Below are 115,343 nucleotides of genomic sequence, written 5' to 3'. Positions count from 1 at the left end.
ATTGTGCAGCAACTGCACCAGCTCCGGGTTTGCCGCATGTTCCAGATCCCAGAGCACGCCTGGGTCACTGCCGTCGCGAACGAACGCCACGCAGCGATCGGCCAGCACCCGGGAGTGCGCGACCAAGGGAAGCAGAGCCGCCTGCAGCACCGCCGCGTCATCGGTGCGGGCGGCCACCACGACGGACGGCCGTGACCCCGCGAACAACTTCTTCAGCTTGTCGAATACCAACGCGATTCCTCTCGTTGCCTGACGAGACTAATGGAGCCCTCCGACAATCAGGATCGACGCCGAAAACCGGTCGTGGCAGCGGAGCGAAACGCCGTCGCGGAGGAACATCAAGATCCCACCTTCTCGTGGTAATCGACGTCGAAGGGCCCAAGCGCGGCGACGGCCGCGTAGTCGGCGTAGCACTCGGCCAGCAGCACCGGCGGGACTTCTCTCAGAACCACATCGCGCCGGCCGCGCCGGAAGGACAAGGACTCCGTTGCGCAGGCGACATTCTCCTCGAACAGGGAGGAACCGGTGAGCCCCAGCACCGCCGTAAATCCGGTGGTCGGGAAGGGCTTGACGTACTCGGTGAACCAGGAGAACTCGTCCGGCTCGCCCCGGACGTAGCCACGCTTAGTGGCCGCCCTGCGGAAACGGCGGGTATCGGTCAGATGACCTTGCAGGTCGTCCAAGGCATCGGCATCTTCGTCGAAAACCGGCGGCGTAGCGCTGAGCTGATCGAACAGCGTGACGACGCCATAGTCGGCCAGATGCTTGCGCCAAGCCTGCGCCTCGTTGTCGTCCATCAGCACCCTGTGCACCAACCGCACCTCTGCATCGTCGGCCAACGTCACGGACTCGTCGGACACGTCGATCAGCTCGCCGTCTTCGGTGGGCCGGAATCTGCGCCGACCGGTTTCACCCAGGATCTCCCAGATCAGTCGGCTGGCCAGCTGCGCCATCAACGGATGCCCCAGCATCACCTCTCGCCACACCTGTGCCGACCACGTCCTGCCGGCACACATCGCGTCGTGGAGCCTCCCAGTCTGCGCCGTCAGCACAGCCTTCACCTCCTTGCGTGACGCAACGAGTTGCTTCTTCGCCTCCGCAGCGGCGTCCGCGTCGTCGGAGACTCGCGGAGCGGATAGGGCCTTGATCGGTGTGCCGTCCGGGTCGGAGAGGTCAATGCCGAATCTCGCGTTGACGCGCCCTATGAACTCCCTCGGCCCATAGCTGAGGCGCAACACGGCATCGTCGCCGAAACCAGCGTCAGGGACGGTACGATCGGCCAGCTCGTCGGGTGTCCAGCCACGCTGCTCGGCCAGCCGCTCGACGAACTGTCTCGCTTTGTCCTGCACCGTCCGCTGCCCGAACCGCCGCGAGATCGACAGCAGCAGCTGGAGCGCTGCGAGATCGCCGTTGCCGTACAGCGCCGTCACCAGGGCCTCAACCTGGGCACGCCGCCCGCCATGGTCGCGGATGTACGACTGCACAGCCGCTGCCAGTTCCGCCCCCGGCATCCGTGTGGTCAGCGCCAGGAGGCCTTTGTCTGCGACCGCCGAGCCGAGGTAGGTGGCCTGATGCTCGCGGAACACGCCAGCGATGTGTTCGTCCTTCGGGATGGCGGCTCGTTCCTCCCAGTGGCGCAGGTTCGCCGGATCGATACGCCGGAGTTTGCGCATCTCCTTCAGGTCATCCTGAGCGTCCTGCCACCACTGAAGTCCCAGAACCGCCGCGTGGGCGCGACTGTCTTCCTCAGCGGGGTGAGCGGTGTCGTGGCCAATCCAGGCTCGCAACGCGAACCGCCCGACCTCTTCCGCGTCGCGAGCATCGAGAAGAGAGAGGTAGCGGTCGAACAGCCCGGTTCCATCCGGGTTCTTGACCTTCACAGCCAGCACGAACCACCAGCGAAGCACCGCCGGGTCGACGGCGTCGCCGCTAACCCAGCGCACGGACGGAAGGAGATCGAGATCCAGCCAGGCCAAGGACGCGGGCGGCCTGGCCTTCAGGCCCTTCGCGGCCTCAGCCGCAAGCACCTCTGGAGCGAGGTACACGGAAATGTCGTCACCCAGCACCTCTAGCGCGCTGAGCATCGCGGCTTGCGTCTTCGGGCGTCTCTCTTTGACCAGTGCCGAACGCAGCGGCTCGATTCCCGCCGCGTCGCCCAGCATGGCGAGCCAGCTGGCAGAAGCCGCGCGCACGTCGCTACTGGCATCGGCCAAGCCCGACGCGGCGATCGCGACGGCCTCGGGATGGGGCGCGAGCAGCTGCTGCGCCAGGGGTCGGTTCAGACGCGAGTCGCTCACCGCGATGCGCGCCACCAAAGGCGTGAAAGTCTGCGGCAGGCTGGGGAACCGGGTCAGCACGCGAAGGGCGGCGTTCGTCTCGGCGGCGTCACCCACCAGCCAGCGCTCGAGCACCTGCGGGTTCTCGGCAAACCAAGGCCAAGCTTGCTCGTCGATGTTCGCCATCGCGCGCCGCGCCAGACGATCCTGTGTGACACCCTCCGCGCCGATCTGATCGGCATGCACGCCCGCGCACCGGACGGCGTCCTCCAGCAAGCGTGGATCGGGCGGAAGCCACCGCCGGTCTGCGACATCCAGCAGGTCGGTGTTGTCCGGGTCGTGGCGGGCCAGGCGAAGCAGATGAACGAGGCTGAGCGAGTAGGCGGCGTAACTCACCCAGGAGACGCCGAAGGTCTTCACCAGCTGCGGCACGACCGGCTCACCATTGGCGGCCCGCACCACATCGTCGTAGTCGTCGCGGGTGAGCGTCTCGATCTGGGCCAGTTGCTGCTGCGCCCACGCCTGTTTCCGGTGCCGACGGGCATCGTGTGCTCTGTCTGCAACCGCCTGCCGCAGCTCCTCGATGGCTTCGCTTCCGGCCCGGACCTCTTCCTCGGGCTGGTAGTAGGGGAAGATCCATTCTTCCCTGTCGTCGGCATCAACGGCCTGCTGCCGCCGCGCGAACCATTCGACGATCATGCCGATCTGCGCGCCGCGCGCCAGCGCATCGGACAGTAGCTCCGCCCCGCCAGCGGTGCGCGTCAGCAGTTCCACTAGATCATCGGTGTGCTTGGACGGCGCCGCCACCAGGACGGGGACGACCAGCTGGGAGCGCACGTCATCGGGCAACGTTTCGAACGCCCGGATTGCGGCGAGCCTGGCTTCCCTCACCCCATCCACGGTGAGCGCGACGATCGTCTCAGCCAGGGCACCGGCCAGGCCGGGATCACCTGCCGCGCGCTCCATCAGCCACACCTTGGCCCCCGTATCGAGCTTGGCCGCGTCGGTAGCGGGCAGCCCGCGCGCGGCCAGCAACTCGACGACGCCCGGCAGATCGCTGACCGCGACCCTGCCGTAGCGCAGCTCGCCCGGCTTCTGGACCATCGCGAGCAGCGCGAGCACCTCTGCCTCCTCGCGCGCGTGGCCATCGGCGACGAGCAGTTCCGCGACGAAGGACGCGTCCCACCCGGGAAGGACGCTCGCGAGGGCCGTCGCGTCGGAGACATAATCGGGGTCTCCCCCGCTAACGAAGAACATCGGAGCATCGGGTGACGGGTCCGACGGTGGGTTCTTCAGGTGCTCCTCGACGGGGTGGGGATTCAGCGCAGTGTCTACCACGTCGTCGAGCAGCATCATCAGCCACGCCGGCACCCCAGGAACCCGACGCTCGACGCCGCCGACCAGGACAGGGAGCAGCCGGGCGAACCGCATCAGTTCCTCGGGCGACGGCCGCGACGCATAGTAGCGGTGCCGCAGCCGGGTGGGCTCGCGGACAATCACCCCGGCTTGCTGCAATGCCTCATCCAGCGCATCAAACCGCTGCCACCACTCCTCCACCTCACCGCAGCGCCGCTGCCGAGCCCGCGATGGAGGAGGCCCCGAGAGAGCGGTCACGTCTCGCAACGCCGACGCCTCGCCGTCGCGCACATAGCCGACACACGCTTGCCCCATCGCCTCCGACTGCCCGACCGCCGAGCGGAGTACCGCGCGCAGCAGGAGCTCGCTCAGCTCTTGTTCGATGCTCGTCACGGGTGCAGCCTCTCGTGGTAGTCGCGATGGAAGGCGCCGAGTGCGGCGACGGCCGCATAGTCGGCGTAGCACTCGGCCAGCAGCACCGGCGGCACGTCCTTGAGCGGCACCTGACGATGCCCTCGCTGGAAGAACAACGACTCCGTCGCGCACGGGATGTTGTCTTCAGGAAGGTAAGACCCGGTGAACTCCAGCACGGCGGTGAGCCCCAGACCGGAGAAGCCCTTGGTGTATTCGGTGAACCAGCCCGCGTCTTGGGCGCCGCCCCGCACGTAACCACGCTTGGTGACCACGCCACGGAAGCTGAAGCTGTCGGTCATGTGCCCCTTCAGATCATCCAACGCGACGGCCCCCTCGGCGTGTGCGGGCACCGTGGCGCTGAGCTGATCGAACAGCGCGACGACGCCGTAGTCGGCCAGATGTTCGCGCCAGGCGCGCGCCTCATCGTCGCCCATCAGCACCCTGTGCGCCAGCCGTATCTCCGCGTCGTCGGCCAGCGTCAGCGGCTCGTCGGACAGATCGACCAGCGCGCCGTCCTCCGTCGGGCGGAACCGACGCTCACCAGTGGCGCTCGCTTCGGTCCAGATCAGCCGGGTGACCAGCTGCGCCATCAACGGATGCCACATCAGGAACTCCCGCCACACCGGCACCGGCCACGGGCGGCCGCCGCACATCGCGTCGTACAGCCGCGCGGCCTGCAGCGTGAGCACCACCTTCAGCTCCTTACGGGAGGCGGTGAGCTGCTTCTTCGCCTCAGCTGCGGCCTCCTCGTCATCGGAGAGCCGAGGCTTTGGCAGCGCCTTGATGGGCTTGCCATCCGGGTCTGCCACATCGATTCCGAAGGCCGTGTTCACCCGCCCAAGGAACTCCCGCTCCCCATAGCTGAGGCGCAACAAGCCGTCATCGTCGAACGCCGCCGTCGGAATGGTGCGATCGGCCAGTTCATCGGACGTCCAGCCCCGCTGCTCAGCAAGCCGCTCCACCAACTCCTTGGCCTTGGCTTGCACCGTCGCCTGTCTAAACCGGCGCGAGATGGACAGCAGTACCTGTATGGCCGCAGGATCGCCGTTGGCGAAAAGCGCGTGCACCAGTGCCTCCACCTGGGCGCGCCGCCCACCATGGAGGCGGATGTAGGACTGCACCGACGAGGCCAGCCCCAAACCGGGCATCCGTGTGGTGAGCGCGAGCAAGCCCTTGTCAGCGATGGCCGAACCCATGTAAATGGCCTGGTCCTCCCGGAAGGCGTCCGCGATGAAGGCCTCCACAGGACGTGCCGCCTGCTCCTCGGCGTAGCGTAGCCAGTCGGCTTCGATCTTGCGTTGCCGCCTCAGCCGCTTCACCAGAGCCTGCGCTGCATTCCACTCCCCCTCTCCCGTCGCCTCGGCATGCGCGCGGCTGTCTGCCTCATCGGGATGCCGAGTGTCCTGCGCGATCCACCAGCGCAGAGCGAAGCGCCCCACCTCAGCGGCATCGTCGGGATGCAGCAGCGAGAGGTAGCGGTCGAGCAGCCCCGACCCGTCGGGGTTCTTCAGCTTCACCGCCAACACCACCCACCAGCGCAGCAGCGCGGGGGCAGCGACGGAGCCATCGGCCCACCGCACTGTGGGCAGCAGATCGAGATCGAGCCAGTCCATCGACGCCGGCGGTTTCACTTTCAGGGCCTTGGCCGCATCTGCTTCCAGCACGGCGGGAGCGAGATGCACCGCGATGTCGTCGCCCAGCATCTCGAGCGCCGTGAGCATCGCAGCCCGCACGTCCTCGCGCCGTTCCTTGCCCAGTGCCCCGCGCAGCAACTCGACGCCGTCGACCATTTCCTGCGCCGCGATCCAGCCGGCCGCAGCCGCCCGGATCTCACCCTTGCCGTCGGCCAGCCCTTGCGCGGCCAGCGCTTGCGCCGAGGGATGCCCGGCCAACGCGGCTTGGGCGCGCGGGCGGTTGGTGCGCGACTCACTGAGCGCCAGCTTCGCCACCTTCGGCAGCACTCGGCCTGGCAGCTGCGGGAAGTGGGCGAGTACCTCCAGCATCTGACCGGCCTTTTCCGCGTCGGCCTCCAGCCATCGCTCCACCAGATCGGGGCGTCCCGCAAACCATGGCCAGGCTTTGTCTCCGGGGATCCGCACTCCAAGGCCCGCCAGGTCGTTGTCCGAAATGCCATCGCGGCCGATCTGCTCGGAATGCACCCCCGCGCGACGCACGGCGTCCTCCACTGCTCTCAGGTCTAGGGCATCGTCGTCCTCCAGGAAGTCGAGCGCCCCGGCCAGATAATACGGACGCTCAGCTCTGGACAACCGCAGCAGATGGATCAGGTTCAGCGACGGCATGCTGCGGCTCAGCCACCACAGGTTGTAGGTGTTGAGCAGAGACACCCTGCCATGAGAGCCATTAGCGACGGCGATCACCTGGTCGAGGTGGTCCTGCCGCACCCGCCCCATCTCCTGCAGTACAGCCCGCAATGGCTCGACGTCGCTCCGGGTGAGCTCCAGCTCGGGAACTGGGGTGAACGGCGGCACGACCAGGGGCTCGTCGGGCTGCTCAGCCGCGATGGCATGCTGGCGCCCGCCAACCTTCGCGACGAGTGAGGTGATTTTGGCGCCATTCTTGACGGCCTCGTCCAGCAGTTTCATGCCCTGAGAGTCTTGCCCCAGCAGATCCACCAGATCCGCCGCGCGGGAGGCAGGCGCCTTCGCGAGCACCGGGCGGATCGCTGCCGCCCGTGTGGCCTCAGGCAGGGTCTTCAACACGCGCAAGGCCGCCGTGCGCGGCCCCTTGGCCGACTCGACGGTGAAAGCCGCCACCACGTCGGTCAGCGCGACGGCCACTGCCTGGTCTCGTGTTGCGCGCTCCATCAGCCAGGTCTTGGCCTTGGCAGTGAGCACGCCAGCCTCCTTCACCGCGAGGCCACGATCGGCCAAGAGCACATCCACCCCGGGAAGATCGCTGGAATCGATCTCGTCGTAGGTCTCCCTGAGCGGCTTTTGGATCATGGCAGCCAACGCCAGGGCTTCCGCCTCTTCGCGTGGGTGCCCGTCCGTCATCAGGAGGTCCACGACGAACCCGGCATTCCAGCGAGGCAGCGTCTTAGCCAGCCGACTGACGGTGTGAACGCTGTGCGGAAGGGTGCCCATCAGATCGTTCAGCAGCGCCGTCAGCCACACCGGAACGCCGGGCACCTGGCGCTCGACGTCATGGGCGACGGCGGTGAGCACGTGGGCGAAGCGCACCAGTTGCTCCGGTTTCGCCGCCGACAAGTAGTACCGATGGCGCCCCCGGGGCACAGCCTCGGGCGTCAGCCCCACCGAACGCAGCGCCTTCTCCGTCGCCTCCTGGGGATGCCACCAGCCCTGGAGCGACGCCGGATGACCCATTAGGTCGAACAGCCCCTGGCCTTGGGCCCGCTCCAGTTCCAGCAGCACAGCTGCCTCACTGCCATCGTGAACGTAAGCGACGCAGCGCTCCGACAGGGCCGCCGACGGCGCTGCTAGCGGACGTAGGGCGCGAACCAACGGCCCACTCGGCTTCTCGGCAGAGCCCACCACCAGCTTCTTCAGCAATTCGAATGGCAACGTCGCTCCTCTCGTCGTCAACCGAGACTAACGGAGCCCTCCGACAACCGGCTGATGCCCGGGAGATCCCAGGCAGTGGCCGATTTTCGGCATCAGACACCGCAAAATCGGCCATTGGCCGATTTTCCGGGATTGAGGTGGTCGGGAAGTTGGAGAGATCGGGAAGTCGAGTGGCTAGGAGGCGGGGCGTCGAGGGAATGCGACGGCGAGGCGGGCTCAGTCCCAGCGCGACTCCGGCTGCTGCGGCATGCCGTTCATCACGGCGGCGAGCCGGCGCGGCAGGTCCGCGGAGAAGACCTCTTCCAAGGAGATCTTGCGACCGCTCGCGTCATGCAGCGGGATGCGCCAGTTGGGGTACTCCTGGTCGGTGCCCGGCATGTTCTGCGTGGCCTTCTCGCCGACGGCGTCCGCCAGCGAGGCCAACAGGATCCGCGACGGGGTGGCCAGCAGGTAGCGATGCAGCGCCAGCATCACCTCGATGTGGTCGTCGGCCCGCTCTGGCTTGAGCACCCCGTAGCTGATCAGCTGATCGATCCACGCCTGCTGTTCGGCGCGCGCCGCCGTCAGCTCCTCCTCCAGCGGCTCGGTGAGCAGGCCGAGTCGCTCGCGAAGGTAGACGTGCTCCCCCGCCAGGTAGCCCAGCGTCGGGGGCAGATCGTGGGTGGTCACCGAGGCCATGCACAGCTCGCGCCACCAGCGGGCGTCGAGCGGCTCGTCCTGCATGCCGGACTCGAACCACAGCACCGAGGTGCCCAGCAGGCCACGGCGCGCCAGGTAGGTGCGCACCCACGGCTCGACGGTGCCAAGATCCTCGCCGATCACCAGCGCCTGGGCGCGCGAGGCCTCCAAAGCGAGGATGCCGACGAGGGCCTCGTGGTTGTAGCGCACATAGGTGCCCTGCGTCGGGCCGAGGCCCTGCGGCACCCACCACAGGCGGAACAACCCGATGACATGGTCGATGCGCACGCCGCCCGAGCGACGCAGCGCCGCGGACACCATGGCCCGGAACGGCGCGTAGGCCAGCGCCTCCAGCCGGTCGGGACGCCACGGCGGCTGCCCCCAGTCCTGCCCGTGCTGGTTGTAGGCGTCCGGCGGGGCGCCGACGTTGATGCCCTTGGCGTAGACGTCCGACATCATCCAGGTCTCGGCGCTCACCTCGGAGACGCCGACGGCGAGGTCGGTGATGATGCCGATGTCCATGCCGACGTCGGCCGAGATCTTCTGCGCGGAGCTCACCTGGAGCTGCGCGATCCACTGCAGCCAGCAGTAGAAGGCCACGTCCTCGGTGTGCTCCTGGGCGAAGACATCCACCTCCGGACCGCCCGGCTGGCGGTACTCCTCCGGCCACTCCTTCCAGTTGGGCCCGAAGTGCAGCGACAGCACCGACCAGATCGCGAAGTTGCGCAGGCCGTCGCCCTCACGGCGCTGGAAGTCGGAGAAGGCGAGCAGCCGGGCGGGACGAAGCCCCTGGTCGAAGATGATCCGCAGCGCCTCGAGCTTCAGCGGCCACACGGCGTCGCGATCGATCGCATCGGCGCGCCCGATCTTGCGCGCTTGCTTGCGCAGTTCGTGCACGCGTCGGCGCGCGCTCATGCCCAGGTCGCGGTACTCGTCGATCGACTCCGGGCGGATGTAGATGGGGTTGATGAACCGGCGGCTGGCGGGAAGATACGGGGACGGCACCAGCGGCGGCTCCACCCCGGTGGCGTGCAGCGGGTTGATCAGCACGTAATCAGCAAACTGCTTGGTGCCGGACCAGGTGATCAGGTCGCCGAGATCGCCGAGGTCGCCGATGCCCCAGGAGTGCTTGGACGTGACCGAATACAGCTGGGTGTTGTAACCCCACACCCGCTTTCCGCGCAGCCGCGGCGGCAAGCCGACATAGGTGGGCGTGACGATCAGCGACGCCGTCTCGGTGCCGCGCTCGGTGGTGGCGATGAGACGGTGGTAGCCCACCGGCAGATCCTCGCCCAGCCAGAAGGTGGCCTCGCCCAGCCACACGCCGTCGACCTCACGATCGGACTCCCAGTTCTCCGACTGCCACGCGGGGCGGAACTGGCCGTTCTCCAACTGCACCTGAACAGTGACCGAGGTGCCGGCGGGCACGTGCACGACGACGTGGATGCCCTGCCCCTCCTCTGCGACGGTGCACGGCGGCAGAGTCTGGCGCCAGCGCTTGCGATCCGACGCGGCCAGGGCGTCCCAGCAGGCCTGATCCGAGGTGGCGTCGATGTCCATCGCGGCAAGGACGGCGATGATCGTCTCCGCGGAGATCCTGCGGTGGCGCCCCTTCCAATCCCAGAACTCGCGGGCGATGCCGTAGCGATCCGCGAGCTCCGACAACGCCTGGTTCGGATCGGTCATGCTCCTGCTTTCCTCTCAGAGATCCCGCAGACAGCCGGCACCTCTCTTGTTAGCGCTCGTAGACGACGACCTTGGCCACCATGTCGTGCAAGGCCTGCCGACGCTGCGTGAAGGCCGCGAAGATCAGGTCCAGGATGCCGAGGAAGAACCCCAGCGCCACCAAGAAGCCGGAGAAAAGCCCTCGCACGATGGCCGTCGCCCAGCCGATCTTAGCCAGGCTCTCGTCGCCCGCTCTAGCGACGCTCAGTTTCAGTACGCGTTCGCCCAAGGTGGCGCCGATGAGCCCATTGGTGAGGACGCGATAGGCCACGTGAACCAGGCTGATCGCCCCGAGCATCAGGAAGTAGTCGGCCCACAGCGACTCCGGGGCGGCCGGGAACTCTGCGGCCGGATTCTGCATCGCCGCCACGAGTCGTCCCAGGTAGATCTCGAGTCCTTGGGTGACCCGCGCGCTCAAGGAACTGGTCAGCACCGTCGCCAGCGCCAGCGTCAACAGGTAGTCGAGCGCCCAGGCCCCGATCCGCTTGCCGAAGCCGGCCAGCGGACGACCGCCTTGCCCGGGAACGAGACGCCGACCGGCAGGCACCTGGTACTGGGGGTTGACCGGGCCGTGCTGCGGGCCATAGGCCGGAGGCGTCTGGGGCCGCGGCGTCTGCTGGGCGATGAACGACGGCGAGGCGCCCTCCTGCGGTGCGGGCGCCGGTGCCGGCGCAGGCTGGGCGTCCCGAGTGGCCTGGGACCAGGCTGCACCGTCCCAGAACCGCTCTCCTCCCGATCCTGCAGGGTCGGGATACCATCCGGCCGGGGGCTGCGCCGCGTTATAGCTCATACCTACATCGTGCCATGAGCGCGGCAACGTCCTGCAAATCACCCCGATCACCCCGACTTGCAGACCTATATACCCCTGGGGGTATATTTCGGGCATGCGAGTTGTGATTATCGGAGGGGTGGCCGGCGGGATGAGCGCGGCCACGAGGCTGCGACGGCTGGACGAGCACGCGGAGATCGTCGTCCTGGAGCAGAGCGGGTATGTCTCGTTCGCCAACTGCGGGCTGCCTTACCACGTCGGCGGCGTGATCGAAGAGCGCTCCGCCCTGCTGCTGCAGACACCCGAGTCGCTGGGATCGCGCTTCCGGATCGACGTGCGCGTCAACACCGAGGCGACGACGATCGACCGCGACGCCAAGACCGTCTCCGTCCGGCACACCCTGACCGGCGAGACCGGCACCCTGTCCTACGACGCCCTCATCCTCTCGCCCGGGGCGCGCCCCGTCCGTCCGCCGATTCCCGGCATCGAGCGCGCTCTCTCGCTGCGCACCGTCGAAGACACCGACCGCATCGTCGCAGCCGCCGCCGGGGCCCGCAGCGCCGTGGTGATCGGGGGCGGGTTCATCGGCATCGAGATGGCCGAGAACCTCGTCTCGCTGGGGATGACGGTGTCACTGGTGGAGGCGCTCGACCAGGTGATGGCTCCCCTCGATCCCGAGATGGTGCAACCGGTGCACGACGCGTTGCGAGCGCACGGCGTCGACCTTCATCTCGGCAGCGCCGTCACCGCGATCGGCGACGACACCGTCGTGCTCGCCGAGGGCACGCGGTTGCCGGCCGAGCTGGTCATCGCCGCCATCGGCGTGCGTCCCCAGGACACTCTGGCGGTCGACGCCGGGCTGGACGTGCACGAGCGCGGCGGCATCCTCGTCGACGAGGTCAATCGCACCTCCGACCCCCACATCTACGCCGTCGGCGACGCCGTCATCAAGCGCGACGCCCTGGACGGCGGCCAGGTGGCGGTGCCCCTGGCCAACACGGCCAACCTTCAGGGGCGCCGGGCGGCCGATCACATCGCGCTGGGCGTTGGCACCGGGCGAGCCGTGCTGGGAACGGCGATCGTCGGTGTCTTCGGCCTGCAAGTGGCCGCCACGGGATGGAATGAGAAGCGCCTGCGCGCGGCCGGCCGCCCCTACCGCGCCATCCACACCCATCCGGCCAACCATGCCGGCTACTACCCCGGTGCTGCCGGCATGTCCCTGAAGCTGCTGGTCGACCCCGACACCGACCGGATCCTCGGCGCCCAAGGCGTCGGCGGGAACGGCGTCGACAAGCGCATCGACGTGATCGCCAGCGCCATCACGGGCGGCATCACGGCCAGCGGGCTGGCGGAACTGGAACTCGCCTATGCGCCGCAGTTCGGCTCAGCGAAGGATCCGGTGAACATGCTGGGCTTCGTCGCCGAGAACCTGCGCTCCGGGGTGAGCGCCTCGATCCAGTGGCATGAGCTGGCCGACGCGATGGCCGATGGCGCAGCTCTGATCGACGTGCGCACCCCGCAGGAGTTCGAGGCGGGCGCCATCCACGGGGCCATCAACATCCCGCTCGACGACCTTCGCGATCGGCTGGACGAACTCCCCGACGGCGACCTGATCGTGCACTGCGCGGTCGGCGTGCGGGGCCACACGGCGCTGCGCCTGCTGGCAGGCCACGGCCACACGGCTCGCAACCTCGACGGTGGCTACACCACCTGGAAGGCCGGCACCTCGCGCTGACGAGCGGCGCCGTCGGCTACGAGGAGGACAAAGAGGAGTGCAGCGGCCAGCCGTCGTCGATATCGGCGAAGCTGCTCGTCTTGCCCTCTCGCTGCACCCACTCCCGGAAGCCGCGCTGATCCTCCGCGCGCCACGAGCGCTGGAGGTCGAACAGCTCGCCGGGCGCGAGACCCGAGAGGGTCGGCTCCGAGGTCAGGATCGCCCGTGCGAGCAGGCTGGCGCCGACGGCGTCCGAGGTCGCGTCGTGCGCCTCGACGAAGTCGACCCCGTATCGCTCGCAGAGGTCCGGCAGCCGGTACTTTCGTCCCTTCACGAAGGAACGGCTCGCCATGTCGAGTCCCCGGACCAGCACCATGGGGTCGATGAGCGTGTGCCATCCCTGCGCGGGGAACAGGGACGAGATGGTGGGCAGGCGGTGGCGAGCCAGTTCGCTTTCGAGCAACGAGAGATCGTAGGCCGCGTTGAACACGACGAGCGGATAGCCGGAGGACAGCACCTTCCACACGACGCGTGCGATGTCGCGGAGGGTGCCGGCCGGTTCGGTGCCGTGCTCGCGCGCGTACGCGGTCGTGATGCCGTGCACCTCCGTCGCCCGCGGAGGGATCTCGATTCCGGGGTCGATGAGCCACGACCGAGAGTCGACGTGACGCCCGGCCTCCACCTTGACCATCGTCGCGGTGACGATGCGGTCGCTGTGGACGTCGGTGCCCGTCGTCTCGCAGTCGAACCCGTAGATCGTGCGCTGTTCCCAGGTCATCGCAGGAAGATCACGCGAGAGAGAGGAACATCTTCTCCATGGCCTGCATATCGGGGCCTTCGGGATTGTCGCTGGCGACGCACTGCCGCAGGCCGACGGCGATCGTGGCGAAGCCCGCCCGGTCCACCGCCTTCGACACCGCAGCCAGCTGCGCGACGATGTCCTGGCACTCGCGTCCGTCCTCGATCATCTTGATGATGCCGCCGAGTTGACCCTGGGCGCGCTTGAGCCGCTTGACCACCGCCACCATTTCCTGGCTGTCCAACTGCACCTGGGTCTCCGATCCCTAGCCGGTATACCCCGCATGGTATATCACGTACCAAGGTGGCCATTCCGAGGTTCCGCGCCTACCCGCGCCCGCTCTCTCCCCGCAGCTCGTTCGGGATGAAGCCGATCCGGCGGCTGATCAGGATCGCGCACAGCCCCACCACCAGGATCGAGCCCAGCGAGACGGTGTAGGCCAACGACTTGGGCTCCGCGAGCAGCAGCGCGGTGTAGATGCTGCCCGAGACGGCCGTGATGACGGAGTTGCCCACCGACTCGGCCACCTGCATCGACGACTGGTTGCGTCCCTGCTCGAACTGGCTGGACAAGCTCATCACGGCGACCGCGGTGCTGGGCATCGTTAACCCCATGCCCACGCCGGCGACGATCCAGCCGAGCAGGCCGGGCACCAGCGGAATCTGCGGGAACGACGCGAAGGTCACCAGCCAGGCGATGCCGGTTGCTGAGAGCACCGAGCCGATGGTGACGAAGGTGTTGCGCGACCAAGACACCCAGCGCTGCGACTGAAGCCAGGAGCCCGTCGTCCAGCCGACGCTGCCGACGGTCAGCGCGAGTCCCACCTCGAACGGCTCGTAGCCGCGCAGATCCTGCAGGGTGACCAGCAGGATGGTCTCGGCCGCGAAGAAGGCGCCTGCCTGCAGGGAACGGCTGAGCACCACGCTCGGCAGCCCCGGTCCGAAGCCGCGCGTCGCGGGGGCGAGGATGCGAGGCAGTCCCCACCCCAGCAGCACGAGGCCGAGCACCGCGGAGGCCACCGACCACACACCGAGCCCCTGACCGGCCAGCAGGATGAACGACGGCGCGAAGGTGACGGCCAAGGTCGGCCACAGGCTCACGTTCGCCACCTCGGCGTCCGGCGTGAACCTCGCCTGCACCTGACGGAGGCCGGGCAGCGTGATCAGGAACGCCACGGCCACGAGAGGCAGCATGGCGGCGAACACCAGGCGCCAGTCGTAGTGGGTCAGCCACGCCGCGAAGGGAGGCCCGACGAACGCCGGCAGCAGCCAGCAGAACGACACCAACGCCATGGTGCGCGGCCGATCGGCGGGAGGGAAGCCGTGCGCGACGGTGACCATCAGGCTGAGATTCAGCGCCCCCGCGCCGATGCCCTGGACCGCACGCGCCGCCAGCACCACCCACACCGACGGGGCCATCCAGCCGAGCACCAAGCCCAGCACGAAGGCGGCGAAACCGAAGTACAGCGGCAGCGCGGGGCCCTTACGGTCGGCCAGCCGCCCGGCGAAGATGGTGGAGATCAACATGCCGGAGACCATCGTCGTGAAGGCCCACGGGTAGAGATGGGAAGCATCGAACGACGCCATCACCGTCGGCAGCGCCGTGGCCAGCCCGATCGTCTGGAAGGCGATCGCGAAGACCGACAGCATGATGCCGACGACCAGCGCCAGGCGCCCAGGAGCAGGCGCCCCTTCCTTGACCGTCATGGATTCTCCTGATGAGTGAGTAGGTGATGAGTAAAGTTGTGGCCATGACTGAGCTGGCCCCCGGATCGCAGACCGTACTCGACGAGCGCACCCAGGACTTCGAGGACGGCGACCAAGACCGCTTCTCGCACTACGTCTCCAAGGCCAAGCTGACCAAGGCCCAGGTCACCGGAACCCCGGTGGTGGCGTTGTGCGGGAAGGTGTGGGTGCCCACCAAGAACCCGGAGAAGTACCCCGTGTGCCCGGCCTGCAAGGAGATCTGGGCCTCCTTGAAAGGCTAATCGCTCTTTGAGGTGCGAGCGAAGCGAGCCTCGACCATCAAGACAGCGCGGAGCACCTTTTCCACGCTCTTTGAGGTGCGAGCGAAGCGAGCCTCGAAAAGAGCCGGCGCGACCCGTGGCAGAGACTGCTTGTCGGCCGCCAGCCAGGTCGCTTCGAGGCGACTCCGTCGCACCTCAACGACCGTACATCTCGGGCCTCCTTGAAAGGCTAATCGCTCTTTGAGGTGCGAGCGAAGCGAGCCTCGAAGAGCGTCATCGTCAGGCTCCCTGAAGGGCTGATCCCTCGGATCAGTAGCGATATGTGTCGGGCTTGAACGGGCCTTCGACGGGCACGCCGAGATAGTCGGCCTGTTCCTGCGTCAGCGTGCTGAGCTCGACGCCCAGAGCGTCGAGGTGCAGCCGGGCCACCTCTTCGTCCAGGTGTTTGGGCAGCACGTAGACGCCCACCGGGTACTCGTCGGTACGAGTGAACAACTCGATCTGACCCAGTACCTGGTTGGTGAACGAGTTGCTCATCACGAACGACGGGTGACCCGTCGCGTTGCCGAGGTTGAGCAGCCGACCCTCCGACAGGATCAGCACGCTGTGCCCGTCGTCGAAACGCCATTCGTGCACCTGCGGCTTGATCTCGATCTTGGTGACGTCAGTGCGCTTCTCGAGACCGGCCATGTCGATCTCGTTGTCGAAGTGGCCGATGTTTCCGACGATCGCCTGGTGCGTCATCCGCGCGATCTGCTCGGCGGTGATCACGTTCAGGCAGCCGGTGGCGGTGACGAAGATGTCGGCGGTCTCGACCACCGAGTCCAGCGTCGCCACCTGGTAGCCGTCCATCGCCGCCTGCAGGGCACAGATGGGGTCGACCTCGGTGACGATGACGCGCGCGCCCTGGCCGCGCAGCGACTCCGCACACCCCTTGCCCACGTCGCCGTAGCCGCACACCACGGCCACCTTGCCGCCGATCAGCACATCGGTGGCGCGGTTGATGCCGTCGATCAACGAGTGCCGGCAGCCGTACTTGTTGTCGAACTTCGACTTGGTCACCGAGTCGTTGACGTTGATCGCCGGGAATAGCAGGGTGCCGCGCTTGGCCATGTCGTAAAGGCGGTGCACACCGGTGGTGGTCTCCTCGGTGACGCCCTTGACGCTGGCCGCCAGCGCCGCCCAGTCGGCGCGCCCCTGCTCCTCACGCAGGGCCTCCAGGATCACCCGGTACTCGTGCGAGTCGGTCTCCGAGGGCTCCGGCACGACGCCGGTCTTCTGGAACTCGACGCCCAGGTGCACCAGCAGGGTGGCGTCGCCGCCGTCGTCGAGGATCATGTTGGGCTGCTGACCGTCGGGCCAGGCCAGGATCTGACGGGTGCACCACCAGTACTCCTCCAGCGTCTCGCCCTTCCAGGCGAACACCGGAACGCCTTGCGGATCCTCCGGGGTGCCGTTCGGGCCCACCGCGATGGCGGCGGCAGCGTGGTCCTGGGTGGAGAAGATGTTGCACGACGCCCAGCGCACCTCGGCACCCAGAGCGACGAGGGTCTCGATCAGCACCGCGGTCTGGATGGTCATGTGCAGCGAGCCCGCGATCCGTGCGCCGGCCAGCGGCTTGGAGTCGCCGTAACGCGCGCGCATCGCCATCAAGCCCGGCATCTCATGCTCGGCGAGGGTCATCTCCTTGCGCCCGAAGTCGGCAAGGGACAGGTCAGCTACGCGAAAATCCACCCGCTCACTCTAGCCCGTTCCTCCAGAGCCGCCGATTCCGAGGGCGCTGAGATTTTTCGACCGTAACTGCCTCTTATTGGCACAGCTCGGCCGATAAGAGGCAGTTACGGTCGAAAATCTCAGGAGCGCGAGTATGACGCCAGGTGGGCGAGCGCCAGGTCGTAGCCGCCGACGCCGCAGCCGACGATGATGCCGGCGGCCTTGGCCGACAGCACGCTGTGCGCGCGGAACGATTCGCGGGCGTGCACGTTGGAGATGTGCACCTCGACGTAGGCGCTCACCAGGGCGGCGGCGTCGGCGATGGCGTAGGAGTAGTGCGTCCAGGCGCCGGCGTTGATCACGACGCGGGCGTCCGTGTCGGCGGCCTCATGCAGCCAGGTAATCATCTCGCCCTCGTGCTCCGTCTGGCGCACCTCGACATCGAGGCCCATCCCCCGCCCGGTCTCCACCAGGTGCTCGGCGAGCATGGCGTAGGTGGTGCCGCCATACACCTCGGGCTGGCGGGTGCCGAGGCGCCCGAGGTTGGGGCCGTTCAGGACCAAGACCTTGTTACTCACAGCGCCTCCTCGACGGGGGTCAGGGCGATCTCCAGGTAGGCGGCGGCGTACAGGCCGCGCTGCAGCAGCGTGACGTAGCTCTCCACGTCGCTGCTCTCGAACTCGCGATCACCCGAAGAGATCCGCACGATCCGGACGTCGACGGCATCCGCGAGGCGGGCCAAGCGGTCGGCGGTGCCGACGAGCTGCGCGGGCAGCTTGTCTTCGTCCAGCAGGACGAGCACCGGTTCCAGTTGGTCGGACTCGCCGGGATCCGCGAAGAGATCCTTGGGCGTGACGGCCCTCAACAGGGTGTCCAGTTCGCCGTCGTCGGCCGCCAGCGCGGGCACTCCGGAGGCGCGGCGGATGGCCTCCGCGATCCGTCGCGACGCTCGTCCGGCCAGGGTGGTGCCACCCCAGATCAGAGGCAACCGCTCGGCGAGACCGAGAGCCAGGTCCTTACCGGGGTTGACCGACAGGTCGGCGGTTGGCGAGCAGATCTCGGCGACGAGGTCGGCGGCGTCGGCCACATGCTCCGGACGCACCACCGGCCCCAGCCCCAGATCCCCGAGCATGGCCAGCACGGCGATCGCCGCGGCCATGGGGTCGCCGTCGGTGGTTGGCAGCAAGGTGGTGGTCGACGACGAGGTGGCGCGCGCCAGCTCGGACGACTCGGGCGCCGCGACGATCATCGTCGCACCACGACGAACCGCCTCCGCCGCGCATTGCACGACCCAGGCCGAGCTCTGCCGGTGACCGAGCACGACCACCAGGTCCAGCGGCCCCACCCACGCGGGCAGGCCGGGCCCGGGCCAGGCCATGAACGGCACCGGACACGACGGTTCCAGCACCGCTCTGACCAGCCGGGCCTCGCTGCCGATCACCAACACACCCCGCGGACGATCGGCGCGAGACAGCGCACCCACCGGCTCGGTGAGCATCGCCCGGCGGATGCGTGCGCCGGCGCCCGCGAGCCAGCGCAGCCGCTCGTTGTCGATGAGACGCGGATCCTCCAGGCGCGAGTCGTCGCAGACGAGGCGGCTCATAGCGTGCTGCGTGCCTGGTCGATCAGGAGAACGGGGATGTTGTCTCGCACCGGGTAGGCCAAGCCGCAGATCTGGCTGGTGCAGATCAGCTCGGAGGTGTCGTAGTCCACCGCGAACTTCGCGTGGCAGGACGGGCAGGCCAGCAGCGCCAGCAGCTCCGGCGAAAGGTCCATCTCGGTATCGGCCATCTTCTTGGGTCCTCCTGGTCTAGCCGCGCACCAGCGCGAGCACTTCGTCACGCAACGCCGCCATCTGGTCGGCGGTGCGTGCCTCTACGTTAAGCCTCAACAGCGGCTCGGTGTTGCTGGGCCGGAGATTCAGCCACCAGCCCTCGTCCCGCGCCGCGACGGTCAGCCCGTCGGTCCAGTCCGCGGCGCCGCGTCCCTCGAAGGCGACGGCCACCCTCTCCTGGCAGACCCGGGCATCGTCGACGGTCGAGTTCAGCTCACCGGAGCGCGCGTAGCCGTCGTAGCGGGAGGCCAGCAGCGACAACGGGCCGTCGCTGGCCCGCAGCATCTCTATGACGTGCAGCGCGGCGAGCATGCCCGTGTCTGCCGACCAGAAGTCGCGGAAGTAGTAGTGCGCCGAGTGCTCGCCGCCGAAGATGCCGTCATGCTCGGCCATCAGGCCCTTGACGTAGGTGTGCCCCACCTTGGAGCGCACCAGTTCACCGTGACCCGCCACCGCCTCAGCCACACACAAGGAGGTGATGGTGTTGATCACGACGGTGCCGCCCGGCTCGCGCTCGAGCTCTTGGGTGGCGATCAGCGCGGTGACCACAGATGGGTCGACGCACTCCCCTCGCTCGTCGATGATGAAGCAGCGATCGGCGTCGCCGTCGAAGACCAGGCCCAGATCGGCGCCGTGCTCCACGACGGCGCGCTGCGCGTCCACCAGGTTCTCGGGCTCCAGCGGGTTGGCCGGGTGGTTCGGGAAGGTGCCGTCCAGGTCCATGTAGAGGCCAACGATCTCGAGCTTGCGGCCCTCAAGCACCGCGGCGGCGGTGTGCCCCGCCATGCCGTTGCCGGCGTCGATGACGACCTTCAGCGCGCGGTCGCCCCGCACGGGCGTGAGTCCTCGCAGCTTGTCGGCATAGGCCTGCAACGAGTCCGCCTCGCGGTAGCCGCCGACGACCTCGTCGCCGAGCTCGATCGTGACTGCCCGGTCGCGCAGTCGCGCGGTGAAGTCTGTGTCCACCGGCTTCGCCTGCGGGAGGCAGAACTTGGCGCCGTTGTAGTCGGCTGGATTGTGGCTGGCGGTGAACTGCACGCCGTGCCGGTCCAGCCAGCCCGATGCGAACCACAGCTGATCGGTGCTGGTCAGGCCGACATCGATCACCGAGCAGCCGGCGCGACGAGCGCCATCGGCGAACGCGAGGGACAGCTCGCGCCCCATCTGCCGCATGTCGCGACCCAGAACCAGTTCGGTGGCGCCGGTGAGATCGACGAAGGCCGCTCCGAGCAGGCGCGCCCCCTCGATATCCCATTCCGGGGCGGGGCCAGCGACGATGCCCCGGATGTCGTTGGCCTTGAAGATCACGGGCTGCAGCATGAGGGACAGCTTAGTCCCGGCGAGACGGGGGCGATGACGCCCCTACTCGTCCCTACTCGTCGACGACGAGGCGCAGGTGGCCGGCCCGTACCCCGTCCTGCACGGGAGGCTCGGGATGCACCGGTTCCGGCGGGGCCGCGTCGTGACGCAGGCCGATCTCGCGCACGGCGTTGGCCAGCGCGAGCAGCTCGTCATCGTCCACTTCGTCACGCCGCACCTGGTCGCGCGGCAGGCGAATGACCTCCCAGCCGCGAGGCACGCTGGTGGATTCCGCATGACGGGCGCACAGATCATAGGCTCCGGGCTCCGGCTGCGTGGCCAGCGAGCCCAGCACGGCCGTCGACTCGGAGTAGTCGAAGGTCAGCGTCGCCACGGCGGGCGCGAGACAGGTCGTCCGGCAACATCTACGCACGGCAGGAGACTAGCCCAGGCCACCGACAGTGCCCAGGATTTGGCCGGGCGGTTCGCCCCAACGCCCAGCGCTTGGCGGGTCTAGGCTGGGTTCATGCGAAACCGACGAGACCGCCATGGGCGGGGCATGAGGGGCCCGTTGATCCCGCCGCATTCGCCGTCGGGTTCTCGTCCGCATCGCTTGGGACGGGTGGAGTTCTTCAACGACTGCGTCACGGCCGCCATCGAGGAGATCACCAGTCACTGCCCGAACGCGTTCGACGGCGTGATCGTCGGCGTCGAGGACGTGCCCACCATGAACGCCACCTTGTCGGGAGACAGGGTTCCGCTGTCCGCGGCCATCGAACCGACCAGTGAGAGCAAGGCCCAGATCGTCGTGTTCGAGCGCCCCTTGGAGCACCGCGCGTCCAGTCGCTCCGACCTCCGCTTGATCGTGCACCGCACGATCGTCGAACAGCTCTCGACGCTCACCGCCCGCCCCGTCTCCGACCTGGCCGGCGAAGGCTTCGACCTCGACTGAAAACTCGCTCCAGTGGGAGATGTTCCCCCATAGACGGGGGAACATCTCCCACTGGAGCAGAATCATGCTGGTCAGGTGGAACGCAGCGCCTGAGCTGGCTCAATGCCAGCCGCACGGAAGGCTGGGTAAGCCCCGGCAGCCAGACCGGTGAGGGCACCGATAGCGGGCGCGATCAGCAGCAGTTCCAGGCCGACGATGGGCGACCAGTCCTTCACCATCGCCACGACGATCACCGCGTACATGCCGACCGTGGCGCCGATCAGGCCACCAAGAACACCGAGCAGGGCAGATTCGAGGGCAACCTGGCGCGCGATGTCGCCCTTCGATGCTCCCAGCGCCCGGCGCAGGCCGATCTCGGTACGGCGTTCCATCACGGAGACCAGCGTGGAATTGGCGATGCCGAAGGTGCCGATCACCAGCGAGACGGCACCCAACCCGATCAGCAGGCCCTGCAGCGTGCGCGACACCGACTCTCGCAGCGAGCGCGGATCGGGTGGTTCCTGCACGGCGATCGCCGATGGTGCCCCCGGCGACACCGCCCACACCAGTTCCTTCGCCACCTGCGTCGCGGCGCCCTGCCGGGTGGCCACCACCAGCTCGGCCTCGTCTCGAGGCGTCGGATCGCCCCAGAGCTGCGCGGCTATCCCGAAGGGCACGATCACGGCGGTGCGCAGTTCATGGTGACGTTCGACGTCACCCAGGATGCCGACCACAGTGAATGGCCGGCCCCCAATCTCGACGGCTGTCGGCGCAACAAATCCGTCAATGCCTAAGTTGGTGGCGGCACTGCGGCCAAGCACAGCCACGGGCACGTCGGATAGCGCCGCGTCGAAGCCTCGCCCGCTGATGTCACTGGCACCGACGGCCTCCCAGATCGTGGCGGAGGCGGCGATGAGGGGAATGGTCTGCGGACCGGGCACCGCAGGATTCGACCCACGAACCTGATCGGAGGAGGCGGGCGCGTACAGGGCACCCGCTCCAGTCACGCCACTCAGGGCACGAGCCCTGGCGATGCTCTCCTCGGAGAACGGAAACGGAAGGGTCTCCGCGTCGTCGGGGCGGGTGTCCTTGGCGGTAACGGTGTTCGCAGCCAGCTGGTCGAAGGACGCCGACACCTGACCATTGGCCGTCGACGCGAGCCCGAGGATAGCCACCAGGGCCGCAACGCCGATGATGGTGCCGGCCGCCGTCAGCACCGAGCGCAGCGGCCGTGCCACCAGCGAGCTGTAGGACTCACGCCACAGTTCGCGCAGGCTCAGCGGACGGAACCCGTCGTCCCGGGGCTTCATGTTGCACCCGCCGGGATGGAGACCTCCACGGCACCGTCGCGCAGCACGATGCGACGCCCGGCGCGGGCCGCGACGTCATCTTCATGGGTGATGATGACCACCGTCATGCCACCGGCATTCAGGCGAGCCAGCAGCTCGAGGATGGCCTCGGTATTGGCAGTGTCCAGGTTCCCGGTGGGCTCATCGCACAGCAGCAGCTTGGGGCGGCCCATCAGCGCACGGGCCAAGGCGACGCGCTGGCATTCGCCGCCGGACAGCGTGCCGGCCCGCGCGTCGCGACGATGCGCCAGCCCCACCTGCTGAATGTGCCGGTCTGCCTCTGCGGCCCGCTCGGCCATCGGCTGGTGCTGATACAGCGAGCCCAGCGCGACGTTCTCATGGACGCTCCGGTGCCCGATCAGGTGGAACGACTGGAAAACGAAGCCAATGTCGCGGGAGCGTTTGGCCGCCCGGCCCCGATCATCCAGCCCGCTGGCAAGTTCTCCGGCGAGGGTGTAACTGCCAGAGGTGGGCTGGTCGAGCAGCCCGATGATGTTCAGCAGCGTCGATTTGCCCGACCCAGACGGCCCCGTCACCGCGACGAACTCCCCCTCGTCCACGGTGAGCGAGCATCCGTTCAGAGCGACGACGTCGGTCCCGAACCGGACGGTGACGTCGTCGATCTCGATCAGCGCTGTCATGATTCGGGCGGGCTGGAGAGCAGGACGGTGGCGCCGCTGACCAGTAGCGGGTCGTCTGCGAAGATCTCTGCGTAGCCGCCTCCGACGGCCCCCACCTCGACGCTCACCCGGGTGGCGCGGAGCGTGGTGACGTCGTTTGAAGCTTCGGTCACGATGGCCACTTCCGGCGTGCCCTGCGCGCTCATGAACACAGCCCCGACCGGCACCGCCAGTACCTCGCCCTGAGATGCGGCGGTGACCACCCGGACGCGTACACCCTGGCCGGTCCACGAGGCGGGCAGCGGCTTGTCCAGCAGAATCTCGACGGTGGTTCCCACCGGTGTCTCGCCCTCTTTGGAGGTCGTGGGCACATCCAGGCGCCCGATCTTCGCTGGGGCCTCCTCCCCGAGCACCTCGGAGGAGATCACCACCACATCGCCCTCCGCGAGCAGGGTGTGCTGCTTCGCGGGGAAAGCCGCCGTAACCGACAGCCGCCCCGACGCCAACGTGAGTTGGGCGTCGGCTGCGGAAGTACCCACGTCCCCTGTGGCTGTGGTGACCGTGGCGGGGAAGCCAGGCACGAAGACCACCTCGCCCATCGGGATGCCGTCCTCAGGAAGCTCGTAGCCAGCTGCCGAGTAGACGGATTGCACCGCCTTGAGTGTCTTGTCACCGAAGGTACCCTCGGGGTCGCCCACCTTCTGTCCCGCTGCACGCAAGGCCTCCTGCAACTGAGTGACGTCCGTCCCCTTGTCGCCCGGCCCGAGCGGCCGGTACATGGGCACCGTGCCGGTGAGCAGAAGCACGGGACGCCCGGAGACCTCGGCTGCTACGTCACCTGCATCCAGCACCTCGCCACGTTGCGGCAGCGCCTTGGACAGCACAGCCACCGAGGCACCGGCGGGGGTCTCCGAGCCGATCACCTCGATGGAACGGTCAGCCTGCACCTGGCCGCGCGTGACGATCTCTTGGGTCACCTGACGCAGCTCAACCTGAGCCACGATGACGGACGGAGGCGGCGCTTCTGCCTGAAGCGCCGCCTCACGCGGCGATGTGGTGAGCGACGCCCCCAGCCACGCCCCGAGAGCCAACACCACCATCACCGCGACCAGCCCGGTAACGGGACTCAGCCGAAATCTGCGCCTACCTGATGTGATGGTTTCTGCCTTCTCAGGATCGTCAGACCTGTTCACTCAAAGCCGCCGAGCTTCTCGATCTCCTTCAGAGCCCTCGCGACGCGCTGCTCGACCTTGACCCTATCCTCCTGAAGTGCCAGCAGGTTCTTCTCCACACTCTCCTGCTCGACGGCCCACGAGATTTCTGACAGCCGCTTCACGAGATCGGTCTGCTCCTTGCAGTCGATGTCCGCCAAGACCAGCGCCACCTCCTTCTCAGACGGCGGCGTCAAAGGATCACGTTCCCGGAACTCCCACGCTGCGTCCCCCGGCTCCAGATCCAGCGGGCCTGTCGCCTTGTATCCACTAGCCGCCATACATGAAACCCACTCGTTCACAACCTCGCGGTACGCGGGACGAGATTCATCCGCCGTCTCGAACCACAACATACGAGCGAGAGAATCGCCGGCTTCAGGCACGCTCCCCATTCGGCGCCACGTCTCTCCCAGACAACCACCCGGTGGAATCTCGACGCCATCGACACTCGCCGGAGATGCCGTTGCCGAGAAGGCGAGTTCGGAGTCGAACTCCTCCAGCGACCGCACACCATAGACGACGAGTTCATACTCGGGACCCACATGGTCCCTCTCTGGACGAGGCTTGATCTCAACATAGTAGCCATACTTCTTCGCCATATCACGATCCGTCGCACCGTACAGGCGCGTAATCCCCAGTTGCTCGCGCTCCCTGGCGGCAGCGATCCTGTCGCTGAATGACTGCACGTCATGTGTAAATCCGAAGTTCGCCAGACAATCCCTCATAAGCAGGCTCTCCGCGTATTCCATGGTTACCGACTCGGTCACCGTCGCCATATAGGGCGCGAATGGAGTGGGGAAGTCGGGATCTTCTCCGGGAACCTCACTGTCGAGCGAAAGTGGTTTCGAGACCGGCTGCGATGGCTCCAGTCGCCGCACAGCGTCCTTGTGAACGCCGGGATCTCCAGGCGGACTGCATGCTGAGAGAAACAGCAGGAGCGCCGCAGCAGTCACCGCGACGCTCCTCATGCCTCGAACCATCACGACCCAGCTCACCAGGTGTGTGATGCGTTCTTGTTCTTCAGGGCAGTGGACAAGTTCTTCTGCGTTCCCGCTGCCAACTTGAAGGAGTTTCCACCCATGTTGGCCGCACTGTAGATGTACACCGCAAACTCGGGGTCGCGATTCCTCACAGAAGCCGCGTTGTTTTTGACCTTGCTACCAAAGCCATTTGCGCTGGTCCCCCCGCCGATGTAAGAGTAGCCATCCAGGTTGGACCGACTGACATCAAAGTCCGACCATGCACCCTTGAAGTCCGAGTTATAGAAGTAGATCAACTCGTCGATATCCTGGACCTTGTCCTGGTTGCGAGCGTTGGCGACACCAGTGAGACCGGTGGCCATGATCACCGAGACGCCGATAGCGGTGCATATCCGACCGAAGTTCTTCTTTGCTGACACTATTTCTCCCTACATTAAGATAATTAGGACGCTAGAACACGTCAGGCAGGTTCGTCCAGCCAAAACGAGCAGGCGGGTAGTCAACTGCCGCAGGTGGGCAGTTGACTACCGCGGCCCGGCAGCTGAATGACCTACTTGCAGCCTGGAAAGCGCGGAAAAAGGTCACAGATCCCGGGAACAGCGGGCGAGGCGGGCTCGTCGGCCGGGATCGCGTACGCGGGGGCGACCAACAGGATGGCGGACAGGACTATCGTGAAGAGCTTTGCAGTCATGCTGGGCATACTCTCGCGCCCGCAGGCAGGGAGGGGCCACCTCCACGGCAAAGGGCCGTCAGCTGCCAAAAAAGGCAGTCAACTGCCGTGTTCCGGGGAGGTCGCCCGCTTCGCAAGCGGTGGCGTCGGACGCCGAGCGGGCGCGGGCTACGCTTACGCGCATGAGCGCACGTCAAATACTGGCATCCGGATGGATTGAGGCCGGCGTGGCTGCACTCTGGGTAGGAATGTCCTTCATCGGATTCATTTCAGGGGAGCAGCTGGCGCCCATCTTTGTGTGGGACTTTGCGATGTTCCTAGGCGTGCTGGTCGCGGTGAGGTGGCTGTTGCCTGGGATCGGGCTGATCTGCGGCCTTCTCGTCGCCGGCCTATGGGTCGATCCCAGTGGCGTTGGACTGTCGTCCTATATCGCCGCCACCGCCGTGGCGCTGGCGGTTCGCAAAGAACAGTTCCGCGGAGCAGTTCTGCTGTCGACCGTGGTGTTGCTGGAGATGGCGGTGCTCGTGGTCCGACGCTCGAGAACGACAACCGAGGTGCTGATCATGTGCGTCGCGTCGGTGGTCGTACTCGTCATCCCTTGGGTGCTCGGGCTGGGGTTCCGATGGGTGATGCGAGCTGAGGCGGAGCGCGTGTCCCGGGCGTACGTCGAGCGACAGATGCGGATGGCCGTCGACATTCACGACTTCGTCGGACGGAATCTCACGGGGATCCTGGTGCGCGCCGAGACGGCATCCGATGACGAGCGGACAGCGCCGGCATTCTTCGACGAACTGATAGAGCGAGTGCGCAGCGCCGACGCGACACTGCGTCAGGTGACCGCCGATCTGCAACGCGAGGGCCCCACCAAACCGTTTCAGGTGGTCGGCGCCGACGACGCCCTGCGAGCCGGCATCGCAGAACTCACTGCCGCTGGCTTCGATGTACACCCGGCGAACGCGGACGTCACGCTGGCACAGCTTTCCCCCGAGGTCGATCTGGTTGTCAGCCGGATCATCGCGGAGGCGCTGCACAACGTCGTCAAGCACGGCGACCCCATTGCGCCGTGCCGCGTTGCCGTCCAGCGCCGGGACGACGTGCTCACGCTGGTTGTCGAGAATGGCATCAAACACGGACGACGCGACAGGAAACGCCCCCTGGGGCTGGTGGGCATGGGCCGGCATGCCGGCCTGGCCGGCGGCGCCATCGAATCTGCTGCCATAGGCAACACCTGGGTGTGCCGAGCGAGCATCCCCCTCGTCAGGACAAGGAGCAGCGCATGATCCGGGTAGCCATCTGCGACGATGACCGCACCATTCTGCACGGCTTGGAGACCCTCTTACGTGCTGATCCCGATCTCGAGCTGGTGGCCGTCGTCGAGACGGGAGAGGACGCGCTGGCCGTCACCACTCCCGTCGATGTGTGGCTGATGGATGTCCGGTTACCCGGCATGTCCGGGATACAGGTTGCCACCGAGTTGAAGGCGTCGGGAAACTCCGCCAAGGCTCTTATCATGACCTCCTTCGACGTGGGCGAAGTGCTCAATGCCCTGGAGGTCGGTATCGGCGGCTTCGTCCACAAAGGCGCCTTCCTGCTCAACGTCACGGCTGCGGTAAAGGCGGTGCACGCCGGCTATCAGGTAGGCAACGACGTGGTCACCGCTGCCCTCGCACGTCACCTCGACCGGCTCGCGATCGTCGATCCGGCGCGCGCGAACCGTGTCGCCAAGGATGACACCGACCGCCAACTCCTTGAACTCGTGCTGCGCAGCCGCAGCATCGCAGAGATGGCAGAGACGACGCACATCAGCGTCTCCGCCACCCACAAGCGGCTCGGAAAGATGTTCCGACGAGCGGGCGTCCAGAACCAGCGGGGGTTGTCGGCGTGGCTCTACGAGGTGGGAGAGCGCTAGCGCAGAGTCGGGGCCAGCTCCGCCCGGATGGGCTCGGCATCCTCAGAGAGGTCGGCGTTCAGAGGGATGACCGCGACGGTGCCGTTCGACGGGTAGACCAGGGCACCCAAGACGGGCGCCGGCGACGCAACCGTCACCAGGCTCTCGCCGCTATCGGGAAGCGTGGCGGCGACGGTGGTTCCGGCGGGCACCACCACCGTGGTGTCAGCGGCCGCGCCGCCGTCGGTGGCGACCGAGACCACCAGACTCACCGACTCCTCGGAGGGATTGCTCAGCTGGAGGGCACCGCCCCCTGGGCCGAAGGCCCGCAGTCGCTGGCCGGGCCGTGCCGGGTTCATCGCCCCGGACGTCCCGCCGATCACGGTGGCGCCGATCTCCCGGTCGGAGAGCACCTCGATCGCGCCCAGCTCGCCGGCAAGGCCCAGGGTCAGATCCACCGCGTGACTCGCCCCGGCGGGAATCGACAGGCCCGCGCCTCCCGAAGGCTGGAACCGCGCATTGGCTCCCAGCACGTAGACCTCGGCGGTGGCGCGCTCGGTGCCGGGGTTGCTCAGGATCAGCTGGGCAGGCACGTTCTTGGCGATGCCCGGAATCAGATGGCGATCCGCCGCCGACGTCGGCGTGGTCGCCGCGCCGTCCTCGGTCACGGCGACGACGGCGACCCGCCCTCGAGAGGTGCTGAACCCGACGCCGATCGGGCCCTCCTGGCCGGCGAGCACAGAGAGGGCGATGGTGCGACTGCGCTGAGGGCTGACGACGATGCCGCGGGAGCCCAAGGCGAGTACCTCGCCGTCCGGGCCGTACAGGCTGAGGTCGACGGCAGCATCGGTGGCATCGGGATTGATGATCAACAGCTCGGAGACGCTGGCGTCCGCCACCTGCAGGATGCCCGACGCCGCCGGCAGCTGGCAGCCGACGAACGCGTCGTCGACGCGCACTCCTCCTGCCGGCTGGACGCCGCGCAGGGTGAAGGGCTGCGACCCCACGTCCTCGACGGTGGTGGCCTCGCGCTCCGCCGCCTCGCCGTCCATCGTCGCGAGAGTCAGGCGTTCTTCCGCCTGGGCGTACAGCGTGCCGGAGGCCGGTGGCATACACACCAGGCGCTGTTCGCGCGGCGGTTCGACGTCGGTCAGGCGAGGCAGCGGCATGGGCTCGAGTTGCGTGGCGGCCACCGTGATCGCGACGATGCCCACCAGCCCGCCGGCGACTTCCAGGATCCTGCGCAGCATGTCTCAGTCCTCCTGTCCGCGGCGCGCACCCTGCGCGGAGCCGATGGTCGGGGCCAACAGGATCAGCAGTCCGAGCAGCACCACGCCGTGCCAGGCCACCGCCCACCAGGCCGCCGGAGCGCCGTAGGTGAGTTCACCGGAGCGCTCCCCCAGGTCGAAGGCGAGGGATCCGTCCTCGCCCCTGTCGATGCGGGGCAGCTCCTCGCCGGCGACCTGAGCATGCCAGATGGAGCCCGCGGACTCGGCGAGCTCCAGCGTCCGTGACGCGGATCCCTTCGGGATCGTGCCGGTGACGACCGGCTCGCGGCTCTCCCCGTCGACGACCTCAGCACGGCTCACCATGCCGACGACGGTCCACACCGTCGAGTCGTCGTCGGCGGCGGCGCTGCTCAGGCCCGCGGCATTGCTGACGCCGGCCAGCTGGTCGGCGGGAAAGCCGCTCATCCAGACGTGCGAGATGCCGAGCGCGGTGAGCTGCTCGGCGAGATCCTCCGGCACCGTCGCGCCGGAGAAGGCCTGCACGAGCGTCGCGTAGTCAGCCTCGTCGGCTCCCGCCGGGTTGCGTTCTCCGGTTCCCCATTGCGGCTGGTGTGCGTCGACGACGTTCCAGCTCAGCTGGGTGTCGCTGTGCCGCTGGATGAGCAGGGCGCGGGTATCACGCGGCGACGAGATCACGTCGCGCACGTAGCCCGGAAGCACGGGCCGGGTCAGCTGGACCGCGCCGTTGAAGCCCACCACCGCCCAGGTCACCGCGACCAGGGCGGAGGCGAGTCCCAGTGCGATCGCAGACGTCGAGCGTCGTCGACCGCCATGGTTCCCATCAGACGACCTGGACGACAAGACGACCGGCGCCAACGCACCGGCGACCACCAGCAGCGCCCACGCGGTCAAAGAGGCCCGGGCCTCGCCCCCCATCACGGGCAGCGCGATGCGCGAGGCGGCCACACCGAGCAGCATGGGCACACCGATCGCGGCGAGCGCGGCCCACCGCACGGCGGCTCGCCGGATGCGCACCAGCCCGACCGCCGCGACGATGCCGAGCACGACGAAGAAGGCCAGGTTCAGCCACACCGGCAGCCCCGACGGGATCAGTCGCCCGGCGAGCACGCCGTAGGACGAGGGCGGGAAATCAGGCCAGGCCATCGGATCGACGCCGGTCAGGAGGCGGCCGGGATAGCTGACGAGGGTGGGTAGCCAGGGACCGAGGAACAGCCACACGGGAAGCACGGTCACCAGCGCGTCGGACCAGGTGACGCGACGACTCACGGCCGCCCCGATCGCCAGCACGGTGACCAGCACCAGGGCCGCCGGCCAAGCCGACGCAATGACGACCAGCCACAACGCGGCGGACGCGGGCCGACGAAGCCGCTCGGCCCCGCCCGCGTCATTGCTGGCAACGCGATACAACGACACCACAAGCCGGGGTCCGGCGACGGCGAGCACCATGCCGGTGAGGTCGCCGGCGGTCACCAGGCCCAGCACGATCACGGCCGCCGCCCAGGCGCCTGCCGCCGCACCAGCGAGCGGCGGACGCACGTCGAAGGCACGCAACGCGGTGAAGGCCGACAGACCGGCGAGCAGCGGGGCGATCATCAGCATGGTGATCACGAAGGCATTGGCCTGGCCGAAGGAGAGCAGCGAACCGATGGCGGCGAAGCCCAGCCAAGGTGCATTGCCGCCGGCCGCGATGGGTTCGACGAATGCCCGCCAGGCCTCCGCGAGGCTCGCCGGCGCCGGCAGCAGTCCACCGCCCGCGACGGTGCCCCGCCCCACGAGCGACCATCCGGCGATCACGCCGGTGATCAGGAGCCCGAGCGTGAGCAGGGTGAGCGGGTTGATCAGGCGACGGGGAGGTCGCGGCGGCACGTAGTCGTCGCTGGTCAGCTCGTCGATGGAGGTGTCCACCTCCTGGCTGGTCAGGGTGCGGTACCGCTCCGAGAGGGAGGTGCCCATCCGGTCCACCGCGTTGCGCAACGGCCAGAAATGGTTGGGCAGCAGGTCGGCGATCTCTTCGTCCTCGACGGCAGGCAGACGCGCGGCGAGCGCCTCGACCTGATCCGACGAGCGACGCCAGCGCCGAAGCGCCCGCAGTTCGGCCGTGGCATGGCCGGGCGACTTGGCGAGGAGGAAACCCAGCGCACGGATCCAGCTGATCAGGACCAGGTAGAAGCGGTTGGCTCCGCGCGCGCTCACCACCGTCAGCGCGGCCAGGCGATCGTCCTCGTGCGGATGACGGCCGGTCTCACGCTCTCCGATGCGCCCCGATGCGCGGTGCACCAGCGAGACCTCCGGCGCCGTGACCACTCGCCAGCCGGCGGCGTTGGCCCGCCAGCCCAGGTCGACGCCGTCCCGGTGCCGGGCCACCTCGGGCGCCAGTCCGCCGAGTTCGGTCCAGGCGGTTCCTCGGATCAGCAGACCGGCGGTGGAGCCACCGAGCACGGCAGCGGGATCCACCTGATGCTGGTCGATGTCGCCCTCTTCGACGGTCAGCACCCGGTGACCGCCCATGGTGATGGACTGGCCCACCTCGGCCAGCGTGTCCGGATAGTTGCGACGGGGCGGCTGGAGCAGCTTGGGGAAGATCAGGTCGGCCGTGGGGGCCGCCTTGAGCAGCCTGGTCAGGGCGTGCGGGCGCGGAGCGGAGTCGTCGTGGAGCAGCCAAAGCCACTCGGGGGCCTGCTCCCCCACTGCTTCGGCGACGGCGCGCCCGAAGCTCCAGCTGTGATTGCCGCGGATGACCTCGTCGAGGATGCCGTCCTCGACGGCCTCGGCCAGCAACCGGGGCGACTCGTCCGTCGACCCGTTGTCGACCGCGATCACCCGACCGGGCCTGGATTCGAGCTGACCGAGCGCGACCAGTTGCTCCGGCAACCAGTCGGCAGCGTCGCGCACCACCATGACGGCCGTGACGACGGAAGGAAGGATGGGATCGGGGTCGAGAGCGTCGTCGTCCTCGTCGGCCCATGCCCACAAGTCGGTCAGCCGGTCGCCCGGTTGCTCTTCGCTCACGACATCCTCCCAATGATCACGGGAGTCGAGCCTAGCTCAGCTGGCGGCGTGCCTCAGGCGACGGCGTTCGCGCTCGGAGAGACCGCCCCAGATGCCGAACCGCTCGTCGTGGGCGAGGGCGTACTCAAGGCACTCGGCGCGCACGGTGCAGCTCTGGCACACCTGCTTGGCCTCACGCGTGGATCCGCCCTTTTCAGGGAAGAACGCCTCGGGATCGGTCTGGGCACAGAGGGCCTCGGCCTGCCATGCGAAGGCGCCGTCCAGCTCATCGAAGATGTCCAACAACATCTCGGGCATGATCGCCCCCTTCCCTCGCTTACCCCCGCGAATTGCAACGACGTAATTATAGACACCCGAGACGGGCCTCTGTCACCCGTTCCATGAGAGCGAATCTCAGCGATGTCTCAGGAGAACTCCACGCCCGCCTCGTCGCGCACTCGTTCGACGAGCTCACGGATGCGCTCGCCGTCGCTCAAGGCGCAGGCCAGCGTCGCGGTGGGGGTGGCGACGACGAGGGTGTCCTTCAGCCCCAAGGCCGCGATCACGTGGTCGCGGCCGGAGGCGTTGACGAGCACGCAGCCCGACGCATCCAGCGTCACGGTGCGGCCCTGAACGGCGTTGCCCGCGGCGTCCGTGGCGAAGAGCTCGGCGAGCGAGACGAAGCCGCCGATGTCGCGCCAGTCGACGTGCAGTCCCACCGCGTAGACGGCAGCCTCCGCCTTGCCCTGGGAGACCGGCTCCATGATCGCGTAGTCGATCGAGGTCTTCTTCAACGTCGGGAAGATCTGGTCCAGCAGCTCCGGGTGGGCGACGAGACGCACGATCTTGTCGTGCTCCTCCGGTAGCAGCAACCGCAGCTGGCGCAGCAGCGTCTCGGCACGCCAGACGAACATGCCGGCGTTCCACCAGTAGCGGCCGCTGGCGAGGTACTCCTCCGCGACGGCACGCTCCGGCTTCTCCTTGAACTCGACGACGCGGCACACGTCGGGGAAGCCGTCGAGCGCATCCCCGCGCTGCAGGTAGCCGTAACCGGTGTGCGGCGAGGTGGGCACGACGCCCAGCGTCACCAGCGCCTCCGGTCGCGCTTCGGCCACCTCGAAGGCACGGTCCAGCGAGTGCTGGAACTCGTCGATCGGCGTGATCACCTGATCCGCGGTGACCACGGCCACCACGGCCTCGGGGTCGCGACGCGCGGCCTCCGCCACCGACCAGGCGACGGCATTCAGCGAGTCACGACCCTCCGGCTCGCCCAGCACATTGCCGGCCGGAAGCTCAGGCAGTTGCTCGGTGACGTCGTCGGCATAGGCGCGTCCGCACACGACGAGCACCCGCTCCGCGTCGACCAACCCGGCGACGCGCTCGTAGGCGGTGCGCAGCAGCGAACGCCCCTCGAAGAGATCCAACAGCTGCTTGGGCTTGCCCTTCCGCGACAACGGCCACAACCGCGTGCCCGATCCCCCGGCCATGATCACCACGTAACGCATGGCCCGGAGCCTACCGCTACGCTGCACAGCATGTTCACCGATGCTTTGCAGGCCCGGGTGCGCGCCCAGGGCGCCGGCCCGCTGATCACCCACTACGACGTGGCCGCCGGGTCGCGGATCGAGCTGTCGGCGATCACCTTCGCCAACTGGGTGAGCAAGACGGCCAACCTGATCGAGGACCTCGGCCTGGAGCCCGGGGCGACGATCGACCTGGGCCTGGCTGAGACCGATCCCGGTCACTGGGTGACGCTGGTGTGGATCGCCGCGGCCTGGCAACGCGGCTGCGGCGTCACGGTGGGAGTGACCGGTGACGCCGACCTGGCCGTCGTCGGGCCCGCAGACGAGCGCCGCGGCCCGGACACCGTCGCCTGCTCGCTGCATCCCCTGGGGGCCGGGTTCTCGCAGCCGCCCGCCGGCTGCATCGACTACGCCGAGGTGTTCTCCCAACCCGACCTGTTCGACAGCGCAGCCGCCGATCCGGCCTCCCCCGCCTACGACGCTGTCACCCATGCCGACGTGGCGACCACGCCCGGCCGCGACGAGCGCCTGCTGTTCGCCGACCCGGCCCCCGGATGGGCGAGCGTGCGGGAACTCCTGGTGGCGCCGGTGTCGAGCCTCGGATCCAGCGTTGTCGTCGTGGGTGGAGACGACGCCGCCCTGGCCCGCATCGCAGAACAGGAGCGGGCCAGGGCGGCGACGAGCTAGGAGATTCAGTTCTCGACGGCGGCCATCACCTTGGTCTCGGCGATGTCGTCGGCCTCCACGGGCTGAACCGCCGTCTCGACGACATCCTGCTCGGAGATCGACTCCTCCTCGTCCGCAAACGCGCCGAGGGATCCGCCGCCGATGGTGGACAGCACCTGACGCACGTTGGCCAGTTGTGCGGTGATGGCGTCGCGGCGCTCAACGATCGCCGCGAGCTCGCGCTCGCCCTCCAGGCGAACACGCTCGGCCTCCTCGCGGGCCGCAGCCACCACCTGCTCGGCGTCGCGGAATCCCTGCTCGCGCACCGCTTCGGCCTGGCTCTGAGCGTCGGCGACGATCCGCAACGCCTCGTTCTCCGCAGCCCGCACGTTCTCGTCGGCGACGCGCAACTGCTCCTGGCGATCGCCCAGCTGCTGCGCGAACTCAGCATCGGCGCGCTCGCGACGCTCGGCAAGGGTGCGGTCGAAATCAGCAGCGGCCTCGGCGGCAGCGGCGCGCTGCGCCTCATAGATGGCCTCGCCCTCAGCTCTGCGCGCGGCCGCTTCGCGGTCGGCCAGCTCGACCGTCTCCTGCGCCTGGCGCTGAGCGGAGGTCAGAATCTCTTCGGCCTGCGCGTCGACGGCGGTGCGGGTCTCCACCGCGTATCGGTTGGCCTGCGCGGCGGTCTGATCCGCCCGGTCGGTGGCAAGCGCGACGAGCGCCTGGGCCTCTTCATGGGCGGAACGACGAAGCTCGTCGGCCTCTTCATCGGCGAGGGTGAGGATCCGGCCGATGCGCTCGCCCAGCCCGGCGTAGGTGGGTACCGCGACGGTCTCGCTCGCCCGGACGGCGTCGGCCACCCTGGCTTCCGCGGCCACCACCCGGCGCTCCAGTGCCGACTGACCCTGACGGGTCTCGTTCAGCTGGGCGGTGAGCCGCCCCACCTCCGTGCGTGCCCCCTCCAGCGCCTTCGCCAAGGCAGAGATCTCCGCATCAACCTGGGCCGGCTCGTAGCCGCGCAGGACAGTACGGAAGGTGGCCTGAGTCATGGTTCCTCGTTTCGTTTCGGTATCAATTGGGTGGGCAGCGCGCTATGCGAGGGACTCCTGGGAGACTCCCCGGAGAAAGCCGGCGCCCCAGCATACGTGCATGACCGCGAGCACCGCGGGCAGCCGCAACCGGGCCGCCGTCGACGGCACGCTCATGGTCAGCGTGGCCACCACCAGGAACAACAGGTAGGCGGCCGGAGCCAGGAGCATCAGGCTCAGCAGTCGTCGATGCGTCACCAGGCCGACGAGCCCGCCGAGCAGACCGACGCCGAGGCCCGCCACGGCGACCGGGGGCATCAGGTACCGCACGCTGCGCGTCTCCGGGTAGCGCCGCATCACCTCGCGCCGCCACTGCCCGGTCTTGAAGAACTGGGTGGCGAGCGCCGACGCCGACGAGCGCGGCCAATAGGTAACGCGCAGGTCGGGGGTGAAGTAGATCAGTTTGCCGGCCTCGCGCAACCGGTGGTTGAGTTCCCAGTCCTGCGCGCGATGCATGGTCTCGTCGTAGCCGCCCACCTCCATCAAGGCCGAGCGTCGGAACGCGCCAAGGTAGACGGTGTCCGCGGGCCCGGCCGGAGTGTCCTCAAGGTGGAATCCCCCGCCGCCGAGCCCGAACGGCGAGTTGTAGGCGGCGGCCACCGCCTGCTGGAACGGCGTCTCACCGCGCGCGTCCATCAGCCCGCCGACGTTGGCGGCCCCCGTCTCCTCGAGCAGCCGGGCGACCGTCGTCAGGTAGCCGGGGCTCAACTCGCCGTGACCGTCCACCCGCACGATGGTCTCGTTGCGCGCCGCACGAATGGCGATGTTGAGTCCGGCGGGAGTGCGTCCCGTCGGATTGTCCAGCACCTTGACGCGGGGGTCTGCCGCGGCCAGATCGTCGGCGATCTCGCGGGTGCGATCCTTGGACGGCCCCACCGCCAGCAGCACCTCGATGCCGCCGTCGTAGTCCTGCTCAAGCACCCTCGCCACGGCAGCGGCGAGGTGTCGCTCCTCGTTGAGCACGGGCATGATCACGCTGATCTCCGGCGTCGCCATGGAGGGCTCCTCAGTCTCTGATGGGGAAGGTGGACTCAACGCTACTACCTCCGCGACCTATACCTAGGGCGGATGTCCTAGCTGCGGCGCGCACGTAGGCTTGGCGATCATGAGCGACAACCGTGACGATCCCAATCTGGATTGGCTGTACCGCCGAGACGAGGACGAGCGCACCTCGGTGACGCCCCCGGATCCGTCGCCCCCAGCTGCGCCCGGGGGCGGGTCGGCACCGCGCTCGACGGGCCCGATCTACGCCGAGTCGCCTGCTTCCGGCTACGCCGAACAATCGTCCGGCTACCCCAAGCCGACGTCCGGCTATCCCGATCCGCGGGCGCACGGCGCCGGGCGTCCTTCGCAGCCCAGGCCTGATCATCCGGGCGCACAGCAGACGCCGTCGCCGGCCGCCAAGCCGGCGACCCGGACGAAGGCGCCCACGACGAAGCCCCGCCGCCCCGTGCTGCGCACCGTCGGCCTCATCCTGGCGGCCTGGCTGCTGTTCATGATCGGCACGCCCGTCTATGCACTGTTCAGCATCGGCCGGGTGGACTCGACGTCGGCCAGCCCGCTCGCGAACCAGCCCGGCACCACCGTGCTGCTGGTGGGCTCCGACTCGCGCGACGACCTGAGCTTGGAGGAGCGCAAGCGCCTCGGCACGGGCCACATCGAGGGCCAGCGCACCGACACCATGATGCTGCTGCACCAGCCCAAGCAGGGCCAGCCCGTGCTGCTGTCGCTGCCCCGCGACTCGCTGGTGGACATCCCCGGACACAATCAGAACCGCCTGAACGCGTCCTTCGCCTTCGGCGGCGCCCCGCTGCTCGTCGAGACGGTGGAGGCCAATACCGGCATCCAGATCGACGGCTACCTGGAGATCGGCTTCGCGGGCGTCGTCGACCTGATCGACGCCGTCGGCGGCGTCGAGGTGTGCCCCGAGAAGGCGATCAAGGACAAGGACTCGCACCTCGACATCCCCGCGGGTTGCCAGACGCTCGACGGCGTCACCGGGCTCGGCTACGTCCGGATGCGCAAGGCCGACGCCCGCGGCGACCTGGGACGCGTGGAACGCCAGCGCGAGGTGATCGGTCAGATCACCAAACGCGCCGTCAGCCCGCTGACCCTGCTGAACCCCGTCTCCTACTGGCGGCTCAACATGGCGGCGGCCCACACGCTGCGTCGCGGTGAGGACACCAGCGTGCTGGAACTCGGAAACATGGGCCTCGGCTTCGTCGCCGTGACGCGAGGCGCCGGGTTGTCCATGACGGTGCCCGTCGCCGACGCCAATCACAACGCCGCGGGCGTGGGCTCCACCATCCTCTGGGACGAGGCGGCGGCTCAGAAGATCTTCGACGCCATCGCTAGCGGCGACACCACCGGCCTGGAGTAGGAGGTTCCCGGCGCACCTCGCGCCTGGCGCTGAAGATCCTCGGAGCCTGCCGCGGTCATCGGGCTGTCATTCGCCCTTGCTATGGTGATCTCTCCCCCCACGAAAGGCATCAGAGTGAGCGAGAATCATCCTCCCCAGCAGCCGACGCCCGATCAGCCGGGCCCGCAGTTCGCACCGCCGGGGCAGCCCGCGCAACCGCAGACGGCCGCTCCGGGCGCCCAGCCGACGCCGCCGAAGAAGCGCCGCACCGGGGTGATCGCCACCGCGGCCGTCGTGGGCGTCGCGGTGATCGGAGGCGGCATCGCGCTGGCTCTCAACCTCGCGAAGGGCGGCGACATGAACGCCGCCGACGGCCTTCCCTCCGACGCGGTCTTTGCCGCGGAGGTCAACCTCAATCCCCCGGCGGGCGACCAGCTGGCGCTGCGCGACATCGCCAAGAAGTTCCCCAACCTCGAGATGAACACCGAGACGACCGACTACAAGGAGGCCCTCTTCAGCCTGGTCGCCGGCGACACCGAGGACGTCGACTACGCCACCGACGTGAAGCCCTGGCTCGGCGACTCCGCCGCCATCGGTGTCGTGAACAGCACCGACTTCAGCCCTTATGACCCGGACGATTCGATCGTCTTCGTCGTCGACACCACCGACGCTTCCAAAGCCGAGGAGTTCTTCACCAAGAAAAACGACGACGCCGATATGAAGCATTTCTTCGTCGATGACCTGCTGGTGATCCACCCGGTCGCGCTCGACCTCAGCGCCGACGCCATCAAGGCCGCGCCGTTGAGCGCGTCCCAGGAATACACGTCCATGAAGGAGAAGCTGGGCGGCGGCCTGGTCACCGCGTACGTCAGCCCGCAGGCGATCCCGATGATTCTCGAGTCGATGGACGACCCCGAGATCCCGGAGCTTCCGGCGGCGCTTCAGCAGGAGATCGGCGCGAGCGGCGTCGCCCTCCAGGTGACCGACAACATGCTGAGCGCGAAGATCATCTCCACGTCGCCCGAGGCGATGCCCGAGATGGTCGACGTCCGCGACTTCGCCGGCGCACTGGACGGCGAATCGGTGTTCGCCCTTGCCGCGAGCCTTCCGGCCGAGGCCATCGAGAAGAACTGGGACGTGATGACCGCCACGCCCGAGATGGCAGAGATCCTGCCTCTTCTCGGCATTCAGTCGGCCGCCGACTTCAGCGCCCTCTTCGGCGAGCAGCTCGGCCTGTCGCTCAAGAGCCTGGACGCCCCTGAGCCCGTCATCGGCATCAAGGTGAAGCCCGCCGATGTCGATCGTCACACCGCGCTGCTGGAGAATCTGGAGCTCCAGCTGGGCATGCCGCTCAGCCGCGAGGTGCGCGATGGCTACTCCGGTATCAGCATCTCTCCCGCGGGCCTCGAGTCGGCCCTGGCGCCGGCCACCGCGCTGAAGGACAACGCCTCCTACACCAAGCTGACGGAGCTCTCCGGCTCGGTGAACGTGGTGATGTTCGTCAACGTCGACCCGATCCGCGACATGGCCGGTGCTCTCGGCACCGACCCGTCCAACTTCGAGGCCCTGGCCGGCGTCGGCATCGTCGGCAGCAGGCTCGACGACCACACCTCCGAGGTGCAGCTGCGGGTCGCTTTCAACTGATCGCAGCTATCGAAGAAGGGGTTCCACCGCGGTGGAACCCCTTCTTTTCTTGATCAGTGCTTCCGTAGCGCACGGCGTCGACGGATGAGCTTCACGGCCTCCTCGAAGACCAGCACCGCGACGCCCGCGCCGACGGCGAGCGCCCAGTGCGCCGCGCTGATCGACGTCGTCCCGAAGGCGTGCTGCAGGAACGGCACCTCGACGACGAGCACCTGGGCCACCGTCGCCCCGGCCAGCGAGATCCACAGCCAGCGGTTGGTGAACAGGTGGTCGAAGGCGCTGGCCAGGTCGGATCGGCTGTTCAGCGCGTTGAACAGCTGCATGAACACCAGCGCGGTGAACATCGTGGTGCGGGCCACGTCGAGCTGCTGCTCCACGGGGGCCAGATGCTCCATGCCGCTCAGCAGGCCACCGGGCAGCGTGAGGTCGAGCACCACCAGGCCGAGCAGGCCCATCACCAGGCCGATGCCGATGATCCGGCTCCACATGTGCCCGTCGATGATGCGCTCGTCCATGCTCCGGGGCGTGCGGGCCATCACGTCGTCGATCTCGGGATCGACGCCCATGGCCAGCGCCGGGCCGGAGTCGGTGACCAGGTTGATCCAGAGGATCTGGGTGGCCAGCAGCGGCACGACGGCGGCGCCGGGGTTGGCAGGATCGGCTAGGCCGATCACGCCACTCAGAACCACGCCGAAGAAGACGGTGGCCACCTCTCCCATGTTGGAGCTCAGCAGGTAGCGGATGAACTTCTTGATGTTGTCGAAGATCACGCGGCCTCGCCGCACCGCGGCGACGATCGTCGAGTAGTTGTCGTCGCCGAGGATCATCTCCCCGGCCTCCTTGGTCACCTCGGTGCCGGTGATGCCCATGGCGATGCCGATGTCGGCCGACTTCAGCGCGGGGGCGTCGTTGACGCCGTCACCGGTCATAGCGACGATCTGCCGGTTGGCCTGGAGCGCGTCGACGATGCGGAGCTTATGCTCGGGCGAGACGCGCGCATAGACGCGGGCTTCCTTCACCACCTCGGAGAGACGGGCATCGTCCATCTCCTCCAGTTCACGGCCGGTCACCGCCACGATCTCGTGGCCGTCCTCGACGATGCCGAGATCGGACGCGATCCGAGCGGCGGTGACGGGGTGGTCGCCGGTGATCATCACGGTCTTGATACCGGCGCGGTGAGCGTCGGCGATGGCGTCGGCGGCCTCCTGGCGAGGCGGGTCGATGATGCCGACGACGCCCGCGAAGACGAGGTCTCGCTCGGAGTCCTCGCCGAACTCCTCCCGATCGGTGTCATCCGCATCTCTCCATGCGACCCCCAGCGTGCGGTAGCCCTGCTCGCTGAGACTCACGACGACGCGTTCCAGTTCGGCGCGACGCTCATCGGTCAGGGGCCGGGCGACCTGGCCCACCTGCTCGGCGACGCAGCGACCCAGCAGCACGTCGGGAGCACCCTTGGCGAGCACCCGCACCTTGTCATCGGCGGCACCGAGCACCGACATCATCTTGCGCTCCGAGTCGAACGGAGCCTCGGCGTGACGCTCGTGGGCGTCGGCGCGCTCGGTCACCCCGTCGAGCTTGGGCGCCGCAACCAGGAAGGCCGCCTCGGTGGGATCGCCCTGGATCTGCCAGTAGCCATTCACCTGATCGAGCTGGGCATTGCTCGCCACCGAGCCCGCCGCCAACACGATCCGCGCCTCGTCCATGACGGCGTCGCGATCGCCGTCGACGACGGTGGCCTCCCCCACCGGCTCGTAGCCGGTGCCGGACAGCTCCACGCGACCCGACGCGGTGACGATCTCGCGCAGCGTCATCTCGTTCTTGGTGAGGGTGCCCGTCTTGTCGGAGCAGATCACCGAAACCGAGCCGAGGGTCTCCACCGACTCCAGGTTCTTCATCACTGCGTTGCGCCGGGCCATGGCCTGCACGCCGATGGCCAGCACCAGAGACAGGATCGCGGGCAACCCTTCGGGCACCGCCGCCACCGCGAGCGAGACGCCCATCAGCAGGATCTCGACGGCTTCCTCGGCGGAGTCGACGCCGTTGACCAGCGCGACGACGGCCATCACGCCGATCGCGATCAGGATCACCAGCAGCCCCAGTGCCTTGGAGATCTTCGCGATCTCCACTTGCAGCGGCGACGGCTCGTCTTCAGTCTCGTCGAGCAGGGTGGCGATCTTACCCACCTCGGTGTTCATGCCCGTGCCGGTGACCACCGCCCGGCCGACACCGCGCGCCACCGCCGTGCCCTTGAACACCATGTTGCGCCGATCGCCCAGCTGGGCGGGCGCGTTCAGCGTGCCCGCGTCCTTGGCGACGGCCTCCGACTCACCGGTCAGCGACGCCTCCTGCACCCGCAGCGAGGAGACGCTGATCAGGCGCGCATCGGCGCCCACCGCGTCGCCCTCCGACAGCACCAACACGTCACCGGGAACGATGTCGGCCGACGCCACGTCGGTCAGCCGACCGTCGCGCAGCACGGTGGCGTGGGACGCGGTCATGTCGGCCAGCGCGGCCACCGCGTCCGCGGCCTTGTTCTCCTGGACGAAGCCGATGATGGCGTTGGCCAGCACGATCGCGAGGATCACGACGGCGTCGATCGGAACGCCGGTGGCGCCCTCCAGAATCCAGGCGACCACCGAGATGACGATGGCCACCAGCAGCAGATAGACCAGCGGATCAGCGAACTGCCTCAAGAAGCGCCGCCACGCGGGCTCGCCCTCCTTGGCACGAAGCTCGTTGGGCCCGTAGCGCTCCAGCCGGGCGGCGGCCTCTGCCGTGCTCAGTCCGACTTCGACGTCGACATCACGCGTGCGTGACACCTGCTCAGCCGGTAGAAGAGACGGATCCTGTTCTCTGATGCCGACCTGAGCGGTCACCGCGCATCATCCCTTTCGTATGTTCGCGCCCTTCGCACGGGCCATGTCCCGCAGCTCGGCCTGGAAGTCGACCATCTGCTGCAGCACGTCGTCGTCCTGGATTCCCAGCATCCGCACCGCCAGCAGGCCCGCGTTACGCGCGTTGCCGATGGCCACCGTGGCGACCGGCACCCCGGCCGGCATCTGCACGATGGAGAGGAGGGAGTCCATTCCGTCGAGATACTTCAAAGGTACCGGCACCCCGATCACGGGCAAGGGGGTGAGGGCAGCGAGCATGCCGGGCAGGTGGGCCGCACCGCCGGCACCGGCGATGATCACCTTGATGCCGCGCTGGTGTGCCTCGCGGCCGAAGGCCACCATGTCCTCGGGCATCCGGTGCGCCGAGACCACGTCGGCCTCGTACGCGACGCCGAACTCGGTCAGCGCGTCGGCCGCGGCCTTCATCGTGGGCCAGTCGGAGTCGGAGCCCATCACGATCGAGACGAGCGGCGGGGTGGAGGTATCAGGCATTGGGGTCTCCCATCAGGTAGCCGGCGGCATGGCGGGCGCGGCGCAGCACGTCGTCGAGGTCGGGGCCGAAGGCGGTGACGTGGCCCACCTTGCGGCCCGGCGTCACCTCCTTGCCGTAGAGGTGGACGCGAATGGCACGATCGCGGGCGAAGACGTGCAACAGGGCACCGGTGAGATCTGGCTCGGTGCCGCCCAGCACGTTGGTCATCACGACGTGCTCCGCGCGCAGTTCCGGGGATCCGAGCGGCAGGTCCAGCACCGCGCGGATGTGGTTCTCGAACTGGCTGGTCAGCGCTCCATCGATGCTCCAATGGCCCGTGTTGTGCGGGCGCATGGCCAGCTCGTTGACGACGATGCGGCCGTCCGGGGCTTCCATCAACTCCACGGCCAGCACGCCGACGACGCCCAGTTCGGTGGCGATGTTGATGGCCATCACCTGAAGCTCGGCGGCGCGCTCGTCGTCCAAGCCGGGCGCGGGGGTGATGGTCTCGACGCAGATGCCGTCGGTCTGGGTGGTCTGGCTGATGGGATAGGCGACGACCTGCCCCGACGGCGCCCGCACCACCAGTGCGGAGAGTTCCCGCACGAAGTCGATGTACTCCTCGGCGACGATGCGCACCCGTTCCCCTGCGGACATGGCGGGCTTGTTCGCGAAGATCTCGAAGACCTCGTCGCGAGAGCCGACCTTCCAGACGCCCTTGCCGTCGTAGCCGCCGCGCGACGTCTTCAGGATGATCGGCCAGCCCTGGGCATCGCCGAACGCGATCGCCTGGGCCGCGTCATCACAGATGGCGAAGGCGGGGCACGGGATGCCGAAATCGCTCAGGTACTCGCGCATCTCGGCCTTGTCCTGCGCATAGACCAAGGCCTTCGGCCCGGGCCGCACCGCGGCGAACTCGCCGAGTTCCTCGAGGTACTTTGTGGGCACGTGCTCATGGTCGAACGTGATGGCGTCGCAACCTTCGGCGAAGCGACGCAGCACGTCGAGTTCGCGGTAGTCGCCGACGATGGTGTCAGCAACCACTTGGGCAGCGGATACGTCGGGCCCTTCGGCCAGCAGCCGCACGTCGATCCCCAGCGGGATCGCCGCCTGATGCATCATGCGGGCCAACTGCCCGCCTCCGGCAATGCCCACTCGGTAGCGCCTCGTCACGGGCACAGCCTAATGGCTCCGAAGGACAGGCTCACTCCCCCAGTTCGCGACGATCGGGATCTGGCCCGTCGTCGAAGAGCAGCTCGGTGATGGCGACGTGCACCCGCTCGACGCGTGGCACGTCGTCGAGGATCAGCGGGTTGCCGGCGGCTGTCTCGAACACCAGGGTGCCGCACCCGAGGATCCGGTCGACCAGGCTGTGCTCGTAGTTCACGTTGTTGATCCGGCGCAGCGGTAGGTCGTGGCCACGCTTGTTGAGGATGCCCGTGCGGGTGATGATGCGCCGGTCGGTGATGGTGTAGGTGGAGGTGTACCAGTTGAGGAAGGGCACGATCACCAGCCAGATCAGCAGGATGGCCACGATGCCGGCCTCGATGTAATAGGCCAGCGGCGTCCACTCCGGCGGGAACAGCGCCGTCGCCACCCCGGTTGCCGCGCCCAGAACGATGAGGGCCGCGACAGGCCCGAGCAGTCGCTTCGCGTGGGTGCGCAGGTGCAACACGACGTTTTCGTCGGCCCCGAGGAGATCCTTGCTGATAGCCATGCCCCAAGCATGACACGCCGCACCGACAGCTCCGAGGGACCCCGCGAGAACTGGCACCGCCGTCGCGAGGCCTGCCGAAGGCCTACCGGGGTTGATTCCGTCAGTTTTCTCTCGATACCGCGGTATCGGGGCTCTGGATGTCGGCATGCTGTCATCCACAACCCCGATAACCCCGGATGAGCCCGAGCACTGACGGATTCAGCCCCGATCCTCTCGGACCCAGGACGAAATCAACCTCGATCGCCCGCCCCGCCGACGGTTCAGCGGGGAAGACGGGCATGGATGACGTCGCCGACGGCGAAGGCGCGTACCCCGCGGGCGGTCTCGACGAGCAGGCGGCCGAACTCGTCGACGCCCACTCCCCTGCCGGTGACGGTTTCGGTGTCTGAGACGACGATCCGCAGCTCGGCTCCCACGGAGGCGCAGCGTCGCTGGTAGGCGACGCGAAGATCGGGATCCTCTCGCCACCCGCGGTAGAGGTTCTCGAAGTGGCGCAGCACGCCGGCCACCACGTCGAGGGTGTTCACCTCGAAGCCGGCCAGCGCCAGCGACGTGGCGTTCGGCACCGGCAGCTCGTCCTCGGTGAGCGCGATGTTGATGCCCATGCCCACCACCGCGCGGGCGCCGTCGGCGTGCTCGATCCGCTCGGAGAGGATGCCGCACACCTTCTTGCCGTCGATCAGCACGTCGTTGGGCCATTTCAGTTCCACCGAGACCCCAGCCGGAGACAGCTCCTCCAGCGCCTCGGTGATCGCCATTCCCGCCAACAACGACAGCCACCCCCATGCGGTCGGGCCATGCTCAGGTTTCAGCAGCACCGAGATCGCCACCGACGACCGCGCCGGCGAGACCCAGGTCCGGGCCAGCCGCCCTCGTCCGCTGGTCTGCTCGTCGGCGATCCGCACCGCGCCCTCCGTCTCACCCAGGCGCGCACGAGCGCTGAGATCGGCGTTGGTGGAGCCGGTCGTCGGCACCCACTCGACGGGACGCCACATGGTCCGCGGGCCCAACAGGCTGGTCAGTTCATCGAGGCGCGTGGCGTCATTCGGCACGGCGCCAGCCTACCGAGCCGCGCCCGGAGGGATTTTCCGGATCGGCCCAACAGCCAGATGCGTCGCCCTATTGTGTCCACCATGGAGATAGACATCCACACCACTGCTGGTCGGATCGCGAATCTCGGCGTGCGCATCGACGAAGCCGTGCACGCCGGCTCTCCCGCTGCGATCGAGCGGCACAAGGCCAAAGGCAAGATGACCGCGCGCGAGCGGGTGCTCGCGCTGCTCGACGAGGGCAGCTTCGCCGAGTTCGACCAGTTCTCCCGCCATCGCTTCTCCGTGTTCGGGATGGAGAACAACCGGCCCTTCGGCGACGGCGTGATCACCGGCACCGGCTCCATCCACGGCCGACCTGTCTGCGTGTTCAGTCAGGACGTCACCGTCTTCGGCGGGGCGCTGGGTCAGGTCTACGGCGAGAAGATCGTCAAGATCCAGGACTTCGCGCTGAAGACCGGCGTGCCGCTGGTGGGCATCATCGAGGGCGGCGGCGCCCGCATCCAGGAGGGCGTCGTCTCGCTGGCGCTCTATGGCGAGCTGTTCCGACGCCACACCCTGGCCTCCGGCGTGATCCCGCAGATCTCGCTGGTGATGGGCGCGGCGGCCGGCGGCCACGTCTACGGCCCGGCGCTGACCGACTTCGTCATCATGGTCGACCAGACCTCGCAGATGTTCATCACCGGCCCGGAGGTGATCAAGACGGTCACCGGCGAAGAGGTCTCGATGGAAGACCTGGGCGGCGGACGAACCCATTCCAGCAAGTCCGGTAACTCGCACTACCTGGCCGCCAACGAGACCGACGCCATCGAGTACGCGCGCGACCTGCTGAGCTATCTGCCGCAGAACAACCTGGAAGACCCGCCGATCTATGACGACGACGAGGTGGACCTGACGATCACCGACCATGATCGCGAGCTGGACCGGCTCATCCCCGACTCGGCCAACCAGCCCTACGACATGCGCGAGATCATCCACAACGTGCTCGACGACGACGAGTTCCTCGAGGTGATGGAGCTGTTCGCGCCGTCGATCATCGTGGGCTTCGGCCGCATCGAGGGCCGCTCGATCGGCGTCGTGGCCAACCAGCCCACCACCTTCGCCGGCTGCCTCGACATCGACTCGTCGGAGAAGGCCGCGCGTTTCGTGCGCACCTGCGACGCGTTCAACATCCCGGTGCTCACCTTCGTCGACACCCCCGGCTTCCTGCCCGGCGTCGCGCAGGAGCACAACGGCATCATCCGTCGCGGCGCCAAGCTGCTGTACGCCTACAGCGAGGCGACGGTGCCGCTGCTGACGGTGATCACCCGCAAGGCCTACGGCGGCGCCTACGTCGTGATGGGCTCCAAGCATCTGGGCACCGACATCAACCTGGCCTGGCCGACGGCCCAGATCGCGGTGATGGGCGCACAGGGCGCCGTGAACATCCTGTACCGCAAGCAACTGGCCGTCGCCGACGACCCCGAGGCCATGCGCGCCCGGCTCATCCAGGAGTACGACGACGAGCTCACCAACCCCTACGTCGCCGCCGACCGCGGCTACGTCGATCAGGTGATCTACCCGCACGAGACCCGCGCCCAGGTGATCCGGGCGCTGCGCCTGCTGCGCACGAAACGCGAAGCGCTGCCACCCAAGAAGCATGGGAACATTCCCCTATGAATGAGCAGCAGCCCATCGGCCTCGCCAAGGCCAACCTCTCCGAGGAGGAGACCGCAGCGGTGTTGGCCGTGTTGCGGGCAGTCAGCAGGCAGGAGCCCTTGCACTCGGCCGACGACCGGCCGCGCGCCGGCGGATGGTCGTCCTACTACCGCGGGGTGCGCTCGCAGCTGGTCTACGGCCGCGACGCCTGGCGCACCTACCACCAGCGATGACGCGCCTGATCCTGGCGTCGAAGTCTCCGGCGCGTCTAGACCTGCTGCGGCACGCGGGGCTCAGTCCCGAGGTGATCGTTTCGGGCGTCGACGAGTCGCTCGTCACCGACCCCCGCCCCGGTGTGCTGCCCCTGCTGCTCGCACGCGCCAAGGGCCGCGATGTCGCAGAGAAGGTCACCGGCGACGCGGTGCTGGTGGCGTGCGACACTCTCCTGGAGTTCGAGGGGCGCATTCACGGCAAACCCGGCACCGCGGATGCCGCCCGGATGCTCTGGCGCCGGATGCGCCGTAACCAGGGCGTGATCCACACCGGGCACTATGTCTGGGCGCGCACCGACGGCGAGGCCCGCGAGGCCTGCCAGTTGCGCAGCACGGTGGTGCACTTCGCCGACCTCGACGATCGGGAGATCGACGCCTATGTCGCAACCGGAGAGCCGGAACGAGTCGCCGGCGGATTCACCGTCGACGGCCGAGGCGGCGCCTACATCACGGCCATCGACGGCGACCATTTCAACGTCTCTGGGCTCAGCCTGCCGCTGTTCCGCCAGATGGTGATCGATCTCGGCGTCGACTGGCCGAGTTTGTGGACCCCCCACGCTCCTTGAGGTGCGAGGCCGCCCGCGGCCGAGCCTCGAAAGGGCTCAGCCGACGGCTGAACGACAGACCCAGCCGGAGGTCGCGTCGGCTCTTTTCGATCGGGAGGTCGCGTCGGCTCTTTTCGAGGCTCGCTTCGCTCGCACCTCAAAGAGCGTGGATGGTGCTTCGCACTGGTCTCGATTGTCGAGGCTCGCTTCGCTCGCACCTCAAAGAGCGTAGTCAGGGCACTATTGGATCAGCAGCTGCTGGTTGACGATATCGGCGTAGAGGGTCAGGCCGTTTGCGTCGGCGACGTGCAGCACGCCGGCCAGTGACTCCGCCTCGGGCACGATCTCGGCGAGCAGGTTGGGCTGATCCAGTACCCGATCCGGGTTGAAGTGGGTGCCCTCGCGACCGTCGAAGACCGCCAGATAGAAGGTGTCAGCCTCGACCAACTCCTGGAAGAAGTGGCTGCCGTAGCTGAGCTCGGGCCGGAAGCTTCCGGCGGCGTAGGTGTGCTCGCACAGCACGGCGAACTTGTTGATGTCGACGAAGTGAGCGGGCACGCCCAGCGACGCCGTCGTGGTACCCCATCGACCCGGCCCCATCAGCAGCGCTGAGCGTCCGGCCAGGCGCCGGTTCACCTTGCCGATCATCCGCGCCACCTCGTAACGCGCCCACTCGCCGAGCGCGAGGTAGGCGTCGGGGCGCACAGCGACCACCAGGTCGAGCGGCAGCTGCGCATTGCCGCCCATGAAGGATCCGGTCGTCTTGATCAGGCAACGTTGCGCGTCGAAGACCGGCAGCTCCACCGAGCGCCCCACGCCACGCGTCTGCAGCGGACGGCACTGCACCAGGTTGAGCGTCGGCTGTCCGTAACGGTCGAAGTTGATGGTGAACTCGGTGTCGACGGGGTGCGCGTAGGCCTCGGCCAGGCACTCCAGCATGTCGGCCATCAGCTGCGGCAGATCCCCGCTCAGCAGCCCGGCGAAGTCGATCACCTCCATGGGCTGCTTCGGGGCGGGCCGTCCGCGCTCGCGCAGGCGGCGTTCCGCCGCGACATCGCGGCTGGCCAGCAGCGACCAATCCAGCCTGGCGGCAGCCTGCCGCACAACGGCCATGGGCACCGTCTCGATCGTGTCGCCGGCCAGGTCGAGCACGTCGACGCGGCGCTGCGAGTACTTGCCCGCGTCGTCCTGGCCTCCGGGGGACGCCGACGGCTCGGCCAGCGCGACGATGCGGGCGAAGTCGCCGCCCTTCCGGTCGACGGCGCGGGTGCCGAGACCCACTACCAGCCGCGCCATTCCCCGGTCGGGCAGCGTCGAGTCCCAGACGTAGAGGCTGGAGCTGTTCGCCACACCCGCCACGGACGGGAAGAACAGTTCGCCGAACAAGTCGCCCGAGACGCGCTGCACCAGCACGGCCATCTGCTCGTCGTGCTCCCCGAGCCCGCGATCGGCCCGGTAGCGCAGCGCATCCACGCCGACGGCCGACGCATAGACGGTGCGCACCGCGTCCTCGAAGGCCTGCAGCCGGGTGTCCGGATCGCCTTGGTTGGCGAGGAAGACGCTCTCGTACTTGCCGGCGAACGCGTTGCCGTAGTCGTCCTCCAGCAGGGAGCTGGAGCGCACGATGATGGGCGACGATCCGAAGTACTCCATCAGCTGCAGGAACTCCTCGCGGATCCGCTGCGGGAAGCGGCCCTGCGGGATCTTCTCGTGCAGCTCGGAGGCGGCGGCGAAGTAGCCCTCCTGCTTGTGGGCGGTCCACAGGTTCCACCAGCCGTTGCCGATCAGGAAGCTGACGAACACATCCGATCCGACGAAGAAGGAGTCGTGCGGCTCGAGGCGCCCAGAGAACCGGTTGTGCTCGTCGTGCTCGAGCATCGAGCGGGCCAGCAGCATGCCCACGGCCTTGCCTCCGATACGTCCCGTGCCGATCATCCGCGACGCCACCACGAGCAGGTCGGTCAGGTTCATGTACGTGCGGCAGAGCTCGGTCATCCGTCCCTGATGGCCGACGAGCATGCCCAGCAGGTCGTCGCGGGCGCGTTCCTGCTCGGCTTGGCTCCCGGCTACGGCCGCCCACGCCTCGTCGACCTGCCGCTCCCAGCGATCAGGGTTGTCCACCCTGCGGGTCACCGATGTGAACAGCCTCGCGGTGAGGGCGGACGAGGTGATGGAGATCGCGTCGCCGCCGGTCAGCAGGTGAGGAAAGAACATCGTCGGCGAGTGCCGGCGCCACACCTTCAGCGGCTGCACGTACAGCTCGTCGTCGATCCGGTGCAGGTCGAGCAGCAGCTGCGTGGTCTGACGGATGCCCGCGATGGTGGCGAAGGTGTGCTCGTGGCGCAGCAGCGCGAAGTAGGCGATGGTGTCCAGCTCGAACAGCGGCGGGCAGGTGATCTGGAAGAAGTTCATCACCATGAGGTCGGAGTTCCAGGCCTCGTGCAGGTCGGTGAGCGGGTCGAAGACGTAGTAGGAGAAACGCCCCACTTCGGTGAGCAGGCTCAGCACCTCGACGGAGAAGCTCTCGAAGCCGACGGTCGGGTCGATGATCCGCGTCTCGATATCATCGTGATGTTCCAGCCACGGCTCGCGGATCCCGAACCGGACGTGCACGATGCGCCGCCCGTCCTGCTTGGCCTGCGCGATGAAGGGCTCGACGACGGTAGCGAAGTCACTGGCCAGATCCACCTGCCACACCACGTTGTCGCCCAGCCGCAGTTCCTCGATGGTCTGATCCAGGCCCGCGATCCCGGTGCTCGGCTGGCGCTGCGCGTTCATATGCCCACGCTACGCGAGTCCGCCCCACAGCCCCACAACGAGGCTGATTTCGTCCAGTCAGGCGGCGATCCTGGGTTAGCGGGGGGGGGGGGGGGGGGGGGGGGGGGGGGGGCGCCCCCCCCCCCCCCCCCCCCCCCCCCGCTAACGCAAGACCGCGCTCCACAGCGACGGAAGCAGCCGTACTAAAGGCTGGTCAGGAGGTCCGATAGGACTCTGCGTCGGTGCGTAGCGTCACAGCGCTCAGGCCGTCGGTGACGGTGAAGCCGCCTACCCAGGCCTCGTTCTCGAACAGCAGCGAGTCGTCCTTGTCGGCGACGATCTCGTAGCCCATCTCCTCCAGGTGGTCGCGCAGATACTGGGCGAAGACCTCCCCGCTCGGCGCGCTGGCGACGAGGGTGATGTTGTTGACCTGGTCGACGCGTTCCACCTGCCCGACGGACGCCGGCACCGAGAAACCCTTCGGCGCGTGCTGGAATCCCATCTCGGTGAGCAGCAGCCCGCCTTCCGGCGCGACGGTGGGGGCCGCGACGCTCGGAGGCGCCGTCGGCGTCGGTTCGGCCGCCGCCGCGCATCCCGAGAGACCGACGCCGATCGCGGCGGCGGCAATGAGTCTGGCGAGGCGTCCCATTCTCACGTCCCGACGAGGTCGTCGAGAGCCACGTCGCGCGGATCCTCCAGCGCCAAGCCCACGCCGTAGTCCACCCGGGGCGCACGGGGCGTCGGCAGATCGTCGACGGGGAACCATGCCACTTCCAGCGACTCCTCGTCACCCACGGCAGGCTCACCACCCAGGTAGCGCGCCCTGAAGCCGTGATCGAGGTACTGACACACGTCGCCGTTGTCGTAGGTGCTGGGCTCGGTGACACCCAGCCACAGCATCCGCTCGATGCTGATGTCGACGCATGCCTCTTCCTTGGCCTCGCGCACGGCGGTGACCTTGGGATGCTCTCCCGGATCGACGATGCCGCTGATCAGCGCCCAGAGGCCGTTGTCAGAGCGCTTGACGAGGAGCACCTCGGCACCCCCCGCTCCTTCGCGCAGCACCACCACCGACGTGCCCATCAGCCAGAGCGGCATGGTGCCTATGTGGCGGCGAAGATCCAGGATGAACTGTGGAACCGGCATGGGGTCCATCATGGCACTTCCCCAGGACGAGTGTTTCGTCGGACAGCCCCGAGAGGATGGCTATACACTCCCCGATGAAGCGTTATTGAGGAGGCATCGTGGCCAACGCCATAACCAAAGTCCTGATCGCTAACCGGGGAGAGATCGCCGTTCGGGTCATTCGTGCCGCACGCGACGCGGGCATCGCCTCGGTGGCCGCCTACGCCGACTCCGATTCAGATTCGCTGTTCGTCACGCTCGCCGACGAGGCATTCGCCCTGAACGGTGCGACGCCCGCCGACACCTATCTGAACGTCGCCAAGCTGCTCGACATCGCCGAGCGCTCCGGCGCGGAGGCGGTGCATCCCGGCTACGGCTTCCTCGCGGAGAACGCCGACTTCGCCCAGGCCGTCATCGACGCCGGACTGATCTGGATCGGCCCTCCTCCCTCGGCCATCGACAATCTCGGCGACAAGGTGAAGGCGCGTCACATCGCGCAGAAGGTGGGCGCTCCCCTGGTGCACGGCACGGCGGATCCCGTCGCGGGCACCGACGAGGTGATCGCGTTCGCCGAGCAGTACGGTCTGCCGATCGCGATCAAGGCGGCCTACGGCGGCGGTGGGCGCGGTCTCAAGGTGGCCCGTGAGCTGGGCGAGGTGGCCGAGCTTTTCGAATCGGCGACACGCGAAGCCGTGACAGCCTTCGGCCGGGGCGAGTGCTTCGTCGAGCAGTATCTGGACAAGCCGCGCCATGTGGAGACCCAATGCCTCGCCGACGCGCACGGCAACGTCGTGGTGGTCTCGACGCGCGACTGCTCGCTCCAGCGCCGTCACCAGAAGCTGGTGGAAGAGGCACCTGCCCCATTCCTCACCGAGGAGCAGATCGAAACCCTCTACACCTCGTCCAAGGCCATTCTTCGTGAAGCCGGCTACGTGGGCGCGGGCACCTGCGAGTTCCTGGTGGCCACCGACGGCCGCATCTCCTTCCTCGAGGTGAACACCCGCCTCCAGGTGGAGCACCCCGTCTCCGAGGAGGTCACCGGCATCGATCTGGTGCGCGAGATGTTCCGCATCGCCCAGGGTGAGGAACTCGGCTACGGCGATCCGGACGTGCGCGGCCACGCGATCGAGTACCGGATCAACGCCGAGGACGCGGGCCGCAACTTCATGCCGGCCCCCGGCACCCTGGTGAAGTGGCACGCCCCATCCGGCCCTGGCGTCCGCGTCGACGAGGGCTACCACGTCGGCATGACCGTGCCCGGCGCCTTCGATTCGCTGGTGGCCAAGATCATCGTCACCGGCGCGAACCGAGAACAGGCGCTGGCCCGTTCGCGACGCGCGCTCGACGAGTTGGTGATCGAGGGCATGCCGACGGTGGTGCCGTTCCATCAGGCGGTGCTGAACGACCCCGCCTACACCGCCGATGACGGCGATTTCGCTGTGCACACGCGCTGGATCGAGACCGAGTTCACCGGCACGATCCCCGCCTACACCGGCTTGCTGGGAGAAGCCGAAGACGAGGACGAGCCGGAGGTCATCGTCGTCGAGGTCAACGGCAAACGCGTCGAGGTCAAACTGCCCGGCAGCTTCGCCGCCACTCGCCCTGCGGCGAGCAAGGTGGCGAAGAAGCCCACCAAGCGCGACCGTGGCGGCAGCAAGGTCTCGGCCCCCAGTGGCAACGCCCTGGTCTCCCCCATGCAGTGCACGGTGGTGAAGGTCAACGTCGAGGAAGGAACCGAGGTTGCGGAGGGTGACGCCGTCGTCGTCATCGAGGCGATGAAGATGGAGCAGCCGCTGAACGCCCACCGCAGCGGCGTGATCGCGGCGCTGAAGGTGGCCGCCGGCGACGCGATCACCAGCGGCTTCGTCGTCTGCGAGATCGTCGACGCGGAGTAGCTCACAGCTACCGCACAGACTCGCGGAACATACTGGGGACTCCAAGCGACGTGCTTGGAGTCCCCGGCTACATTTGAGGGGAAGTTGAGAGGGAAAAGATGGACCTGCTGCTGTTTATATTCGTCGTGATGCTGGTCGGCACCGTCGTCACTGGCATGCGTAGGTCAGCACAGATCTCCAGCCGCCAGCGGCAGGCTCCTCCGCTCATGCAGCATCCGCAGGCACCGATGGGGCACCACCCCATGAGCCAGCTGATGGGCCCGATGGGGCACCAGATGATGGGGCATCACCAGAGCCCCCAGCCCGTCTACCCGCTCACCCCGGCTGCACGCCAGGCATGCGACTCCGACATCACCACCTTCGGCACCGAACTGCGCGATCTCGACCTCGACGTCGTCGGCCGCACCCTCGACGCCGACGCCAACCAGGACTACACCCGAGCCCTCGATGCCTACGACGCGGCCAAGGAACACCTCGTCCGCGCACAGTACGACGTCGACATCCGACGGGTCGCCGAGATCCTCGAAGAGGGCCGCTTCGCGATGGCGTGCGTGCGTGCCCGGGTGAACGGTCAGCCGCTGCCCGCCAAGCGTCCGCCCTGCTTCTTCGATCCGGCACACGGCCCGTCCACCCGCGACATCACCTGGGCTCCCCAGGGCGGCGCTCCTCGGCAGGTTCCCGCGTGCGAGGCCGACGCGCAGCGCGTCCAAGTGGGCGCGAGCCCCAACGTGCGGATGGTGCCGTCGGGCCACGGCATGGTTCCCTACTGGGAGAACCGCGACTACGCTCCGTGGGCGCAGGGCTACTACCGCCGCTATGGCGACGACCCCACGAGCGGCCTGCTCACCGGCGCCATGATGGTCGGCGGTTTCGGTCTTCTGATGGGTCTGCTCGACGATCTCGGCTGATCGGCGGCCGTCCGTCGCGCTGGTGAGACCGCGGGTCGTCTCCTCCGTGCCGATTCGCTACTCTTGTCCCTGGCCAAGACTCGGGGGGGTCTATCGAAGGGGCATCGTTGCGAGACGAAATGTTCGCGCGGAACAGCAGGTCGTCACGACGACCGCTCATCCGCTTGGTTTCGCTTGCTCTGTGCACCCTGCTCGCGGTGGGAGCGCCAACCCTCCTCAACACCGCGACCCTCCCCAGCTCGATGTACGCCGTCGCGGACGAGGGCACCGAAGGCACCTCACTCCCGGACGCATCGTCTGAGCTATCGAACGATCCCTCCGATCCCACCGTGCAGGCCCCTCCCGCCGAGGACGAGACCCCCGTCGTCGACCAGGAGCCCCCTGCAGAGGAGCTGCCCTCACCTGACGAAGAATCGACCCCTCTGTCTCCCGAGGACGAGGAAGAAGAAGCGGACCCCGCCGAGACCGGAGAGGACCAGCCTGACGACGAGCCGACCGACCAGGAGAAGCCTGACGACAAGCCGGCCGGCAAGAAGAAGTCCTCCGACGAGCCGAGCAACGAAGAGCAGCCCGCTGATGCGCCTGCCGACGATCCGGGCATTATCTTTTCCCCGCTGGGCAGCGGGATCCCTCCCCACTTGGCGATCGCGAAGCAAGCCACGGCGTCGGCGCCCACTGCCTTGGGCAGCACGGTTTCGTACCAGATCACAGCCACCAACACCGGGATCGTGGACTACACGGTGGGAAACCCGGCCCGTATCGAGGACGATCTCTCCGACGTGATGAGCGCGGCCGGCGCCACCTTCACCGGCACCGCGACGGCAAAGGTCGATGGCAGCCCGGTCACCGCACCCACCTGGAGCGCCGGAAACACCCGATTGTCCTGGAGCGGCCCGCTCGCCGTCGGCAAGACGGTGACGATCACCTACGACATCCATCTCGACCGCCTCACTGACCAGCCCCGCGTGCTGTCCAACGTCGCCTGGTCGCCGGCCGATCCGGCCGACCTGACCCCACCCGCGAGCTGCGAGGTTCCGACGGGCGGTGGCAGCCAGGCGGTCACTCCCGACGGGGAGCCGTGTGGCGCCACCACGACGACGATCGACCCGCCGCCCCCGCTGTTCCTCGGCAGCTGCACCGTGACCACCTTCGAGGAGGACAACGCCGGCTGGATGGTGCGCAGCACCGAGTTTGGCATCGACGACACGATCGCGCGGCACCCGGCCGTCCGCGTGCCGACCGGCGGGCGCCCCGGAGGCGCGCTGCACACCCACGACCTTGATACCAACTGGACCGAGTTCGTCTCGCCGGATCTGCAGGCCGGAGGGTACGTCACCGACTACCGCAACCTGGTGGGGCATAGCTTCAGCTATGACTTCTACTACATCCCCGAGAAAAACGGGTTCCTTTACCCGATGTACATCGCGCTCGAGAGCACCGACGGCGAACGAATCTGGTTCCTCACCACCAACCAAGTGCGCGACGTAGGCGAGTGGTATCGGGTGACCATCCCGCTGAGTCGCAGCCGATGGCTCACCGGCCCGTTCACCTACGACGACGGGCCGAGCGGCTCCGCCCCTCCGGCCGCGATGTTCCAGCGCATCCTGGGCAGTCTCAAGCAGATCTACATCGGCGCCGAGGGCGCCAGCGGTGACGACGACAGCTGGCTCGACAACTTCGGCTCTCCGTGTGATCCGGATCTGGAGATCACCAAGTCCACCACGGCCACCGAACTCACCCTCCCCGGTGAGACCGTGAGCTACACGGTGAACCTGACCAACACCGGCGACGCCCACTACACCTCCAGCAACCCCGTACATCTGTTCGACGATCTGACCGATGTCGTCGACGACGCGAGTTTCACCGGCGTCGCCACCGCCAAGGTGGACGGAGTGAACGTCACCGCGCCCGTGTGGGATCCGGTCTCAAAGCGCCTGACGTGGACCGGCCCGCTCGCCATGGGCAAGACCGTGACTATCACCTACGACGTCGTGGTGGAGCGCACGGTATCCAACCGCAAGCTGCACAACATCGCGTGGAGCCCGGCTGATCCCGCCGAGGCTCCCACACCGGAGAGCTGCTCCGCAACCGGCGCCCCCTGTGGCGAGACCACCACCCAGATGCCGCCGCTGCCGATGATCTGCTCCGCGGAGGAACGACGCGGCACCGAGCGCTACTGGTTCTTCGGCAACAAGGCAGGCATCGACTTCGGAGCCACCGGGACAGCCCCTGGAGCGGCGTTCCTAGGCACTCAGGACACCTCCGAAGGTTCTACCGTCGTCACCGACGAGCAGGGCAACCTGCAGTTCTGGTCCAATGGCCAAAGCGTGTTCGACCGCAACGGGGGCGTGATGTCCAACGGGACAGGGCTGCTCGGCAACTCCTCGGCGGTGCAGACCGTGGCCTCCTTCCCGGCGGCGGGTCAGCCTGGGAAGTTCTTCCTTATCACCACCACCACCGACGTCAACAACAGCACCACGAGGCAGTTGCACTACCACACGGTGGACATGACGCTGAACGGCGGGCTGGGTGCCGTCACGGCGAAGAACGTCCTTCTCGGGCAGGCCAACACGGCGTCCGAGGCGATCACGGCCGTGCCCAACGCAACCGGCGACGGCTACTGGGTGCTCACCTCCACCAACAGCACTCCCAACATCCTCGCCTACCAATTCAACGCCAACGGTCCCGTCACAGGCCAGGCCGTGATCAGCGTTATGCCCTCCGACAACGGAAACCGGTACGCCACGCTGTCGTTCAATGCCGACTACACACAGTTGGTGCAGCTGACGGCTCAGGGAACCAACGGCACCGGCACCTGGTCCAAGCTGCGGCTGCTGGACTTCAATGCGGCCACCGGCGAGGTCGAGCAGCGTCTTGAGTGGGGAATGCCGATGAAGCCGGCGGCGCCCAACTCAGGCCGGCACGGCTACGCCGCGGACTTCTCACCCTCGGGCGACTACGTGTACGCGACTAAGGTCTTCGAAACCTCGCGTCTCTACCGCTACCGCATCGCCGGGGCAACCACCGGGGAGGAGGTGAAAGACACCGAGCTGTACCTCGGGTCGATGGGAAGCCAGGGCGGTCAGGTGCGAAGGGCACCCGATGGACGCATGTACGTCGCCAACACCAACGGAACGGCGCTCAGCATCGTGACCAATCCCGACGCGACCACCCCGACCTACACTCAGAACGGTTTTCCGCTGCCTGCGGGGTCGACGAGTCAGGGCGGATTGCCCCAGATGGTGACCGGCTGCCCGCCCGTCACCCGCTCCTCGTCAGTGACCAAGACAACCACCGCGTCGGCCGCCAGCCGTCTCGGTGACACCGTGAGCTACACCGTGTCGCTCCATAACACCGGTGCCGGCGCCTACAACAGCGCCGCTCCTGCCCATGTCGTCGATGACCTGAGCGAGGTGCTCGACGAGTCGACTTGGGTGGGCGCGTCAGCCAAACTCGCCTCCGCTCCCGCCGGCCCGGATGTGGGCACCCTCACCTTCAACCCGGTAACGAAGCTGCTGCGCTGGTCCGGACCGCTGGCCGTTGATGCCACCGTCGACATCACCTACACCATCACCATCGGCGACGACCTGGACGGCAAGCTGCGCAACATCGCCTGGATCCCCGACGATCCCGCTAACCCCATCAAGCCCGCCACCTGCACCGAGGAGGACGACTCCTGCGCTGAGACGGTGACGATGATGCCCACACTTCCCTTGGTCTGTCCGGTCGAGGACCGACGCGGCACCGAACGCTTCTGGTTCTTCGGCACCCAGGCAGGCATCGACTTCGGTGCCAGCGGCACCACCAGTCAGCCTTTCCGCACCACCCAAACCACGACGGAAGGCTCCACCGTCGTCACCGACGAGCAGGGCAACCTGCAGTTCTGGTCCAACGGCCAAAGCGTGTTCGACCGCAACAGCAACGTCATGGTCAACGGAACCGACCTGACCGGCAACGCCTCGGCAACGCAAACGGTGGCTTCCTTCCCGGTGGCTGGTCAACCAGGCAAGTTCTTCGTCGTCACCACGAACACCGACGTGAACCAGACCGCTAAGAACGGCCAACTGCGCTACTCCGTCGTGGACATGACCCAGAACAACGGACTCGGCGCTGTGACCAGCACGAAGAACGTCAACCTCGGAGCCAGCAACACCGCGTCGGAAGCGATCACCGCGGCACCCAACGCCACGGGCGACGGCTATTGGGTGCTGACCTACACCAACAACTCCCCCAACATCCTCGCCTACGAGTTCGACGCCGACGGCCCCGTGACGGGCATCCCGGTGGTCAGCACCATGTCGAACAACAATGGCAACCGGTACGGCACACTCGCCTTCAACGCCGACTACACCCAACTCGTGCAGCTGACCACTACTGGCCCACTCGCTACCGCGGGATCGTCCAAGGTCAGGATGCTGAACTTCAACGCCGCCACGGGCAAGATCCGGCAGCGGTACGAATGGCAGCTCTTGGAAGGGGCGGACACTGGCAGGCACGGCTACAACGCCGAGTTCTCACCCGCAGGCGACTATGTGTACACGACGAAGATCTTCGACACCGGCCGTCTCTACCGGTACCGCGTCGCGGGCGCGACTACCGGGTCGGAGGTGAAGGGTACCGAGGAACTCCTCGGCGAACTGGCGGGCGACGGTGGCCAAGTACGCAGGGCCCCGGATGGTCGCATGTATGTCGCAACCTGGGCCGGATCCGCACTCAACGTCGTCACCAATCCCGACGCTGCCACCCCGGCGTTCACCCAGAGCGGGTTCGCTCTGGCCGCCGGATCACGCAGCCGATACGGTCTCCCCCAGATGGTGACCGGCTGCCCGCCCGTCACCCGCTCCTCCGCGGTCACCAAACAGACCACCGCCACGGCCGACAGCCGTCCCGGCGACACCGTGAGCTACACCGTGTCACTGGAGAACACCGGAGCTGGCGCATACACGCTGTTCACGCCGGCCCACGTCGTCGACGACCTGAGCGACGTACTCGACGAGGCGAACTGGGTGGGCGTCACCGCCAAGCTCGCCGGCGCTCCGGGCGGCCCCGAGGTCGGCACCACGACCTTCGACCCCGCCACGAAGATGCTTCGCTGGTCGGGACCGCTGGCCGCCGGCGCCACGGTGGAGATCACCTACACCGTGACCATCGGCAAGGTCACCAACGGCGAACTGCGCAACATGGCATGGATCCCGGAGAACCCCATGAGCCCGGAGAAGCCCACCACATGTGCCGTCGATGACGACTCGTGCGCCGAGACGCTCACCCTCCTGCCTCGCCTAGAGGTCACCAAGACCGCCGACGAGACCGAACTGCCGATGCTCGGACAACAGGTGACCTACACCGTGACGCTCATCAACCGCGGCCCCGGCGTGTACACGGATGACGCCCCCGCGACGATGCTCGACGACATGAGCGCCGTCCTGGACAAGGCCACCCTCAACTCCATCAACGGCAACTTCGGCTTTGCGGAGTTCGATCCGGTCGCCAAGACCTTGTCGTGGAGGGGTGAGCTCGCGGTCGACGACCCCGTCATCCTCACCTACACCGTCACCTATACCGGGGCCAATGACGACGGCGAATACACGCTGTTCAACGAGGTCTGCGTGGACGAGCGCAATGCCATACCAGGACACCCCGCCTGCGCGCCGGTGAGCGTGCCCGCAGCCGGCCTGGAGTACTGGAAGACCGTCTCCTCGAGCAGCAACTCCGTGATCGCGGGAACGGTGCTGAGCTATCAACTCCACTTCCGCAACTCCGGGGATATTCCCGCCACGGTCGACATGGTCGATCATCTGGCCGACGTGCTGGACGACGCCGATGTGGTGCTCGAGCCCGGCTCGCCGCCCGGGCTGGCCACGCTGGCCGCCGCCCGCACCGGCAATCAGATCGCGCTCACGGGCACGGTTCCCGCCGACGGCACCATCTACACGATCGAGTACCACGTGGAGGTGAGGCCCAACGGGCAGCGCGGAAACAGCGTCGCGGACAACTTCCTGCTCAACGACGGCGACCTTCCCCCGACGGACGGCTGCCAGCCCAATCCGCGGTACCAGACCTGCACCTCGACCGACATCGCCGGCGCCGTGCGGGTGTGGAAGATGGTCGATGGCCCCAGCGGCCCGCAGCCGATCTACGGCGCCGATTTCGAGGTGCTCGCCGATGACGGAGGGCAGCCGGCAGCCACGCCGCTGGCCGATCCTGCCCTGACGCCTGGAGACATGGCGGGCATGGTCGAGCTGACGGGCATCCCCGTCGGCCACTACTGGCTGCGCGAGACCCGCGCTCCCGAGGGCTATTCCCTCCTCGCCGAGGAGGTGCCGTTCGAGATCGCCGCCGACGGCTCGGTCGTCGTGCACGGCGACCATCCGCAGGTCACCGTGAGCGAAGACAACGGCACGTGGACGATCAGAGTGATCGACCTCAAGGCCTTCGAGCTACCTCTCGCTGGCGGCCCGGGCGACCTTCTGTGGACCGTCGGTGGGTTGGTGCTCATGGTCAGCGCAGGCGTACTGATCATGCGCAGGAGGAGACTGCTTTCGACCGGAGGCCCTGAAAGCCACCTGTAGATTCCGCTGGAATCTTGCCGACCACGCCAGGCCACAGCAGACCCACAGGCCGGCCATATCCCGCCCACGACCTCGTTCCGTACAACGGAACACATGACCAGACGCACCGCGAATTCCCGTCCCCGGCGCCTGCGCCGCACCCTCCTCGCCGTCGTGCTGCCCGTCCTGCTGCTGCTCGGCGGCACCACCGGATGGGCACTCGACCGTTTTCTGATCCCGCACGTCGAGATCACCGACGTGGCGGCTCACGAGGCCGCCTCTCAGACCGCGTCCGCCACTCCAGCAGCCGCGAACAGCGACGACGCGGAGTCCGAGGCCTCCGTCACGGTGGAGACCAAGACCCTCGGCAGCGGCGACGACACCGTCACCTACCACGTGGCCGACGTCGTGGTCTCCGACGCCACCCAGCTCCGCTCCGCCTTCGCCGAAAACCAGTTCGGCACCAACATCACCCAACTGGTCAGCGAGATGGCCGAGGACAACGGAGCCCGGCTGGCCATCAACGGCGACTACTACGGCTTCCGTGACGACGGCATCCTGATCCGCAACGGCGTCGTCTACCGCGACGACCCCGCCCGCACCGGCCTGGTGATCTACCGCGACGGCACCATGGCGATCTACGACGAGACCGAGACCTCCGCCGACGAGCTGCTCGCCGACGGCGCCTGGCAGACCCTCAGCTTCGGGCCGGCGCTCGTGGACGACGGCCAGATCGTCGAGGGCATCGACGAGGTGGAGATCGACACCAACGTCGGCAATCACTCCGTCCAGGGCACCCATCCCCGCACCGCGATCGGGGTGATCGACGAGAACCACTTCGTCTTCGTGGTGGTCGACGGGCGCGAGCGGGGCTACAGCCGAGGCATGTCGATGACGGAGCTGGCCCAGCTCATGCAGGATCTCGGCGCGACGACCGCCTACAACCTCGACGGCGGCGGCTCCAGCGAGCTCTGGTTCGACGGCGAGGTGGTCAACCACCCCTCCAACGGCGGCGAGCGCGCCACCAGCGACATCCTCTACATCGGTTAGGAGCCATCCATGTTCGTCATCCTCATCCCCGCGTACGAGCCGGACTCGCGCCTGGTCACCCTGGTCGGAGAGCTCAGCCTGCGCCTTCCCCACACCCCGATCATGATCGTCGACGACGGCTCGGGCCCCGCCTATGCCCCGATCTTCGACGCGGCCGCTCGCGTCGGCGCGTCGGTGCTTGCTCACACGGAGAACCGCGGCAAGGGGGCGGCGCTGCGCACCGGCTTCGCCGCGATCGCCTCCGTCTGGCCCGGGGCGGCCGTCGTCACAGCCGACTGCGACGGCCAGCACACCGCCGCGGACATCGTCGCCGTCGCCGCCGCCCTGGAGGATGCGCCGGAGGACGACCGGGTGGTGGTGCTCGGCTGCCGGGCGTTCGCCGGCGAGGTTCCGGCGCGCAGCCGACTCGGCAACACCGTCACGCGCTGGGCCTACCGGGCCGCGACGGGCCAGGACATCCCCGACACCCAGACCGGGCTGCGCGCCCTCTCGCCCGCGGCGATGGACTGGGCGCAAACGCTCCCCGGAGACCGCTTCGAGTACGAGTTCCAGATGCTGCTACGCGCCCCGGAATCGGGCGTGAGGCTGGCGACGGTGCCGATCGAGACGATCTATACCGACGGCAACTCCTCCAGCCATTTCCGCCCGCTGCGCGACTCGGCCCGCATCTACGCCCCTCTGCTGCGCTTCGCCGGATCCGGCCTGCTCGCCTTCGGCGTGGACACCGTCGCCCTGCTGGTGCTGAACGCCCTGACCGGCCACCTGCTGGCTTCGGTGGTCGGAGCACGCCTGATCAGCGCGTCGGTGAACTTCGTGGTAAACCGCAGCGTGGTCTTCGGCCATGGCCGCGAGGTTCCGGCGCGCACCGCAGCGCTGCGCTACGGCGGACTGGCCGTCATCCTGCTGGCCGCCAACTACGGCCTGCTCAGCGCCCTCACCGGAATCGGCATCCCGCTGATCGTCGCGAAGATCGCCACCGAGGCGGCGCTGTTCATCGCCAGCTACGCGATGCAGCGCTCTGTGGTCTTCTCCCCCGAATCGCCGCGCCTAGATACCCCGGTGCTCCAGGACTCTTACGCCCGCCAGTAAGCGAGGCGGCGATCTGCTCCCGGGCGTCGTGGACACGGTCGCAGCCACAGCAGGCGGCGTCGTCGGGGCCGTTCGGATGCGAGGCCATCAGTACACGTCCCTCACATAGCGCTTGTCCCGTTTCAGCGCTGCGACGTACTCGGCGGCGTCGTCATCGCCCCGGCGGCGCTGCGCCGCCACGATGTCGGTGAGCGCGCGGTCGACGTCGCGGGCCATCCGCGATGCGTCGCCGCATACGTACACATGGCCGCCGTCCTCCAGCCACGAGTAGAGCTCGGCGGCCTGTTCCCGCATCCGCGTCTGTACGTAGATCTTCTCCTGCTGGTCGCGCGAGAATGCGAGGTCGAGTCTGGTGAGCAGACCGCTGGCGGCGTACTGCTCGATCTCGTCGGCGTAGATGAAGTCGGACGCGCGATGCTGGTCACCGAAGAACAGCCAGTTCTTCCCCGTCGCGCCGCGTGCCGCACGCTCCTGCAGGAAGCCTCGGAACGGGGCGATACCGGTGCCAGGACCGATCATGACGACCGGTGCAGCGTCGTCCACGGGCGGGCGGAAGGCGGTGTTGGGTTGCAGGAAGATGCCGACCGGATCGTCATCGCCGAGGCGGTCGGCGAGGAACGTCGAGCAGACTCCGTGGTGCACGCGCGCACTGCCGTGGCGCACCGCCGCGACGGTCAGATGGATGCGATCCGGGCTGTGCAGCGGGCTCGACGAGATCGAGTAGGCACGATGCTGCAGGGGACGGAACACGGCCGCGATGTCCGCCGCGTCGAGCCGGACGTCCGGCACCGCATGCAGCAGATCGAGCGTGTCCTTGCCCCACAGCCACGACTCGAGCGGCTCGCGCTCGTCGCGAGCGAACAGATCTCCCAACTCGCTGCGCGGTGCGCGCTCAGCCAGCAGGGCCAGCAGATCCTTGGACGGGGTCGAGATCTCCCAACCCTGCGCCAGCTGGGCGCGCAGGGCCGCGCCGCCGATCTCGATCTCGGGATCGAGGGCCAGACGCTCCAGCAGCAACTCCACGAGGCTCGGGTCGTTTCGCGGCACAACCGCGAGCGCGTCGCCGGCCTGGTACTCGATGCCGCTGTCGCCGAGATCCAGCTCGAAGTGCCGGATCTCCTTCGCGCTCCCCGTGCCCGACAGCAGCCGGTTCTCCGCGAGTCGCGAGGAATAGGGTGACTTGCGGTTCCACTTCGGCCGTTGCCTCGCGGGTGCTGCGGGGGCTCCGGATGCCGGCGCGGGAGCGGATCCCGGCGCCTCGGCCGCCAGCAGAGCAATGACGTCGTCGATCCAGGCGTTCGCCGCATCCTCGTAGTCCACGTCGCAATCGACGCGCGGGAGCAGACGGGCGGCGCCGAGCTGCTCGAACCGCAGGTCGATGAGCTTTCCCGCCTGGCAGAAGTCGTCGTAGCCACTGTCGCCGAGCGCCAGCACACCGAAGCGCACGTCTTCGAGCCGGGGCGCGGTGTCAGCGGCCAGCGCCTCCCAGAACAGCTCGGCATTGTCGGGCATCTCGCCCTCGCCGTAGGTGGACGTGACGACGAGCACGCGACCCATGCCCGGCAGGTCGTCGGGCGTGATGTCGTCGAGCGGACGCAGCGTCACCGCCATCCCGCGTGCGCGAGCGGCGGCGGCGAGGTCTTCCGCGAGGAACTCACTCGTGCCGGTCTGACTGCCGAACAGCACGTCGACGGTGAGCGTGGCCGCCGTGCCCGTGGCTGGGTCGTCACTGCGCGCCGCGACCATCCCCGCGAAGAAGCCGGAGAGCCACGCCTGCTGCTCGGAACTGAAGGGCGCGTCGGGCAGCGCTTGGAGGAGACTCATGAGGTTGCCTTCGCTAGGAGCCTCGCCGCGCCCGCCGCGAGGTCATCAAGGGCGGACTGGGCGAGCAGCTCGTCGAAGCGCGCGGAATCGCTGCGCGCGGCGTTCTTGATCTGCTGGTGCAGGATCCAGCCATAGGTGCCGGGCGCGTCCATCCCACGGACGTTGCGCAGCTCGAGGGAGCGCGTGTAATCGGCGAGCCGCCGGATGGAGACGAGGGTCGCCAGCTCGGTGTCGTCGAAGCGGTCGAGCTTCCCGCGGAGGTACTTCATCACCTTCTGCATGACGAAGAAGTCCTCGGTGAGCACCAGCTTGCGAGCCGCGTCGTGGACGCGCGGGTCGTCCGGACCCGTCGCACCGGGCACGCGCTGCTGCGCGAGGTCGCGGGCGATGGCGAGCACCGTATACGCGGAGAGCAGGCCAAACCAGTCGTCGGAGGGCTCCCGGGGCACGCGGCCGCCCAGCACGGGGCGGCCCGCGCGGTAGTCGAGCTTGAACGAACGCAGCTTCTCGGTCGCCACCGAGGTCGCGAGTTCGTCGAGCAGCGCCTTGCGGGTGGAGGCTGCGAGGATCGCGTCGGCATCCTGGGTGAGCAACAGCGCACGCGGCATGCCGCAGAAGACGTGCTGCCGTTCGGTCTCCCACTCGGCAAGCAGGCGCGACGCGAGCGCCGACCCTGTGGCGTCCCGATGCCAGCGCAGCAGGAGCAGCACGGCATCCTCATGGAATGCGCCGTGCTCCTGGTCGGTGATCGGGAAGACGAGCAGCGAATCGGCGCTGACCCGGTCGCGGATCGTGCCCTCGGGGTCGTACTGGTAGAGGAAACCGCCGCTCATGCCGTTGCCCAGGCCCTTGCCCGCCGAGCCGAGGTTGAGCACCGCGCCGTTGGTCATGTACTCGCAGCCGAAGTCTCCGAAGCCCTCGATGACGGCTGTTGCGCCGGAGTTGCGCACCGCGAACCGGTCGCCGGCTTCGCCCTCGACGAAGGTGCGCCCGCCCGTCGCACCGAACAGCGCAAAGTTGCCGATGAGCACGTTGCCGCCCGGCGTCGTGCTTCCGCCACCGGGGGTGCGGATGACGATCTGGCCGCCGCATTGGCTCTTGCCGACGCCATCGTTCGCGGTGCCGGTGTGGAGGAGTTCGATGCCGTCGTTGCAGAACGCACCATAGGACTGGCCTGCGGAGCCGTGCGAGCGGATGCGGATGGTGCCGTCGGCAAGCCAGCTGCGGCCGCGTTCGTCGGTGTACACCGACGGCAGCGCCGCCAACGTCGACTGGTCCAACTCGTGGTTCAGCATGCGCTCGATGTCGATCGAGAGTTGTCCGCCGACGGTCTTGTCGCTGTTGCGCAACCTGCCGACCTCCAGCTCGATGCTCGGCTCCGCCCGATCGACGAGCGCGGCGCGAACGTCTCGGATGAGTGCGTCGTCGACCGCGAAGTTCTTCTCGAGATACACCGGGTCGGGCACGTGACGTTCGGGCACCCGCGCGAGCATCGCGCGCACGTCGAGGGTGCCGACGCTCGCGGGGTGGTCGAGCAGCTGCGCCAGATCGGTTCGGCCACGCGCCTCGCGCAACGACCGGAGGCCGAGGCGCGCGAGGATCTCGCGGACATCGTGGGCGATATTGAGGAGATACTGGGCGAGCGCGCGCGGGTCACCGTCGAAGGCCTCGGCGTTCGTGGTGAGCCCGGCGGGGCACTTGATATTGCAGTTCTTGGCCATCACGCACTTGAGCATCATGAGCGCGGTGGTGCCGAACTCGAAGCTGTCGCCGCCGAGCAGCGCGGACATCACCACGTCGCCGCCGGTCTGATGGGCGCCCGAGCAGCGCAGCACCACCTTGTCGCGCAGTCCGTTCGCGACGAGCGCCTGGTGCACCTCTGCGACGCCGATCTCGGCCGAGCGGCCCGCGTATTTGAGGCTCGTGACGGCGGCAGCACCCGTGCCGCCGGTGTTGCCGGCGACGTTGATCACGTCGGCGCCGGCCTTCGCGACGCCGACCGCGATCGTGCCGATGCCCTCCGACGACACGAGTTTCACGACGACCCGGACGCGAGCGGCCTTGCAGTCGTGGATGAGCTGCGCAAGGTCTTCGATGGAGTAGGTGTCGTGGTGCGGCGGTGGGGAGATCAGCTCGACCCCTGGCGTGCCGCCTCGCGCGGCGGCGATATCGACGGTCACCTTCGGCGCGGGCAACTGGCCGCCCTCTCCGGGCTTGGCCCCCTGACCGATCTTGATCTCCAGCTCTTCGAGCATGGGGTCCGCGAGATAGCCCGCCCAAATGCCGAAGCGTCCCGACGCGAACTGCTTGATACGCGACCCGCGGATCGTCCCGTAGCGGGAAAGGTGCTCGCCGCCCTCACCGCAGTTCGACATACCGCCGACCATGTTCGTCCCGTGTGCGACGGCCTCGTGCGCGGAGGCGACGAGCGCACCGTGACTCATCGCGCCGGAGGCGAGGCAGCGGGTGATCTCGTGGGCCGGCTGCACGCTGGCGAGGGGAATGCTCGACGGTGCCGGCTCGAGCAGGTCGAGCAGCTCCGCCGCATGGCCGTGCACGACGAGTTCAAGCCCGTCATCGTCGACGCTCCAGCTGTCGAGGTCGCCGGGCGCAAACGCGGCGACGAACTCCGCGAACGCCTCGTAGCGCTCGGCCGTCGCGGCCGCCGCATCGATGAACCGGACGCGGTGACGCCCGTCGCCGAGATGACGCACGTCGAGGCCTCGCACGAGAATGCTCGCGTTGCCCACCGTCGAGAAACGTCCGAGTTCATCGTTGAACTCCCCGGCGGTGCGTAGCCCCGCCACATCCGCCGGCAGGGCCAGCACGTCACGGAGGGCGGACGGGCGCCGCGAACGCTCGGCGCGCGTCGCCTCGCGGAAGGCGCGATAGCCGGGGGTGAGGCCGAACTCATCGATCTGCGCGTCGGTGAGCGCCGCCAGGCCGCTGTGGACATACACGTCATCGGTGAGCCCGAACGCGTCGTCGAGCTGGCCGAGCGTGAGGCGGCTGAGCGCGGAACCATCAGCGTCGTCGGCCTGGTCGGCCTCGTCGGTGCCGAACGTGTGCGGCTCCTCGGTCATGCCGGCGAAACCGCGGACCGCCGTCGTGCCGAATGAATGGCCGGCACCGTCGGAGCGTTCCTTGAACAGTCCCAGCAGCGGCACCTCCGATTCCGCGGAGACGACGCAGCCGCGTGCGTGCCACCCCGCGGCGGCTGCGACGATGCGCGAGAAACTGACCCCGCCGACGGGCGTCGCCATATGCGGGAAGCAGCGCGCCAGCACGGGGTCGTTCGTGTCCAGATAGTTGGGCTCGAAGAACTCGCCGCCGATGTAGCTCTCGACCGTGCAGAGGCCCACGCGGCCCATCGTCTTGCCCAGCGCCTTCTCCGCGGCCTTGCGGAACCTCGCGAAGGCGCGGTCGGTGTCGGTGTACTCACCGGCCGGTGCCGGTGCCGACGGATACTTCTCCTCCGCGCGCAGCCGGGCACTGAGGCTGTAGACCGCGGACGCTCCGAAGCCGAGTGCCGCAGCGATGTGGTGCGACGACGGCAGCTGCCCGCTCTCGGCTACCAGCGAGACCCGCAGCCGCAGGCCGTCGTCGATGAGCCGCTGGTTCACCGCAGCGATCGCGAGCAGCAGCGGGATCGGCGCGCGCGTCGTGGAGATCGCGCGATCCGACAGCAGGGCGATGCCGCCCTCTTCGCGCGCGAACGCCGTGACCTCATCGCAGAGGGAATCGAGCGCCGCGACGACCGATTCGGCGTTGCGCTCGGCATCCGCGGGATCCGGCTCGAACAGGAGGTCGAAGCGACGCAGCGGCGAGATCCGCTGCTCACGCAGGCGCACCATGTCGAGGTGACCGAGGATCGGCGACGACAGCACGATCTGCTTGCGCCGTTGCTCTCCGCCGTCGGGCTTGGCGCCGAGCGCCACCCGCATGCTCATGCCGTCGGCCTCGCGCAGCGAGTCCAGCGGCGGGTTGGTCACCTGCGCGAAACGCTGCGAGAAGTACTTCGCCATCCCGCCCTCCTGATCGGAAAGCGCGTTGATCGCGTTGCCGTAACCCATCGCGGTGATCCGCTCAGACCCGTCGGCGAGCATCGGGTCCATCATGAACCGGAAGCTCTCCTGGTTGAGCGAATAGGCGACGTAGCGGCCCGCGAGCGTGAGATCGCCGTCATAGCCGAGGGTGGACGTCCCCCGGTGGAACGCGGGCGCGGGCTGCGCGTCAAGATCGACGCGCGCCTCGTCCAGCAACCTCGCATAATCCCGGCACTCCGAGAGCAGCTCCAGCGCCTCGCGCGTGCGATAGGTGCGTCCGTCGCGATGATCGTGGTACAGCATGCCGCCGGCCTCGATCCGTCCTCGTCGAGTGACCTCCTCGTCGGGGAAGGCGACCTGGCCCGCCTCTGAGGAGACCATGAGGTACTCCGAGGTCTCGACGGTGCGCAGCGGCCGCAACCCCAAGCGGTCCAGGCGCGCGCCGATCACGTCGCCGTTGCTGAAGATCAACGCCGCGGGGCCGTCGTTCTTCTCCTCATAGAGGGAGAAGTACTCGAGCATCGCGCGGATGCCGGGGGTGAGCGTCTGATCGTTCTCCCACGCCGGCGGCATCAGCGAGACCACCGCCTCGACGAGGTCGAGGCCGTCGTCGAACACCCGGCTCTGCAGCGTCTGGTCGAGGCGGCTGGAGTCGGACTGCCCCGGCGGGCGCACGATACTCCGGCGCCGCGCACTGGCGAGCGCCTCGTCGGAGATGCGGTTCTTGCGGTCGGTGTTGAGCTCGCCGTTGTGCGCCATCAACCGGAACGGCTGTGCCATCGTGGGGTGCGGCTCGGTGTTGGTGGAGAAGCGCGTGTGGAAGTAGAGCGAGCGCACCGCATGCCGCGGATCGCGCAGATCGGTGAAGTACGAGATGACCTCGCCGGCGTTCAGTCGCCCTTTGAGAACCTGGGTGCGTGCGCTGAGCGACAGCGGATAGAGCCCTGCGAGGGTGGGATCCGCGTAGGCCTTCGCCTCGACGGCCAGCAGCGCGGCGTTGGTGGCGCGGTCGATCCGGTCGCGGTCGGCGACAGCACCTGCGGGAGCGGCTTTCGCCGCATCGAGACGAAAGACCCACTGCATGATCGGCAGCTGGTAGGCCAGAGCGCGCGGGCGGATGGCGCTGGCATCGACAGGAACCTCGCGGACGAGCATCGTCTCGAGGCCGGCGTCGGCCAGGGCATCGTCGATGAGCGCGCGGGCACGGGCCCACTGCTCGCGATCGTCGGGCAGGAAGAAGTTGCCGACACCGAAGCGCCCGCCCTCGAGCTCGACTCCGGTCAGCGCACTGAAGAACGCGACCGACAGGTCGATGTTGACACCGGCACCGTCGCCAACGCCCTCGGCCGACATGCCACCGCGGTGCGGGATCGAGCAGAGCGCCTGATCTCCGCGGGCGATCACGTCATGGCTCTGCGTGCCGTCCTTGCGGGTGATGAAGCCGACGCCGCACGCGCTCTTCTCGAGGCGAGGGTCGTACAGCCCGAGGCTGGGCTCGATCATATGCAGCTCCCGTGTCGGCTCACTGACGCACCACGACGTTCGCGGCGCTGATTAGCGTAAGAGTGCCCTTACCAATTTCCTAGCCATGAAACCGAGTTGTTACACGTGCGACACGAGGTTGAGCGTTTGGCTGTCACTGGTCATGATGCCGTCCTCCAGTGCGCGAAAAGGAGCGCTACGTGCTCGTACCCCAGCTGTCCCGACGCGACGCCAATGACGAGATCGTAGGCATCGTCATCCGGAGCGTCCAGATCGACATCGTTGAGGCCGTAGAAGACGACGACCGCAAGCCATCCCAGACGCTTGTTTCCATCGACAAGGGCATGGTTCTTCACGAGCGACTCGAGAAGCACAGCTGCCTTGTGATCAAGGCTCGGGTAGACGTCGCTGCCGAACACCACCGAGGTCGGCCGGTGCGCGGCAGAGTCGAGAAGACCCAGATCCCGCACGGGACCCACCCCCAGATCTTCGATGAGGGCGAGCAGGTCCTCGAGCGACAGGAAGGTCGTCACCGGCCGAGACGCTCGAGAACGTCGGCATATCGCTCACGAGCCGCCGCCGAAAGATCACGCACCCGCCCCTGATGCTGCCGCCGCGAGACAGCCTCATGAATCGCACGCACGGTCGCCTCCTGTTTGCTGACTCCCTCGGCCTCCGCGAGTTCCGCGAGGGCGCGCTCGTCTTCGGGTCGGAGTCTCAAAGTCATGGCCATGCCCACAATGATACCAATCCGGTATCATCATGCACCGAGATCGCCTCCGAATTGTCGAAAAGCGGCAAGCTCATCGAAAACGTGGGAGGAAGAGGCACCGGATTCCCGAGATACTCCCTCGACACATCTCACCCACCAAGGGCTTCCTCGATCAGGCGGGCGCTCGCGGCGGCGCCGTCCTCGGCCTCGTACTCGCGGGCCACCTCGGCGGCCGTTCGCCGGAAGGCGCCTTCCTCCGACAACCGGCGCACGGCATCGCTGAGCTTCGGCGTTCCGGCGTCTCGCGGCGAGAGTGCGATCGCGTTGCCTCGCGCCGCGCACACCGCCACGTTCCAGGCCTGCTCCGGCTGCAGCCCCATCCCGACGAATGGGACGCCGGTGGCGCAGGCGGTCTGCACCGTGCCCTGGCCGCCGTGAAGAACGGCGGCGTCGACGAGCCCGTCGAGCCGGTGCGCAGGAATGAGATCGGTAACGTGCACATTGGGCGGCAGCGCGTCACCCGGGCTCAGGTAGTGGCGGATCGGAGCGACGACGTTGATCGGCAGGGAGCCCAACCGACGGGCTGCCGCGAGCGCCACCGTGCGGCTGGCTGAAGACCCAAGCCCCAGATACACCAAGGGCTCGGACCGGGAGGCAAGTTCGTGCACCAGTTCCGGCATGGGCGCGTCCAGGTGAGCGAAGATCGGCCCGACCCTTTCGTACCCATCCGGCAGCGTGTACCCGCGCAACTCGTCAGGCATGACGGTGAGCAGGTTCCGGTCGGCTTCGAGGAGAGACACCACGGTCCGCAGCGGGGGCAGCCCGTTGGCGCGGGCCACCCGCGTAAACGATCGAGGTCCCAGCGGCGCGTGGTTGTAGATCCAGCGGAAGGCCCGGGTGGCGACGACGTCCAACAGACCCGCCCCGCGTCCGTTCCCAGGCACGAGGCCCAGCCGGCGCGTCTGCGCGATGTGCGGGCGGGTGAGCGCGAACGGCACCGCGTACCACAGCGTCACCCCTTCTGCCCGAGCAGAGATCATCGACGTGGCGTTGGTGCCGATCACCACCGCCTCCGCCCCGGTCTCGCGAATCAGGGCGCGCTCCATGGCCACCCTCGCTGCGACGAGCTCGACGGTGAACGGATTGCGCAGCGTCTTGGCCTGATCGAAGCGCAGCGCCTGGAACCGTTGTTCCGCCGTCCAGGCTGGCTCCAGTGCGCGGTACTCGAAGCCGGCGCCGGTGACCAGCGAGACGTAATCATCCTCGAAACCGAAGAACACGGGCGTGTGGCGCGGGTCTAGTGCCCTCGCGATCTCGATCATCCGGGTGACCTCGGCGAGGTTGAACATCACCGCGCCGAAGAGCACCGTCGCCATGGCCGGGTCAGTTCGTCAGCAGCGGCGAGGTGCGGCGGTGCAGGCGCCGCGCCGCCTCGGCCAGCGACCCCGACATCGAGGGATAGACCGTGAAGACGTGCGAGAAGTCGTCCACGTTCACACGCTGCGCCACCGCCAGCGAGACAGCGTGGATCAGCTCGGACGCGCGTGGTGCCACCACGACACCGCCGATGATGATGCCGGTGGTGGGCAGGCAGAACAGCTTCACGAAGCCGTCGGTGAACGACTGCATCTTGGAGCGAGCATTGGGCGCCAGCGGCAGCAGCACGGACGAGACGCGCACCTCCCCCGCGTCGACCTGGCTCTGAGTGACCCCCACCGTCGCCACCTCGGGCGTGGTGAACACGTTGGACGACACCAGGCGCAGATCCATCGGCGTGACGGCGTCGCCCAGCGAATGCCACATCGCGACCCGTCCCTGCATCGCGGCCACCGATGCCAGCGCGAAGACGCCCGTGACGTCGCCAGCCGCGTAGATGTTGCGCACCGACGTGCGACTCACCTTGTCGACGACGATGTGACCCGACGGCGACAAGGCCACCCCGGCCTCTTCCAGACCGAGGCCCTCGGTGTTCGGCGTGGCCCCCACCGCCATCAAACAGTGCGACCCCCGCACCTCCTGCCCATCGGCAAGAGTGACGATCACCCCGTCGTCCTCGCACCGCGCGGCGACGGCGCGGCACTCGGACATGATGGTCATGCCCCGCGCCTCGAAGTTGCGCTGGATCACCGCGGAGGCGTCCTGGTCCTGGGTGGGTAGCACCTGTTTGCGGGAACTCACCAGCACCACGTCGCAGCCGATGGCGTCGTAGGCGGAGGCGAACTCGGCGCCCGTGACGCCCGAGCCCACGACGATCAGTCGTTCGGGCACCTCGTCGAGGTTGTAGACCTGCTTCCAATTGAGGATCCGTTTGCCGTCGCAGGGTGCGTCCGGCAGCTCGCGCGGCGTGGTACCGGTGGCCACCAGGATGATGTCGGCGGGCAGCACCTCCTCGCCGTCCGCCGTCGTCGCGATCACGCGCTCGCGGCCGTCCAGCCGTGCGCTGCCGTGGATGATCCGGATGCCGTCGGCCTCGAGCCGTGCGCGGATATCGCGGGACTGGGCCTCGGCCAGTTCCATCACGCGCTGATTGACCTCGCCCAGGTCGACCTGCACGATCTCGTGCGCCTCGCCGTGGAACTTGAGCCCGATCTGCTTGGCGCTCTGGATGCGCGCGACCACTTCGGTGGTGGCGATGAGCGCCTTCGACGGCACGCAGTCGGTGAGCACCGCCGCGCCACCCATGCCTTCGCGTTCGATCACGGTGACGTCGCCACCCAGTTGCTTGCCGACCAGCGCGGCCTCGTAGCCACCTGGTCCCCCGCCGATGATCACTACCTTGGTCACGCAGAACATCCTCGCACACTCGGCGCGGCTGGAAGCCGATCGGCATATCCTTGCCAGCATGATCGAGAATCCGCATGACCAGGCGGCCGCGGCCGCGCAGTTCCTTTCCTCGACGCTCGGCGTGGAGCAGATCGACCTGGCACTGGTGCTGGGCTCCGGCTGGGCCAGCGGCGCCGATCAGCTGGGCGAGAAGCTCGCCGAGATCGCGCTCGGCGACGTGCCGGGCTTCGCGAAGCCCGTTGTTGCCGGCCACGGCGGGGCCATCGTCGTGGTGCGCACCACGAACGGCAAAGTGGCCGCCATCTTCACCGGCCGCACCCACTACTACGAGGGTCGCGGGGTGGCCGCGGTGGCGCATGGCGTGCGCACCGCAGCCGCGTGGGGAGCCAAGACGCTGGTGCTCACCAACGGGTGCGGCGGCCTGAATCCCGACTGGGCTCCGGGCACCGTCGTCCTGCTCAAGGACCACATCAACCTGACCGCAGCGACCCCGCTGGTGGGTGCCACCTTCATCGACATGTCCGAGGCCTATTCGTTGCGCCTGCGTGCGCTCGCCCACGAGGTGGAGCCGGGCCTGCCCGAAGGCGTGTACGTGCAGTTCCCCGGCCCGCAGTACGAGACCCCCGCCGAGGTCCGGATGGCCGGCATCCTCGGCGGCGATCTGGTGGGCATGTCCACCACGCTGGAGACCACGGCGGCCCGCGAGGCCGGGCTCGAGGTGCTGGGCCTCTCGCTCGTCACCAACGCCGCAGCCGGGTTGAGCGAGACCAACCTGGATCACAGCGAAGTGCTGGCGGCCGGGCGCGACGCGGGCCCGCGACTCGCGGCGCTGCTGGCCGGCATCGTCGCGAAGCTGTGAGGTGAGACCGCGATGACCGCCATCACCGAAGAACTGCTCCGAACCGCCACCGCCTGGCGCGACGCCGACATCGACGATGACACCCGCCAAGAGCTCGACCACCTGCTGGTGCAGTCGCAGGCCGACGATCCCACCATCTCGGAACCGGCCGTCGCCGAGCTGGTATCGGCCTTCGCCGGGCCGCTGGAGTTCGGCACTGCCGGGTTGCGCGGCCCGCTCGGGCCCGGCCCGGCGCGGATGAACCGCGTCGTCGTAACCCAGGCGGCAGCAGGGTTCGCGGCCTGGCTGAAGGCCCAGGGACAGGGCGGTGGAAAGGTGATCGTCGGCTACGACGCCCGCCACAAGTCCGCCGACTTCGCCCGCGACACCGCCGAGATCATGGCCGGCGCGGGCTTCCAGGTGCTGCTCACCGCCGAGCCGACGCCCACCCCGGTGGTGGCCTTCGGCATCCAGCACTACGGCTGCGTCGCCGGCGTCGTGGTGACCGCCTCGCACAACCCGCCGCAGGACAACGGCTACAAGGTCTACCTTGGCGACGGCTCGCAGATCGTGCCGCCCGTCGACGGTGAGATCGCGGCTCAGATCGCCGCCGTCGCCGAAGGCTCGGTGCTGGAACTGCCGCGCGCCGCCGAGTACTCAACGGTAGGCGGCGAACTGCCGGAAGCCTACGTGCTGCGCGCCGCCACGCTCGTGCCCGAGAGCGCTCCCCGCGACGTGCAGTGGGTCTACACCGCCATGCACGGCGTGGGCAGCAAGACGGTACGCGCCGCCGCGCACGCCATCGGCTTCCCCGCGGCCCACGAGGTGCACGAGCAGGCCGAGCCCAATCCCGACTTCCCCACCGTCGCCTTCCCCAACCCCGAGGAGCCCGGCGCGATCGACCTGGCCCTCGCGCAGGCCCGGGAGACCTCGGCGGACGTGGTGATCGCCAACGACCCCGACGCCGACCGCTGCGCCGTGGCCGCCGTGGCCGACGGCGACTGGCGGATGCTCACCGGCGACGAGCTGGGCGCGCTCCTGGGTGACGACGCGATCCGTCGGGGCGCGCCCGGACGGTTCGCCAACTCGGTGGTGTCCTCCACCTGGCTCGCCACGATGGCTAGGGCCGCGGGCCGCGAGCACCGCATCACGCTCACCGGATTCAAGTGGATCGGCCGCGTGCCGGAGCTGGCTTTCGGGTACGAGGAGGCCATCGGCTACTGCCTCGACTCGGCCGCGGTGCCGGACAAGGACGGGATCAGCGCCGCCATGACCGTGCTGCGGATCGTCGCAGACCTGAAGGCCAACGGCCTCAGCCTGGCGGACCGGCTGAATGAGATCACGGTCCGCGACGGGCTGCACGCCACCAGCCAGCTGTCGGTGCGGGTCGCCGACCTGTCGATCATCACCGACGCCATGGCCCGCCTGCGACAGGCTCCCCCGGCCACGCTGCTCGGCGAGCCGGTTGCGGTTACGGACCTGGCCATCGGCACACCTGATCTGCCGCCCACCGACGGCATCGAGCTGACCGGCGCGACGGTGCACGTCGTCGCTCGTCCTTCCGGCACCGAGCCCAAGCTGAAGTGCTACCTGGAGGCGCGACTGAGCGTCGAGGAGTCGGCAGACCCCGCCGCCGCTCGCGTCGAAGGCGCCCGTCGCCTGGCGCAGCTCCGCACCGAGATGGCCACCGCCCTGGGCGTCTAGAACCTCTTGATACGACGACAGCGCCCGGCCTTCGAGAAGGCCGGGCGCTGTTGCAGATTCCGAGGGTCAGGCGACTCGCCGAGCCCCCGCGAACGGCATGTACTTCATCTTGGTGACGTTGACGCCGGTGCGACGGTTGCCGGCGTGCACGATCTCGCCGTCGCCGATGTAGATGGCGACGTGGCTCACGGGGCTGTAGAAGAAGACGAGGTCGCCGGGCTTGAGGTTGCTCTTCGACACCCGCTTCCCCGCGGACAGTTGAGCACGCGAGGTGCGCGGCAGCTTGATGCCGACCTGCTTGAAGGCATAGGTGGTCAGGCCCGAGCAGTCGAACGCGTTCGGGCCGGTGGCGCCGTGGCGGTAGCTCTTGCCAACCTTGGCCATGGCGGCCCTCACGGCCAGCTTGGCCTTGTCGACCTTGGCGGCCTTCACCTTCACGACGGGCTTCAACGACTTCGAGGCCTCGTAGGTCTTGCTGGCCGGCGTCGTGACCCGGAGCTTGTTGTTGCCCTTCTTGCTGAGCTTCGCCTTGACGCTGTAGGTGCCCTTGGAGCTGGTCTTGGTCTTGGCGATCGTCGTCCACTTCTCGCCGGTCCAGCGCTGCAGCGAGACGGTGACCTTGCGGGCCGGCTTCACGCTGCCCTTCACGGTGACCTTGTCACCCAGGGTGACATTCTTGGGCACCGTGGTGATCTTGGTCGAGGTGCTCTGCGGCTTGACCGCTGCTGCCTTCTTCGCCGTGGACGTCGCGGCCGCGGCCGTCGTCTCGGCGGACACGGTCTCGTCGGCGTGCGCCATGGGCGCACCGGCCATACCCAGGCCGACGGCCAGCGAGCAGGTCAGTGCAATCAGCGTTTTGCTGAACTTCATTCAGATCCTCATTTTCCATCCACGCCGCGTCGGGCGGCTCACCCCCAAGGTGATTCTGTGAAGCAGCTTAAGTTTTCTCAGCTTGGTTCGCAACTTTCTCAGTTCAAACGCTCATCTGGTGAGCGTTCCTGAGGGTGGGAGGGCTGGAGTGCGTCGGTACCCTGGAACACATGAGAACAGCGCGTGTCGCCTTATCCGCCCTTCTCCTGGCCCTCGTGGGCGTGTTCAGCATCGTCGCTCCAGCGAGGGCCGACGACGCCGCGCCGATCACCAAGTACCACGTCGACGTCAACCTCACGCCCGAGGGCGTCGCCCAAGTGACCATCGACATGGTGATGGACTTCTCGGTGGTGAGCGGCCGCGGCCCCATCCTGTTCTTCCCCGAGTACCAGGACGCCGGGGACAACCAACCCAACATGCAGTATGTCTTCGACTACTCCAACTGGCAGGTCACCTCCGACACGGGGGCGCGCGTCGATATGCAGCAGGAACGCGAGAACGGGGCGGTCGGCATCCGGGTCGGCCACCAGGACCACCGGTACCGCGAGCCGCAGCAATACACCGTGAGCTACGACGTCGCGGGCTTCATCGTCTCCGATCACCCGGAGAGCGGGATGGATGAATTCAGCTGGAACGCCATCGGCCCCTACTGGAACTCGTCCTTCCGGGACGTCCAGATCTCCATCACCGGACCCACCGCGGTCTCCCAGGCCGACTGCTTCTACGGCCCCTACACCGTGCAGGAAAAGTGCGAGTCGTCAGTATCGGGTGACACCGCCACGTTCTCCATCGACGCATTGGACTCGCGGACGCCCATGCAGGTCGTCGCCGGATTCCCCGCGGGAACCTTCGGCGGGGTGCAGCAGACGCTGCGCGAGATTCCCACCTTCGGCAACACGATGCGCAACTTCTTCGAGGTGACTCCCGTGACCGCCGGCGCCACCGGCGTCAGCCTCGCCGCGGCCGTCCTCGGCTGGGTCGCGGTGCGGCGCCGGTTCACTCGCGATGAGGTGTTCGTCGGGCTCACCCCGGGCGTCACGCCCGCAAGGGGCCAGGAGGCCGCGCGCGGCAAGCAGCAGGGCAAGACCACGGTCGCGGTGCAGTTCCAGCCGCCGAAGGGATCGACGCCCGGCGAGATCGGCACCCTGATGGACGCCACTGCGAACAACATCGACATCTCGGCCACCATCGTCGACCTCGCCGTGCGCCGCTACCTGCGCATCGAGACGCTGCCCAGCCAGGAGATCCGCCTGGTGCAGCTGCCCATCCCTCCGCAGAGCGGTGAGCTCAAGGCCTTCGAGGCCAAGCTGCTCACCAAGCTCTTCAAGACAGGCCCCGTCGTCACGATGGACGACCTGAAGGGCGAGCGATACGCGACACTCCAGCCCAAGACGAAGGAGCGGCTGTACAAGCAGATGGTGGCCAACCGCTGGTTCCATCGCCGCCCCGACTACGCCGTCGTTGCTCCCCTGGTGGCCGGCATCCTGCTCACCATCGGCGGCTTCATGGTGACACTGGTCCTCGGCATGGCAGGCTGGGGGCTGGTGGGCATTCCGCTGGTGCTGTTCGGCATCGGCATCCTGGCCCTCACCGGCAAGTTCCGCACGCGCACGGCAGAAGGCTCCGCGGTGCTGGCGCAGACGAAGGGATTCGAGCTGTATCTGCGCACGGCCGAGGCCGACCAGATCAAGTTCGAGGAGGGCATCGACGTGTTCAGCCGCTACCTGCCCTACGCGATGATCTTCGGCGTGGCCGATCGCTGGGCGAAGGTGTTCTCCGAACTCGGCGAGAGCGGCGTCTACCAGGCCGACCTCAGCTGGTACCCGGGCGCGAACCTGTACAACGCCTTCTACTTCTCCTCGGCGCTGAACACCATGTCGTCCGCGCTGTCGAGCGCCATGACCACGGCGGTGGCCTCCGGCATGACGTCGTCGACGGGCAGCTCGTCGGGCTTCAGCGGCTTCAGCGGAGGCGGCGGCTTCGGCGGCGGTGGCGGCGGCTCCTGGTAGGCCGCCCTCACACGGGCTCAGCCGATCGGCGCCCACTCCGGGCCGGTCTGGCCCAGCTTGTCGTCAAGCTTCTGGAACAGCGGCGACGGCTTGGCCAGCGGCGTACCCGCGACGATCGGGCGCGAGGCCCACACTGCCTGCTGCGAGGCGTAGTCGCCCTGCAGCGTGGGGTAGGTGAGATCCTCGTCGGTCACCTCGACGATCTGCGGCTGGGCCGCCCACACGCCCTCGTTGCCCAGCGCCTCAAAGATCTTCTGCGCCGAGTGCGGCAGGAACGGGGTGAGCAGGGTGTTGCAGTCGCTGACCACCTGGAGCGCGACGTGCAGCACGGTGTCGCGGCGATCCGGATTGTCCTTGAGCTTCCAGGGCTCCTGGTCGGAGAGGTACTTGTTGGCCAGGCCGACGATGCGCATCGCCTCGGTGATGCCCGCCTTGAAGCGGCGCGCGGCGATGTGATCGCCCACGGTGTCGAAGGCGGTCTTGGCGGCGTCCAGCAGGGCGCGGTCGTCGTCGGTGAGCTCATTGGCAGCGGGGATCGCACCGTTGTTCTTGAACGCCATCGAGATCGAGCGGTTCACCAGGTTGCCCCACTCGTTGGCTAGCTCGAAGTTGATCCGGCGGACGAACTCCTCCCAGGTGAAGTCGGTGTCCTGGTTCTCGGGGCCGGCCACGGCGATGTAGTAACGCAGCGCGTCGGGGCCGAACTCCTCCAGGAACTGGCCGACGAAGATCGACGCCCCGCGCGACGACGACACCTTCGAGCCACGCATGGTCATGAACTCCGACGAGACCACCTCGGTGGGCAGCTGCAGCTCGCCGAGCGCCTCGCGGATCTCGCCGCCCAGCTCACCCTGGCCGTTGGCGCCCAACAGGATGCCGGGCCAGATCACGGAATGGAAGACGATGTTGTCCTTGCCCATGAAGTAGAACGACTGCGCGGTCTCCTCGTTCCAGAACCGGCGCCAGGCCTCAGGATCCCCGGATCGGCGGGCCCATTCGACGGAGGCCGAGAGGTAGCCGATCACGGCGTCGAACCACACGTAGATGCGCTTCATGGGGGCGTCGCGCCAGCCGTCGAGCGGGATCGGCACGCCCCAGTCGAGGTCGCGGGTGATGGCGCGCTCGCGGATGTTCTCCAGCAGGTTGTGCGAGAACTTGAGCACGTTGGGCCGCCAGTCCTCGCGGCTGTCGAGCCATTCGGTGAGCTGCGGGGCCACCTTGGGCAGGTCGAGGAAGAAGTGCTCGGTCTCGACGAACTTCGGGGTCTCGCCGTTGATCTTCGACTTGGGATCGATCAGGTCGGCCGGGTCCAGCTGGTTGCCGCAGTTGTCGCACTGGTCACCGCGCGCGTTGTCGTAGCCGCAGAGCGGACAGGTGCCCTCGATGAAGCGATCGGGCAGGGTGCGGCCGGTCGATGGGGAGATGGCTCCCATCTGGGTCTTCGCCACGATGTAGCCGTTGTTGTGCAGAGCGGTGAAGATCTCCTGCACGACGCGGTAGTGGTTGGGCGTCGTGGTGCGGGTGTACAGGTCGTAGCTGAGGCCGAGCCCCTGCAGGTCGGAGACGATCTGCGCGTGGTATTTGTCGGCGGTCTGACGGGCGGTCAGGCCCTCGGCGTCGGCCTTCACCTGGATGGCCGTGCCGTGCTCGTCGGAGCCCGACACCATCAGCACGTTGTGGCCCGCCATGCGCATGTAGCGGGAGAAGACATCGGAGGGAACTCCGAAGCCCGAAACGTGACCGATATGGCGGGGGCCGTTGGCATAAGGCCAAGCGACGGCAGCGAGAACGTCAGACATGACGGTCATCCTATCGTCGCCGCGCATATGCCCGCTGTCGCTGCCGCTCAGCTACCCATACGGCGCGATCTGTACCTCTTTCACAGATCGTGCCGCATCAGTAGCTGAAGGAATGCCGACATCCCACGCCAGACAGAACCACGATCAGGGCTGGTACCCCAGCCGACGGACGGCGTAGGCGCGGATGGACTCGGCCAGCCAGTCGGGCAGATCGGGATCGACGTCGGTGAGCAGCGCGCGTTGCTGCGGGCTGTCGGTGGTCGCTTCGGCGAGGGCGTAATAGCCCGCAGGAGTCGCCGGCCAGAACTCGAGGACTCCCTCATAGTGCTCGGCCATGAGATCCAGCACCTCATCGTCGTCCGGCATCAGGCCCACGGTTCGGGCGGCAGCCAACCGGCCGTGCAGATCGCGTCCACGCTCTGCGGCCCGTTCGTGATCCTCCCGCGTCCACCCGGCCAGGCTGGCCTCGGCCACGTCAAAGTGCACATCCACTTCCGGACCAAACCGCTCGGAGAGATCCGCCCGGAGTTCCTCGGTTCGCCGCCTCAAGCCGACGAAGAACTCCTCATCCTCTAGCTCACTCGCTCCTTCGAGATCGTCGATCGTCCTCCCGACGGTCTCGAGAACCTGGTCGAGACGCGCGCGCTCGGCCTGGAGCCGCTCCCGATGCTGACGCAGAAACGCCGCCTCATCCGTGCCGTTGTCGAGCAAAGCCTGGATCTCGGGCAAGGGAAGTCGCAACTCGCGCAACAACAGGATGCGCTGCAGCCGGAGTAACTCCTCGCGCCCGTACCAGCGATATCCGTTAGCACTCACCCTGACGGGCCTCAGCAGACCGATGTCGTCGTAGTGACGCAGAGTCCGCGTGGTGACACCGGTCATTCGCGCGACATCTCCGATCGACCGCTCCACCGACCTCCACCTCCCGGTATTGACCTTCACGTTACGTCAATTCTTAGCGTTGGGACATGAGAACTTACACCTCGCCAGATCTCCCCACACCAGAGGACATCCTGCGTGACGACGGAGAGCTGCTTGGCGGCGTCGTCCCCACACAAGGCTCCTGGATCCCCACGACCTCCTTCGGGGCAGCCCTCGGCAAGCCGACCGACTACGAACACGCCGTGGATGTCGTGCATGAGCGGGGTCTTGCTTCCCTCGCCGAGACGTGGTGGATTCGTCTCGCGGGGACTGAAGACTGGCTGGAAGCCGAACTCATGGAGGTCACTCCCGAGCATCTCCGCATCCGCTGGACGGATCCGATGCTCGATCAGCCCCCATCCGGCCACTGGGTGGACGTCACAACCACCGAAATCTCCCTCAATCCGGTGCTGCAGTAGTTCCCACCAGGCTGGCGCCGGAATAAAAGTGGCTGAGCGGGGGTGATCTGTACGTATTGCACAGATCACCCCCGCTCAGCCATCGTTATGCGCACGACCACCCCCGCAGCCTTCTGGCGCGGTCTCGCCGGTTCCTCATCAGCCAGCGCCTAGGCTGAGGCCATGAGCGAGATCTGTCCCTGCGATACCGGGCGTGCGTATGCGCGATGCTGCGGGCGGTTTCATGCGGGGCGGCCGGCGCCGACGGCGGTGGCGCTCATGAGGTCGCGGTATTCGGCCTTCGCGCTTGGGCTTGAGGAGTATCTGAGAGAGACCTGGCATCCGACCACTCGTCCCGCAACCCTGGACCTGGACGACGGAACCACGTGGACAGGGCTGGTCATCGAGTCGACGGAGGCAGGTAAAGCCTGGGACGAGACGGGCACCGTCGCCTTCGCCGCGTCATGGCGTGATGCGGGCGGCCAAAACGGGACGCTGCGCGAGCGCAGCCGCTTCACCCTGATCGACGGGCGCTGGTTCTACGTCGACGGAGTTCACAGCTAGTGGACGAGCAGCAGCTTGCGGGCGGAAATGCCAGTGGACAGGTGGTGCGCGTCGGACAGACGGTGCGCAAGGCATGGACCGCATCCACCCCATCGGTCCTGGCCTTCGTGGCGCACGTACGCGCCACCGGAATCGACGTCCCCGAGCCGCTGGGCCAAGACGAGCAGGGTCGGCAGGTCACCGAGTTTGTTCCTGGTCGGCTCGCCATCGACTCCGATCCGCTCACTCTCGACGAACTGCGCCGGATTGGGCGCCTCGTCCGCGCTATCCACGATGCCAGTGCGAGTTTCGTCCCGCCCGACGACGCCGTCTGGGAGACGGCCATCCCCGCCCCGGGTGGCGACCTGATCTGCCACAACGACCTCGCCCCTTGGAACCTGATGATCGGCGAGAGATGGGTGTTCATCGACTGGGACGCCGCCGCCCCCAGCACCCGCCTCTGGGATCTGGCCTACGCCGCTCAGGCGTTCACCCTGAACGATGTCCAGCAGCCACCCACGGAGGCCGCAAAGAACCTGGCAGCCTTCGTCGACGGCTACGACGCAGACGACACCCTCCGCTCAGCTCTCCCGGGCACCATGCAACAGCGCACCGCCGCCATGCTCAACTTGCTGCGATCATCGCATGAGATCGGCCACGAGCCTTGGGCCTCGATGTACGAAACCTTCCACCGCCCCCACTGGGAGGGCGTAGTCCGCTACGTCAGAGACCACCAACACGTCTGGGCCACAGCGCTTCAGTGACTCAGCGACCCTCTCCGAGGGCCTGTTATCGAAGTTCCCGGCTCGCCTCGGCCGCCGAGTTGAGGATGCGCGCGAGATCGGCGGGGCAGCTCCACATGGGCCAGTGGCCGGTGGGGAGATCGACGACGTCGAGGGTCGCGAGGTTCGCGACCTCGGCGAACATGGGGTGGCCGGCCTGGGCGAGTTCCAGCACCTGCGCGCTCGGCAGGGAGCAGCACACCAGCGTGGTCGGAACCGCGAGTCGGGCATCGTTCGTGAGCTCGACGGTCTGGCGAAGAACGGCGCCCGGCTCGGGTACTGCCCTGACCCGGAATCGCTCGAGATGCTCGGCGCTCAGCCCTTCGAGGCTCGCCTCTTGGGCAAGGTCGTCGAACAACGGCAACGGCAGCTCCTCCACCTCTTCCGGGAGGTCGGGAGCGAATGCCATCCCCGCCGCCGCAGGGCCGGAATCGACCCACACCACCCGACGAACCAGCTCGGGGTGCCGGTCGAGAACGAGGCTGACGGGGGCGTTGGCCCCACTGTGAGCGACGAGCACCACCGGCTGAGCCGCGGATCCCCCGCGTTCAGCGATGAGTTCCAGGATCGCCGCGACCTGATCGTCGAGGTTCCTCGACGCACGCTCCGGGTCGTGCGGATCGAGACCGGGCAGCGTGATCGCGACGGCCTCAGAGTTGCCGGTTGCCAGGTGCTCAAGAACCTCATCCCATGCCCAGGCACCCAGCCAATGGCCGGCGATGAGAATGATGGTCGGACTGCTCGTGTTCGTTGTCATGTGACGACTCTCTCAGGCCCTGGAGACAGGTGTATGTCACTATTTATGACATGAATTTGTTCGGAGTCGAATGATGAAGCGAGCGGAACGGCTCCATGCTCTCTTCGAGACATTGCGTCGGGCCGGCACACGAGGACTCTCTGCCGAGAGGCTGGCGCGAGAGTTCGAGGTGTCCGAGCGCACCATCAAGAGAGACCTCGCCGCGCTGGAGGGCAGCGGCGCCCCAATCTGGTCCCGGCCAGGCCCGGGCGGGGGCTACGGACTGGCCACCAGCGCGTCCTTACCGCCGGTCAGCCTGTCCCCCGCCCAGGCCGTCGCACTCATGGCTACGGTCTCCGCCGCGTCCGATGCCCCTTACGCCGATCTGGCCGCGGCCGGGATCCGGAAGATCATGGACGTCCTCGAGCCCGCCACCCGAGCCAGAGCCGACGAGCTGGCCAGCCGGGTGTGGGTCAACGCACCCCCTTCATCGTCGCGCGCGACCAAGTCGGCGCTGGAAGAGGCGATGGTCGAGCAGCGCGTCGTCCGGATCTGCTACTCATCGGCGGACGGCACCACGACCACCCGAGACGTCGAGCCCGTGCTTTTCGCCTCCACCAACGGCCGGTGGTATCTGGTCGGCTGGTGCCTGTTGCGCGACGCGATGCGATGGTTCGTCGTGTCGCGCATCGAGCGGGCCAGCGTCACCAAGATCCCTTGCAGCGGGCACACCGTCGACGAGGTCGGAGAACCGCCGGCAAACGCGAGGCCAGTAAACAGCCGAAGCAACTGACCCCAGCAGCAGAGACCTAGACCTTCGCCTTTCGGTAGCCGGCCTTCTTCGCTGCCGACTCGCTGCTGAAGCACTCCTCCGGGTTGGTCCTGTCGTAGAAGCGCTGGCCCTTCATGTGGTAGATCATGGAGCTCGCATTACCCTTGATCGGCGCCGAGGACGGACACGTACCGCGGCTCGTCGGGGCCGTCGACGACGGCTTGGAAGCGGGCTTCGACGCCGCCTTCGCCTTCACCGAGCTGGTCTTCGCCGAGGTCTTCGTCACCGACGTGTAGCCCGACTTCTTGCCCGTCACCTTCACCGAGATCTTCTTGCCCTTGTCGGAGTTGGTGAGCGTGTAGGTCGACTTGGTCGCGCCCTTGATCTTGGCGCCGTTGCGCAGCCACTGGTAGCTGAACGTCACGCCCGACGGCTTCCACGTGCCCGGCTTGGCCGTCAGCTTCTTGCCCACCTGAGCCGTGCCAGAGATCTTCGGGGTGGCCGAAGACAGCGTTCCCGCCTTGACGGCACTGGTCTTCGAGGACGTCTTGGTCACCGAGGTGTAGCCGGACTTGGATCCCTTCACCTGAACCGAGATCTTCTTACCCTTGTCGCTGCTGGTCAGCGTGTAGGTGGACTTGGTCGCACCCTTGATCGCCTTGCCATCGCGCAGCCACTGATAGCTCAGCTTCACCCCAGACGGCGCCCACGTCCCCGGCGTCGCGGTCAGCTTCTTTCCGACCTGCGCGGTTCCGGAGATCTTCGGCGTCGGCGTGGTGGTGAGCTTCTTCGGCGCGTGCAGCGCGGCGTCGACCGTCCAGGTCATCCCGGGTGCGCCGAAGGCGCCCACCCAGACGTAGCCGGCCTTCTCAAGCTCGAAGGTTCCGGTCCGCTTTCCGCTGGTCGACTCCTCCTCGAACAGGAGTTCGTGGTAGTCGTCGTTGCTGGGATCGACGAGGAGCAGTTCAGCGTCGAAAGCAAGATCGATGACAGCATTGCCGGAGTAGGACGCCGTGAAGTCGTACTTTCCCGCTTCCAGGAGGACGATCTGAGAACTGTTGAGGCCCCGGTTGCTGGCCGAGAACGACCGCTCGGCCTTGGCAGGCAACGTCGCCGGAGCAACCTCGGCGCTCCAAGCGGCACCCGATTCCGCATCGACGTCGAACCAGAAGTAGTCGCCCTCGAACACCCACACGACCGTTCGCGTGGTGTCGGCGGCCTCTACAGACAGCGCGGTGATGTCGTAATCCCCGATCTGCTCGCTGATCAGCCAGGCGGCCACCAACCCGTCGACGTTGTCCGAGTACTCGAAGTCGATGGTGTAGATGCCCTCGTCGAGCCAGAAGTAGTCTGACTCCCCCGTCCCGCTACCGCTGACCCGCTCCGAGTCCGCCGCGGCGGCGGGCTGAGCGACGAGCCCCACGAAAGCCAGCGCGAGAACAAGGCATGCGACGACGGCACGCCGAAAAGCTGAAAAGAATGATGTATGCGCCTGCACGGCAGCCCCCTATGTTGTACATCCGACGGCCCCTGCGTCGGTTGGCGGAAGCCTAGCAGCGCCGCCTGACATAATGAGGGCCGCCCCGCGATTGCGGGACGGCCCTCGATTCAAGAGGTTTCGCGGACTACGGGACCTTCGATGTGGCCTTGGATGTCTTCGTCACGGAGGTGTAGCCCGACTTGGATCCCTTCACCTTCACCGTGATCTTCTTGCCGACGTTGTACTTGGAGATCTTGTAGGTCGACTTCGTCGCTCCCGAGATCTTCTTGCCATTGCGGTACCACTGGTAGCTGAACTTCACGCCCGACGGCTTCCAGGTGCCCGGCTTCACGGTCAGCGTCTTGCCGAGCTTCGCGGTCCCCGAGATCTTGGGCGTCGGCGTCGACGACAACTTTCCGGCCTTGACCGCCTTCGTCTTCGACGACGTCTTGGTCACCGAGCTGTAACCAGACTTGGATCCCTTCACCTTCACCGAGATCTTCTTGCCCTTATCCGAGCTGGTGAGCTTGTAGGTCGACTTCGTCGCGCCCTTGATCGCCTTGCCGTCGCGCAGCCACTGATAGCTCAGCTTCACCCCAGACGGCTTCCACGTATCCGGCTTCACCGTCAGCGTCTTACCCACCTGAGCCGTACCCGAAATCTTCGGCGTCGGCGTCGCCGTCAGCTTCTTCGAGGCGACGAGTTTGGCGTCGACCTTCCACGACGTACCCGGCCCCACGAGGGCGTCGACCCAGACCAGTCCTCTCTCGGTGATGGTGAAGGTGCCGGTCTCCTTTCCGCTGCTGGACTCGTCCTCCCAGACGAGGTTGTGCATCCGCGAACCGAAGCGATCCTGCACGCTGATATGCACGTTCTGCCCGCGGTTGCCGGAGTACGAAGCGCTATACGAGTAGACCCCCTTCTCCAGCAAGACGAGCCGCGAGGCGCTCAAGCCCTTGGCCGATGCCGACAGCGACGTCTTCACCGTGGTGGGTTCGGTCAGAGGCCGGACCGTCGCGCTCCACTCCACGTCATCGGAGGCTTGAACGCCGAGCCAGTACTCCCTGCCATCGGAGTAGAAGACCCGCTTGGTCGTTCCCGCTTCGTCGAAGGCATTGGCGACGAGGGTATCCGGAACCCAGTCGCCGTTGTGCTCGACCTTCCACATCACCCACACCAGCGGCCCGCCGCCGGGCTCCGGCGCCGAATACTCGAAATCAAGCTCGTAGAAGCCCTTCTCGACGTTCAGCGCCGGCTCACCTGGTCCGACCCCGCTGACGGTGAAACCACCGTCCCCCGCCGCAGCCGGTCGAGCGACGAGTCCGGTAAGCGCGAGCGCGAGCACCACGCCCACCACGATCACGCGTCTCACGGTCGAAAAGATTGATGTCTGCGTCTGCACGGCAACCCCCTTCGGTACACCTGACGGCCCCTGCGCCGGGTAAAAGGAGCGTATCAACGACCCCGGACAGACGGAAGGGTCGCGTCAGCCAGGGCAGGCGTGGCCCTCGACGGAGACCGGCTACGTGACCTTCGACGTCTTGCCGGATGTCTTGGTGACGGAGATATAGCCAGATTTCGAGCCCGTCACCTTCACAGTGATCCGCTTGCCCTTGTCCGACTTCGAGACCTTGTAGGTCGACTTCGTCGCTCCCGAGATCTTCTTGCCATCCCGGTACCACTGATAGCCGAGCTTCACACCCGACGGCTTCCACGTCCCCGGCTTCGCCGTCAGCGTCTTACCCACCTTCGCGGTGCCAGAGATCTTCGGCGTCGGCGAGGTGGTCATCTTCTTCAGCAGCTTGGCCTTGACCTTCCAGGTGGCGCTGGGCCAGGCATAGGCATCGATCCAGAAATAGGCGCGTTCCTTGATCGTGAAGGTGCCCGTCTTCGTGCCCTTCGACGATGCCTTGGCCTCGACAAGGATGTGCCCCTTGCCTGCCGTGGCATCGACGGCCACCAGTTCGACGGCACCTGGCTGGCCGTCGTACGTGTTGCCGGAGTACGAGGCCGTGTAGGAATAGGTGCCCTTCTCCAGCACGTACAGGTCGGAGGTGCTCATCCCGTGACCCGAGGTCGAGAACGACTTCACCCCGTTGTTGGGCAGCGACTCGGGCGCGAAGGTCGCCGTCCAGCGCACGTCGTCGGCCACGTCCACATCGAGCCAGAGCGCCTCGCCGTCCGACCCGACGATGCGTCGCGTCGAGCCTGAAGGCGCCACATCGTCGGCCACCAGGTCGACGTCGCCGTAGATCTCGCTCCTGAGGTAGACCCGGACGTAGTCGTTGGTTTCGCCGTAGAAGGAGAAGTCGAGCCGGTAGACCCCCGGATCCAGCCGGAAGTCCTTCGAGATATAGGAGCCCTTGCCGTTGAGCGTCTTGTAGGTGGCCGCGGCGGCCGGCTGAGCGACGAGGCCGGTGAAGGCCAGCGCGAGCGCGAGGCATGCGACAACGGCGCGCCTCATCGTCGACGTGAATGATCTGTTCGCCTGCACGGCGATCCCCCTCCATGCGTAGCAGCCTCGATGCTGCCGTTGAGGGGAGCGTATCAGCCGGCGCGGACAGGCCGAGGGCCGCCTCCGCGATCGCGAAAGCGGCCCTCGAACGATGCCGGCCTACGTGACCTTCGACGTGGCCTTGGACGCCTTGGTCGTCCACGAGTAACCGGACTTCTTGCCCTTCACCTTCACCACGATCTTCTTGCCCTTGTCGGACTTGGTGAGCTTGTAGGTCTTCTTCGTCGCGCCCTCGATCTTCTTGCCATCGCGATACCACTGGTAGCTCAGCGTCACACCAGAGGGCTTCCACGTTCCCGGCTTGGCCGTCAGCGTCTTGCCCACCTTGGCCGTCCCCGAGATCTTCGGATTGGCGGACGACGTGACGCCCGGCAGCCGCTTCAGGGTGACCTTCCACGGGGCGAACGACGCGATCGCGGTGTCGATCCAGACCAGGCCGCGCCGCGCGACGATGAAGGTGCCGGTCTCCTTCCCGCCGACGGATTGCTGCTGCTCGACGAGGACATGCTCCCGTTGACTCGCGAGATCGAACGCGCTGATCGCCACGAAGTTCACATCGACGTCGTCCTCGTTGCCGGAGTAAGACGCCTTATAGGAATAGACGCCCTTCTCCAGCAGGACCGGCTTCGAGGCATTCACACCCTTCGCGGATACCGACAGCGACGTCTTCACCGCGGTAGGAGCGATCACCGGCTTGACCGTAGCGCGCCAGGCGACATCGTCGTCCACATGAACATCGAGCCACAGCTTGCGACCATCCGACAGGAAGATCCGCCTCGACGATCCCTTCTCGCCGGAGCCGAACGCCACGACCATTTCCGGCACGATCTCGCCGTCTTCCTTCGAGATCAACCAGGCCGACTGCATCAGGTCGTACGACGACGCGGAGTAGCTGAACGTGATCTCGTAGAGGCCGGGGTCCAGCCTCACGGCCGGGCTCGCCGAGCCGACCTTGCTGATGATGAGGCCCGTATCCCCCGCCGCAGCAGGTTGAGCGACGAGTCCGACGAACGCCAGCGCGAGCATCACTCCCGCGGCGATCGTGCGCCTCACGATGGATCTGATTGACCTGGCAGCCTGCACGGCGCCTCCCTTCGTTGGGTCGATGGGCCCTCGACCACCGATGGCGGGAGCCTAACAGGCGGGTACGACAGCGCAGAAGCGACTTTCGTCTTCTTCGGGGCCGAGACGGTCATCAGGCCCTCGGCCCATCTCCGCCCTCAGGAAAGCGCGGCGAAGCGCAGGTACCAGCCGCCGGGAAGCTGGATCCACACGAGCGCGGCCAAGGCGTCGCCGGTCTGCGCCCGAACCAGCGCCGACTCCGGACCCAGCGCATCGACCGAGAGCAGCTCGGCCGAGACAGGACCGGGCCACGGCAAGGCATCGCGTTCAGCACCGTCGGCGTGACAGACGAAGTCGGGATGCCGCGGAGCGAGAGACGGGGCGTCGAACAGGGACCGTGACGCGCGTACCAGCGCAGCCTTGTTGCGCGGCGACGCCGAACCGGGCACGGGTCGCGGAGCCGGCTCGTCCTCGACGATGCCCCCGGAACCCGAGAACAGGTCGGGCTGGGGTGCGTCGTCACGTGGGGCTTCGCGCTGGGCCGTTTCGAGGCTCGCCGGCGCTCGCCCCTCAAGGGGCGTCGATCCGGGGTAGCCCGGACCGCGATCGGGTTCCTTGCCCTGCTGATAGGCGGTGGCGGCGGCCCGGGCGCGCTGGTCGGCGGCCTCGTTCATATCGTGGCCGGAATGCCCCTTGACCCACTCGAACGTCACTTTGCGTCCGCGCAGGGCCTCGTCGAGCGCCTTCATCAGGTCGACGTTCAACACCGGCTTCCCGTCGCCCTTCTTCCAGCCCTTGCGCTTCCAGCCCGGCAGCCACTTGGTGAGCGAATTGATCACGTACTGCGAGTCGCACAGCACGTGCAGCGGCTCATCGACGTGCGCGGTGGAGTGCAGCAGATCCAGCACCGCCATGAGCTCGCCCATGTTGTTGGTGCCGCGTTCCCATCCGCCGGCTGCCCACGCGTCGTCGGAGACGTACCAGGCCCAGCCGGCGGGACCGGGGTTGGACAGGGAGGAGCCGTCGGCGGCGGCGACGATCACCGGCCGAAGCGCGCGTAGGCCGGCTCGATCAGGTCGCGGAGCAGGCGCTGCTTCTCCTCGTGGGAGCAGAAGGCGGCGTTCATGGCGGCGACGGTGATCTCGTGCATGTCGGAGAGGCCCCAGCCGAAGGCCTCGAAGCCGCGACGGAATTCCTCCGACATCGTGGTGCCGCTCATCAGGCGGTTGTCGCAGTTGATGGTGATGTTGAAGCCGAGCTCGCGCAGCACGCCGGCCGGGTGGTCCTCGAACCGCTCCACGACGCCGGTCTGGGCGTTGGAGGTGATCGCGATCTCCAGCGGGATCTGCGTGTCGATCAGGTAGTGCGCCAGGCGGCCCATCCGGGGACCGTCGGGATGATCGAAGTCGATCTCCTCGCAGATCCGCACGCCGTGGCCGACCCGACGAGCGCCGCACAGCTGCACGGCCTCCCAGATCGACTTGGGGCCGGAGGCCTCGCCCGCATGGATGGTGTACTGCATGTTCTTGCGGCGCAGGAACTCGAAGACCTTGTCGAAGCGGGTGGGCGACCAGCCGTCCTCCGCGCCCGCGATGTCGAATCCGACGACGGTGTCGTCGCGGAACTCCACCGCCAGCTGGGCCACGTCGAGCGTCGGCTCGCCATGCCGCATCGAGGTCAGGATCTGACGCGCGACGATCGGCGCCCCCACCTCGGCGGCCTCGGCCATGCCTTCGTGCAGGCCGTCGCGCACCGCCTCGACGGCCTGGCGCATGCTCAGGCCGTGCCGAGTGTGCTGCTCCGGGGCCCACCGCGCCTCGGCGTAGACGACGCCGTCAGCCGCCTGATCGTGCACGAACTCGCGCGCAACGCGCTTGAGATGCTCGCGCGTCTGCATGGCGGCGACGGTGTACTCGAAGGTCTGCAGATAGTCGACGAGGTTCCCCGAATCAGCCGAGTCGAAGAACCATTGCCGAAGCGTGTTGGGGTCGCACGACGGCAACTCCTGGGACGCCTCGCGGCAGTGATCGATCACGGTCTGCGGCCGCAGGCCACCGTCCAGATGATCATGGAGCGCCACCTTCGGCAGCATCTTGATCATGTCCTCGGACATCCGGACTTCCCTCCCTGAAACATTGGACAACCTCGCAGCACACTACCCGGTTACGGTGTCATCCTCACGTCACCTGCTTCACAAGCGCGGTCGCCGCCTGGATCATCGAGTGCGTCTGCTGCTGCCAGCCCGCCTCCTGGAGACGGTACGGACCAGTGGCCAGCGAGATGATCACCGCGGCTGCACGCAGCCTCAACTCGACGGGATCCACGCGCCGGTCGAACACCGGAACCCACTGCGCCAGCAGTGCGCGCACCCTGGCTTCCTGGGCTGCGTTCATGCCGTTGATGGTGGCCAGATGCGCGATCAAGCAGGCCAGATCGTCGGCCCGGCGGCCGGGCCCGATGGTGTCCACGTCGAGCACCCCAAGGATCCGTCCGCCGCCGACGTGCACCTGGCCCTCATGGAAGTCGCCATGGGTGGGCTCGTCGCCCTTCGGGAGCCCGGACAGCCCGCTGCCGATGGTCTGCACCAAGCGGTCGAGGTCGCCGCGGACGTCGGGCAGCGGCTCCCCCACCAGGCGGGCGTAGTGCTGCACCGAGTCGGGCCAGGCCGGACGCCGCTCCAGCTTCGCCACCGAGGCTGGCATCGCGTCGAGGATGGCGATCAGCTGCTCGGCCTTGCAGGGGGCGTCGTCGTCGAAGATCGCGTGCGCCAGCGGCCGGCCGGGAAGGGCCCGCAGCACAAGCAGGAAGTCGTCGGTGTGCGCCACCACCTCCGGCGCCGGCACTCCCGCCGAGCGCAGCATCACGTGCTTGTTCAGCACGTCGGTGAACAAGCGCTCCCTCAGCACCTTCACGTAGAACGTCACCTTCAGATCGGGCACGTCCACCTTCACGACGGCGCGCCGCCGCGGCCGGTAGGCGACGATCGACAGCTGCACCTGATGCGGGCCCACCGTCGGTGGAAGCACCCCGGCCTCGCGCAGGATCTCGGTCATCGTGGTGGAGAACGTCGCCCGCTTCAGGCCCGGCAGGTCGGGGTCGTGCGGGTACAACCACACCGCGGCCCGACGCGAGCCGTGCTCGAAGATCAACGCGTTCGAGTCCGATGGCTCCAGGCCCTGAGCCCTCATGCTGACCCCCAGCAGTTCGACCCGCTCGCCATGCGCCCAGACGATCCTGGCCTGGTAGGTGGCCGTCGTGAACTTCTCCGGCGAATGGTCCACCTGGTCCAGCGTCCACTCCACCAGGCGTCCGCCCGCATGCGTCACCGCCGCCTCCAGCAGCGGGGCGATCTCCGGACCGGTCAGCAGATTGGATCCGTCGTCAGGCATCGTCGGCCTCCCCCTGGGGCTGTTCGACCCGCCGCAGGGCGAACCAGGAGGCCCGGCGGCCGTCCATCGCGGTCACCTCGAGGGTGAACACCCCGTCGACCGCGTCCTCGTCGGCCTCCTTCGGCGCCAGCTGCACCGTGACGCTCTCCCTCAAGGCGGGCAGGTCGCCGTGAGTGGCCATGAAGAAGCCGGCGACGGTGTCGTAGGGCCCTTCCGGAATGATGTAGCCGGTCAGATCCGCGAACTCCTCGATCGTGGTGAGCCCGTCGAGCTCGTCGATGCGCGCGGTATGCGCCTCGGGAACGTCGTACTCGTCGGTGATGTCGCCGATCAGCTCCTCCATCAGATCCTCGAGCGTGACGATGCCGGCGGTGCCGCCGTACTCGTCGCGCACGATCGCCAGATGCGACCCCTCCTTGCGCATCGCCGTCATGGCGCGCAGGATCTTCACCGTCTCGGGCAGGCTCAGCACCGGCCGCACGATGGAGCGCAGGTCGCCGGCCCGGGCTGCGCCCTCGACGTCCATCAGGTCACGCACGTGCAGGAAGCCGATGATCCGATCGGACGTGCCGTCCGTCACGGGGTAACGCGAGCGCGGGGCGCCTCGCACCTCGCGGTAGGCCTGCTGGATCGGCATGTCGGCCGGCAGGAAGTCGACTTCGGTACGCGGCACCATCACCTCGCGCAGGCTGCGCTCGCCCGCGTCGAACACCTCGTCGACGATGCGCCGCTCCTCCTGTCCCAGCGTCGCGGAGTTGGACACCATCTGACGGATCTCGTCGTCGGTCATCACGTCACGGGCCTGAGTGGGGTCGCCGCCGAGCACCCGGACCAGAGCGTCCGTGGAGATGCCGAGGAACCAGATCACCGGGCGCAGCAGGGTGGCGATGCCCGACACCAGCGGGGCGAGCGCCAGCGAGAAGGCCTCCGCCCGCTGCATAGCGAGCCGCTTGGCCGTCAGCTCCCCGATCACGATGGAGAAGTAGGAGATCACGATGGTGATCACCACCAGCACCAGCGGTGAGGCGACGCTCTCCGGCACGCCGAGAGCCACGATGGACGGCGTGATGTCCGGGGCGATGGTGGCCGCGCCGAAGGAGGCCGACAGGAAGCCAGAGAGCGTCACGCCGATCTGCACGGCGGACAGGAAGTTGTTGGGATTGCGGGTGAGCTTCTCGACGGTGCGCCCGCGCTGCCCCTTGCCCGCGAGTTGCTTGACCTGGCTGTCGCGCAGGGTGACCAATGCCATCTCCGCCGCGGCGAAGGTGCCTCCGATCAGGATGAAGAGAAAGATCAGTGCTATGTCGGACCACACGGTAGTGGTTGATACCCCCTTGTTGTCGGGTCGCGAGATCAGCGGAAGATGACGGTCCGGCTGCCGTCGGCCAGCACCCGATGCTCCGCGAACAGCCGCACGGCCTCGGCCAGGGTCTGCGACTCCTGCGCCTGACCCTTGCTCACCAGCTTGGACACGCTCATGGAGTGGTCGACGCGAACCACGTTCTGCTCGATGATCGGGCCCTCGTCGAGTTCGCTGGTCACGAAGTGGGCGGTGGCGCCGATCAGCTTCACGCCGCGGGTATGGGCCTGGCGGTACGGGTTTGCACCCTTGAAGCCCGGCAGGAACGAGTGATGGATGTTGATCGCCCGGCCGGCAAGGAACTCGCACAGCTCGGGGCTGAGGATCTGCATGTAGCGGGCCAGCACCACCAGCTCAATGTCGTGCGACGTGACGAACTCCATCACCTCGGCCTCGAAAGCCGCCTTGGTATCGGGGGTCACCGTGCGGTGCCGGAAGGGCACGCCGTAGAAGCGGGCCATCGGCGCGAGCACCGCATGATTGGCCATGATGCCGGCCACCTCGATCGGCAACTCGCCCCCGCGGGCGCGGAACAGCAGGTCGTTGACGCAGTGCTCGGCCTTCGACGCCAGCAGCAGCGTGCGCATGGGACGTCCGGCATCATCGACCTGGTAGGTGGCCGACAGTCCTTCGGCGACGCCGGCGATCTCCCTTGTCAGATCGTCCCCAGACGCCCCGGTCACCTCGATGCGGGTGAAGAAGCGTCCGGTATCGGGCGACGAGAACTGCTGCAACTCGATGATGTTGCCTTCGGCTGCGACGATCGCGCCGGTCAGTGCGTGCACGATGCCCGGACGATCAGGGCAATGCAGGGTGACCACGAGGTGATGCATGGGCGCAACTGTACCTGCACCAGAGGGGTTCGAGCCCAACGCCGACTCCCCGCCAGGCGTCGTACAGGGAGCCCGGGAAACTCGGGCCGGCCCGCGAGGGGTAGAGTCGGACGCGTCGACCAATCCCACGAGAGGACTGAACCACTGTGAGCACTGCCGCTCCCGTAAAGATCGCCGTTACCGGTGCCGCTGGCCAAATCTGCTACTCCCTGTTGTTCAGGATCGCGAGTGGCTCGCTGCTGGGCGACACCCCCATCGAACTGCGTCTGCTTGAGATCACCCCGGCCCTGAAGGCGCTCGAGGGCGTCGTCATGGAGCTCGACGACTGCGCCTTCGGCAACCTCGTCAACATCGAGATCGGCGACGACCCCAACAAGGTCTTCGACGGCGTCAACCTGGCCATGCTCGTCGGCGCCATGCCCCGCAAGGCCGGCATGGAGCGCGGCGATCTGCTGAGCGCCAACGGCGCCATCTTCACCGCTCAGGGCCGCGCCCTGAACGAGGTGGCCGCCGACGACGTCAAGGTGCTGATCACCGGCAACCCGGCCAACACCAACGCCCTGATCGCCAGCCGCAATGCGCCCGACATCCCCGTCGAGCGGTTCAACGCGCTGACCCGCCTCGACCACAACCGCGCGCTCTCGCAGCTCGCCAGCAAGGTCGGCGCCTCCGTCACCGACGTCTCGCACATGACCATCTGGGGCAACCACTCGGCCACCCAGTACCCCGACCTGTTCAACGCCAAGGTCGGCGACAAGAACGCCGCCGAGCTGGTCAACGATCAGGACTGGATCGAGTCCACCTTCATCCCCACCGTCGCCAAGCGCGGCGCGGCGATCATCGAGGCCCGCGGCCTGTCGTCGGCTGCCTCGGCCGCCAACGCCACCGTCGAGCACATGCGCGACTGGGTGCTCGGCACCCCCGAGGGCGACTGGGTCTCCATGGCCGTGCCGTCCGACGGCTCCTACGGCGTGCCCGAGGGCCTGATCTCGTCGTTCCCCTGCACCGTCAAGGATGGCCAGTACAGCATCGTCCAGGGCCTGGAGCTGAACGAGTTCTCCCGCGCCAAGATCGACGCCTCCGTCGCCGAACTGGTCGACGAGCGCGACGCCGTCACGGAGCTCGGCCTGATCTGATCGGCTGAATCGCTCACCACAGAGAGAACGGCCCTCCCCGTGCGCGGGAGGGCCGTTCTCTCTGTCCGCAGTCAGCGCATGGGAGGCACGACGAGCGCCACGGCGGCGATGCCGACCGCGAGGATCGTCATCACCAGAACGTCGATCGAGCGACGCCGAACCACCAGTAGCCCGGCCTGTTCCCGGGACAGCACCAGCCTCAGCATGGCGCCGAGAGCCATCGACGTCGCGAACAGCAGGGCGGCTCGTTTCCAGTGCCCGGCGATGGCAAAACCGACGCCCGCCGCCATCAACGCCAACGACGCGGCGGCCGGCCACGGGTTGGTGGGATAGAACTCGACGGGTTTGTCGGGCTTGTTCGGCATCGGCAGGTCAGCCCTCTGCCGGATGCAGCGCCTCAGCGCGATCGACGACGTTGCTGAGCAGCATCGCGCGGGTCATCGGGCCGACGCCACCGGGGTTGGGGGTCACCCATGAAGCCTTGTCCCACACGTCAGCGGCCAGGTCGCCGACGGTCTTGCCGTCCACCCTGCTGACGCCGACGTCGACGAGCACAGCTCCGTCCTTGATCATGTCGGCCGTGATCATGCCCGGCACGCCTGCAGCGGCCACCACGATGTCCGCTTTCTGAGTGTGCTCGGCGAGATCGCGGGTACCGGTATGGCACAAGGTCACGGTGGAGTTCTCACTGCGACGGGTGAGGATCAGGCCCAGCGGACGCCCGACGGTGATGCCGCGGCCCACCACGCACACCTCGGCCCCGCGCAGCTCCACATCGTGGCGACGCAGCAGCTCGACGATGCCCCGCGGCGTGCAGGGCAGCGTCGCGGGCTCGTTCAGCACCAGGCGGCCGAGGTTGATGGGGTGCAGCCCGTCGGCGTCCTTGTCGGGATCGATCAGGGACAGCGCCCAGTTCTCGTCGAGGTGGCGAGGGATGGGCAGCTGGACGATGTAGCCGGTGCAGGCGGGATCGTTGTTCAGGCCCTCGATCGCCTCCTGCAGCTGCTCTGCCGTGGCGTTCTCGGGCAGCTCCACCTGGATCGAGGCGATGCCCACCTGCTCGCAGTCGCGGTGCTTCATCCGCACGTAGTTCTGGCTGGCCGGATCGGATCCGACGAGCACCGTCGCCAGACCCGGAACCACACCGCGCTCGCGCAGCGCCGCCACGCGGGTAGTGAGTTCCTGCTTGATCGCGGCGGCGGTGGCCTTGCCGTCGAGTCTCTGCGCGGTCATCTGCGCCCCTCTCGGTCGGGTTGTGGGAATGGAAGCTGTGCTCAGTGACAGCGCCGTTTGATGACGGCGCCGTTTAGTGGAAGAAGTGCCGGGTGCCGGTGAAGTACATCGTGATGCCCGCCGCGGCGACGGCGTCGATGACCTCCTGGTCGCGCACCGAGCCGCCCGGCTGAACGATGGCGCGCACGCCCGCATCCAGCAGCACCTGAGGTCCGTCCGCGAACGGGAAGAAGGCATCCGACGAGGCGACGGAGCCGGCGGCCCGCTCTCCCGCACGATCGACGGCGAGGTGGCAGGAGTCGACGCGGTTGACCTGGCCCATGCCGACGCCCACGGAGGCGCCGTCCTTGGCGAGCAGGATCGCGTTCGACTTCACGGCCCGCACCGCGCGCCAGGCGAAGGCCAGGTCGGCCAAGGTGGCCTCGTCGGCCGGCTCGCCGGCGGCGAGCGTCCAGTTGGCGACGTCGTCGCCGGGGGCGTCGATCCGGTCGGGCGCCTGCAGCAGCGCGCCGCCCGAGATGGGCTGCAGCTGCCGCGCGCGATGGGTGTAGGCCGGGGCCCGCAGCACGCGGATGTTCTTCTTCTTGGTGAGGATCTCCAGCGCGCCGTCCTCGAAACCGGGAGCGATGATCACCTCGGTGAAGATCTCGGCCACCTGAGCGGCCATCTCGACGCTGACCGGGCGGTTGGTGGCGATCACACCGCCGAAGGCGGAGACCGGGTCGCAGGCATGGGCCTTGCGGTGCGCGTCGGCGATGTCGGCGCCGACCGCGATGCCGCACGGGTTGGCGTGCTTGATGATGGCGACGGCGGGCTCGGTGAAATCGTAGGCCGCGCGGTAAGCGGCGTCGCCGTCGGTGTAGTTGTTGTAGCTCATCTCCTTGCCGTGCAGCTGCTCGGCCTGGGTGATGCCCGCGGGGCCCGCCGGGTAGCTGTAGAGCGCGGCCGGCTGGTGGCTGTTCTCGCCGTAGCGCAGCGTGCCGACCTTCTCCCACGCGCCGCCGATCCAGGCCGGGAAGCCGTCGCCGCCCGAGCTGTCGGTGAGGACGCTGCCCATCCAGCTGGCCACGGCCACGTCGTAGCTGGCGGTGTGCACGAAGGCGGCGGCGGCCAGCTGCTGGCGCTGGGCCAGCGTGAAGCCGCCCTCGGCCAGCGCTGTGCGGAGCGCCTCGTACTGGCCGGCGGAGGTGACCACCGCCACGGACGGGTGGTTCTTGGCGGCGGCGCGCACCATGCTGGGACCGCCGATGTCGATCTGCTCGATGCACTCGTCCTGCCCGGCACCGGAGGCCACCGTCGCGGCGAAGGGGTAGAGGTTGGTGATCACCAGGTCGAAGGGCGCGACGCCCAGCTCCTCGAGCTGCTCGCGGTGGGTCTCCAGGCGACGATCGGCCAGGATTCCCGCGTGCACGCGCGGGTGCAGCGTCTTGACGCGCCCGTCGAGGCACTCGGGGAAGCCCGTCACGTCCTCCACGGGAATCACGGGCACGCCGGCTTCGGCCAGCACCTTGGCGGTGGATCCGGTGGAGACGATCTCCACCCCGGCGGCGGCCAGCTCCTGCCCGATCTCGACCAGGCCGGCCTTGTCGTAGACGGAAACCAGTGCGCGCCGCAGCGCGATCCGATCGGTCATGCTTCTCCTCAGATGTGAGCGGACGGGGGCGGCCATTCGGCCACGGCTTTGACCAGCAGGCGGCGTTCGACCACCTTGATGCGTTCGTGCAGGGTGTCAACCGTGTCGTCGTCGTGTACGTTCACGGCCTCTTGCAGCAGGATCTTACCGGTGTCGACGCCGGCATCGACGAGGAAGACGGTGGCCCCGGAGACCTTGACGCCGGCCCGCAGTGCGTCGCGCGGCCCGTGCATTCCGGGGAAGGACGGCAGCAGCGCCGGGTGCGTGTTGATGGTGCGCCCGCCGAACGCCTCCAGGAACGCGGGCCCGAGCAGCTTCATGAAGCCGGCGCTGGCCACCAGATCCGGCTGACACGAGGCGACGATGTCGCGCAACTCCGCGTCCCATGCGCCCCGGTCGGATCCCTTGGCGAACGGATGAGAGATCGCAGGAATGCCGCGCGTCCTGGCCCGTTCGAGGCCCTGAGCGTCGCCCTGATCCGCGATGACGGCCACCACCTGGGCATCCACCTGACCGGCGTCGATCGCGTCGAACAGCGCCTGACACAGGGTGCCTGTTCCGGACAAGAGGACGACGACGCGCAAAGTCACGCGCCTAGCTTACGGCCTCGGAGCCACCCTCCTGCGCGGGCGCCTTGTCTTCCGGTTTGTCGGGCGGACGGATCCAGAGGCCGATCGCCAAGCCGGCGAGCGCGCCGGCCAGGCCCAGCACGGCCGGCGGGAAAACGACGAGCCGGCCGAGGTCCGGGCCCAACCAGGCCAGCCGTTCCGTACCGAGCGCACCGCCCGATACGAGGCCTGCCAGCACCACGGGCACCGCCGCGACGAGACCCGCGATCGCTCCGGCCGCGGTGGTCTCCAACGGATGGGCCCGGGGACGGTCCAGAACGACCACCGCGCCGGCGACGGCCCCGGCGAACAGGCCGACGACGAGCCAGGCGTAGGCCCACTGCCCGATCTGCTCGGGGACGGCGCCGAAGATCGGAAGCGCGGGAAGGAACCCCACCTCGCTGCCCTGCATGCTGAGGCTGGTGAGTTCACCCAGCCGCACCCCTGACCCCAGGACGAACGAGATGCCCCACAGGACCGCGTTGGGGAGGTAGGCGAGTTGAAGGAGCAAGAGCAGGACGCCGCCGACGGCACCGCCGCCAAGCGATTCCATCAGGCTCTCCACCTGCGCGCGTCCGGACCACAAGGCGTAGGTGAGCACCGCCGCTCCGCCGGCGAGCAGAGCGAGCGACGACAACGTCAAGGCTCGGGGCAGCGCCCTGGCCCATGCCGGGACGCGCGCCGTGAGGTCGTAGCCGACACCGCGGGCCGCACCCCAGAAGCCGGCGAGGCCACCCACCAGCACGCCGCCGAGAACGGCGTTCCAGCCGGTTCCGGTGCCCAGGACGGTCGTCGTGACCAACACCAGGCCGAGGGTATAGGTGGCGGTGAAGGTGAGCCCGACCCGCAGCACGAAGGGTTCGACGTCGACCCAGATGCGGCCGGTGTCGTCGGGCTTGCCCGAATCGCTGGCGGCCTGGCGAGCGGCCAGCGACGTGATCGGCACCGCGAGGGCCATGAGCACCAGCGTCAGCCCGAGCGGGGCGATGCCGACCGTGATCGGAGCGATCTGCGCCGGCACCCCGTGCGCCAGCGCGAGGCCCTGGGTGGCCAGCCTGAGCACCGGAGCGAACGTCGCGTCGGGTGTGACCAGCCATCCCACCGTGATCGCCCCGCCCACGATGATCCAGCCCGCGACGAGCACCACGAGCGCTCCGCCTCCGGCGAGGGCCCACCAGGGTCCGGGCACCCTGCGATGCGGGCGCGGGGGGGCCGCGTCGAGGTCGACGGTGACCGTGCGGGGGGTCGAGTTTCGCTCCGCCACGTCGTACAACCTTCCTTCGAACACACGGGTGGGTTTCCGGCCTTGATAATCTGGGTCACGCCCGTTCGCCGAGCGGGCTGGTCCAAGTCTCCGGAGGTGCCCCATGACAGACTCGCAGAAGCCGCGTGCGCGGCGCGGTCTGTTTTCCGAGGGCGAGGAGACCGTCGACCCGACCGAGGTGGACGATACCCCAGCGCCCACACGGGCTCGACGCGCCGAGCCGATCGAGGAGGAGATCAACGACCTCCCCGACGAGGTGGCGGCACCACAGCGCAGCCCGTTCGCCCGCCCCGAGGACATCGCGAGTCACGCGCCGGAGAGCTTCGTGCCCTCCCCCGCCATGCCGCAGCGCTTCTCCGGCATCTACTCGGAGGAGGACGGTCCAGCCCCGCGGCGTTCCGCTCTCAGTTCGATCACACCGCCCGGGGCCGAGGATGTCGTCGACGCGGCACCGCGCCGGTCCGCCATGTCGCCCGTCTCCGGGCCCACCCCCGCATCGCCGTCCTCCCCAGAACCGCCGGCCCCGCCCGTGGAGGCTCCACCCGCCGACGGCTCGTGGTGGGAGCATCACCGCAAGGCCCTGGTCACCTGGGCGGCCATCATCGTCGCCGCCGCGCTCGTCGTGGCCACCGTCACCTACTTCATACGGCGCTCGAACCTGCCGGTCGAGACCAACCCGTCGCCGTCGCCCTCACCGACCATTCCGGCGCTGAACGAGACGGCTCTGCTGACCGAGAAGGACGCCGCGGCCATCAGCGGCACCGCCACCTGGGTCGTCACCGACACGTCCACCAACCCCGCCGACAAGCGCGGGCGGGCGGCGTGCCTGAGCACCGACCCCGATCTGATCAACGCCACCGTCTCGATGCAGCGCTCGCTCGGCACCACGGAGGACAACAAGCTCGCAGCGCTGCACCAGATCGACGTCTACGCCGACGAGAACGCAGCCAAGGAGGTGCTGGCCGGCCGGCTGACGTCGCTGGCCGCGTGCTCCGAGGTACCCGCGAGGATCGTGTCGTCCTCGGTCGTCGACGGCCTCGCGGACGAGACTCATCAGTTGACCGTCGTCTACGAGGACGCCGAGACCCAGTTCCACACCGTGCTGCTGACCCGCACCGGGAACGCTCTCGGCATCCTCGACGTGACCCAGCTGGACGCGCCGGTGGAGCCGGCGGTCCTGGCCTCCGCTCTGCGGGCCTCGCTGACCAAGGTCTGCACGCTCGGCGGAACCTGCCCGACGGGCGAAGCCGAGGTGGCTCCCGTCGTGGTACCCGAGACCGACCCGGTCGGCTGGCTGGTCCCGTCGGATCTGCCCCGCCTGCGTCCCGGTGTGGGCCGCTGGAAGATGACGCAGCCAGGCGAGCTGACCAGCCGCGGCATGGGCTGCGAGGACATGACGCTGGCCACCGAATCGGGTCCCACGCTGCGCGAGCAGAGCTCCCTGCTGCTGACCCAGGATGACAAGGCTCTGGAAGGCTTCGGCCTCGACGAGATGCGCTTCACCTTCGAGAACACCAAGGACGCCAAGAAGTTCGCCAAGAAGCTCGGCGACAACCTCGCCGATTGTCAGGAACGCGCGTTGGGCACCACCGTCACGGAGCACGAGGGAGCCAAGTCGGTCGGCAAGAACGACGTCAAGGTGACGGCTCGTTCATTCGCGATCGAACGCGAGACCTCCGACAAGCCCGTGTACTACCAGTTGGCCATCACCGTCTCGGGCAACCGCGTCAGCTACCTGCTCGCCACCGTGTACGAGGACTACCAGTTCAGCGAGGTCCAGCTCGCCGAGGTCGCCAAGCGCCTCGGCGAACGAGCCACCCAGGCCTGACCCACCCTCCCCCACGCTCTTTGAGGTGCGGAGCGCAGCGGAGCCTCGACAATCAAGGCGAGTGCGGAGCGCCCTTCACGCTCTTTGAGGTGCGGAGCGCAGCGGAGCCTCGACAATCAGGACCAGCGCGAAGCACCATAGGCGCTCTTTGAGGTGCGGAGCGCAGCGGAGCCTCGAAAAGAGCCACCCCCACCTCCAACAGGGACCGTCTTGCGGACACTGCTAAAGCGAATTAGTGTTAAGCAAGTACTGATCGATGACGGCAGCGACCGCAGCCCACGACACGGGAGATAAACACCACCTCACCATCTTGCGCGAGCGTGTCCAATACACTCACAAGCCAGCGGTGGACCGTCCCATCCCACGTGGCAGCTCCCCAGCGGAGCGCCGCATTGATTCAGCACTCTTTACCGTCACTGACAACATATAAAGCGTTCGGAAGGCCCGTTCATTCATGCACGATCACGCCCCCATACTGGACGGGCGGGTTACCCGCCACCTTCGGGAAAAAATCGTTCCCGCGGAGGTGAGCATCGTCGCACAGCTTGAGGTCGCTGTCGCCCCGCTGACCGATGCCCCCGACTCCACCGCCATCGGCGCCGTGCCAGGCGTCGTCGGCCAAGGGGAACCGGTACCTCCGTCGGTCGGCCTCGCGCTCGACTACGAGCCGTTCCAGGTCGGCGCCCCGTGGGGGCCCGCCTGGGGCACCACCTGGATGCGCTTCCGCGGAACCATCCCCGAGTCTCATCGCGGTCAGCAGCTCGAGGCCCTGATCGACCTCGGCGGCGAGTACGACTCCCCCGGCTTCCAGTGCGAGGGCCTCGTCTACCGCGCCGACGGCAGCATCATCAAGGGCCACAACCCCAGGAACCAGTGGGTGCCCGTCGAGCCCGACGCCGACGGCCGGTTCGAGTTCTTCCTCGAGGCCGCCGCCAACCCCGTCGTGCTGGGCGTTCCCGCCTTCATCGAGACGGAGCTCGGCGAGAAGCCCACGTCGGGGCCCGCGCCCATCTACACGCTCCGGCGCGCCGACCTCGTCCTCGTGCATCAGGAGGTCCGCGAACTCTCGGCCGACATCACGACGCTGCGTCAGCTCGCCGATCAGCTCCCCGAGGACAGCGAGCGACGCTGGGAGATCCGGCGCGCACTGGACCGCGCCCTCGACCGGATCGCCCTGTTCGACGTCCCCGCGACGGCGGCCGCCGCCCGCGCCGAGCTGGCCGACGTGCTGGCACGCCCCGCTGCGGCCTCGGCACACACGCTGACCGCCGTCGGGCACGCCCACATCGACTCCGCGTGGCTGTGGCCCCTGCGTGAGACCCGCCGCAAGGTGGCCCGCACCGTCGCCAACCAGCTGAACCTGCTGGAGCTTCATCCGGAGCACAAGTTCGCCTTCCCCGCGGCGCAGCACGCGGCGTGGCTCGAAGAGGATCACCCGGAGCTGTTCGAGCGCCTGCGCAAGGCTGTGGCCGACGGCGGCGTCATCCCCGTCGGCGGCATGTGGGTGGAGTCCGACGCGAACCTGCCCGGCGGCGAGGCGATGTGTCGCCAGCTGCTGTACGGCCGCGCGTACTACCGCGACAAGTTCGGCGTCACCTGCCCCGAGGTGTGGCTGCCCGACTCCTTCGGCTACTCCGGCGCGCTCCCGCAGCTCGCCAAGCTGGCCGGCGCGCAGTGGTTCCTGACTCAGAAGATCTCCTGGAACCAGGTCGACGCGTTCCCCCACCACTCGTTCTGGTGGGAGGGCATCGACGGCACCCGCATCTTCACGCACTTCCCGCCGGCCGACACCTACGGCTCCGACCTGAACGGCGGCAACCTCTCGCACGCGGCCAAGAACTTCCGCGACAAGGGCCGCAGCGCCACCTCGCTAGTCCCGTTCGGCTACGGCGACGGCGGCGGCGGTCCCACCCGCGAGATGCTGATGCAGGCCGCCCGCACCAAGGATCTCGAGGGCTCGCCCCGCGTGCACATCGAGCCGCCGGCGGAGTTCTTCGCCCGCGCCGAGGCCGAGCACGAGTCGCCCAGCGTCTGGGTCGGCGAGCTGTACCTCGAGGCCCACCGCGGCACGTTCACCTCTGTCGCGGCCGTCAAGGCCGGCAACCGCCGCAGCGAGCACCTGCTGCGCGAAGCCGAGCTGTGGTGCGCGACCGCCGCGGCCCGCGGCCTCATGGAGTACCCGCTCGAGCGGTTCGGCGACATCTGGCGCGAGGTCTGCCTGTACCAGTTCCACGACATCCTGCCCGGCACCTGCATCGCCTGGGTCTACGACGAGGTCCGCGAGGGCTTCGCGAGGATCTCCGACGAGCTGACCGCGCTGATCGACGAGGCCCAGCGCCTCCTCGTCGGCACGGGCGACCAGGCCGTCACCTTCAACGCCTCCCCGCTGGTTCGCGACGGCGTCGCCGCCCTCGGCGCCGGCGTCACCGAGACGGCGGGCTCCGTCGTCACGGCCGAGGGCCTCGCCGTCGACAACGGCCTCGTTCGGCTCAGCGTCGACGAAAAGGGCCTTGTCACCTCGCTGGTCGACCTCGCCTCCGGGCGCGACGTCATCCCGACGGGCGTCGTCGGCAACCTGCTGCAGATGCACCCCGACTTCCCGAACATGTGGGACGCCTGGGACATCGACCCGTTCGCGTTCAACACCGTCACCAATCTCACCGACGGCGCGCCCGAACTGGTGGAGGCCGACGGCGGCGTCAGCGTCGTCGTGCGGCGCGCCTTCGGCGACTCGTCGGCCACCCAGACGCTCACCCTGCTTCCGGGCGACCCGCGGCTGCACGTGCGCGTGGACGTCGACTGGAAGGAGCGCGACTCGCTACTCAAGCTCGCCTGGCCCGTCGACGTGCACACCGACCACGCCGCCTTCGAGATCGAGATGGGCCACCTGGTGCGTCCCACGCACACGAACACCTCGTGGGATGCACACCGGTTCGAGGTCAATGCGCACCGCTGGGTGCACGTGTCCGAGCCCGGCTTCGGCGTCGCGATCGCCAACAGCCAGACCTACGGCTGGGACGTCACCCGGCACGCCCGCGAGGCCGGCGGCACCTACTCGCTGGTCCGCGCGTCGCTGCTCAAAGGCGCCCGCTACCCCGACCCGCGCACCGATGTCGGCGAGCACAGCTTCTCCTTCACCGTGCACCCCGGCGCCGGCATCGAGGAGGCGGTGGCCGATGGCTACGCGGCCAACCTGTCCCCCCGCACCGTGTCCGGCAACCCGGTCGCGCCGCTGATCGATATCGACGGCCCCGTCGCCGTCGAGGGCGTGAAGCTGGCCGAGGACGGCTCCGGAGACGTGATCGTGCGCCTCTACGAGCCGTACGGCCGCCGTGCGACGGCCACCCTGACCGCCGGTTTCGCGGCCACCTCCGCCGTCGAGACGGATCTGCTGGAAACCGAACTGGTCGCCGGCACCCCCGGCCAGCAGGTCGCGCCCACCGCTGTCACCACCGCGCTCAGCGACGGCACGGTCGGGATCACGCTCCGCCCGTTCCAGGTGGCGACCATCCGCTGGGAGCGCTGAATATGCGGGTAGGAGTCAACTACACGCCGCGCAAGGGCTGGTTCCACAGCTGGCTGGATCTCGACATCGACGAGGTGTCGGCCGACTTCGAGGCCATCGCGGCGCTGGGGCTCGACCACGTGCGGGTGTTCCCGCTGTGGCCGCTGCTGCAGCCCAACCGTGGCCTCATCCGGCCCCGGGCGATCGCCGATGTGCTCGCGGTGGTCGACGCCGCGCAGGCGGCGGGGCTCGACGTGAGCGTGGACGCGCTCAACGGGCACCTGTCCAGCTACGACTTCCTGCCTGCCTGGGTCACGACCTGGCACTGGACCAACCTCTTCACCGACGAGGTGGCGATCGCCGGCGAGGCGGCGCTGGTGGAGGAGCTGGGGGCCGCGCTCCGCGAGCATCCTGCGATGACCGGGATGACGTTGGGCAATGAGTTCCCCCAGTTCGCCGCCCCCTCCCCCTCGCACCGGCACCCGACGGTGTCCCTCGCGACCCCGTCGGACATCGATGCCTGGTTCGACCGTCTCCTCGTCCCGCTGGAAGAGGCCTGGCCGGAGGGTCGGCACCATCACGGCTTCGACGACGGCCTGTGGTTCGTGGACGAGCACCCGTTCACCCCGCGGCACGCCGTGACCCGAGGCGCGGCCACGACGGTGCATTCCTGGGTGTTCTCCCAGGTCGGCCCGCGTTACGGCTCCGGGCACTCGGCTCTCGCGTCGTTCCCGCGGTATCTCCTGGAGCTCGGCCGCGCCTGGTCGCCCGACCCCGCCCGCCCGCTCTGGCTGCAGGAGGTGGGCGCACCCCGCACCCACGTCAGCGACGAGGCGGCCGCCGGCTTCCTGAACGACACCATCGACGCGGTGGCCGGCACGCCTGGCCTCGAAGCGATCACCTGGTGGTGCAGCCATGACGTGAGCCGCGACCTGCTCGACTTCCCGGAACTCGAGTACAGCCTCGGCCTGTTCACCACGGATGGCACGCCCAAGCCGGAGGCACGGCAGCTCGCCGAGCGGATCGGCGAGCTGCGAGCGATCGACACGCCCGGAGTTGCATCGTCCGACGACGCGACTACGCTGGAGTTCGCTGCGGATTGGGAGACCGGCTTCGGCCGGAGCACCACCAGCCCGATGGGCCCGATCTTCGACGAGTGGCAGGCCCGCTTCGCCGATGGCGAGGTCGCCGCGCTGCGCCGCGTTTAGGACCTATTACGAAAATGGAGTGGCCTACTACGCGACGCCCTGGCACGCCATCTGCTTCGTTGCACTCGTCAACGTTAGGTCCACTAGCGTTTTCCTCCTGCGCCTTGCATCTGACGCACCATGACGCCGCTCGCTACGGCCACCATTTCCGCAACAGGCCCTAACCGGAAGCCATCTCACCCTGACCTTCTGCATAGATACCCCTAGGACATCGCATGATTCCCGAGCTCAGGCCGCACCAAGGGCCTGAACCCGCTCCGGCCGCCGCGCCGGAAACCGGTCTTTGGTCGGACCACTGCCTTCGCTACGTCGTCGAGGCAGCCACCGAGCGACGCCACCATCTGGAGTGGCCGACGCCGCTGGCTGGGACGGAGGTCGCCGAGGGCGATGTCCTCGAGTGGGCGGTCTTCCCCGCCTACGACCACGCCGCCACGGCCTGGCCCGACGGGTTCCGCGCCTGCGGCACCGGCATCGACGTGATCTTCGACGACGGTTCCGCCGTCGGCCCCGACGCCATCGAGGTGGACGGGCTTCCCGCCGAAGCCGCCGCCCGCCGCGGTATCGACTGGCCGGAGCAGTGGAACCACCGCCGCCTCGATCTCTCCGCGTGGGCGGGGCGCCGGATCCGCGAGGTGCGGCTCATCGTCGACCCCGGACCGGCTCATGGCGACACCGCCGACGAGCTGGTCGGCTGGGTGGACGGGCCGCGGCTCGCCCCGGCCGCGCCGCTGCCCGACTCGCCGGCCGAGCGGGTGCTCACCACCCGCGGTTCTCACTCGTCGCCGCGCCGTTCCCGGGGCCTCACCCAGCCGCTGACGGGCGTTCCGCACGGCGGCTGCTACCTGACGCCGGCCACCAGCTTCGAGGACCGGGCCTGGGCGTACAGCTGGTCGGCGCACAGCGTCGGCACCGGACCTCGGCTCGCCGGCCTTCTGATCACCCGCTCCCCCAGCATCTGGATCGGCGATCGGGGGCCGCTCGGGCTCCGGATCGGTCGCGCGCTGGATGCCGACGGACGCGTCGTATCCGAGCCTTTCAGCCACGACGACGAGCTGGCCCTGCCGCACCGCTACAGCCTGCGCACCGGCTCCGGCATCCGCATCGACGGCACGGCCGCCAGCGACGCCGTCCTGGCCGAGGTAGCCTTCCCCGAGACCGGATATCTGCAGTTGACCGTGCCGGCCGGCCGGATCGACCACGTCGCCGTCGAAGGCACGACGGTCAGGCTGGCGGTCCGCAGCGACGGCGACCCGGAGACCGCGCTCACCTCGTGGTACAAGCTGTCGCTCAGCGGCGCCGAGGTCGAGGAGGTGCCCGGCGAGGGCCCCACCCTCCGCATCACTCCCGACGAGGGGGCCGCGCTGCGGGTCGAGGTGGGAACCTCCTTCATCTCACAGGTGCAGGCCGCCTACGCGAAGGGCGCCGTCGAGGGCCTCCCGCTGGATGAGGTCGCCCGCACGGCCGAGCGGTCCTGGAACTCGGTGCTCGGCGTCGTCGATGCGCCGGGGGCTTCTGACGACGCGGCCCGCGCCGTCGCCTCCGACCTCTACCGGCTGTTCTGCTACCCGACCTTCCACCACGAGCAGACCCCCGACGGTCCGCGCTACGCCGACCCGGTCCGGCGGCGTGGCCCCGACACCGCGACCGAGACCGGGCGCGAAGTGCACGCGGGCAGCTTCCTCACCGACCACGGCTTCTGGGACACCTACCGCACCTGCTGGCCCGCGTTCCATCTGCTGGCGCCCGCGCTGGCGGGCGAACTGGTCGAGGGCTTCCTCGAGCACTTCCGGGTGGGCGACTGGTCAGCCCGCTGGAGCGCCGGTGTGCCGGTCGACTGCATGGTGGGCACCAGCCTCGACATCGTCGCGGCCGACGCGGTCTCCAGCGGCATCGAGGGATTCGACCTCGTCACCGCCTATCGTTCCGCGCTGCGCAACGCCACCGCCGCCTCCACCGAGGCCCATTTCGGGCGGGCCGACCTGCCGGCGACGCTGTTCCGCGGCTACACGTCATCGACCGTCGACGAGTCGGTGTCGTGGACGCTCGAGGGTGCCATCAACGATGCGGGCGCGGCGGTGCTCGCGCGCGAGCTGGCCCGGAGGAGCGAAGACGCGCAGGCCGCGAGGTACCGGGCGGAGGCCCGCTACCTGGCCGGGCGCGCCCTGGACTACGACCGCCTGCTGGACGCCGACTCGCTGTTCTTCCGTCCCCGCGACGCCTCGGGCGCCTTCGCCGACGAGCCCTTCGACCCGCGCATCTGGGGCGGCGGCCACACCGAGACCAATGCCTGGGGCTCCCGCTTCCTCGTCCATCACGACGGGACGGGGCTCGCTCAGCTGTTCGGCGGCCCGAGCGCCCTGGGCGACGCCCTCGACGATCTGTTCGCCGAGCCGGAGACCGGGCTGCTGGAGCACTCGGGCAGCTACGGCTTCGTGATCCACGAGATGAGCGAGGCGCGCGACCTCAGGCTGGGCATGTGCGGGCTGTCGAACCAGCCGGCCCACCACGTGCCGTGGATGTACGCGTTCACCGACCGCCCGTGGCGCGCAGCCGAGAAGGTCGAAGAAGCGCTCGGCCGGCTCTTCCTGGGCATGCACATCGGCCAGGGCTTCCCCGGCGACGAGGACAACGGCGAGATGTCGGCCTGGCACCTGTTCGGCCAGATGGGGCTGTATCCGCTCCAGGTCGGCGCCGGCGAGTTCCTGATCGGCGTGCCACGGCAGCCCGTCTTCGAGCTGGCGCCCATCGGCGCGCCCGCGCTGACCATCCGCACCGAGGGCGAGGGCCGCTACATCGGCGCCGTCACCCTCAACGGCGCCCCCTGGCGTCGTCCCACCATCCCCACCTCCGTGCTGCATGAGGGCGGCACGCTCGAGGTGCAGCTGAGCGCGGTCCCCGTCGACTGGTGCGAGCCCATGCCCGACGTCCCGTACTTCGCCCCCGACGACGCTCCCGCACTCGCGTGGCGCGACGCGCTGGCCGGTGTCGCGATCGACGGCCGCGAGGCGTCCGAGCTGAGCAACGACGAGGGCGCCACGCCGTTCCCTATCGCCGACGCCGCGTCGCTCACGCTCAGCCTCGACGCCGACGCGGACGAGACGATCCAGCTGACGGTCACGCTCGACGAGCCCGGCCGAGGTGACCTCGCAGTCCTCACCGAGCAGGGCGGCGAGTGGCTCCCCGTCGCCCAGTTCCGCGAAGAGACCTGGGACTGGCCGTGCCAGACCCGTCCGTTCGACGTCGTCCTGCCCGCCCCCAGCCGTCGGCTGCGGCTGGAGTGGTCCGGCCCCGCCTCCCTTCGGCAGGTCCAGGTTCTCGTCCCCCGTGCCCGCGCCGCCGCACAGGCACCGCCGCCATAACGAGAGGCCGCGCGGGATCTCCGTCCCCGCAACGTCCCCGTCATCCCCTCATCTCATCGCACCCAGATTTTCCCATCGGAGTTTCTTTTCATGTCTTCATCCTCCACGCCCCGCGTCGTCGTCTACCACCAGGAACACGGCCACGGCGACACCTTCGTCCCGCTGCTCCCCATGGTGGACAGCGGCAACCTCACCCACCTCATCCTCGCCGCCGTTCACATCACCGACGACGGCGTCGTCACCCTGAACGACCACCCGCACGATGACCCGCACCACGAGCAGTTGTGGGCCGAGGCCGCCCAGGTCCAGGAGCGCGGCGTTCCCGTCATGGTGATGGTGGGCGGCTGGGCCCCCGGCACCATGTGCAAGCTCGACGGCGACGACTTCGACACCTACTACCCTGCGCTGCGCGATTTCTTGCGCGCGCACGCCATCCAGGGCGTCGATATCGACGTCGAGCAGGACATGAGCCTCGACGGTGTGATCCGCCTGATCGACCAGCTGCGCGCCGACTTCGGGTCCGAGTTCGACATCATCCTCGCCCCCGTCGCCTCCGCCATGTGGGGCGGCGACAACCTCTCCGGCTTCGACTACGAGGAGCTGTACCGCCGGCGCGGCGAGCAGATCGACTGGGTGCAGATCCAGTTCTACAGCGGCTACGGCAGCCTGGAGGACACCCGCGACGTCCAGCGCATCATCGACCGCGGCGTCTACCCCGTCGACAAGCTGGTGCTCGGCGTCGTCGGCCACCCCGAGGATGCCCACGGCTACGTCGACATCGACCGGCAGTGCGCCACCCTCAGCCAGATCGCCGCGACCTACCCGAACATCGGCGGCGTCGACGTGTGGGAGTACTATCGCGCGCTGCCAGGCGACGCGGCAGCGCCGTGGGAGTGGATCGACCGCGTGCACGACGCGCTGGTGCACGGCGCCGATCGGATCAACGCGCTGGGCCTGATCCCGACGCCGTCGTCCGTGGTGCGGGGCGAGGGAAGCTACACGCTGCCGCGCGTGGCCGCCGTCTCGGGCGAGGAGAAGGCCATTCGGGCCCTCGACATCGCCGTCGGCCCGGGCGCGGGCCTGGTCCTCGTCCCCGGCGACGACGCCCAGGTGCGCCTGATCGACGACCCCGCCCTGCCCGATGAGGCCTACCGCCTCGTCGTCGACGCCGACGGCGTCACCATCGCGGCCTCCGACGTGGCCGGCTTCTGGACCGCGGGAGCCACGCTGCGTCAGCTGCTCCCCGCGTGGGTCAACGGTCCAGCCCCGGTACCCGGCGCCGCGCTCGAGCTGCCGTTCGTCACCATCGAGGACGCGCCCCGCTTCAGCTGGCGCGGCGTCCACCTCGACGTCGCGCGGCACTTCCAGCCGCTGCCGTTCCTCTACCGGTTCATCGACCAGCTCGCCGCGCTCAAGCTGAACGTGCTGCACCTGCACCTCACCGACGACCAGGGCTGGCGCTTCGAGGTCGACGGCTACCCGGAGCTGGTGCGCACCGCCTCCTGGCGCGCCCACACGCACAACCCGGCATGGGAGACCAACGACGGGCAGCCGCACGGCGGGTACTACACCCAGGATCAGCTGCGGGCCCTCGTCGGCTACGCGCAGGCGCGCGGCGTGATGATCGTGCCCGAGGTCGACCTGCCGGGCCACGTCCGCTCGCTGCTGGCCGCGTACCCGCAGTTCGGCGATCCGGGGGCCACCGAGGTCAAGCCTGTGGCGCCGAACTTCGGCGTCTTCGACGAGGTGCTGCACCTCACCGACGAGACCATGGAGATGGTCGAGGCGATCTTCACCCAGCTGCTCGACGTGTTCCCCTACTCCTACTGGATCCACATCGGCGGCGACGAGTGCCCCAAGACGCAGTGGGTGAACAGCCCGGCTGCCGCCGAACTGGCCGAGACCCGCGGCGTCGACGGTCCGGGCGAGCTGCAGCGCTGGTTCACCGAGCGTATGCGCGCCTGGCTGGCCGAGCGCAGCCGCGGGGCGGTGGCGTGGGACGAGGTGATCGAGGAGCACGAGGCTCCCGGCACGCTGATCATGTCGTGGCGCGGCCACGAGCCCGGCATCAAGGCTCTTCAGCAGGGCAACGACGCGGTCATGTGCACCTGGGGCTACACCTACCTCGACCAGTACCAGTCGACCGACGAGACCGAGCCCTACGCCATCGGCGGCGGGATCACCTGGCAGAAGGTGCTGGGCTACGACCCGGCGATGGGCGTCCCCGACGACGTCCCCGGCCGCCTGCTCGGCGTGCAGGCGCAGCTGTGGACCGAGTACATGCCGACGGAACGGCAGGTCGAGTACATGGCGTTCCCGCGCGTCGCCGCCCTCGCCGAGATCGGCTGGGCGACGACGAAGGCGTCAGAGGGCGACTTCTTCGCACGCCTCGTGCAGGCGGGTCACCGCTGGGACGCCGCGGGCCTCAACCACCGCCCGGTCGGCGGCGCCATGCCGTGGCAGCACGGTGGCGAGGGCCTGCGCCGTCGCCCGGACGAGCATCGCGGCTGATTCCCGCATGAGCGAGCCCGTCGGCAGGTGTCACCTGCCGGCGGGCTCGCCCAGTTCTACGATCAGGAAGTGATGGTCCGACGCCGGGCCGGCCGGCCAGTCGTCGATCAGTCGGAGCGCTGACGGGGTCACGCCTCGGGTGAGGATGTAGTCCAGCCAGGAGTCGGTGTCGGACCAGTCGCCCATGTAGGGGTTGTCCGAGGCGAAGCTGGGGCGTTCCCTGGAGATCTCGAGCCAGGGGTTGTCCAGGCCTCCGCGCTCGCACAGGCGGGCGACGGCGGCGGAGTCGGGCGTCGCGTTCAGATCGCCGCAGACGGCGAACCCGTCGCGGGGCCTGAGTTCGGCGAGCTCTGCCACGACGTCGCCGATGAACTCGGCCTGGGCGACGCGCAGCGCGTCGCTGTCCGCCTGGTAGGCGAGGTGGGCATTGAGCACACCGACCCAGCCGTCGCCGCTCGGAACCCTCACGTACTGGGTGACGCGGTCGGGCTCCGTGCCGCCGCCGGGTAGCCGGTAGGTGCGGACATCGGCGGCGGGCTCGCGGGTCGCGATGGCGAGGCCCTCGGCCTGGCCATCCCAGGTGCAGCCGACGCTGTAGTGGACGTGGTAGTCGGCCAGCGCATCGACGAGCTCCAGCTGCAGCCGGGCCGCAGACCCCGGGAAGGGCCGAACCTCCTGCATCGCGATCACGTCCGGGCGCAGTTCGGCGACCATGGCGGAGAACACGCGCATGCGTTCCTGCAGCGGCTCGTTGATGTTCCACAGGTTGGCCGACATCACTGTCAAGGGGGTCACGTTCATGAGCAACTTTCTATCTCAGACGGCGCCCGCCCGCCAGCATGATTTACAAAAAGAAATCCTTGAGCCTTATTCAGGCGGTGGCCCAGTGGTGTAGAGCGACCACGGTGGAGATCGTGTTTTTGAATGTTCGGTATGGGCGTCGGTAGTCGGTATGCAGGATGCCCCAGTTCTTGAAGTGAGCGATCAC

At 68.0% G+C, this 115,343-nt stretch carries 87 protein-coding genes and 1 pseudogene (1 of these 88 running past the window's edge); 30 read left to right on the top strand and 58 right to left on the bottom strand.

The genetic code is table 11. The features are described from left to right. From P0D62_RS11380 to P0D62_RS11360, 5 genes are all read right to left on the bottom strand, one after another. Positions 1-231: the start of a hypothetical protein gene (locus P0D62_RS11380; protein WP_275702672.1), read on the bottom strand. It extends 1,080 nt beyond the left edge of the window; 231 of the gene's 1,311 nt are visible here — the first part of the coding sequence; its start codon is at positions 229-231; the stop codon falls past the left edge of the window. A 107-nt stretch (positions 232-338) separates the two neighbouring features. Next, entirely contained in the window at positions 339-4,025 is a 3,687-nt protein-coding gene (locus P0D62_RS11375) for a DUF4132 domain-containing protein (RefSeq protein WP_275702671.1), read from the bottom strand. Next, entirely contained in the window at positions 4,022-7,588 is a 3,567-nt protein-coding gene (locus P0D62_RS11370) for a DUF4132 domain-containing protein (protein ID WP_275702670.1), read from the bottom strand. The genes P0D62_RS11375 and P0D62_RS11370 overlap by 4 nt, the downstream gene beginning before the upstream one ends. Before the next feature lie 216 nt (positions 7,589-7,804). Beyond that, entirely contained in the window at positions 7,805-9,952 is a 2,148-nt protein-coding gene (malQ, locus tag P0D62_RS11365; protein ID WP_275702669.1) for a 4-alpha-glucanotransferase, read from the bottom strand. 49 nt (positions 9,953-10,001) lie between these two features. Beyond that, a complete protein-coding gene (locus tag P0D62_RS11360; protein WP_275702668.1) occupies positions 10,002-10,781 on the bottom strand; it encodes an RDD family protein in 780 nt (259 codons plus the stop codon). A gap of 94 nt (positions 10,782-10,875) precedes the next feature. Between P0D62_RS11360 and P0D62_RS11355 the strand changes: the two genes are divergently transcribed. Continuing rightward, a complete protein-coding gene (locus tag P0D62_RS11355; RefSeq protein WP_275702667.1) occupies positions 10,876-12,495 on the top strand; it encodes an FAD-dependent oxidoreductase in 1,620 nt (539 codons plus the stop codon). A 16-nt stretch (positions 12,496-12,511) separates the two neighbouring features. Here P0D62_RS11355 and P0D62_RS11350 read toward each other — a convergent pair whose 3' ends face one another. From P0D62_RS11350 to P0D62_RS11340, 3 genes are all read right to left on the bottom strand, one after another. Continuing rightward, complete coding sequence (locus P0D62_RS11350; RefSeq protein WP_275702666.1) at positions 12,512-13,252, bottom strand: exonuclease domain-containing protein; 741 nt, start codon at positions 13,250-13,252, stop codon at positions 12,512-12,514. A 10-nt stretch (positions 13,253-13,262) separates the two neighbouring features. Next, positions 13,263-13,523 (bottom strand): metal-sensitive transcriptional regulator, encoded by a 261-nt coding sequence (locus P0D62_RS11345; protein ID WP_275702665.1) that lies wholly within the window; start codon positions 13,521-13,523, stop codon positions 13,263-13,265. Positions 13,524-13,599: 76 nt separating this feature from the next. Beyond that, entirely contained in the window at positions 13,600-14,979 is a 1,380-nt protein-coding gene (locus P0D62_RS11340; RefSeq protein WP_275702664.1) for an MFS transporter, read from the bottom strand. Between the two features lie 44 nt (positions 14,980-15,023). Here P0D62_RS11340 and P0D62_RS11335 point away from each other — a divergent pair, with 44 nt between their 5' ends. Continuing rightward, positions 15,024-15,260, top strand: coding sequence for a DUF3039 domain-containing protein (locus P0D62_RS11335; RefSeq protein ID WP_275702663.1), 237 nt, complete (start codon positions 15,024-15,026; stop codon positions 15,258-15,260). 288 nt (positions 15,261-15,548) lie between these two features. Here P0D62_RS11335 and ahcY read toward each other — a convergent pair whose 3' ends face one another. From ahcY to P0D62_RS11305, 6 genes are all read right to left on the bottom strand, one after another. Continuing rightward, entirely contained in the window at positions 15,549-16,922 is a 1,374-nt protein-coding gene (ahcY, locus tag P0D62_RS11330; protein WP_406708250.1) for an adenosylhomocysteinase, read from the bottom strand. Between the two features lie 170 nt (positions 16,923-17,092). After that, on the bottom strand, positions 17,093-17,530 hold the full coding sequence (locus P0D62_RS11325; RefSeq protein ID WP_275702661.1) for a type II 3-dehydroquinate dehydratase: 438 nt from the start codon (positions 17,528-17,530) through the stop codon (positions 17,093-17,095). After that, positions 17,527-18,555: an SIS domain-containing protein gene (locus P0D62_RS11320; RefSeq protein WP_275702660.1), complete on the bottom strand. Its 1,029-nt coding sequence runs from the start codon at positions 18,553-18,555 to the stop codon at positions 17,527-17,529. The genes P0D62_RS11325 and P0D62_RS11320 overlap by 4 nt, the downstream gene beginning before the upstream one ends. Further along, complete coding sequence (locus P0D62_RS11315) at positions 18,552-18,743, bottom strand: Trm112 family protein (RefSeq protein WP_275702659.1); 192 nt, start codon at positions 18,741-18,743, stop codon at positions 18,552-18,554. Before P0D62_RS11315 ends, P0D62_RS11320 begins: the two co-directional genes overlap by 4 nt. Before the next feature lie 19 nt (positions 18,744-18,762). Continuing rightward, a complete protein-coding gene (manB, locus tag P0D62_RS11310) occupies positions 18,763-20,106 on the bottom strand; it encodes a phosphohexomutase domain-containing protein (RefSeq protein ID WP_275702658.1) in 1,344 nt (447 codons plus the stop codon). A gap of 52 nt (positions 20,107-20,158) precedes the next feature. Continuing rightward, entirely contained in the window at positions 20,159-20,479 is a 321-nt protein-coding gene (locus P0D62_RS11305; RefSeq protein ID WP_406708246.1) for a DUF3499 domain-containing protein, read from the bottom strand. 132 nt (positions 20,480-20,611) lie between these two features. Between P0D62_RS11305 and P0D62_RS11300 the strand changes: the two genes are divergently transcribed. Then, positions 20,612-21,037 carry a metallopeptidase family protein gene (locus tag P0D62_RS11300; RefSeq protein WP_275702656.1) on the top strand — a complete coding sequence of 142 codons (426 nt, stop codon included), beginning with the start codon at positions 20,612-20,614 and terminating at the stop codon, positions 21,035-21,037. 71 nt (positions 21,038-21,108) lie between these two features. Here P0D62_RS11300 and P0D62_RS11295 read toward each other — a convergent pair whose 3' ends face one another. From P0D62_RS11295 to P0D62_RS11275, 5 genes are all read right to left on the bottom strand, one after another. Further along, complete coding sequence (locus P0D62_RS11295) at positions 21,109-22,326, bottom strand: ABC transporter permease (RefSeq protein WP_275702655.1); 1,218 nt, start codon at positions 22,324-22,326, stop codon at positions 21,109-21,111. Then, on the bottom strand, positions 22,323-23,006 hold the full coding sequence (locus P0D62_RS11290) for an ABC transporter ATP-binding protein (protein WP_275702654.1): 684 nt from the start codon (positions 23,004-23,006) through the stop codon (positions 22,323-22,325). The genes P0D62_RS11295 and P0D62_RS11290 overlap by 4 nt, the downstream gene beginning before the upstream one ends. Next, positions 23,003-24,085 (bottom strand): peptidoglycan-binding protein, encoded by a 1,083-nt coding sequence (locus P0D62_RS11285; RefSeq protein WP_406708249.1) that lies wholly within the window; start codon positions 24,083-24,085, stop codon positions 23,003-23,005. Before P0D62_RS11285 ends, P0D62_RS11290 begins: the two co-directional genes overlap by 4 nt. An 89-nt stretch (positions 24,086-24,174) precedes the next feature. Beyond that, a complete protein-coding gene (locus tag P0D62_RS11280) occupies positions 24,175-25,149 on the bottom strand; it encodes a hypothetical protein (RefSeq protein WP_275702652.1) in 975 nt (324 codons plus the stop codon). Positions 25,150-25,187: 38 nt separating this feature from the next. Next, positions 25,188-25,595 (bottom strand): peptidase inhibitor family I36 protein, encoded by a 408-nt coding sequence (locus P0D62_RS11275; protein ID WP_275702651.1) that lies wholly within the window; start codon positions 25,593-25,595, stop codon positions 25,188-25,190. Positions 25,596-26,028: 433 nt separating this feature from the next. Here P0D62_RS11275 and P0D62_RS11270 point away from each other — a divergent pair, with 433 nt between their 5' ends. Further along, a complete protein-coding gene (locus P0D62_RS11270) occupies positions 26,029-27,126 on the top strand; it encodes a sensor histidine kinase (RefSeq protein WP_275702650.1) in 1,098 nt (365 codons plus the stop codon). Next, positions 27,123-27,755, top strand: coding sequence for a response regulator transcription factor (locus P0D62_RS11265; RefSeq protein WP_275702649.1), 633 nt, complete (start codon positions 27,123-27,125; stop codon positions 27,753-27,755). The genes P0D62_RS11270 and P0D62_RS11265 overlap by 4 nt, the downstream gene beginning before the upstream one ends. Here P0D62_RS11265 and P0D62_RS11260 read toward each other — a convergent pair. From P0D62_RS11260 to P0D62_RS11245, 4 genes are all read right to left on the bottom strand, one after another. Continuing rightward, positions 27,752-28,984 carry a DUF5719 family protein gene (locus P0D62_RS11260; RefSeq protein WP_275702648.1) on the bottom strand — a complete coding sequence of 411 codons (1,233 nt, stop codon included), beginning with the start codon at positions 28,982-28,984 and terminating at the stop codon, positions 27,752-27,754. The genes P0D62_RS11265 and P0D62_RS11260 overlap by 4 nt on opposite strands. A 3-nt stretch (positions 28,985-28,987) precedes the next feature. Continuing rightward, positions 28,988-31,993: a glycosyltransferase family 2 protein gene (locus tag P0D62_RS11255; protein WP_275702647.1), complete on the bottom strand. Its 3,006-nt coding sequence runs from the start codon at positions 31,991-31,993 to the stop codon at positions 28,988-28,990. Between the two features lie 36 nt (positions 31,994-32,029). Then, positions 32,030-32,290: a WhiB family transcriptional regulator gene (locus tag P0D62_RS11250; protein ID WP_406708245.1), complete on the bottom strand. Its 261-nt coding sequence runs from the start codon at positions 32,288-32,290 to the stop codon at positions 32,030-32,032. Between the two features lie 107 nt (positions 32,291-32,397). Then, positions 32,398-33,477, bottom strand: coding sequence for a mannose-1-phosphate guanylyltransferase (locus P0D62_RS11245; RefSeq protein ID WP_275702646.1), 1,080 nt, complete (start codon positions 33,475-33,477; stop codon positions 32,398-32,400). 30 nt (positions 33,478-33,507) lie between these two features. Between P0D62_RS11245 and P0D62_RS11240 the strand changes: the two genes are divergently transcribed. Further along, complete coding sequence (locus P0D62_RS11240) at positions 33,508-34,182, top strand: TIGR03089 family protein (RefSeq protein ID WP_275702645.1); 675 nt, start codon at positions 33,508-33,510, stop codon at positions 34,180-34,182. Positions 34,183-34,187: 5 nt separating this feature from the next. Here the strand turns inward: P0D62_RS11240 and P0D62_RS11235 are convergent, their stop codons facing one another. Next, a complete protein-coding gene (locus P0D62_RS11235) occupies positions 34,188-35,210 on the bottom strand; it encodes a coiled-coil domain-containing protein (RefSeq protein ID WP_275702644.1) in 1,023 nt (340 codons plus the stop codon). Positions 35,211-35,252: 42 nt separating this feature from the next. Then, complete coding sequence (locus P0D62_RS11230; RefSeq protein ID WP_275702643.1) at positions 35,253-36,245, bottom strand: glycosyltransferase family 2 protein; 993 nt, start codon at positions 36,243-36,245, stop codon at positions 35,253-35,255. A gap of 109 nt (positions 36,246-36,354) precedes the next feature. Here P0D62_RS11230 and P0D62_RS11225 point away from each other — a divergent pair, with 109 nt between their 5' ends. Both P0D62_RS11225 and P0D62_RS11220 read left to right on the top strand, forming a co-directional pair. Further along, entirely contained in the window at positions 36,355-37,629 is a 1,275-nt protein-coding gene (locus P0D62_RS11225; RefSeq protein WP_275702642.1) for an LCP family protein, read from the top strand. Positions 37,630-37,743: 114 nt separating this feature from the next. Next, complete coding sequence (locus P0D62_RS11220) at positions 37,744-39,252, top strand: DUF3352 domain-containing protein (RefSeq protein ID WP_275702641.1); 1,509 nt, start codon at positions 37,744-37,746, stop codon at positions 39,250-39,252. A gap of 53 nt (positions 39,253-39,305) precedes the next feature. Here the strand turns inward: P0D62_RS11220 and P0D62_RS11215 are convergent, their stop codons facing one another. The 5 genes from P0D62_RS11215 to P0D62_RS11195 all read right to left on the bottom strand — a co-directional run bounded on the left by P0D62_RS11215 (position 39,306) and on the right by P0D62_RS11195 (position 45,387). Continuing rightward, complete coding sequence (locus P0D62_RS11215) at positions 39,306-42,128, bottom strand: cation-translocating P-type ATPase (protein ID WP_275702640.1); 2,823 nt, start codon at positions 42,126-42,128, stop codon at positions 39,306-39,308. A 6-nt stretch (positions 42,129-42,134) separates the two neighbouring features. Continuing rightward, on the bottom strand, positions 42,135-42,638 hold the full coding sequence (gene purE / locus P0D62_RS11210) for a 5-(carboxyamino)imidazole ribonucleotide mutase (protein WP_275702639.1): 504 nt from the start codon (positions 42,636-42,638) through the stop codon (positions 42,135-42,137). Next, positions 42,631-43,797, bottom strand: a complete 1,167-nt coding sequence (locus P0D62_RS11205; RefSeq protein ID WP_406708244.1) for a 5-(carboxyamino)imidazole ribonucleotide synthase — start codon at positions 43,795-43,797, stop codon at positions 42,631-42,633. Before P0D62_RS11205 ends, purE begins: the two co-directional genes overlap by 8 nt. Before the next feature lie 25 nt (positions 43,798-43,822). Then, a complete protein-coding gene (locus P0D62_RS11200) occupies positions 43,823-44,335 on the bottom strand; it encodes a PH domain-containing protein (RefSeq protein WP_275702637.1) in 513 nt (170 codons plus the stop codon). Positions 44,336-44,595: 260 nt separating this feature from the next. Then, entirely contained in the window at positions 44,596-45,387 is a 792-nt protein-coding gene (locus P0D62_RS11195; RefSeq protein ID WP_275702636.1) for a biotin--[acetyl-CoA-carboxylase] ligase, read from the bottom strand. 81 nt (positions 45,388-45,468) lie between these two features. On the opposite strand from P0D62_RS11195, the gene P0D62_RS11190 reads away from it, so the two are divergent. Genes P0D62_RS11190 through P0D62_RS11180 form a run of 3 tightly spaced genes read left to right on the top strand, consistent with a single transcriptional unit; the run spans position 45,469 to position 47,860 of the window. Then, the gene (locus tag P0D62_RS11190; RefSeq protein ID WP_275702635.1) at positions 45,469-47,043 is read left to right on the top strand and encodes an acyl-CoA carboxylase subunit beta; all 1,575 of its coding nucleotides are present in this window, start codon (positions 45,469-45,471) and stop codon (positions 47,041-47,043) included. After that, positions 47,040-47,255, top strand: coding sequence for an acyl-CoA carboxylase subunit epsilon (locus tag P0D62_RS11185; RefSeq protein ID WP_275702634.1), 216 nt, complete (start codon positions 47,040-47,042; stop codon positions 47,253-47,255). Before P0D62_RS11190 ends, P0D62_RS11185 begins: the two co-directional genes overlap by 4 nt. Further along, the gene (locus tag P0D62_RS11180; protein ID WP_275702633.1) at positions 47,252-47,860 is read left to right on the top strand and encodes a Maf family protein; all 609 of its coding nucleotides are present in this window, start codon (positions 47,252-47,254) and stop codon (positions 47,858-47,860) included. The genes P0D62_RS11185 and P0D62_RS11180 overlap by 4 nt, the downstream gene beginning before the upstream one ends. Before the next feature lie 219 nt (positions 47,861-48,079). Here P0D62_RS11180 and P0D62_RS11175 read toward each other — a convergent pair whose 3' ends face one another. The 3 genes from P0D62_RS11175 to P0D62_RS11165 all read right to left on the bottom strand — a co-directional run bounded on the left by P0D62_RS11175 (position 48,080) and on the right by P0D62_RS11165 (position 51,742). Then, on the bottom strand, positions 48,080-50,617 hold the full coding sequence (locus tag P0D62_RS11175; protein ID WP_275702632.1) for a PEP/pyruvate-binding domain-containing protein: 2,538 nt from the start codon (positions 50,615-50,617) through the stop codon (positions 48,080-48,082). 193 nt (positions 50,618-50,810) lie between these two features. Next, complete coding sequence (locus tag P0D62_RS11170) at positions 50,811-51,245, bottom strand: hypothetical protein (RefSeq protein WP_275702631.1); 435 nt, start codon at positions 51,243-51,245, stop codon at positions 50,811-50,813. 2 nt (positions 51,246-51,247) lie between these two features. Further along, complete coding sequence (locus P0D62_RS11165) at positions 51,248-51,742, bottom strand: NUDIX hydrolase (protein ID WP_275702630.1); 495 nt, start codon at positions 51,740-51,742, stop codon at positions 51,248-51,250. A gap of 98 nt (positions 51,743-51,840) precedes the next feature. Between P0D62_RS11165 and P0D62_RS11160 the strand changes: the two genes are divergently transcribed. The 5 genes from P0D62_RS11160 (at position 51,841) to P0D62_RS11140 (ending at position 63,211) form a co-directional block, all read left to right on the top strand. Continuing rightward, positions 51,841-53,616: an ATP-binding protein gene (locus tag P0D62_RS11160; RefSeq protein ID WP_275702629.1), complete on the top strand. Its 1,776-nt coding sequence runs from the start codon at positions 51,841-51,843 to the stop codon at positions 53,614-53,616. 98 nt (positions 53,617-53,714) lie between these two features. Further along, on the top strand, positions 53,715-54,524 hold the full coding sequence (locus P0D62_RS11155) for a hypothetical protein (RefSeq protein WP_275702628.1): 810 nt from the start codon (positions 53,715-53,717) through the stop codon (positions 54,522-54,524). A gap of 197 nt (positions 54,525-54,721) precedes the next feature. Further along, complete coding sequence (locus tag P0D62_RS11150) at positions 54,722-61,093, top strand: DUF7927 domain-containing protein (RefSeq protein ID WP_275702627.1); 6,372 nt, start codon at positions 54,722-54,724, stop codon at positions 61,091-61,093. Between the two features lie 93 nt (positions 61,094-61,186). After that, the gene (locus tag P0D62_RS11145) at positions 61,187-62,122 is read left to right on the top strand and encodes a phosphodiester glycosidase family protein (RefSeq protein WP_275702626.1); all 936 of its coding nucleotides are present in this window, start codon (positions 61,187-61,189) and stop codon (positions 62,120-62,122) included. A gap of 9 nt (positions 62,123-62,131) precedes the next feature. After that, positions 62,132-63,211, top strand: a complete 1,080-nt coding sequence (locus tag P0D62_RS11140) for a bifunctional glycosyltransferase family 2/GtrA family protein (RefSeq protein ID WP_275702625.1) — start codon at positions 62,132-62,134, stop codon at positions 63,209-63,211. Positions 63,212-63,298: 87 nt separating this feature from the next. On the opposite strand, the gene P0D62_RS11135 is transcribed toward P0D62_RS11140, so the two are convergent. From P0D62_RS11135 to P0D62_RS11110, 6 genes are all read right to left on the bottom strand, one after another. After that, positions 63,299-65,035, bottom strand: a complete 1,737-nt coding sequence (locus P0D62_RS11135; RefSeq protein ID WP_275702624.1) for a diflavin oxidoreductase — start codon at positions 65,033-65,035, stop codon at positions 63,299-63,301. Then, a complete protein-coding gene (locus P0D62_RS11130) occupies positions 65,032-70,584 on the bottom strand; it encodes a glutamate synthase-related protein (RefSeq protein ID WP_275702623.1) in 5,553 nt (1,850 codons plus the stop codon). The genes P0D62_RS11135 and P0D62_RS11130 overlap by 4 nt, the downstream gene beginning before the upstream one ends. A gap of 140 nt (positions 70,585-70,724) precedes the next feature. Beyond that, a complete protein-coding gene (locus P0D62_RS11125) occupies positions 70,725-71,096 on the bottom strand; it encodes a type II toxin-antitoxin system death-on-curing family toxin (RefSeq protein WP_275702622.1) in 372 nt (123 codons plus the stop codon). Then, entirely contained in the window at positions 71,093-71,296 is a 204-nt protein-coding gene (locus tag P0D62_RS11120; protein WP_275702621.1) for a CopG family transcriptional regulator, read from the bottom strand. The genes P0D62_RS11125 and P0D62_RS11120 overlap by 4 nt, the downstream gene beginning before the upstream one ends. A gap of 128 nt (positions 71,297-71,424) precedes the next feature. Continuing rightward, entirely contained in the window at positions 71,425-72,651 is a 1,227-nt protein-coding gene (locus tag P0D62_RS11115; protein ID WP_275702620.1) for a glycosyltransferase, read from the bottom strand. A gap of 7 nt (positions 72,652-72,658) precedes the next feature. Continuing rightward, positions 72,659-74,059, bottom strand: a complete 1,401-nt coding sequence (locus tag P0D62_RS11110) for an NAD(P)H-quinone dehydrogenase (protein WP_275702619.1) — start codon at positions 74,057-74,059, stop codon at positions 72,659-72,661. A gap of 46 nt (positions 74,060-74,105) precedes the next feature. Between P0D62_RS11110 and P0D62_RS11105 the strand changes: the two genes are divergently transcribed. Together P0D62_RS11105 and P0D62_RS11100 are read left to right on the top strand one after the other, a co-directional pair. Then, the gene (locus P0D62_RS11105) at positions 74,106-74,918 is read left to right on the top strand and encodes a purine-nucleoside phosphorylase (RefSeq protein WP_406708248.1); all 813 of its coding nucleotides are present in this window, start codon (positions 74,106-74,108) and stop codon (positions 74,916-74,918) included. 12 nt (positions 74,919-74,930) lie between these two features. Beyond that, on the top strand, positions 74,931-76,601 hold the full coding sequence (locus P0D62_RS11100; RefSeq protein ID WP_275702617.1) for a phospho-sugar mutase: 1,671 nt from the start codon (positions 74,931-74,933) through the stop codon (positions 76,599-76,601). Positions 76,602-76,667: 66 nt separating this feature from the next. Here the strand turns inward: P0D62_RS11100 and P0D62_RS11095 are convergent, their stop codons facing one another. Continuing rightward, positions 76,668-77,471: a C40 family peptidase gene (locus tag P0D62_RS11095; RefSeq protein WP_275702616.1), complete on the bottom strand. Its 804-nt coding sequence runs from the start codon at positions 77,469-77,471 to the stop codon at positions 76,668-76,670. 170 nt (positions 77,472-77,641) lie between these two features. On the opposite strand from P0D62_RS11095, the gene P0D62_RS11090 reads away from it, so the two are divergent. Next, positions 77,642-79,480 (top strand): DUF2207 domain-containing protein, encoded by a 1,839-nt coding sequence (locus P0D62_RS11090; protein ID WP_275702615.1) that lies wholly within the window; start codon positions 77,642-77,644, stop codon positions 79,478-79,480. A gap of 17 nt (positions 79,481-79,497) precedes the next feature. Here P0D62_RS11090 and metG read toward each other — a convergent pair whose 3' ends face one another. Further along, positions 79,498-81,288 carry a methionine--tRNA ligase gene (gene metG, locus P0D62_RS11085; protein ID WP_406708243.1) on the bottom strand — a complete coding sequence of 597 codons (1,791 nt, stop codon included), beginning with the start codon at positions 81,286-81,288 and terminating at the stop codon, positions 79,498-79,500. 135 nt (positions 81,289-81,423) lie between these two features. Then, the gene (locus P0D62_RS11080) at positions 81,424-82,191 is read right to left on the bottom strand and encodes a MerR family transcriptional regulator (protein ID WP_275702613.1); all 768 of its coding nucleotides are present in this window, start codon (positions 82,189-82,191) and stop codon (positions 81,424-81,426) included. Positions 82,192-82,247: 56 nt separating this feature from the next. Here P0D62_RS11080 and P0D62_RS11075 point away from each other — a divergent pair, with 56 nt between their 5' ends. The 4 genes and pseudogenes from P0D62_RS11075 to P0D62_RS11065 all read left to right on the top strand — a co-directional run bounded on the left by P0D62_RS11075 (position 82,248) and on the right by P0D62_RS11065 (position 83,905). Then, positions 82,248-82,619, top strand: coding sequence for a hypothetical protein (locus P0D62_RS11075; RefSeq protein ID WP_275702612.1), 372 nt, complete (start codon positions 82,248-82,250; stop codon positions 82,617-82,619). Positions 82,620-82,781: 162 nt separating this feature from the next. Beyond that, a pseudogene (locus tag P0D62_RS19170) lies at positions 82,782-82,838 on the top strand (SEC-C metal-binding domain-containing protein); the annotation flags it as partial. A 30-nt stretch (positions 82,839-82,868) separates the two neighbouring features. Further along, complete coding sequence (locus P0D62_RS11070; protein ID WP_275702694.1) at positions 82,869-83,162, top strand: YchJ family protein; 294 nt, start codon at positions 82,869-82,871, stop codon at positions 83,160-83,162. After that, positions 83,162-83,905, top strand: coding sequence for a phosphotransferase (locus P0D62_RS11065; protein WP_275702611.1), 744 nt, complete (start codon positions 83,162-83,164; stop codon positions 83,903-83,905). The genes P0D62_RS11070 and P0D62_RS11065 overlap by 1 nt, the downstream gene beginning before the upstream one ends. 25 nt (positions 83,906-83,930) lie before the next feature. On the opposite strand, the gene P0D62_RS11060 is transcribed toward P0D62_RS11065, so the two are convergent. Beyond that, positions 83,931-84,680: an alpha/beta fold hydrolase gene (locus P0D62_RS11060; RefSeq protein WP_275702610.1), complete on the bottom strand. Its 750-nt coding sequence runs from the start codon at positions 84,678-84,680 to the stop codon at positions 83,931-83,933. A 70-nt stretch (positions 84,681-84,750) separates the two neighbouring features. On the opposite strand from P0D62_RS11060, the gene P0D62_RS11055 reads away from it, so the two are divergent. Beyond that, complete coding sequence (locus tag P0D62_RS11055) at positions 84,751-85,452, top strand: helix-turn-helix transcriptional regulator (RefSeq protein WP_275702609.1); 702 nt, start codon at positions 84,751-84,753, stop codon at positions 85,450-85,452. Between the two features lie 16 nt (positions 85,453-85,468). Here the strand turns inward: P0D62_RS11055 and P0D62_RS11050 are convergent, their stop codons facing one another. The 9 genes from P0D62_RS11050 to purU form a co-directional block, all read right to left on the bottom strand. Continuing rightward, on the bottom strand, positions 85,469-86,854 hold the full coding sequence (locus P0D62_RS11050; RefSeq protein ID WP_275702608.1) for a sunset domain-containing protein: 1,386 nt from the start codon (positions 86,852-86,854) through the stop codon (positions 85,469-85,471). 202 nt (positions 86,855-87,056) lie between these two features. Next, the gene (locus tag P0D62_RS11045) at positions 87,057-88,283 is read right to left on the bottom strand and encodes a hypothetical protein (protein ID WP_275702607.1); all 1,227 of its coding nucleotides are present in this window, start codon (positions 88,281-88,283) and stop codon (positions 87,057-87,059) included. A gap of 150 nt (positions 88,284-88,433) precedes the next feature. Then, positions 88,434-89,375, bottom strand: a complete 942-nt coding sequence (locus tag P0D62_RS11040; RefSeq protein WP_275702606.1) for a hypothetical protein — start codon at positions 89,373-89,375, stop codon at positions 88,434-88,436. Positions 89,376-89,525: 150 nt separating this feature from the next. Next, a complete protein-coding gene (locus tag P0D62_RS11035) occupies positions 89,526-90,479 on the bottom strand; it encodes a hypothetical protein (RefSeq protein WP_275702605.1) in 954 nt (317 codons plus the stop codon). A 167-nt stretch (positions 90,480-90,646) separates the two neighbouring features. Beyond that, complete coding sequence (locus P0D62_RS11030; RefSeq protein WP_275702604.1) at positions 90,647-91,531, bottom strand: ribonuclease H family protein; 885 nt, start codon at positions 91,529-91,531, stop codon at positions 90,647-90,649. Next, positions 91,528-92,601 carry an adenosine deaminase gene (locus P0D62_RS11025; RefSeq protein WP_275702603.1) on the bottom strand — a complete coding sequence of 358 codons (1,074 nt, stop codon included), beginning with the start codon at positions 92,599-92,601 and terminating at the stop codon, positions 91,528-91,530. The genes P0D62_RS11030 and P0D62_RS11025 overlap by 4 nt, the downstream gene beginning before the upstream one ends. A gap of 64 nt (positions 92,602-92,665) precedes the next feature. After that, the gene (locus P0D62_RS11020) at positions 92,666-93,877 is read right to left on the bottom strand and encodes an aminoglycoside phosphotransferase family protein (RefSeq protein WP_275702602.1); all 1,212 of its coding nucleotides are present in this window, start codon (positions 93,875-93,877) and stop codon (positions 92,666-92,668) included. After that, on the bottom strand, positions 93,870-95,192 hold the full coding sequence (locus tag P0D62_RS11015) for a hemolysin family protein (RefSeq protein WP_275702601.1): 1,323 nt from the start codon (positions 95,190-95,192) through the stop codon (positions 93,870-93,872). The genes P0D62_RS11020 and P0D62_RS11015 overlap by 8 nt, the downstream gene beginning before the upstream one ends. 38 nt (positions 95,193-95,230) lie before the next feature. Next, positions 95,231-96,070 (bottom strand): formyltetrahydrofolate deformylase, encoded by an 840-nt coding sequence (purU, locus tag P0D62_RS11010; RefSeq protein ID WP_275702600.1) that lies wholly within the window; start codon positions 96,068-96,070, stop codon positions 95,231-95,233. A 146-nt stretch (positions 96,071-96,216) separates the two neighbouring features. Here purU and P0D62_RS11005 point away from each other — a divergent pair, with 146 nt between their 5' ends. Further along, on the top strand, positions 96,217-97,206 hold the full coding sequence (locus tag P0D62_RS11005) for a malate dehydrogenase (protein WP_275702599.1): 990 nt from the start codon (positions 96,217-96,219) through the stop codon (positions 97,204-97,206). Between the two features lie 71 nt (positions 97,207-97,277). Here the strand turns inward: P0D62_RS11005 and P0D62_RS11000 are convergent, their stop codons facing one another. The 5 genes from P0D62_RS11000 to P0D62_RS10980 all read right to left on the bottom strand — a co-directional run bounded on the left by P0D62_RS11000 (position 97,278) and on the right by P0D62_RS10980 (position 101,944). Further along, on the bottom strand, positions 97,278-97,571 hold the full coding sequence (locus P0D62_RS11000) for a DUF3017 domain-containing protein (RefSeq protein ID WP_275702598.1): 294 nt from the start codon (positions 97,569-97,571) through the stop codon (positions 97,278-97,280). Between the two features lie 7 nt (positions 97,572-97,578). Continuing rightward, on the bottom strand, positions 97,579-98,439 hold the full coding sequence (locus P0D62_RS10995) for a bifunctional methylenetetrahydrofolate dehydrogenase/methenyltetrahydrofolate cyclohydrolase (RefSeq protein WP_275702597.1): 861 nt from the start codon (positions 98,437-98,439) through the stop codon (positions 97,579-97,581). A gap of 73 nt (positions 98,440-98,512) precedes the next feature. Next, a complete protein-coding gene (gene purH / locus P0D62_RS10990; RefSeq protein WP_275702596.1) occupies positions 98,513-100,072 on the bottom strand; it encodes a bifunctional phosphoribosylaminoimidazolecarboxamide formyltransferase/IMP cyclohydrolase in 1,560 nt (519 codons plus the stop codon). An 8-nt stretch (positions 100,073-100,080) separates the two neighbouring features. After that, the gene (gene purN / locus P0D62_RS10985) at positions 100,081-100,662 is read right to left on the bottom strand and encodes a phosphoribosylglycinamide formyltransferase (RefSeq protein WP_275702595.1); all 582 of its coding nucleotides are present in this window, start codon (positions 100,660-100,662) and stop codon (positions 100,081-100,083) included. Between the two features lie 4 nt (positions 100,663-100,666). Next, positions 100,667-101,944, bottom strand: coding sequence for a cell division protein PerM (locus P0D62_RS10980; RefSeq protein ID WP_275702594.1), 1,278 nt, complete (start codon positions 101,942-101,944; stop codon positions 100,667-100,669). Positions 101,945-102,047: 103 nt separating this feature from the next. On the opposite strand from P0D62_RS10980, the gene P0D62_RS10975 reads away from it, so the two are divergent. From P0D62_RS10975 to P0D62_RS10955, 5 genes are all read left to right on the top strand, one after another. Continuing rightward, entirely contained in the window at positions 102,048-103,772 is a 1,725-nt protein-coding gene (locus P0D62_RS10975; RefSeq protein WP_275702593.1) for a hypothetical protein, read from the top strand. A gap of 454 nt (positions 103,773-104,226) precedes the next feature. Beyond that, the gene (locus P0D62_RS10970) at positions 104,227-107,298 is read left to right on the top strand and encodes an alpha-mannosidase (RefSeq protein ID WP_275702592.1); all 3,072 of its coding nucleotides are present in this window, start codon (positions 104,227-104,229) and stop codon (positions 107,296-107,298) included. 2 nt (positions 107,299-107,300) lie between these two features. Further along, complete coding sequence (locus tag P0D62_RS10965; RefSeq protein WP_275702591.1) at positions 107,301-108,485, top strand: glycoside hydrolase 5 family protein; 1,185 nt, start codon at positions 107,301-107,303, stop codon at positions 108,483-108,485. Positions 108,486-108,700: 215 nt separating this feature from the next. After that, positions 108,701-111,844: a GH92 family glycosyl hydrolase gene (locus tag P0D62_RS10960; protein ID WP_275702590.1), complete on the top strand. Its 3,144-nt coding sequence runs from the start codon at positions 108,701-108,703 to the stop codon at positions 111,842-111,844. Between the two features lie 90 nt (positions 111,845-111,934). Then, the gene (locus P0D62_RS10955; protein ID WP_275702589.1) at positions 111,935-114,355 is read left to right on the top strand and encodes a family 20 glycosylhydrolase; all 2,421 of its coding nucleotides are present in this window, start codon (positions 111,935-111,937) and stop codon (positions 114,353-114,355) included. 30 nt (positions 114,356-114,385) lie between these two features. Here the strand turns inward: P0D62_RS10955 and P0D62_RS10950 are convergent, their stop codons facing one another. Next, the gene (locus P0D62_RS10950) at positions 114,386-115,156 is read right to left on the bottom strand and encodes an endonuclease/exonuclease/phosphatase family protein (protein WP_275702588.1); all 771 of its coding nucleotides are present in this window, start codon (positions 115,154-115,156) and stop codon (positions 114,386-114,388) included. Positions 115,157-115,343: the final 187 nt, after the last annotated feature.

Origin of the sequence: Tessaracoccus caeni (assembly GCF_029211185.1) — a bacterium.
In the GTDB taxonomy this organism is placed as follows: domain Bacteria; phylum Actinomycetota; class Actinomycetes; order Propionibacteriales; family Propionibacteriaceae; genus Arachnia; species Arachnia caeni.
The sequence above is the reverse complement of the archived record's forward strand: the minus strand, read 5'-3'. Positions and strand labels throughout refer to the sequence as shown.

Bases quoted from the DNA above. Each gene is read 5' to 3' on its own strand.
- P0D62_RS11175 (WP_275702632.1), bottom strand. From the start codon at position 50,617: ATGAACGCGCAGCGCCAGCCGAGCACCGGGATCGCGGGCCTGGATCAG.
- P0D62_RS11340 (WP_275702664.1), bottom strand. From the start codon at position 14,979: ATGACGGTCAAGGAAGGGGCGCCTGCTCCTGGGCGCCTGGCGCTGGTC.
- P0D62_RS11060 (WP_275702610.1), bottom strand. From the start codon at position 84,680: ATGACAACGAACACGAGCAGTCCGACCATCATTCTCATCGCCGGCCAT.
- P0D62_RS11295 (WP_275702655.1), bottom strand. From the start codon at position 22,326: ATGAAGCCCCGGGACGACGGGTTCCGTCCGCTGAGCCTGCGCGAACTG.
- P0D62_RS11265 (WP_275702649.1), top strand. From the start codon at position 27,123: ATGATCCGGGTAGCCATCTGCGACGATGACCGCACCATTCTGCACGGC.
- P0D62_RS11240 (WP_275702645.1), top strand. From the start codon at position 33,508: ATGTTCACCGATGCTTTGCAGGCCCGGGTGCGCGCCCAGGGCGCCGGC.
- P0D62_RS11360 (WP_275702668.1), bottom strand. From the start codon at position 10,781: ATGAGCTATAACGCGGCGCAGCCCCCGGCCGGATGGTATCCCGACCCT.
- P0D62_RS11320 (WP_275702660.1), bottom strand. From the start codon at position 18,555: ATGAGCCGCCTCGTCTGCGACGACTCGCGCCTGGAGGATCCGCGTCTC.
- P0D62_RS11180 (WP_275702633.1), top strand. From the start codon at position 47,252: ATGACGCGCCTGATCCTGGCGTCGAAGTCTCCGGCGCGTCTAGACCTG.
- purU (WP_275702600.1), bottom strand. From the start codon at position 96,070: ATGCATCACCTCGTGGTCACCCTGCATTGCCCTGATCGTCCGGGCATC.
- purH (WP_275702596.1), bottom strand. From the start codon at position 100,072: ATGACCGATCGGATCGCGCTGCGGCGCGCACTGGTTTCCGTCTACGAC.
- P0D62_RS10950 (WP_275702588.1), bottom strand. From the start codon at position 115,156: ATGAACGTGACCCCCTTGACAGTGATGTCGGCCAACCTGTGGAACATC.
- P0D62_RS11335 (WP_275702663.1), top strand. From the start codon at position 15,024: ATGACTGAGCTGGCCCCCGGATCGCAGACCGTACTCGACGAGCGCACC.
- P0D62_RS11020 (WP_275702602.1), bottom strand. From the start codon at position 93,877: ATGCCTGACGACGGATCCAATCTGCTGACCGGTCCGGAGATCGCCCCG.
- P0D62_RS10955 (WP_275702589.1), top strand. From the start codon at position 111,935: ATGTCTTCATCCTCCACGCCCCGCGTCGTCGTCTACCACCAGGAACAC.
- P0D62_RS11260 (WP_275702648.1), bottom strand. From the start codon at position 28,984: ATGCTGCGCAGGATCCTGGAAGTCGCCGGCGGGCTGGTGGGCATCGTC.
- P0D62_RS11095 (WP_275702616.1), bottom strand. From the start codon at position 77,471: ATGAAGTTCAGCAAAACGCTGATTGCACTGACCTGCTCGCTGGCCGTC.
- malQ (WP_275702669.1), bottom strand. From the start codon at position 9,952: ATGACCGATCCGAACCAGGCGTTGTCGGAGCTCGCGGATCGCTACGGC.
- P0D62_RS11235 (WP_275702644.1), bottom strand. From the start codon at position 35,210: ATGACTCAGGCCACCTTCCGTACTGTCCTGCGCGGCTACGAGCCGGCC.
- ahcY (WP_406708250.1), bottom strand. From the start codon at position 16,922: ATGACCCTCGCCGAGCATGAGATGCCGGGCTTGATGGCGATGCGCGCG.
- P0D62_RS11270 (WP_275702650.1), top strand. From the start codon at position 26,029: ATGAGCGCACGTCAAATACTGGCATCCGGATGGATTGAGGCCGGCGTG.
- P0D62_RS11055 (WP_275702609.1), top strand. From the start codon at position 84,751: ATGATGAAGCGAGCGGAACGGCTCCATGCTCTCTTCGAGACATTGCGT.
- P0D62_RS11230 (WP_275702643.1), bottom strand. From the start codon at position 36,245: ATGGCGACGCCGGAGATCAGCGTGATCATGCCCGTGCTCAACGAGGAG.
- P0D62_RS11225 (WP_275702642.1), top strand. From the start codon at position 36,355: ATGAGCGACAACCGTGACGATCCCAATCTGGATTGGCTGTACCGCCGA.
- P0D62_RS11355 (WP_275702667.1), top strand. From the start codon at position 10,876: ATGCGAGTTGTGATTATCGGAGGGGTGGCCGGCGGGATGAGCGCGGCC.
- P0D62_RS11250 (WP_406708245.1), bottom strand. From the start codon at position 32,290: ATGCCCGAGATGTTGTTGGACATCTTCGATGAGCTGGACGGCGCCTTC.
- P0D62_RS11145 (WP_275702626.1), top strand. From the start codon at position 61,187: ATGACCAGACGCACCGCGAATTCCCGTCCCCGGCGCCTGCGCCGCACC.
- P0D62_RS11120 (WP_275702621.1), bottom strand. From the start codon at position 71,296: ATGGCCATGACTTTGAGACTCCGACCCGAAGACGAGCGCGCCCTCGCG.
- P0D62_RS11100 (WP_275702617.1), top strand. From the start codon at position 74,931: ATGACCGCCATCACCGAAGAACTGCTCCGAACCGCCACCGCCTGGCGC.
- P0D62_RS11155 (WP_275702628.1), top strand. From the start codon at position 53,715: ATGGACCTGCTGCTGTTTATATTCGTCGTGATGCTGGTCGGCACCGTC.
- P0D62_RS10960 (WP_275702590.1), top strand. From the start codon at position 108,701: ATGATTCCCGAGCTCAGGCCGCACCAAGGGCCTGAACCCGCTCCGGCC.
- P0D62_RS11170 (WP_275702631.1), bottom strand. From the start codon at position 51,245: ATGGGACGCCTCGCCAGACTCATTGCCGCCGCCGCGATCGGCGTCGGT.
- P0D62_RS11290 (WP_275702654.1), bottom strand. From the start codon at position 23,006: ATGACAGCGCTGATCGAGATCGACGACGTCACCGTCCGGTTCGGGACC.
- P0D62_RS10970 (WP_275702592.1), top strand. From the start codon at position 104,227: ATGCACGATCACGCCCCCATACTGGACGGGCGGGTTACCCGCCACCTT.
- metG (WP_406708243.1), bottom strand. From the start codon at position 81,288: ATGACCGTCATGTCTGACGTTCTCGCTGCCGTCGCTTGGCCTTATGCC.
- P0D62_RS11190 (WP_275702635.1), top strand. From the start codon at position 45,469: ATGGAGATAGACATCCACACCACTGCTGGTCGGATCGCGAATCTCGGC.
- P0D62_RS11165 (WP_275702630.1), bottom strand. From the start codon at position 51,742: ATGCCGGTTCCACAGTTCATCCTGGATCTTCGCCGCCACATAGGCACC.
- P0D62_RS11025 (WP_275702603.1), bottom strand. From the start codon at position 92,601: ATGTCCGAGGACATGATCAAGATGCTGCCGAAGGTGGCGCTCCATGAT.
- purE (WP_275702639.1), bottom strand. From the start codon at position 42,638: ATGCCTGATACCTCCACCCCGCCGCTCGTCTCGATCGTGATGGGCTCC.
- manB (WP_275702658.1), bottom strand. From the start codon at position 20,106: ATGCTGCAGCCCGTGATCTTCAAGGCCAACGACATCCGGGGCATCGTC.
- P0D62_RS11075 (WP_275702612.1), top strand. From the start codon at position 82,248: ATGAGAACTTACACCTCGCCAGATCTCCCCACACCAGAGGACATCCTG.
- P0D62_RS11285 (WP_406708249.1), bottom strand. From the start codon at position 24,085: ATGGTGGTGTTGGCTCTCGGGGCGTGGCTGGGGGCGTCGCTCACCACA.
- P0D62_RS11200 (WP_275702637.1), bottom strand. From the start codon at position 44,335: ATGGCTATCAGCAAGGATCTCCTCGGGGCCGACGAAAACGTCGTGTTG.
- P0D62_RS11350 (WP_275702666.1), bottom strand. From the start codon at position 13,252: ATGACCTGGGAACAGCGCACGATCTACGGGTTCGACTGCGAGACGACG.
- P0D62_RS11000 (WP_275702598.1), bottom strand. From the start codon at position 97,571: ATGCCGAACAAGCCCGACAAACCCGTCGAGTTCTATCCCACCAACCCG.
- P0D62_RS10975 (WP_275702593.1), top strand. From the start codon at position 102,048: ATGACAGACTCGCAGAAGCCGCGTGCGCGGCGCGGTCTGTTTTCCGAG.
- P0D62_RS11130 (WP_275702623.1), bottom strand. From the start codon at position 70,584: ATGATCGAGCCCAGCCTCGGGCTGTACGACCCTCGCCTCGAGAAGAGC.
- P0D62_RS11300 (WP_275702656.1), top strand. From the start codon at position 20,612: ATGCGAAACCGACGAGACCGCCATGGGCGGGGCATGAGGGGCCCGTTG.
- P0D62_RS11135 (WP_275702624.1), bottom strand. From the start codon at position 65,035: ATGAGTCTCCTCCAAGCGCTGCCCGACGCGCCCTTCAGTTCCGAGCAG.
- P0D62_RS11090 (WP_275702615.1), top strand. From the start codon at position 77,642: ATGAGAACAGCGCGTGTCGCCTTATCCGCCCTTCTCCTGGCCCTCGTG.
- P0D62_RS11245 (WP_275702646.1), bottom strand. From the start codon at position 33,477: ATGCGTTACGTGGTGATCATGGCCGGGGGATCGGGCACGCGGTTGTGG.
- P0D62_RS11140 (WP_275702625.1), top strand. From the start codon at position 62,132: ATGTTCGTCATCCTCATCCCCGCGTACGAGCCGGACTCGCGCCTGGTC.
- P0D62_RS11315 (WP_275702659.1), bottom strand. From the start codon at position 18,743: ATGGCCGATACCGAGATGGACCTTTCGCCGGAGCTGCTGGCGCTGCTG.
- P0D62_RS10995 (WP_275702597.1), bottom strand. From the start codon at position 98,439: ATGACCGCGCAGAGACTCGACGGCAAGGCCACCGCCGCCGCGATCAAG.
- P0D62_RS11115 (WP_275702620.1), bottom strand. From the start codon at position 72,651: ATGGCGACGGTGCTCTTCGGCGCGGTGATGTTCAACCTCGCCGAGGTC.
- P0D62_RS10965 (WP_275702591.1), top strand. From the start codon at position 107,301: ATGCGGGTAGGAGTCAACTACACGCCGCGCAAGGGCTGGTTCCACAGC.
- P0D62_RS11040 (WP_275702606.1), bottom strand. From the start codon at position 89,375: ATGAGGCGCGCCGTTGTCGCATGCCTCGCGCTCGCGCTGGCCTTCACC.
- P0D62_RS11185 (WP_275702634.1), top strand. From the start codon at position 47,040: ATGAATGAGCAGCAGCCCATCGGCCTCGCCAAGGCCAACCTCTCCGAG.